The 115,343-nt window shown below is 66.4% G+C and carries 93 protein-coding genes and 3 tRNA genes (1 of these 96 cut by a window edge); 34 read left to right on the forward strand and 62 right to left on the reverse strand.

Annotated elements, in window-relative coordinates; translation table 11 throughout:
• Positions 1-23: 23 nt before the first annotated feature.
• The 17 genes from BMZ21_RS02455 to BMZ21_RS02535 form a co-directional block, all read right to left on the reverse strand.
• On the reverse strand, positions 24-1,694 hold the full coding sequence (locus tag BMZ21_RS02455; RefSeq protein ID WP_091829434.1) for a ribonuclease J: 1,671 nt from the start codon (positions 1,692-1,694) through the stop codon (positions 24-26).
• A 106-nt stretch (positions 1,695-1,800) separates the two neighbouring features.
• Positions 1,801-2,580, reverse strand: coding sequence for a biotin--[acetyl-CoA-carboxylase] ligase (locus tag BMZ21_RS02460; RefSeq protein WP_244543659.1), 780 nt, complete (start codon positions 2,578-2,580; stop codon positions 1,801-1,803).
• An 8-nt stretch (positions 2,581-2,588) separates the two neighbouring features.
• The gene (gene nuoN / locus BMZ21_RS02465; protein WP_091829436.1) at positions 2,589-4,019 is read right to left on the reverse strand and encodes an NADH-quinone oxidoreductase subunit NuoN; all 1,431 of its coding nucleotides are present in this window, start codon (positions 4,017-4,019) and stop codon (positions 2,589-2,591) included.
• A 10-nt stretch (positions 4,020-4,029) separates the two neighbouring features.
• Complete coding sequence (locus BMZ21_RS02470; protein ID WP_091830504.1) at positions 4,030-5,541, reverse strand: NADH-quinone oxidoreductase subunit M; 1,512 nt, start codon at positions 5,539-5,541, stop codon at positions 4,030-4,032.
• Positions 5,542-5,545: 4 nt separating this feature from the next.
• A complete protein-coding gene (gene nuoL, locus BMZ21_RS02475; RefSeq protein ID WP_091829438.1) occupies positions 5,546-7,585 on the reverse strand; it encodes an NADH-quinone oxidoreductase subunit L in 2,040 nt (679 codons plus the stop codon).
• Between the two features lie 26 nt (positions 7,586-7,611).
• Positions 7,612-7,920 carry an NADH-quinone oxidoreductase subunit NuoK gene (nuoK, locus tag BMZ21_RS02480; protein WP_091829440.1) on the reverse strand — a complete coding sequence of 103 codons (309 nt, stop codon included), beginning with the start codon at positions 7,918-7,920 and terminating at the stop codon, positions 7,612-7,614.
• The gene (locus BMZ21_RS02485; RefSeq protein ID WP_091829442.1) at positions 7,917-8,540 is read right to left on the reverse strand and encodes an NADH-quinone oxidoreductase subunit J; all 624 of its coding nucleotides are present in this window, start codon (positions 8,538-8,540) and stop codon (positions 7,917-7,919) included. Before BMZ21_RS02485 ends, nuoK begins: the two co-directional genes overlap by 4 nt.
• A 129-nt stretch (positions 8,541-8,669) precedes the next feature.
• The gene (gene nuoI / locus BMZ21_RS02490; protein WP_057192642.1) at positions 8,670-9,158 is read right to left on the reverse strand and encodes an NADH-quinone oxidoreductase subunit NuoI; all 489 of its coding nucleotides are present in this window, start codon (positions 9,156-9,158) and stop codon (positions 8,670-8,672) included.
• A 21-nt stretch (positions 9,159-9,179) separates the two neighbouring features.
• On the reverse strand, positions 9,180-9,419 hold the full coding sequence (locus BMZ21_RS02495) for a hypothetical protein (protein ID WP_091829444.1): 240 nt from the start codon (positions 9,417-9,419) through the stop codon (positions 9,180-9,182).
• Positions 9,419-10,438 carry an NADH-quinone oxidoreductase subunit NuoH gene (gene nuoH / locus BMZ21_RS02500; protein ID WP_091829447.1) on the reverse strand — a complete coding sequence of 340 codons (1,020 nt, stop codon included), beginning with the start codon at positions 10,436-10,438 and terminating at the stop codon, positions 9,419-9,421. Before nuoH ends, BMZ21_RS02495 begins: the two co-directional genes overlap by 1 nt.
• Positions 10,439-10,444: 6 nt before the next feature.
• Positions 10,445-12,508, reverse strand: a complete 2,064-nt coding sequence (nuoG, locus tag BMZ21_RS02505) for an NADH-quinone oxidoreductase subunit NuoG (RefSeq protein WP_091829449.1) — start codon at positions 12,506-12,508, stop codon at positions 10,445-10,447.
• Positions 12,509-12,512: 4 nt separating this feature from the next.
• Positions 12,513-13,817, reverse strand: coding sequence for an NADH-quinone oxidoreductase subunit NuoF (gene nuoF, locus BMZ21_RS02510; RefSeq protein ID WP_091829450.1), 1,305 nt, complete (start codon positions 13,815-13,817; stop codon positions 12,513-12,515).
• A 10-nt stretch (positions 13,818-13,827) separates the two neighbouring features.
• Complete coding sequence (gene nuoE, locus BMZ21_RS02515) at positions 13,828-15,072, reverse strand: NADH-quinone oxidoreductase subunit NuoE (protein WP_091829452.1); 1,245 nt, start codon at positions 15,070-15,072, stop codon at positions 13,828-13,830.
• A complete protein-coding gene (locus BMZ21_RS02520) occupies positions 15,072-16,262 on the reverse strand; it encodes an NADH-quinone oxidoreductase subunit D (RefSeq protein ID WP_091829454.1) in 1,191 nt (396 codons plus the stop codon). The genes nuoE and BMZ21_RS02520 overlap by 1 nt, the downstream gene beginning before the upstream one ends.
• Positions 16,263-16,274: 12 nt before the next feature.
• Positions 16,275-16,880, reverse strand: a complete 606-nt coding sequence (locus BMZ21_RS02525) for an NADH-quinone oxidoreductase subunit C (protein WP_091829456.1) — start codon at positions 16,878-16,880, stop codon at positions 16,275-16,277.
• Positions 16,881-16,916: 36 nt separating this feature from the next.
• Positions 16,917-17,495 carry a NuoB/complex I 20 kDa subunit family protein gene (locus tag BMZ21_RS02530; protein ID WP_091830506.1) on the reverse strand — a complete coding sequence of 193 codons (579 nt, stop codon included), beginning with the start codon at positions 17,493-17,495 and terminating at the stop codon, positions 16,917-16,919.
• 67 nt (positions 17,496-17,562) lie between these two features.
• Entirely contained in the window at positions 17,563-17,928 is a 366-nt protein-coding gene (locus BMZ21_RS02535) for an NADH-quinone oxidoreductase subunit A (protein ID WP_091830508.1), read from the reverse strand.
• Positions 17,929-18,338: 410 nt separating this feature from the next.
• Between BMZ21_RS02535 and BMZ21_RS02540 the strand changes: the two genes are divergently transcribed.
• A complete protein-coding gene (locus tag BMZ21_RS02540) occupies positions 18,339-18,956 on the forward strand; it encodes a YcbK family protein (RefSeq protein ID WP_143079635.1) in 618 nt (205 codons plus the stop codon).
• 202 nt (positions 18,957-19,158) lie between these two features.
• Here the strand turns inward: BMZ21_RS02540 and BMZ21_RS02545 are convergent.
• Positions 19,159-19,235 (reverse strand) — tRNA-Asp (locus tag BMZ21_RS02545).
• Between the two features lie 354 nt (positions 19,236-19,589).
• On the opposite strand from BMZ21_RS02545, the gene BMZ21_RS02550 reads away from it, so the two are divergent.
• Positions 19,590-19,665: transfer RNA gene (locus BMZ21_RS02550), tRNA-Val, on the forward strand.
• Positions 19,666-19,683: 18 nt separating this feature from the next.
• On the opposite strand, the gene BMZ21_RS30555 is transcribed toward BMZ21_RS02550, so the two are convergent.
• The 6 genes from BMZ21_RS30555 to BMZ21_RS02585 form a co-directional block, all read right to left on the reverse strand.
• The gene (locus BMZ21_RS30555) at positions 19,684-20,766 is read right to left on the reverse strand and encodes a MerR family transcriptional regulator (protein ID WP_208862203.1); all 1,083 of its coding nucleotides are present in this window, start codon (positions 20,764-20,766) and stop codon (positions 19,684-19,686) included.
• 113 nt (positions 20,767-20,879) lie between these two features.
• Positions 20,880-23,309, reverse strand: a complete 2,430-nt coding sequence (gene lon / locus BMZ21_RS02565) for an endopeptidase La (RefSeq protein ID WP_091829461.1) — start codon at positions 23,307-23,309, stop codon at positions 20,880-20,882.
• 336 nt (positions 23,310-23,645) lie between these two features.
• The gene (gene clpX / locus BMZ21_RS02570) at positions 23,646-24,914 is read right to left on the reverse strand and encodes an ATP-dependent Clp protease ATP-binding subunit ClpX (protein ID WP_091829463.1); all 1,269 of its coding nucleotides are present in this window, start codon (positions 24,912-24,914) and stop codon (positions 23,646-23,648) included.
• 269 nt (positions 24,915-25,183) lie between these two features.
• Positions 25,184-25,804, reverse strand: coding sequence for an ATP-dependent Clp protease proteolytic subunit (locus BMZ21_RS02575; protein ID WP_091830512.1), 621 nt, complete (start codon positions 25,802-25,804; stop codon positions 25,184-25,186).
• Positions 25,805-25,948: 144 nt separating this feature from the next.
• Positions 25,949-27,382, reverse strand: a complete 1,434-nt coding sequence (gene tig / locus BMZ21_RS02580; protein ID WP_091829465.1) for a trigger factor — start codon at positions 27,380-27,382, stop codon at positions 25,949-25,951.
• An 84-nt stretch (positions 27,383-27,466) separates the two neighbouring features.
• Positions 27,467-27,551 (reverse strand) — tRNA-Leu (locus BMZ21_RS02585).
• Between the two features lie 241 nt (positions 27,552-27,792).
• Here BMZ21_RS02585 and BMZ21_RS02590 point away from each other — a divergent pair.
• From BMZ21_RS02590 to BMZ21_RS02600, 3 genes are all read left to right on the forward strand, one after another.
• Positions 27,793-29,163 carry a multicopper oxidase family protein gene (locus tag BMZ21_RS02590; protein WP_244543660.1) on the forward strand — a complete coding sequence of 457 codons (1,371 nt, stop codon included), beginning with the start codon at positions 27,793-27,795 and terminating at the stop codon, positions 29,161-29,163.
• A gap of 66 nt (positions 29,164-29,229) precedes the next feature.
• Positions 29,230-30,099 (forward strand): 3-deoxy-8-phosphooctulonate synthase, encoded by an 870-nt coding sequence (kdsA, locus tag BMZ21_RS02595; protein ID WP_091829468.1) that lies wholly within the window; start codon positions 29,230-29,232, stop codon positions 30,097-30,099.
• Complete coding sequence (locus BMZ21_RS02600) at positions 30,092-31,309, forward strand: MFS transporter (RefSeq protein WP_091829470.1); 1,218 nt, start codon at positions 30,092-30,094, stop codon at positions 31,307-31,309. Before kdsA ends, BMZ21_RS02600 begins: the two co-directional genes overlap by 8 nt.
• A gap of 17 nt (positions 31,310-31,326) precedes the next feature.
• On the opposite strand, the gene queF is transcribed toward BMZ21_RS02600, so the two are convergent.
• The gene (queF, locus tag BMZ21_RS02605; RefSeq protein WP_091830517.1) at positions 31,327-31,782 is read right to left on the reverse strand and encodes a preQ(1) synthase; all 456 of its coding nucleotides are present in this window, start codon (positions 31,780-31,782) and stop codon (positions 31,327-31,329) included.
• A gap of 158 nt (positions 31,783-31,940) precedes the next feature.
• On the opposite strand from queF, the gene eno reads away from it, so the two are divergent.
• Both eno and BMZ21_RS02615 read left to right on the forward strand, forming a co-directional pair.
• A complete protein-coding gene (gene eno, locus BMZ21_RS02610) occupies positions 31,941-33,224 on the forward strand; it encodes a phosphopyruvate hydratase (protein WP_091829472.1) in 1,284 nt (427 codons plus the stop codon).
• A gap of 100 nt (positions 33,225-33,324) precedes the next feature.
• Complete coding sequence (locus BMZ21_RS02615) at positions 33,325-34,233, forward strand: DMT family transporter (RefSeq protein ID WP_158673307.1); 909 nt, start codon at positions 33,325-33,327, stop codon at positions 34,231-34,233.
• Here BMZ21_RS02615 and BMZ21_RS02620 read toward each other — a convergent pair.
• The 3 genes from BMZ21_RS02620 to BMZ21_RS02630 form a co-directional block, all read right to left on the reverse strand.
• Positions 34,207-34,998 carry a hypothetical protein gene (locus tag BMZ21_RS02620; protein ID WP_244543661.1) on the reverse strand — a complete coding sequence of 264 codons (792 nt, stop codon included), beginning with the start codon at positions 34,996-34,998 and terminating at the stop codon, positions 34,207-34,209. The genes BMZ21_RS02615 and BMZ21_RS02620 overlap by 27 nt on opposite strands.
• Entirely contained in the window at positions 34,995-36,119 is a 1,125-nt protein-coding gene (tgt, locus tag BMZ21_RS02625) for a tRNA guanosine(34) transglycosylase Tgt (RefSeq protein WP_091829476.1), read from the reverse strand. The genes BMZ21_RS02620 and tgt overlap by 4 nt, the downstream gene beginning before the upstream one ends.
• 71 nt (positions 36,120-36,190) lie before the next feature.
• A complete protein-coding gene (locus BMZ21_RS02630; protein WP_091829478.1) occupies positions 36,191-36,541 on the reverse strand; it encodes an ArsC family reductase in 351 nt (116 codons plus the stop codon).
• Positions 36,542-36,690: 149 nt separating this feature from the next.
• Between BMZ21_RS02630 and BMZ21_RS02635 the strand changes: the two genes are divergently transcribed.
• On the forward strand, positions 36,691-37,272 hold the full coding sequence (locus BMZ21_RS02635; RefSeq protein WP_143079636.1) for a phosphoribosyltransferase family protein: 582 nt from the start codon (positions 36,691-36,693) through the stop codon (positions 37,270-37,272).
• Between the two features lie 18 nt (positions 37,273-37,290).
• Here BMZ21_RS02635 and BMZ21_RS02640 read toward each other — a convergent pair whose 3' ends face one another.
• Both BMZ21_RS02640 and BMZ21_RS02645 read right to left on the reverse strand, forming a co-directional pair.
• A complete protein-coding gene (locus BMZ21_RS02640; protein WP_143079637.1) occupies positions 37,291-37,821 on the reverse strand; it encodes a 2'-5' RNA ligase family protein in 531 nt (176 codons plus the stop codon).
• 162 nt (positions 37,822-37,983) lie between these two features.
• Positions 37,984-38,859 carry a helix-turn-helix domain-containing protein gene (locus tag BMZ21_RS02645; RefSeq protein WP_167561497.1) on the reverse strand — a complete coding sequence of 292 codons (876 nt, stop codon included), beginning with the start codon at positions 38,857-38,859 and terminating at the stop codon, positions 37,984-37,986.
• A gap of 128 nt (positions 38,860-38,987) precedes the next feature.
• Between BMZ21_RS02645 and pobA the strand changes: the two genes are divergently transcribed.
• The gene (gene pobA, locus BMZ21_RS02650) at positions 38,988-40,157 is read left to right on the forward strand and encodes a 4-hydroxybenzoate 3-monooxygenase (RefSeq protein WP_091829486.1); all 1,170 of its coding nucleotides are present in this window, start codon (positions 38,988-38,990) and stop codon (positions 40,155-40,157) included.
• Between the two features lie 126 nt (positions 40,158-40,283).
• Here the strand turns inward: pobA and BMZ21_RS02655 are convergent, their stop codons facing one another.
• The 9 genes from BMZ21_RS02655 to BMZ21_RS02695 form a co-directional block, all read right to left on the reverse strand.
• Positions 40,284-40,703: a GFA family protein gene (locus BMZ21_RS02655; protein ID WP_091829488.1), complete on the reverse strand. Its 420-nt coding sequence runs from the start codon at positions 40,701-40,703 to the stop codon at positions 40,284-40,286.
• Positions 40,704-40,761: 58 nt separating this feature from the next.
• Positions 40,762-41,220, reverse strand: a complete 459-nt coding sequence (locus BMZ21_RS02660; RefSeq protein WP_244543662.1) for an SRPBCC family protein — start codon at positions 41,218-41,220, stop codon at positions 40,762-40,764.
• Positions 41,217-41,546: an ArsR/SmtB family transcription factor gene (locus BMZ21_RS02665; RefSeq protein WP_091829490.1), complete on the reverse strand. Its 330-nt coding sequence runs from the start codon at positions 41,544-41,546 to the stop codon at positions 41,217-41,219. The genes BMZ21_RS02660 and BMZ21_RS02665 overlap by 4 nt, the downstream gene beginning before the upstream one ends.
• 327 nt (positions 41,547-41,873) lie before the next feature.
• Entirely contained in the window at positions 41,874-43,094 is a 1,221-nt protein-coding gene (locus BMZ21_RS02670) for a M20 family metallopeptidase (RefSeq protein ID WP_091829491.1), read from the reverse strand.
• Positions 43,095-43,110: 16 nt separating this feature from the next.
• The gene (locus BMZ21_RS02675) at positions 43,111-44,733 is read right to left on the reverse strand and encodes a dipeptide ABC transporter ATP-binding protein (protein WP_091829493.1); all 1,623 of its coding nucleotides are present in this window, start codon (positions 44,731-44,733) and stop codon (positions 43,111-43,113) included.
• A 3-nt stretch (positions 44,734-44,736) separates the two neighbouring features.
• A complete protein-coding gene (locus BMZ21_RS02680) occupies positions 44,737-45,561 on the reverse strand; it encodes an ABC transporter permease (RefSeq protein ID WP_091829495.1) in 825 nt (274 codons plus the stop codon).
• Positions 45,554-46,501, reverse strand: coding sequence for an ABC transporter permease (locus BMZ21_RS02685; protein ID WP_091829497.1), 948 nt, complete (start codon positions 46,499-46,501; stop codon positions 45,554-45,556). The genes BMZ21_RS02680 and BMZ21_RS02685 overlap by 8 nt, the downstream gene beginning before the upstream one ends.
• A 21-nt stretch (positions 46,502-46,522) precedes the next feature.
• Positions 46,523-48,076 carry an ABC transporter substrate-binding protein gene (locus tag BMZ21_RS02690; RefSeq protein WP_091829499.1) on the reverse strand — a complete coding sequence of 518 codons (1,554 nt, stop codon included), beginning with the start codon at positions 48,074-48,076 and terminating at the stop codon, positions 46,523-46,525.
• A gap of 11 nt (positions 48,077-48,087) precedes the next feature.
• Positions 48,088-49,413: a M20 family metallopeptidase gene (locus BMZ21_RS02695; RefSeq protein ID WP_425285393.1), complete on the reverse strand. Its 1,326-nt coding sequence runs from the start codon at positions 49,411-49,413 to the stop codon at positions 48,088-48,090.
• 135 nt (positions 49,414-49,548) lie between these two features.
• Here BMZ21_RS02695 and BMZ21_RS02700 point away from each other — a divergent pair, with 135 nt between their 5' ends.
• On the forward strand, positions 49,549-50,361 hold the full coding sequence (locus tag BMZ21_RS02700) for a GntR family transcriptional regulator (protein ID WP_091829501.1): 813 nt from the start codon (positions 49,549-49,551) through the stop codon (positions 50,359-50,361).
• A gap of 11 nt (positions 50,362-50,372) precedes the next feature.
• On the opposite strand, the gene BMZ21_RS02705 is transcribed toward BMZ21_RS02700, so the two are convergent.
• The 9 genes from BMZ21_RS02705 to BMZ21_RS02750 form a co-directional block, all read right to left on the reverse strand.
• Complete coding sequence (locus tag BMZ21_RS02705; RefSeq protein ID WP_091829503.1) at positions 50,373-51,770, reverse strand: mannose-1-phosphate guanylyltransferase/mannose-6-phosphate isomerase; 1,398 nt, start codon at positions 51,768-51,770, stop codon at positions 50,373-50,375.
• A gap of 150 nt (positions 51,771-51,920) precedes the next feature.
• A complete protein-coding gene (locus BMZ21_RS02710; protein WP_244543663.1) occupies positions 51,921-53,348 on the reverse strand; it encodes an HlyD family type I secretion periplasmic adaptor subunit in 1,428 nt (475 codons plus the stop codon).
• Positions 53,345-55,084, reverse strand: a complete 1,740-nt coding sequence (locus BMZ21_RS02715; RefSeq protein WP_091829505.1) for a type I secretion system permease/ATPase — start codon at positions 55,082-55,084, stop codon at positions 53,345-53,347. Before BMZ21_RS02715 ends, BMZ21_RS02710 begins: the two co-directional genes overlap by 4 nt.
• A gap of 261 nt (positions 55,085-55,345) precedes the next feature.
• Complete coding sequence (locus BMZ21_RS02720; RefSeq protein ID WP_167561498.1) at positions 55,346-57,799, reverse strand: right-handed parallel beta-helix repeat-containing protein; 2,454 nt, start codon at positions 57,797-57,799, stop codon at positions 55,346-55,348.
• A gap of 587 nt (positions 57,800-58,386) precedes the next feature.
• Positions 58,387-60,555 (reverse strand): GumC family protein, encoded by a 2,169-nt coding sequence (locus BMZ21_RS02730; RefSeq protein ID WP_091829509.1) that lies wholly within the window; start codon positions 60,553-60,555, stop codon positions 58,387-58,389.
• 95 nt (positions 60,556-60,650) lie between these two features.
• The gene (locus BMZ21_RS02735) at positions 60,651-62,126 is read right to left on the reverse strand and encodes an exopolysaccharide biosynthesis polyprenyl glycosylphosphotransferase (protein ID WP_091829511.1); all 1,476 of its coding nucleotides are present in this window, start codon (positions 62,124-62,126) and stop codon (positions 60,651-60,653) included.
• 43 nt (positions 62,127-62,169) lie between these two features.
• A complete protein-coding gene (locus BMZ21_RS02740) occupies positions 62,170-63,180 on the reverse strand; it encodes an NAD-dependent epimerase/dehydratase family protein (protein WP_091829513.1) in 1,011 nt (336 codons plus the stop codon).
• Positions 63,181-63,286: 106 nt separating this feature from the next.
• Positions 63,287-64,048: a WecB/TagA/CpsF family glycosyltransferase gene (locus BMZ21_RS02745; RefSeq protein WP_091830526.1), complete on the reverse strand. Its 762-nt coding sequence runs from the start codon at positions 64,046-64,048 to the stop codon at positions 63,287-63,289.
• A gap of 32 nt (positions 64,049-64,080) precedes the next feature.
• Positions 64,081-65,067 (reverse strand): UDP-glucuronic acid decarboxylase family protein, encoded by a 987-nt coding sequence (locus tag BMZ21_RS02750; RefSeq protein WP_091829515.1) that lies wholly within the window; start codon positions 65,065-65,067, stop codon positions 64,081-64,083.
• A 393-nt stretch (positions 65,068-65,460) separates the two neighbouring features.
• On the opposite strand from BMZ21_RS02750, the gene BMZ21_RS02755 reads away from it, so the two are divergent.
• The 6 genes from BMZ21_RS02755 to BMZ21_RS02780 all read left to right on the forward strand — a co-directional run bounded on the left by BMZ21_RS02755 (position 65,461) and on the right by BMZ21_RS02780 (position 80,620).
• A complete protein-coding gene (locus BMZ21_RS02755; protein ID WP_167561499.1) occupies positions 65,461-66,687 on the forward strand; it encodes a polysaccharide biosynthesis/export family protein in 1,227 nt (408 codons plus the stop codon).
• 142 nt (positions 66,688-66,829) lie between these two features.
• Positions 66,830-67,264, forward strand: coding sequence for a hypothetical protein (locus BMZ21_RS02760; protein ID WP_143079638.1), 435 nt, complete (start codon positions 66,830-66,832; stop codon positions 67,262-67,264).
• Positions 67,265-67,267: 3 nt separating this feature from the next.
• Complete coding sequence (locus BMZ21_RS02765) at positions 67,268-68,137, forward strand: methyltransferase, TIGR04325 family (RefSeq protein ID WP_091829521.1); 870 nt, start codon at positions 67,268-67,270, stop codon at positions 68,135-68,137.
• Positions 68,138-68,394: 257 nt separating this feature from the next.
• A complete protein-coding gene (locus BMZ21_RS02770; RefSeq protein WP_167561500.1) occupies positions 68,395-70,401 on the forward strand; it encodes an amino acid adenylation domain-containing protein in 2,007 nt (668 codons plus the stop codon).
• Positions 70,394-78,358, forward strand: coding sequence for a hybrid non-ribosomal peptide synthetase/type I polyketide synthase (locus BMZ21_RS02775; RefSeq protein ID WP_091829525.1), 7,965 nt, complete (start codon positions 70,394-70,396; stop codon positions 78,356-78,358). Before BMZ21_RS02770 ends, BMZ21_RS02775 begins: the two co-directional genes overlap by 8 nt.
• A 6-nt stretch (positions 78,359-78,364) precedes the next feature.
• Positions 78,365-80,620, forward strand: coding sequence for a condensation domain-containing protein (locus tag BMZ21_RS02780; protein ID WP_091829527.1), 2,256 nt, complete (start codon positions 78,365-78,367; stop codon positions 80,618-80,620).
• A gap of 25 nt (positions 80,621-80,645) precedes the next feature.
• On the opposite strand, the gene BMZ21_RS02785 is transcribed toward BMZ21_RS02780, so the two are convergent.
• On the reverse strand, positions 80,646-81,344 hold the full coding sequence (locus BMZ21_RS02785; protein ID WP_167561501.1) for a 4'-phosphopantetheinyl transferase family protein: 699 nt from the start codon (positions 81,342-81,344) through the stop codon (positions 80,646-80,648).
• On the reverse strand, positions 81,341-82,741 hold the full coding sequence (locus BMZ21_RS30190; protein ID WP_167561502.1) for a lipopolysaccharide biosynthesis protein: 1,401 nt from the start codon (positions 82,739-82,741) through the stop codon (positions 81,341-81,343). The genes BMZ21_RS02785 and BMZ21_RS30190 overlap by 4 nt, the downstream gene beginning before the upstream one ends.
• 222 nt (positions 82,742-82,963) lie before the next feature.
• Here BMZ21_RS30190 and BMZ21_RS02790 point away from each other — a divergent pair, with 222 nt between their 5' ends.
• From BMZ21_RS02790 to BMZ21_RS02830, 9 genes are all read left to right on the forward strand, one after another.
• Positions 82,964-85,858 (forward strand): right-handed parallel beta-helix repeat-containing protein, encoded by a 2,895-nt coding sequence (locus BMZ21_RS02790; protein ID WP_167561503.1) that lies wholly within the window; start codon positions 82,964-82,966, stop codon positions 85,856-85,858.
• Between the two features lie 89 nt (positions 85,859-85,947).
• Positions 85,948-86,604, forward strand: coding sequence for a class I SAM-dependent methyltransferase (locus tag BMZ21_RS02795; RefSeq protein ID WP_091829533.1), 657 nt, complete (start codon positions 85,948-85,950; stop codon positions 86,602-86,604).
• Between the two features lie 5 nt (positions 86,605-86,609).
• Complete coding sequence (locus BMZ21_RS02800; protein ID WP_244543665.1) at positions 86,610-87,479, forward strand: glycosyltransferase family 2 protein; 870 nt, start codon at positions 86,610-86,612, stop codon at positions 87,477-87,479.
• A gap of 970 nt (positions 87,480-88,449) precedes the next feature.
• Positions 88,450-89,004 (forward strand): methanogen output domain 1-containing protein, encoded by a 555-nt coding sequence (locus BMZ21_RS02805; protein WP_091829537.1) that lies wholly within the window; start codon positions 88,450-88,452, stop codon positions 89,002-89,004.
• Positions 88,979-90,160, forward strand: a complete 1,182-nt coding sequence (locus BMZ21_RS02810) for a sensor histidine kinase (protein WP_091829539.1) — start codon at positions 88,979-88,981, stop codon at positions 90,158-90,160. The genes BMZ21_RS02805 and BMZ21_RS02810 overlap by 26 nt, the downstream gene beginning before the upstream one ends.
• Positions 90,157-90,816, forward strand: a complete 660-nt coding sequence (locus BMZ21_RS02815; protein ID WP_244543666.1) for a response regulator — start codon at positions 90,157-90,159, stop codon at positions 90,814-90,816. The genes BMZ21_RS02810 and BMZ21_RS02815 overlap by 4 nt, the downstream gene beginning before the upstream one ends.
• A 255-nt stretch (positions 90,817-91,071) precedes the next feature.
• Positions 91,072-91,752, forward strand: a complete 681-nt coding sequence (locus tag BMZ21_RS30730) for a LuxR C-terminal-related transcriptional regulator (RefSeq protein WP_091829543.1) — start codon at positions 91,072-91,074, stop codon at positions 91,750-91,752.
• A 321-nt stretch (positions 91,753-92,073) separates the two neighbouring features.
• Positions 92,074-92,880, forward strand: coding sequence for a response regulator transcription factor (locus tag BMZ21_RS02825; RefSeq protein WP_244543667.1), 807 nt, complete (start codon positions 92,074-92,076; stop codon positions 92,878-92,880).
• A gap of 31 nt (positions 92,881-92,911) precedes the next feature.
• On the forward strand, positions 92,912-93,724 hold the full coding sequence (locus BMZ21_RS02830; RefSeq protein WP_091829548.1) for a glycosyltransferase family 2 protein: 813 nt from the start codon (positions 92,912-92,914) through the stop codon (positions 93,722-93,724).
• Positions 93,725-93,812: 88 nt separating this feature from the next.
• Here the strand turns inward: BMZ21_RS02830 and BMZ21_RS02835 are convergent, their stop codons facing one another.
• The 7 genes from BMZ21_RS02835 to BMZ21_RS02860 form a co-directional block, all read right to left on the reverse strand.
• Positions 93,813-94,040: a hypothetical protein gene (locus tag BMZ21_RS02835; RefSeq protein ID WP_091829550.1), complete on the reverse strand. Its 228-nt coding sequence runs from the start codon at positions 94,038-94,040 to the stop codon at positions 93,813-93,815.
• Positions 94,041-94,138: 98 nt separating this feature from the next.
• Complete coding sequence (locus BMZ21_RS30200) at positions 94,139-94,312, reverse strand: hypothetical protein (RefSeq protein ID WP_167561504.1); 174 nt, start codon at positions 94,310-94,312, stop codon at positions 94,139-94,141.
• The gene (locus BMZ21_RS31105) at positions 94,309-94,644 is read right to left on the reverse strand and encodes an AAC(3) family N-acetyltransferase (protein WP_208862204.1); all 336 of its coding nucleotides are present in this window, start codon (positions 94,642-94,644) and stop codon (positions 94,309-94,311) included. The genes BMZ21_RS30200 and BMZ21_RS31105 overlap by 4 nt, the downstream gene beginning before the upstream one ends.
• 42 nt (positions 94,645-94,686) lie before the next feature.
• Entirely contained in the window at positions 94,687-95,406 is a 720-nt protein-coding gene (locus tag BMZ21_RS02845; protein ID WP_425285395.1) for an ABC transporter ATP-binding protein, read from the reverse strand.
• Positions 95,406-97,175 carry a branched-chain amino acid ABC transporter ATP-binding protein/permease gene (locus BMZ21_RS02850; RefSeq protein ID WP_091829554.1) on the reverse strand — a complete coding sequence of 590 codons (1,770 nt, stop codon included), beginning with the start codon at positions 97,173-97,175 and terminating at the stop codon, positions 95,406-95,408. Before BMZ21_RS02850 ends, BMZ21_RS02845 begins: the two co-directional genes overlap by 1 nt.
• Entirely contained in the window at positions 97,172-98,215 is a 1,044-nt protein-coding gene (locus BMZ21_RS02855) for a branched-chain amino acid ABC transporter permease (protein WP_091829556.1), read from the reverse strand. Before BMZ21_RS02855 ends, BMZ21_RS02850 begins: the two co-directional genes overlap by 4 nt.
• Before the next feature lie 33 nt (positions 98,216-98,248).
• Entirely contained in the window at positions 98,249-99,400 is a 1,152-nt protein-coding gene (locus BMZ21_RS02860) for an ABC transporter substrate-binding protein (RefSeq protein ID WP_167561505.1), read from the reverse strand.
• A 100-nt stretch (positions 99,401-99,500) separates the two neighbouring features.
• On the opposite strand from BMZ21_RS02860, the gene BMZ21_RS02865 reads away from it, so the two are divergent.
• The 6 genes from BMZ21_RS02865 (at position 99,501) to BMZ21_RS02890 (ending at position 105,153) form a co-directional block, all read left to right on the forward strand.
• Positions 99,501-100,310, forward strand: coding sequence for an alpha/beta fold hydrolase (locus BMZ21_RS02865; RefSeq protein WP_091829558.1), 810 nt, complete (start codon positions 99,501-99,503; stop codon positions 100,308-100,310).
• A gap of 361 nt (positions 100,311-100,671) precedes the next feature.
• Positions 100,672-101,487: an aspartate/glutamate racemase family protein gene (locus tag BMZ21_RS02870; protein ID WP_091829560.1), complete on the forward strand. Its 816-nt coding sequence runs from the start codon at positions 100,672-100,674 to the stop codon at positions 101,485-101,487.
• Between the two features lie 2 nt (positions 101,488-101,489).
• Entirely contained in the window at positions 101,490-101,915 is a 426-nt protein-coding gene (locus BMZ21_RS02875; protein WP_208862222.1) for an organic hydroperoxide resistance protein, read from the forward strand.
• 1 nt (position 101,916) lies between these two features.
• The gene (locus tag BMZ21_RS02880) at positions 101,917-103,101 is read left to right on the forward strand and encodes a thiolase family protein (protein WP_091829564.1); all 1,185 of its coding nucleotides are present in this window, start codon (positions 101,917-101,919) and stop codon (positions 103,099-103,101) included.
• A complete protein-coding gene (locus BMZ21_RS02885) occupies positions 103,098-104,336 on the forward strand; it encodes an SDR family NAD(P)-dependent oxidoreductase (protein WP_091829566.1) in 1,239 nt (412 codons plus the stop codon). The genes BMZ21_RS02880 and BMZ21_RS02885 overlap by 4 nt, the downstream gene beginning before the upstream one ends.
• Positions 104,337-104,367: 31 nt before the next feature.
• Positions 104,368-105,153: a cyclase family protein gene (locus BMZ21_RS02890; protein WP_091829568.1), complete on the forward strand. Its 786-nt coding sequence runs from the start codon at positions 104,368-104,370 to the stop codon at positions 105,151-105,153.
• 20 nt (positions 105,154-105,173) lie between these two features.
• Here BMZ21_RS02890 and BMZ21_RS02895 read toward each other — a convergent pair whose 3' ends face one another.
• Positions 105,174-106,802, reverse strand: a complete 1,629-nt coding sequence (locus BMZ21_RS02895; protein WP_091829570.1) for an AMP-binding protein — start codon at positions 106,800-106,802, stop codon at positions 105,174-105,176.
• 157 nt (positions 106,803-106,959) lie between these two features.
• On the opposite strand from BMZ21_RS02895, the gene BMZ21_RS02900 reads away from it, so the two are divergent.
• Positions 106,960-108,576, forward strand: a complete 1,617-nt coding sequence (locus tag BMZ21_RS02900) for an ATP-dependent acyl-CoA ligase (protein WP_091829572.1) — start codon at positions 106,960-106,962, stop codon at positions 108,574-108,576.
• Positions 108,577-108,603: 27 nt separating this feature from the next.
• Here BMZ21_RS02900 and BMZ21_RS02905 read toward each other — a convergent pair whose 3' ends face one another.
• Positions 108,604-109,092 (reverse strand): acyl-CoA thioesterase, encoded by a 489-nt coding sequence (locus tag BMZ21_RS02905; RefSeq protein ID WP_091829574.1) that lies wholly within the window; start codon positions 109,090-109,092, stop codon positions 108,604-108,606.
• 88 nt (positions 109,093-109,180) lie between these two features.
• Here BMZ21_RS02905 and BMZ21_RS02910 point away from each other — a divergent pair, with 88 nt between their 5' ends.
• Entirely contained in the window at positions 109,181-109,780 is a 600-nt protein-coding gene (locus BMZ21_RS02910) for a MarR family winged helix-turn-helix transcriptional regulator (protein ID WP_244543668.1), read from the forward strand.
• Positions 109,781-109,820: 40 nt separating this feature from the next.
• On the opposite strand, the gene BMZ21_RS02915 is transcribed toward BMZ21_RS02910, so the two are convergent.
• Together BMZ21_RS02915 and BMZ21_RS02920 are read right to left on the reverse strand one after the other, a co-directional pair.
• On the reverse strand, positions 109,821-111,368 hold the full coding sequence (locus BMZ21_RS02915; RefSeq protein WP_091829579.1) for an indolepyruvate oxidoreductase subunit beta family protein: 1,548 nt from the start codon (positions 111,366-111,368) through the stop codon (positions 109,821-109,823).
• Positions 111,369-111,376: 8 nt separating this feature from the next.
• On the reverse strand, positions 111,377-113,527 hold the full coding sequence (locus tag BMZ21_RS02920) for an indolepyruvate ferredoxin oxidoreductase subunit alpha (protein WP_091829581.1): 2,151 nt from the start codon (positions 113,525-113,527) through the stop codon (positions 111,377-111,379).
• Positions 113,528-113,947: 420 nt separating this feature from the next.
• Here BMZ21_RS02920 and BMZ21_RS02925 point away from each other — a divergent pair, with 420 nt between their 5' ends.
• Positions 113,948-115,105 (forward strand): ABC transporter substrate-binding protein, encoded by a 1,158-nt coding sequence (locus tag BMZ21_RS02925; protein ID WP_091830530.1) that lies wholly within the window; start codon positions 113,948-113,950, stop codon positions 115,103-115,105.
• A 22-nt stretch (positions 115,106-115,127) separates the two neighbouring features.
• Here BMZ21_RS02925 and BMZ21_RS02930 read toward each other — a convergent pair whose 3' ends face one another.
• Positions 115,128-115,343, reverse strand: the 3' end of a protein-coding gene (locus tag BMZ21_RS02930) for a GntR family transcriptional regulator (RefSeq protein ID WP_244543669.1). Its footprint extends 528 nt past the window's final position; only the last 216 of its 744 coding nucleotides appear in the window; the start codon falls outside the window, past its right edge; it ends in the stop codon at positions 115,128-115,130.

A 115,343-nucleotide genomic window follows, 5' to 3' on the forward strand; every position in this document is an offset into this window, starting at 1 on the left:
TTCAGCGGGCGATATGCCCGATCCTACACCGTGATCACCAGTGCGTTCACCAGCGGCTTCTTGCCCCACTCCTCGTTGACCGCGGCGCGCACGCCGCGCTCGAGCGCGCTGCGCACGGCCTCGGGATCGCGGCGCTTGCCCTTGGGCAGGCCCTCGATCAGGTCCTCGACAGCGTCGGCGACGATATCGTCGAAGGGCGTGCCGTCCTTGGCGGCAAGCGGCAGGCCGATCAGTGCGACCTCCGGATCGCCGGCAAGTTCGCCCTTCTCATCCAGGGCCACCGCGATCGAGATGACGCCGGCGAAGGACAGCTTGCGGCGCTCGGGAATCGTGCGGTCGAGCGCGCCGATCAGGAGCTCGCCATCCTGATAGAGCCGGCCATGCTGGACCTCGGTGAGCTTGCGGGCCCCGTCCTCGGCGATCACAACGACATCGCCATTGCCTGCGCGCAGCACATGCTTGACGCCGAGGCTGCGGGCGAAGGTGGCGTGTTCGGTCAGGTGCTGATCCTCGCCATGGGCTGGAATCGCGATCTTTGGCTTGAGCCAGCCATAGAGCCGCGCCAGCTCCTCGCGCCGCGGATGGCCGGAGACGTGCACGAGATGGGTGCGGTCGGTGATGATCTCGATATTGTCTCGCGCCAGCCGATTGAGGATGGCGCCGACGGCCTTCTCATTGCCGGGGATGGTGCGCGAGGAGAAGATCACCCGGTCGCCCGGCGAGAGCGCGATCTCGGGATGGTCGTCGGCAGCAATCCGCGAAAGCGCCGCGCGCGGCTCGCCCTGGCTGCCGGTCACGAGTGCCACGACCCGGTCGCGCGGCAGATAGCCATAGGTCTCGACCCCGCGGAAAGCGGGAATGCCGTCGAGGAAGCCGCATTCGCGGGCGACGTCGATGACGCGGTCCATGGCGCGGCCGACAACGACGACCTCGCGCTGATTGGCCATCGCAGCCTCGGCGACGGCGCGCAGACGCGCCACATTCGAGGCGAAGGTGGTGACGGCGACGCGGTTCGGGGCAGAGGCGACCAGCTCCTTCAGCTTGGCGGCGACATCCGCCTCGCTTGGGCTGATGCCGTCGCGCAGGACATTGGTGGAGTCGCAGACCAGTGCCAGCACGCCTTCCTCGCCGAGCTCGCGCAGGCGGGCCTCGTCGGTCGGCAGGCCGACGCGCGGGGTCGGGTCGATCTTCCAGTCGCCGGTATGGACGACGAGGCCGGCCGGGGTGCGGATCGCGAGCGCGTTCGATTCCGGGATCGAATGCGCGACCGGCACGAATTCGATGTCGAACGGGCCGAGCGTAAAGCGTCCCCCTTGGGCGACGATGTTCATCTCGACCTTGGGCGCGCCCGGCTCGGAGAGGCGCCGCGTCGCCAGCAGGCCGGCGGCAAAACGCGTGCACCAGACCGGCACGCGCAGTGAGGGCCAGAGCGCGGCGAGCGCACCGATATGGTCCTCATGGGCGTGGGTGATGACGATGCCGAGCAGGTTGGCCCGATCCTGGATGATGTAGCTGAGGTCGGGCAGGACAATGTCGACGCCCGGCGCCTCCGGCCCGGCGAAGGAGAGCCCGCAATCGACCAGGATCCATTTGCGCTTCTTTTCCGGCCCGAAGCCGTAGAGCGCGGCATTCATGCCGATCTCACCGAGGCCACCGAGCGGAACGAAGACGAGCTGGTCGCTGGAACGGGTCACTGGCAATCCTGACATTCTATGCTGAAGCTGGCGAAGCGGCCGGCGGCAGGCCTAGCATGCTCTCTGGCGCGCCTCCATAGCGGCAGGAGCAGGCGGAAGCGTTACCTCAACCTGCCGGTGTGCCAGAAGTGGGCATCGAGCCGAAATAGAGATCGCCGGCATCGATCAGCCGCCGGCCGGCTTCGGTTTCGAGTTCGAGCCGCCCGGAGGCGTCGAGGCCGAGGAAGCGGCCCGAGACCGGCCCCTCCGGCAGGCGCATGGTGATGGTCTCGCCGAGATAGGCGGCGCGCTCCAGCCAGGCGGCTCGGGTCGGGCCGAAACCGCCCGGCGGCGACCAGGCCGAGAAGCGCTGGTGCCAGGCATCCGACAAGGCTGCCAGCAGACGCTCTACGGTCACGTCCGCTGCATGCGCCAAAAGGTGGGCGGCGGGGTAAGGCGTGCCCTCCGGTGCAGAGGCCACGTTGACCCCGATACCGATGACGACGTTGAAGCGCCCTGCCCGGCTCTCGCCCTCGAGCAACAGGCCCGAGGTCTTGGCCCCGCCGATCAGCAGGTCGTTCGGCCATTTCAGGGCAAGCGCCGGATGGGACAGGCCGGTCACGGCTGCAGCCGCATCGTGCAAGGCAAGGCCCGCAACGAAGCCGAGCTGCGGCGCCAGCGCCGGCTCGCAGGGAGTGACCAGCAGCAAGCTGGCATAGAGATTGCCGGGCGGCGAACCCCAATGCCGGCCATGCCGGCCGCGCCCGGCATTCTGGCCTTTCGCGACAATCCAGAGTCGTCCAGGATCGCCCTCGCGCAGCGCATGGCGCGCCTCCTCCATGGTGGAGGAGACCTCGTCGCGGACGATCAGGCGATAGCCGGCGGCGCGAGCGCCTTCGCCGAGCACTTAGGCGCTCAGAACAGCGACTTCGCCGCCGCGGCAGCGGAGTCGAACAGCGGCGCCGGCAGGAAGGACAGCACCAGCACGAACAGCGCCGAGATCAGCAAGACGCCGCGCACGCCGGCGTCGCCCTTGTCGAAGGCCGGCTTGGCGTCGTCGAAATAGATCACCTTGACGATGCGCAGATAGTAGTAGGCGCCGACGACGCTGGTGATCACGCCGACCACGGCGAGCACATAGAGCTTGGCCTCGATCGCGGCGAGGAAGACGTACCACTTCGCCCAGAAGCCGGCGAGCGGCGGGATGCCGGCGAGCGAGAACATCATCATCGACATCGCGAAGGCCATCCAGCCATTGTTGCGGGACAGGCCGGCGAGCTCGCCGATATCCTCGACCGGCTTGCCATTGCGGTTCATCATCAGGACGCAGGCGAAGGCGGCGAGCGTGGTGGCGAGATAGATCGCCATATAGGTCATCACGCCCTGGACGCCGGCCGGCGTGCCGGCGGCGAGGCCGACGAGCGCGTAACCCATGTTCGCGATCGAGGAATAGGCGAGCAGTCGCTTGATATTGGTCTGGCCGATCGCGGCGAAGGCGCCGAGCGCCATCGAGGCGATCGCCATGAAGACGATGATCTGCTGCCAGTCATGCAGCGCGCCCGGGAAAGCTCCGACGAAGATGCGCACGGTCATCGCCATCGCCGCCATCTTCGGCGCAGAGGCGAAGAAGGCGGCGACCGGGGTCGGGGCGCCCTCATAGACGTCCGGCGTCCACATATGGAACGGCACGGCCGAGATCTTGAAAGCGACGCCGGCGGCGACGAAGACAAGGCCGATAATCAGGCCGATGCCGGGATGGCCGCCCTTCACCGCTTCGGCGATGCCGGCATAGCTCACTGTGCCGGTGAAGCCGTAGACCATGGACGAGCCGTAGAGCAGCATGCCCGAGGAGAGCGCGCCGAGGACGAAATACTTCAGGCCAGCCTCGGTCGAGCGCGGATTATCGCGATCGAAGGCGGCGACGACATAGAGCGCGAGCGACTGCAGCTCCAGGCCGACATAGAGGCCGATCAGGTCGCTGGCCGAGATCATCATCATCATGCCGATGGTGGCGAGGACGACGAGGATCGGGAACTCGAAGCGCATGGCGCCGTCGCGGCGCAGGAAATCGGCCGAGAGCACGATCGCGGCCGCGGCGCCGATCAGCGTCAGCACCTTCATGAAGCGGCCGAAGCCGTCGGCGATGAAGGCGCCGTTGAAGGTGACGACCTTGCCCTCGCCGCGCAGGACGAGCACCAGCGCCAGCGCGAAAAGCGCGAGCGCCGCGATCTCGAGCGTGCGCGTCGAGCGCTCGCCCTGGATCGCGCCGTAAAGCACCATGGCGATGGCGCCCAGCGCCATGACGATTTCCGGGAGCGCCGGACCGAAAGCGGGCAAGGTGGTCATCGGAGCAGCCTTACTGGACTGCCAGCATCGCCGTCTTCGCGGCGGTGATGGCGGCCTGATAGTTCTTGATGAGGGCTTCGGTCGGCGCCGCGAAGGCGTCGAGGATCGTGCCGGGCGCAATGCCGTACCAGATCGTCAGCAGGACGAGCGGCACGAAGATCGCGATCTCGCGGGCGTTGAGGTCGGTGATGTCCTTGAGCTCGGGCTTGGTGAGTTCGCCGAAGACGACGCGCCGATAGAGCCAGAGCGCATAGCCCGCCGACAGGATCACGCCGGTGGTCGCCAGGAACGCCACCCAGGGATTGGCCTTGAAGGCGCCCATCAGGGTCAGGAACTCGCCGACGAAGCCCGCCGTACCGGGCAGGCCGACATTGGCCATGGTGAAGATCATGAACACTACCGCATAGAGCGGCATCCGGTTGACCAGGCCGCCATAGGCGGCGATCTCGCGGGTGTGCATGCGGTCGTAGATCACGCCGACGCAGAGGAAGAGCGCGCCCGAGACCAGGCCGTGGCTGACCATCTGGAACATCGCGCCCTGGATGCCCTGCGGCGTCAGGGTGAACAGGCCCATGGTGACGAAGCCCATATGCGCCACCGAGGAGTACGCGATCAGCTTCTTGATGTCCTCCTGCATCAGCGCCACCAGCGAGGTGTAGATGATGGCGATGACGGAGAGCGCGAAGACCAGCGGCGCGAACATCGCCGAGGCGTCCGGGAACATCGGGATCGAGAAGCGGATGAAGCCGTAGCCACCCATCTTCAGCAGGATCGCCGCCAGGATGACGGAGCCGGCCGTCGGCGCCTCGACGTGCGCGTCGGGCAGCCAGGTATGGACCGGCCACATCGGCATCTTCACCGCGAAGGAGGCGAAGAAGGCGAGCCAGAGCCAGGGCTGCATCTGGACCGGGAACTTGTGGGCCAGCAGCGTCGGAATGTCGGTCGTGCCGGCGTTCCAGTACATCGCCATGATGGCGAGCAACATCAGCACCGAGCCGAGCAGCGTGTAGAGGAAGAACTTGTAGCTGGCGTAGACCCGGCGCTTGCCGCCCCAGATGCCGATGATCAGGAACATCGGGATCAGGCCCGCCTCGAACAGCAGGTAGAACAGCACGAGGTCGAGTGCGACGAAGACGCCGATCATCAGCGTCTCGAGGATCAGGAACGCGACCATGTATTCGCGCACCCGCTTCTCGACCGAGGTCCAGGACGCCAGGATGCAGAATGGCATCAGGAAGGCGGTAAGGACCACGAAGGGGAAGGAGAAGCCGTCGACGCCGAGCTTGAACTTGATGATGTCGGAGACCCAGGCATGGCTCTCGACCATCTGGAAGCCTGGATTGGCCGAGTCGAAGCGGCCCCAGGCGACCAGCGCCAGGATGAACGTTCCCGTCGTGAAGAACAGTGCCGCCCAACGGGCGTTCGAATTGACCGAAGCCTCGTCGCCGCGCAGCGCCAGGATGAAGGCGGCGCCGACCAGCGGCAGGACCAGGAGACCGGTGAGGATACCGAAGCCGAACATCATCTCACCCGCGGGCCATGAGGTACCAAGTCACCAGCCCGGCGACGCCGATCAGCATGGCGAAGGCATAGTGGTAGACATAGCCGGTCTGCAGCCGCACGACCCGGTTGGTCACGTCGACGACACGGGCCGAGACCCCGTCCGGGCCGAGGCCGTCGATGACGGCGCCGTCGCCCTTCTTCCAGAGGAAACGGCCGAGCCACATCGCCGGACGTACGAACAGGAAGTCGTAGATTTCGTCGAAGTACCACTTGTTGAGCAGGAACTTGTAGAGCACCGGGTTGGCGGCGGCGAGCTTGCCGGGCACCTCTGGGCGCAGCACGTACATGTAGAGCGCGAGCAGGAAGCCGATCAGCATCGCGACGAAGGGCGACCAGACCACCCATTTCGGCACTTCGTGCATGGCATGGAGGATGTGGTTATCCTTGCCGGTGAACAGCGCCGCCTTCCAGAAGTGCTCATAGTCGTGGCCGATGAACGCCTCCTTGAAGACGTAGCCGGCCACCAACGCACCGAGCGACAGCACGGCGAGCGGGATCAGCATGACGAGCGGGCTCTCATGCGGCGTGTGGTCGTGACCATGGCCATGGCCGTGATCGTCGTGAGCATGCGCGGCGTGGGCATGGTCGTCATGCCCATGACCATGCGCGTGATCGTCGTGGCCGTAAGCGGCATGGCCGTGGCCGCCCCAGCGCGGGGCGCCCTCGAAGGTCATGAAGTAGAGCCGCCAGGAGTAGAACGAGGTCATCAGCGCGGCGACGACCAGCAGCACGAAGGCATAGGAGCTGGCGAAGCCGCCATGCGCCACCGAGGCGTAAGCGCTCTCGATGATCGCATCCTTGGAGAAGTAACCGGCGAAGAGGGGAAAGCCGGTCAGCGCCAGCGTGCCGATCGTCATGGCCGCAGCAGTCAGCGGGATATGCTTCCTGAGGCCGCCCATGTTCCGCATGTCCTGCTCATGGTGCATCGCATGGATGACCGAGCCGGCGCCCAGGAACAGCAGCGCCTTGAAGAAGGCGTGGGTGAACAGATGGAAGATGCCGGCCGAGTAGGCGCCGACGCCCATCGCCACGAACATGTAGCCTAGCTGCGAGCAGGTCGAATAGGCGATGACGCGCTTGATGTCGTTCTGCACCAGGCCGACGGTCGCGGCGAAGAAGGCGGTGGTGGCGCCGATGACGACGACGACAGTGAGCGCGACCGGTGCGTATTCGAAGATCGGCGACAGGCGCGCCACCATGAAGACGCCGGCGGTGACCATGGTCGCGGCATGGATCAGCGCCGAGACCGGGGTCGGGCCTTCCATCGCGTCCGGCAGCCAGGTGTGAAGCAGGAACTGCGCCGACTTGCCCATGGCGCCCATGAACAGCAGCAGGCAGGTCAGCGTCAGCGCGTTCCAGTCATAGCCGAGGAAGCGGAAGCTGCGCTCCGTAAGACCGGCGATCTGCGGGAAGATGCTGTCGAAGGCGACCGAGCCTGTCAGCACGAAGACCAGGAAGATGCCGAGCAGGAAGCCGAAATCGCCGACGCGGTTGACGACGAAGGCCTTGATCGCCGCGGCGTTGGCCGAAGGCTTCTGGTACCAGAAGCCGATCAGGAGATAGGAGGCGAGACCGACGCCTTCCCAGCCGAAGAACATCTGCACGAGGTTGTCGGCGGTCACCAGCATCAGCATGGCGAAGGTGAACAGCGACAGGTACGCGAAGAAGCGCGGCCGCGACGGGTCCTCGTGCATGTACCCGATCGAATAGAGGTGCACGAGCGAGGAGACGGTGTTGACGACGACCAGCATGACCGCGGTCAGCGTGTCGATGCGGAAGGCCCAGTCGACGCGCAGGTCGGCCGAGGCCAGCCAGGTCGCGACCTGGACGCGTGTGGTGCCGGAGCCGAAGCCGACCTGGATGAAGGCGACCCAGGACAGCGCCGCCGAGATCAGCAGCAGCGTGGTGGTGACGATCTCCGAGGCTCGCGCGCCGATCAGCCGGCCGAAGAGGCCGGCGATCAGGAAGCCGATCAGGGGAAGGAAGACGATCGCTTGATACATGGCAGGTTACGGGCGCGTCGCCGCGCTCAGCCTTTCATCATGTTGATGTCTTCCACCGCGATCGTGCCGCGGTTGCGGAAGTAGACGACGAGAATGGCGAGCCCGATCGCGGCCTCGGCGGCGGCGACGGTCAAAACCAGCATCGCGAAGACCTGGCCGACGATATCGTTCAGGAAGCTCGAGAAGGCGACGAAGTTGAGGTTGACCGAGAGCAGGATCAGCTCGATCGACATCAGGATGACGATGACGTTCTTGCGGTTGATGAAGATGCCGAGCACGCCGAGCGTGAACAGGATCGCAGCGACCGCGAGGTAAGATCCAAGCCCGACCATCACGCCATCTCCTCGGGAACGCCGGCGCGCGAGGGCACCTGCTTCACATCCATCGCCGCAGCCTTGGTGCGGGCGTTCTGGGTCGGGATATCCTGGCGCTTGATGCCCTTGCGGTCGCGCAGCGTCAGCACGATCGCGCCGATCATCGCGACCAGGAGCACGAGGCCGGCCGCCTGGAAATAGTAGATGTACTTCGTGTAGAGCACCTGGCCGAGCGCCGCGGTGTTGGTGACATTGGCCGGGATCGCCGCGACGGGCGCACGCACGATCTGCGGATCGATCACCCAGGCGCCGACGACCAGCAGCAATTCGACCGCGAAGATCAGTCCGATCAGGCCGCCGATCGGCAGGTATTGCAGGAAGCCCTGGCGCAACTCGGCGAAATCGACGTCGAGCATCATCACCACGAAGAGGAAGAGCACCGCGACCGCGCCGACATAGACGACGACCAGCAGCATCGCCAGGAACTCGGCCCCGAGCAGCAGGAACAGGCCCGCCGCGTTGACGAAGGCGAGGATCAGGAACAACACCGAATGCACCGGGTTGCGCGCCGAAATCACCATCAGCGCCGAGGCGATGGTGACGCCTGAGAAGAGATAGAAGAAAGCCGCTGCGGCATTCATCTTCGCCAGCCTTTCCGCCCTTGCCGGCGGCCCTCGTTTCATCAAGCGGCGGGCTCGAGTCCCGCCGCAGTTTGGAGCGTCTATAGTCAGGCCCGCCCAGCGCGACAACCGCGCGACGGGCCGCAGTTCTCAGCGATACGGCGCATCCATCGCGATGTTGCGCGCGATCTCGCGTTCCCAGCGGGCGCCGTTATCGAGCAGCTTGTCCTTGTCGTAGAACAGCTCCTCGCGCGTCTCGGTGGCGAACTCGAAATTCGGCCCCTCGACGATGGCGTCGACCGGGCAGGCCTCCTGGCAGAAGCCGCAATAGATGCACTTGGTCATGTCGATGTCGTAGCGCGTCGTGCGGCGGGTGCCGTCATTGCGGCGCGGGCCGGCCTCGATCGTGATCGCCTGCGCCGGGCAGATCGCCTCGCAGAGCTTGCAGGCGATGCAGCGTTCCTCGCCGTTCGGATAGCGGCGCAGCGCGTGCTCGCCCCGGAAGCGCGGCGAGAGTACGCCCTTCTCGAAGGGGTAGTTCAGCGTCGCCTTCGGCTTGAAGAAATAGCGCATCGACAAGGCGAACGCGCCGACGAACTCCTTGAGGAGCAGTCCCTTGGCGGCTTGCGCGAGTGACATCCGTCTCGTCCTTCTCTCGTCTCAGCCAAACAGAGTCCGGCCGATCAGGTAACCGACGATGGGCAGACCGCCCACCGAAACCACCAGCACCGCCGCCTTCAACAGGCGGATGCGCCGTTCGTAGTCGTCCTTCTCGGCCTCAGTCTTCGAGCTGTCGGTGCGGCGCAAGGCGCCGACCACCAGTCCAGTGACGAGCCGATACTCGATCAGGCCGACGACGAAGCCGATCAGGGCTCCGATCAGGCCGGCCTGACCCGCCATCAGGGAGCGGGCCCCCAACCGGTGATCTGCAGCACCGCCGCCACGATCACGACGCAAGCCAGCGACAGAGGCAGGAAGACCTTCCAGCCCAGCCGCATCAGCTGGTCATAGCGGTAGCGCGGCACGAAGGCCTTCACCATCGCGAACATGAAGAAGACCAGCATCACCTTCAGCACGAACCAGACCACGCCCGGCAGCCAAGTGAAGGGCGCGATCGGGAACGGCGGCAGCCAGCCCCCGAGGAAGAGGATCGTGGTGAGCGAGCACATGGTCATGATCGCCACGTATTCGCCGAGCATGAACAGCAGATAAGGGGTCGAGGAGTATTCGACCATGAAGCCCGCGACGAGCTCCGACTCCGCTTCGGCCAGATCGAAGGGCGGCCGGTTCGTCTCGGCCAGCGCCGAGATGAAGAAGACGATGAACATCGGGAAGAGCGGCAGCCAGTACCAGCCGAACAGGCCGGCCCTGGTGTTCTGCGCCTCGACGATCGCCGAGAGGTTGAGCGAGCCGACGCAGAGCAGCACGGTGACGATCACGAAGCCGATCGAGACCTCGTAGGAGACCATCTGCGCCGCCGAGCGCAGCGCGCTGAGGAACGGGTACTTCGAGTTCGAAGCCCAGCCGCCCATGATGATGCCGTAGACGCCGAGCGAGGAGATCGCGAAGATGTAGAGCACGCCGACATTGATGTCGGCGATCGCCCAGCCTTCCGCCACGGGGATCACCGCCCAGGCCGCCAGCGCCAGCAGGCAGGTGACCAGCGGCGCCAGCAAGAACACGCCCTTGTTGGAGCCCGAGGGTATGATCGGCTCCTTGAAGACGAATTTCAGCAGGTCGGCGAAGCTCTGCAGCAGGCCGAAGGGGCCGACGACGTTGGGGCCGCGACGCAGCTGCACCGCCGCCCAGACCTTGCGGTCGGCGAGCAGCATGAAGGCGATGAAGACCAGCAGCGCAACCAGCAGCAGCAGGCTCTTGCCGGCGATGATCGCGAGATCGAGGACGAGGTCCCAGTTCATCGAGGCTTACTCCGCCGCCTGGCGCATGCGGCCGGAGGCCAGCGCCGAGCATTCCGCCATCACCGCCGAAGCGCGGGCGATCGGGTTCGTGGTGTAGAAGTCGGCGATGGCCGGGGTAAAGCCGGACTTGTCGGTCGCGCCGCCCTGCCCGGCCAGCTTCGCCAGTCCGGAGCGATCGCTTTCGGCGACCGTATCGACTGCCGCGAAATGCGGATGGGCGGCATAGAGCTCGCGGCGCAGTGCCGACAGAGAATCGAAGGGCAGCGGCTTGCCGAGCGACGCGGAGAGCGCGCGCAGGATCGCCCAGTCCTCCTTGGCATCGCCCGGCGGGAAGGTGGCGCGCGCCGCCATCTGAACCCGCCCTTCCGTGTTGACGAAGGTGCCGGATTTCTCGGTGTAGGCCGCGCCCGGCAGGATCACGTCGGCGCGGTGCGCGCCCTTGTCGCCATGGCTGCCCTGGTAGACGACGAAGGCGCCGGCCGGAACCTCGACCTCGTCGGCGCCGAGCAGGAAGAGCACGTCGAGCGCGCCCTCCCTGGTCATGCCGGCGACGTCGAGACCGCCCTCGCCCGGCACGAAGCCGAGATCGAGACCGCCGACGCGGGCGGCCGCGGTGTGCAGCACGCCAAAACCGTTCCAGCCGTCCTTGACCGCGCCGAGGACCTCGGCCGCCTTGGCCGCGAGCGAGAGCACGGCGGCGCCGTCGCCGCGGGTGAGAGCGCCCTGCCCGACCAGCACCATCGGCCGCTCGCCGGCCGCACCGGCGCGCTTGACCAGATCGGCCAGCGTCTCGGCGCCGGCGCCGAGATAGTCATAGGCATAGGTCAGGTCGACGGCCTCGCCGATCAGCGAGACCTTGAAGTCGCCGCGCAGCCAGCGCTTGCGGATGCGGGCGTTGACGATCGGCGCCTCGCGGCGCGGGTTCGAGCCGATGATAAGCAGCGAGGTCGCGTCCTCGATGCCGGCGATGCCGGTGTTGAGGATGTAGCTGGCCCGGCCGAAGGCCGGGTCGAGCTTCGCCCCATCCTGGCGGCAGTCGAGATTGGCCGAGCCGAGGCCGGCCATCAGCGCCTTCAGCGCATACATCTCCTCGACCGCTGCGAGATCCCCGGCGATGGCGCCGATCCGCTCGGGCTTGGCGGCCTTGAGCTTGGACGCGACCAGCGCGAGCGCCTCGGTCCAGCTCGCCGGACGCAGGGCGCCGTTCTCGCGGATATAGGGCCGATCGAGCCGCTGGGTGCGGAGGCCGTCGGCGATGTGGCGGGTCTTGTCGGAGATCCATTCCTCGTTCACCGCCTCGTTGACGCGCGGCAGAACGCGCATCACCTCACGGCCGCGCGAGTCGACGCGGATCGCCGAGCCGACCGCGTCCATCACGTCGATGGATTCGGTCTTGGTCAGCTCCCACGGCCGGGCCTTGTTCTGGTAGGGCTTGGAGGTCAGGGCGCCGACCGGGCAAAGGTCGACGACATTGCCCTGCAACTCCGAGCTCATCGCGTGCTCGAGATAGGTGGTGATCTCCATGTCCTCGCCGCGGCCGATCGCGCCGAGGTCGGAGGCGCCGGCGACCTCGGTGGTGAAGCGGACGCAGCGCGTGCACTGGATGCAGCGCGTCATCGAGGTCTTGACCAGCGGGCCGATATACTTGTCCTCGACGGCGCGCTTGTTCTCGGCATAGCGCGAGGTGTCGACGCCGTAGGCCATGGCCTGGTCCTGCAGGTCGCACTCGCCGCCCTGGTCGCAGATCGGGCAGTCGAGCGGGTGGTTGATGAGCAGGAACTCCATCACCCCTTCGCGCGCCTTCTTGACCATGGGCGACTTGGTCAGCACGACCGGCGGCTCGCCATTCGGGCCTGGGCGCAGGTCGCGCACGCCGATGGCGCAGGAGGCCTGCGGCTTCGGCGGGCCACCCTTCACCTCGACCAGGCACATGCGGCAATTGCCGGCGATCGAGAGCCGCTCATGGAAGCAGAAGCGCGGAACCTCGGCGCCAGCCGCCTCGCAGGCCTGGAGCACGGTGTACTCCGGCGGGACGTCGACCTCGATGCCGTCGATGAGGAGTTTGGTCATGGTCTCACTCCGCCGCCATGAGCCTGACCGGCTCGCCATGCGGGTTGGCGGCATAGTCGTCGATGCGCTGCTCGATCTCGTGACGGAAATGGTGGATCAGGCCCTGGATCGGCCAGGCGGCAGCATCGCCCAGCGCGCAGATGGTGTGGCCCTCGATCTGCTTGGAAACGTCGAGCAGCATGTCGATCTCGCGCTTCTGAGCGCGACCTTCGGCCATGCGGTTGACGACGCGCCACATCCAGCCGGTGCCCTCGCGGCAGGGCGTGCACTGGCCGCAGCTCTCATGCTTGTAGAAATAGCTGATGCGGGCGATGGCGCGGATGATGTCGGTCGACTTGTCCATGACGATCACCGCCGCCGTGCCGAGGCCCGACTTCAGCTTGGAGAGCGAGTCGAAATCCATCGGCGTGTCGATGATCTGCTCGGCCGGCACCATGCGCACCGACGAGCCGCCGGGGATGACCGCCTTGAGGTTGTCCCAGCCGCCGCGGATGCCGCCGCAATGGCGATCGATCAGCTCCCGGAATGTCAGGCCCATCGCCTCTTCGACGTTGCAGGGCTTGTTCACATGCCCGGAGACGCAGAACAGCTTGGTGCCGACATTGTTCGGCGTGCCGATCGATGAGAACCAGCTCGCGCCACGGCGCAGGATGGTCGGCGCGACCGCGATCGACTCGACGTTGTTGACGGTGGTCGGGCAGCCGTAGAGGCCGACATTGGCCGGGAAAGGCGGCTTCAGCCGAGGCATGCCCTTCTTGCCTTCGAGGCTCTCCAGCAGCGCCGTCTCTTCACCGCAGATATAGGCGCCGGCGCCGTGATGCACATAGAGATCAAAGGGATAGCCGTGCTTGTTGTTCTTGCCGATGAGGTTCGCCTCATAGGCCTCGTCAACGGCACGCTGCAGCGCCTCGCGCTCGCGGACATATTCGCCGCGGATGTAGATGTAGGCGGCGTGTGCGCCCATGGCGAAGGAGGCGATCAGGCAGCCCTCGACCAGCGTATGCGGGTCGTTGCGCATGATCTCGCGGTCCTTGCAGGTGCCGGGCTCCGACTCGTCGGCGTTGACGACGAGGTAGTGCGGGCGCCCGTCGCTCTGCTTGGGCATGAACGACCATTTCAGGCCGGTCGGGAAGCCGGCGCCGCCCCGCCCGCGCAGGCCCGACTTCTTCATCTCGTCGATGATCCAGTCGCGCCCCTGCTCGAGCAGGAACTTGGTGCCGTCCCAGGCACCACGCTGCATGGCGCCCTTCAGCGACAGGTCATGGAGGCCGTAGAGATTGGTGAAGATGCGGTCGCGATCAGCAAGCATCGTTATCGCCTCAGTTCGCCGGCTTGTCGCCGAGCTTGCTCTCCGGCCGCCAGCCGGTAGCGAGCTTCTTCGCCTGCGAGATCCAGTCGTCGCGGACCGCCCTGCCCTTGAAACCGGTCAGTCTTGCATCGACCCAGGCGAGTTCAGCCGGGGTCCAGGCAGAAATCTGGTCATAGTGCCAGACGCCCATCTCGTTGAGCATCTTGCCGAGCTTGGGACCGACGCCCCAGATCAGTTCGAGATCGTCGCCCTTGCCGTCGCGGGCCGCGGTCAGCAGAGCGGGCTTGGATTCGGGTACGGCTGGAGCCGGGTCCGTGGCGGGTGCAGCCTTGGCCGCCGGTGCCTTCGGAGCCTCGGTCTTGGCGGTGTCGTTGATCGCCTTGCTCGTCGCGGACGGGGTGTCCTGCGCGGCGCTCGCCGGCTGCTTCGGATCGGACGGCTGCGGGCGGCCGGGCGCGGCTGCCTCGGGAGCCGGCGCGGTCTTGACGTCGGTCGGGCCGGCCTTGGCCGCTGCGGCTGCAGTCTCCGCCTCCGCCTTGGCCTTGGCCTCGGCCGCAGCCTTCTCGCTGGCGATCCTGATCGCGGCCTCTTCGCGCTGCCTGGTGATGCGGGCCTGCCAGTCGCCGGCACCAATCACCGAACCGTCGAACAGGGCCGGGTCCTTCAGCGTGTCGCCGCCGCCGAGCGGCTCCGAGCAGGAGCGGTCGACCTGCGGGCCGGGCTTGGTCGGGCGGCCGTGGCGCAGATCGTCCAGCAGCTTGCGGAAATTCTCAGGGTCGAGGTCTTCGTAGTAATCGAAATTGATCTGCGCCATCGGGGCGTTGCAGCAGGCGCCGAGGCACTCGACCTCGAGCCAGGACAGCTTGCCGTCGGCCGTGACGGTCGACTGCGGGCCGATCACGTCCTCGCAGACCTTCTTCAGCGCTTCGGCACCCCGCAGGGCGCAGGGCGTCGTGCCACAGAGCTGGATGAAATGCGTGCCGACCGGCTGCAGGTTGAACATGGTGTAGAAGGTCGCGACCTCCAGCACCCGCATCGGCGCCATGCCAAGCTTATGGGCAACCGCCTCGATCGCGGCGCGCGGCAGCCAGCCATGATGCTGCTCCTGCGCCTTCCACAGCAGCGGGATCACGGCCGAGGCCTGCCGGCCTTCGGGGTACTTGGCGATCTGCTGGTCGGCCCAGTTCTCGTTCGCCGCATTGAAGGCGAAGGAGGCCGGCTGAACATGATCGGGCGCGAGACGACGGACGGACATCAGCGGTCCACCTCACCAAAGACGATATCGAGGGAGCCGAGGATCGCGGAGACGTCGGCGAGCATGTGCTTGCGGCACATGAAATCCATGGCCTGGAGATGGGCGAAGCCCGGCGCCTTGATCTTGCAGCGATAGGGCTTGTTGGTGCCGTCGGAGACGAGATAGACGCCGAATTCGCCCTTCGGGGCCTCGACGGCGGCATAAACCTCGCCCTCGGGCACCTTGTAGCCCTCGGTGTACAGCTTGAAGTGGTGGATCAGCGCTTCCATCGAGCGCTTCATCTCGCCGCGCTTGGGCGGCACCATCTTGCCGTCGAGCGAGGAGACCGGGCCGCCGCCATCGGCCGCCAACAGCTTCTCGCAGCACTGCTTCATGATGCGCACCGACTGGCGCATCTCTTCCATGCGGATGCAGTAGCGGTCGTAGCAGTCGCCGTTCTTGCCGACGGGGATGTCGAATTCCATCTCCTCGTAGCACTCGTAGGGCTGCGACTTGCGCAGGTCCCAGGGCGCACCGGAGCCGCGCACCATCACGCCCGAGAAGCCCCATTTCCAGCAGGTTTCGAGATCGACGACGCCGATGTCGACATTGCGCTGCTTGAAGATGCGGTTGTCGGTGAGCAGGCCTTCGAGGTCGTCGCAGACCTTGAGGAACGGGTCGCACCACTCGGCGATGTCGTGGATGAGCGAGGTCGGCAGGTCCTGGTGGACGCCGCCCGGCCGGACATAGGCCGCGTGCATGCGCGCGCCGCAGGCCCGCTCGTAGAAGATCATCAGCTTTTCGCGCTCCTCGAAGCCCCACAGCGGTGGGGTGAGCGCGCCGACGTCCATCGCCTGCGTGGTGACGTTGAGGATGTGCGAGAGGATGCGGCCGATCTCGGAATAGAGCACCCGGATGAGCTGGCCGCGGCGCGGCACGGTCACGCCCATCAGCTTCTCGACCGCGAGCGCGTACGCATGCTCCTGGTTCATCGGCGCGACATAGTCGAGCCGGTCGAAATAGGGCACGGCCTGGAGATAGGTCTTGTGCTCGATCAGCTTCTCGGTGCCGCGATGCAGCAGGCCGATATGCGGATCGACGCGCTCGACGATCTCGCCGTCGAGCTCCAGCACCAGACGCAGCACGCCGTGCGCCGCCGGATGCTGCGGGCCGAAGTTGATCGAGAAATTGCGGATGTTGTGCTCTGACATCGCCCAGTCCGATCAGGCCGTCTTGGCTTTTTCATCGCCCGGGAGGACGTATTCCGTCCCTTCCCAGGGCGAGAGGAAGTCGAAGTTGCGGAATTCCTGGTTCAGCTTCACCGGCTCGTAGACGACGCGCTTCTGCTCATCGTCGTAGCGGACCTCGACGAAGCCGGTCAGCGGGAAGTCCTTGCGCAGCGGATAGCCCTCGAAGCCGTAGTCGGTGAGGATGCGGCGCAGATCCGGATGGTTCGAGAACAGGATGCCGTAGAAATCGTAGGCCTCGCGCTCGTACCAGTTCGCTGCCGGGAAGACCTCGATCACGGAGGGGACCGGGGTCGCCTCGTCGGCCTGGACCTTGACGCGGATGCGCCGGTTATGGCGCGGCGAGAGCAGGTGATAGACGACCTCGAAGCGCTTCTCGCGCTGCGGATAGTCGGCGCCGGCGATGTCGGTGAAATTGACGAAGCGGAAGCGCTGATCGTCATAGAGGGTCTTGAGGACCCGCACGATCTCGGCCGCCTCGGCCAGCACCGTGATCTCGTCGAAGGCGACGACGATGTCGGTCACCGCGCCGGGCAGCGCCGCCTTGATCTCTTCGCCCAATGTCACGAGCGCTTCGCTCATCGCATCACCTTCGCAAGCCACCGGTCGCCAAACGCCTCAGCGCTCGATCGTCCCGGTCCGCCGGATCTTCTTCTGCAGCAGCAGCACGCCATAGAGCAGCGCTTCCGCGGTCGGCGGGCAGCCCGGCACATAGACGTCGATCGGCACGATGCGGTCGCAGCCGCGCACCACCGAATAGCTGTAGTGGTAGTAGCCGCCGCCATTGGCGCAGGAGCCCATCGAGATGACGTAGCGAGGCTCCGGCATCTGGTCGTAGACCTTGCGCAGGGCCGGGGCCATCTTGTTGGTCAGCGTGCCGGCGACGATCATCACGTCCGACTGCCGCGGTGAGGCGCGCGGGGCGAAGCCGAAGCGCTCGACGTCGTAGCGCGGCATGGAGAGCTGCATCATCTCGACCGCGCAGCAGGCGAGGCCGAAGGTCATCCACATCAGCGAGCCGGTGCGGGCCCAGTTGATCAGGTCGTCGCTCGCCGTGACGAGGAAGCCCTTGTCGGCCAGCTCGTTGTTGATCTCGACGAAATAGGGATCGCGCGCGCCGAGCGGCTTGCCGTCGGGGCCGAGCAGACCCCTGGGAGCCTGCGCGACGAGCGGATCACCGCGATCGATCGCTGTCATGGCCATCAGTTCGAACCTTTGGGTTTCGTCGAATGTAAATTGATATCAGCCCGACGCGACAAAACGATCAATCCCACTCGAGCGCGCCCTTGCGCCACTCGTAGACGAAGCCGACCGTCAGCACGCCGAGGAAAACCATCATAGACCAGAAGCCGACCCAGCCGAGCCCGCCGAAGGCGACCGCCCAAGGGAAGAGGAAAGCGACTTCGAGATCGAAGATGATGAAGAGGATGGCGACGAGATAGAAGCGCACGTCGAACTTCATGCGCGCGTCGTCGAAGGCGTTGAAGCCGCATTCATAGGCCGAGAGCTTCTCGGCGTCCGGCTTGGAATAGGCCACGGCGAAGGGCGCGATCAGCAAGGCGAGGCCGATCACCAGCGACAGGCCGATGAAGATCACCAGAGGCAGGTAGTCCGACAGCAGGGACTGCACAGGAAGAGCTTGCATCTGTCACCCCGCTTCAACCCGGCGCCGCGACTGGCGCCCTCAATCTCGCCAGTCGATTAGACCCTGCTTTAGAATCACGCAAGGGTTCGCCGCGCCGCACAACGCGCCTGTCGCCATGTCTTTGCCGCATATGCGCGAGCCGCCCGCGGAAGCGTCGCGATTCCCGGCTGTTTCGGGGCCGATTTTCGTGATCGGCCGCGCCTGGCCCAAGACGGTTGTCGCAGCGCGCAGAAGCATGGCAAACGGGGACGCAATGCGAAGTCTTCGGCGCCGACACGATTCGTCGGCAGGCACTGCCGATGCGTCAGGAGCACCGTTGCGGGAATGCCGTGGCCAACAACGCATCGTGATCGCGCGCTCTTGGCCGCAGCCTTGCCATCGGCATCTCGGATCGCATGAGCGCAATGCGGAGGACAGCGCTGGCCTGCGCCATTGCGATGGCGTTCGGCGCCGAGGCGACGGCGCAGATGATGCTCGCGCCGTTGCCGCCCGAGCGCCCCTTCGATCTCGACCTGCAGGTCAAGCCGGGCGCGCCACCGGTCGTCGTACTACCCCAGGCTCCGATCGCGGCCAGCGTCGTGACCACGCCGGGCCCTGCGCCCACCCTCGCCCAGCCCGAGCCCGATGACGATGAGGGACCCGAATGGCCTCAGCGGACGCCGGGGCAGACCGCCGAGGAACCCGCCTTCGATCCCAACGAGAAGCCCGACAGGCCGGGAATCTCGACCGATCCAGGCACCTCGATCGTCTGCCTGCCGCCGGTGCTGAAGAGCATTCTCGGCAAGATCTCGGACAAGTACGGAGCGGTGAAGGTGACCTCAACCTGGCGGCCGCCCTGGCGGGCACGACGCGGCTCCTTCCACAAGCGCTGCGAGGCGATGGATTTCCGTGTGCCGGGCGTCAGGCCGCGCGCCGTGCTGGAATGGGTACGTACCCTGCCCGAGGTTGGCGGCAACAAAGTCTACTGGAACGGGCTGATCCACATCGACACAGGGCCGCGCCGGCCCTGGTGAGCTCATGCCGGCTCCTGCCCGGAGCGTGTCGGAGCGCGTGATCGGGCGCTCCCTCACCGCCTCGGCGCAGCATAGGCGACAGCCAAGCGAGACGTCGCATCGGACAGTGCAGGCAATTTGCGGAGGACGGGAACCCGTGTCCGAACAGCTTCAGCACGACATGAAGCAACAGCTTCAACAGACTGGGATTATGTGCTGAAAATGGCGCGGGCGACGGGGCTCGAACCCGCGACCTCCGGCGTGACAGGCCGGCACTCTAACCAACTGAGCTACGCCCGCGCGGGCGGCGGAGGAACTCGTCCCCGGCGGCGTTGGGATTATGGCCCCCGGCCCTGACTGTCAAGCACAGAAGCCGTCAAAATATCGATCACCGCCAAAGTCGGTGGAAAGAGGCTGAAACCGGCAGTTATCCAGCTCTGCGATCGAGGCGACCTGCGTTGATCGATCGGCGTGCCCGGCCAGCGACGGCGAATCTGGGCTGCGGACTCCGCAATTGCGTCCTTCTGGCATGGCGCCTGGAGCTGTTCAGATCGCCCCGCGGGATTTGCCGCGAAACTCGCCGCTGGGCAAAGGCTGCGGACTCCGCGCCCTGTGGCTTGCGCAGCCGGCGCCATAGCCTTAAACGGCGGGCAAGGGCGGTTAGCTCAGTCGGTAGAGCGCTTCGTTTACACCGAAGATGTCGGCGGTTCGAGCCCGTCACCGCCCACCAGTCTTTCCTTTGAGCCACTCAGGCCGGCAGCATCCAGAGCGTGTGGACGCGGCCGTCCTGGCCGAAGCCAATGCCGCATTGCAGAGTGCCCTGGGCGAACTGCGCCTCGTAGATGTCGACGCCATCGTCGGCGACCCGGCGGAAGCCGAGCTTGCGCAGATCGCCCTTCGATTCGAGTTCGGCGCTGACGATAGGCTGCTGCTCGCGCACGATCTCCGCCAGCTCTTCACTCAAAAGCTCGGACGGTATGGTGCCGCACCGCTGCTGTTCGAGGAAGTCGCGCAAGGTCTCTTCGCTGCGCGGATGCGGGACACGGTTGCGCACCCGCTCGCCGAGCTCCTCGCTCTGGCGCTTCGCCTCGGCCTCGTCGATGCGCTTGGCGACAGCCTCGTACCCGCCCTGATGCAGTGTCAGCGTCTCGGCGCGGTCGCTCCCAGCCGACGCGAAGGTGAGCTGGGCCGGAACGACCTTCAGGAAGAAATTGCTTTCATTCTCGGCGAAGAGCTCGACCTTGGGCTGGCCGGTGAGCTGCAGGAAGAAGCGATCGCCTTCCAGGGTGACGGCCATGATCAGCCCGACAGGATGCTTGTAGAAGCCCGTACAGCGCTCGAAGCGGCGTGGGTCGATCTTGACCTCGGTGCGCGGCCGCGCCTGGTCGTAGCGCCGCCAGGCAACGGTATCGGTGTTGCTCTCGGTCATGTTGGCCTCCTTCGCGAGCCTGATCAGTTCGTCGGCAGTGAGGGAGGCGCCTGTGGCCAGCTTGGCCTGCGCGGCGCGGACCAGGGCAAGCCCCTGCTCGGCCCGCTCGCGTTGCTCGGCGAGCAGATCGTGCTGGATGCTGAGAACCCCGGCGAGATCGGTGGCCTTGCCCTGCAGCAGGGCCGTGATCCGCTGCAGGCTCAGGCCCAGCCGCTTCAGCGCGAGGATCTCGTGCAAGCGCGCGATCTCGTTAGCGCCGTAGAGGCGCCAACCCTTCTGCGTCCGCCGCGGCCGGATCAGGCCGTGCTCCTCGTAGAGCCGCAAAGCCCGCTTCGACAGCCCGATCCGGGCCGAACACTCATTGGCCTCGAGCCAGATCTCGCTATCGTTCCGCGCGCTCATCGGCACCTCCTGACCCAGCGCTAAGCTATGACGCAGGGTGCGGCTCAAGGGCCCAGCCAATAAAAAAAGGCCGCCGGCGATGCCGGCGGCCTCTCAATTCGCGAGTGCTGGGCTCAGTGCGCGACGCCAGCCGTAGCTGCGTCGTCCTCGGGACCCTTGGGCACAGGTGCCTTCAGGTCCTCTTCCCAGACGATCGGCGTCGGCTGACGCACCAGCGCGTGCTGGAGCACCTGGTCCATCCGCGAGACCGGGACGATCTCGAGCCCGTTCTTCACGGACTTCGGCAGATCGACCAGATCCTTGGCGTTGTCCTCCGGGATCAGCACCTTCTTGATGCCGCCGCGCAGAGCAGCGAGCAGCTTCTCCTTGAGACCGCCGATCGGCAGCGCCCTGCCCCGCAGCGTGACCTCGCCGGTCATGGCGACATCGCGGCGGACCGGGATGCCGGTCATGACCGAGACAATCGCCGTGGCCATGCCAATGCCCGCCGACGGACCATCCTTCGGGGTCGCCCCTTCGGGAAGATGGACGTGGATGTCGCGCCGGTCGAACAGCGGCGGCTCGATGCCGAAATCGATGGCGCGGGAGCGGACATAGGACGCCGCTGCCGAGATCGATTCCTTCATCACGTCGCGCAGATTGCCGGTGACGGTCATCTTGCCCTTGCCGGGCATCATCACGCCTTCGATCGTCAGCATCTCGCCGCCGACTTCGGTCCAGGCCAGGCCGGTAACGACACCGACCTGATCCTCGGTCTCCGCCATGCCGAAGCGATACCGCGGCGGGCCGAGATAATCCTCCAGCACCGCAGGCGTGACCGCGACCTTCTTCTTCTTGGTCAGCACGATCTCCTTCACCGCCTTGCGGACGGTGTTGGCGATCTCGCGCTCGAGGTTGCGGACACCGGCTTCACGCGTATAGCGCCGGACCAGCGTCGTCAGGGCTTCGTCGTCGATCGACCATTCCTTGGACTGCAGGCCGTGCTTGGCGATCGCCCCCGGAATCAGGTGGCGGCGCGCGATCTCGGCCTTCTCGTCCTCGGTGTAGCCGGCGATGCGGATCACCTCCATGCGGTCCAAAAGGGCCGGCGGGATGTTCAGCGTGTTCGCCGTGGTCACGAACATCACGTTCGACAGGTCGTAGTCGACCTCGAGGTAATGGTCGTTGAAGGTCGAGTTCTGCTCGGGATCGAGCACCTCGAGCAGGGCCGCCGACGGATCGCCGCGGAAGTCCTGACCCATCTTGTCGATCTCGTCGAGCAGGATGAGCGGGTTCGAGGTCTTCGCCTTCTTCATCGACTGGATGATCTTGCCGGGCATCGAGCCGATATAGGTGCGGCGGTGACCGCGGATCTCGGCCTCGTCACGCACGCCGCCGAGCGACATGCGGACGAACTCGCGGCCGGTCGCCTTGGCGATCGACTTGCCGAGCGAGGTCTTGCCGACGCCCGGAGGGCCGACGAGGCACAGGATCGGGCCGGCGAGCCGATTGGCGCGCTGCTGCACCGCCAGGTATTCGACGATGCGGTCCTTGACCTTGTCGAGGCCGAAATGGTCGTCGTCGAGCACCTTCTGGGCCGCGGCGAGGTCCTTCTTGATCTTGGACTTCTTGCCCCACGGGATACCAAGCAGCCAGTCGAGATAGTTGCGCACGACTGTGGCTTCCGCCGACATCGGCGACATCTGCCTGAGCTTCTTGACCTCGGCGAGCGCCTTGTCGCGCGCCTCCTTGGTCAGCTTGGTCTTGGCGATGCGCTCTTCCAGCTCGGCCAGCTCGTCACGGCCTTCCTCGCCGTCGCCCAGCTCCTTCTGGATCGCCTTCATCTGCTCGTTGAGATAGTACTCGCGCTGGGTCTTCTCCATCTGGCGCTTGACGCGCGAGCGGATGCGCTTCTCGACCTGCAGCACCGACATCTCGCTCTCCATCAACGAGAGCACCTTTTCGAGTCGGTGGGCGACGTTCATCACCTCCAGCACGGCCTGCCGATCGGCGATCTTGACCGCCAGATGCGAGGCGACCGTATCGGCGAGCTTGGCCGGCTCGTCGATCTGGGAGACCGCCGCGACGATCTCGGGCGAGATCTTCTTGTTGAGCTTCACATAGTTCTCGAACTCGCTGACGACCGAGCGGGCGAGCGCCTCGACCTCGACCTTCTTGCCCTCTTCCTCGGCGAGGGCCTCGGCCTTCGCCTCGTAGAAGTTGTCGGTCGCGGTATAGGTCGTCGCCTTGGCCCGGCCGATGCCCTCGACGAGCACCTTCACGGTCGAGTCGGGCAGCTTGAGCAGCTGCAGCACGCGGGCGAGCGTGCCGATTTCGTAGATGTCGCTGGTCTCCGGATCATCGTCGCCGGCATTCTTCTGCGTGGCGAGCAGGATCAGGCCATCGTTCTTGACCACCTCCTCGAGCGCACGAATGGACTTCTCGCGGCCGACGAAGAGCGGCACGATCATATGCGGGAAGACGACGATGTCGCGCAGCGGCAGGACCGGATAGGTATCGGTCGTGCCGGGGACGAGCGGAGCGCGGGGCGTCGAGCCAGTCATGTCTAGTCCTTCAAGTTTTCGCCCGGCCGATCCCTTCGAAAGGCAATCGATCGGACGTACTGCGCGGCGCGACCATTCGCGCCAGGCGCCCCTGCCGGCCGCGCCCTCGACAGGCACGCGACTCCAACAGGTGAGCATAAGGTGGATGCTTCGACGCCGGCTTTCAAGCGACGCCTCACGCAGTCCACCGCCGCTTCTACCGCAACAGGCACACGAGGCCGTGAGGGATCCGGCGACGCAAGGGCGGTTTCGAGGCAGCTTTGACCACACTGGCCCACAAAGCAAAACGCGCGCCGAAAGGCGCGCGTTCCGAAGTGAGCCAGAATCTGCTTCAGCTCAGGCAGAGGCCGACTTGGTCTCCTCTTCGCGATCCGCATAGATGAACAGCGGACGCGACTTCGACTCGACCGCCTCGGGGCCGATGACGACCTGCTCGACGCCTTCCAGCCCCGGCAGCTCATACATGGTCTCGAGCAGGATGCCCTCCATGATCGAGCGCAGGCCACGCGCGCCGGTCTTGCGCTCGATCGCCTTGCGGGCGATCAGGCTGACGGCCTCGTCGGTGAAGGTGAGCTCAGTGTCCTCCATCTCGAACAGACGCTGATACTGCTTGACCAGCGCGTTCTTCGGCTCGGTGAGGATGGTCTTGAGCGCGGCTTCGTCGAGGTCCTCCAGCGTCGCCAGCACAGGCAGGCGGCCGACGAATTCCGGGATCAGGCCGAACTTCAGCAGGTCCTCCGGCTCGACCTCGCGGAAGATCGCGCCGGTACGGCGGTCGTCAGGAGACTTCACGGTCGCGCCGAAGCCGATCGAGGTGCCCTTGCCGCGGCCGGAGATGATCTTGTCCAGCCCGGCGAAGGCACCGCCGCAGATGAACAGGATATTGGTGGTGTCGACCTGCAGGAACTCCTGCTGCGGATGCTTGCGCCCGCCCTGCGGCGGCACGGAGGCGACGGTGCCCTCCATGATCTTGAGGAGCGCCTGCTGCACGCCCTCGCCCGAGACGTCGCGGGTGATCGAGGGATTGTCCGATTTGCGGCTGATCTTGTCGATCTCGTCGATGTAGACGATGCCGCGCTGCGCCCGCTCGACATTGTAGTCGGAAGCCTGGAGCAGCTTCAGGATGATGTTCTCGACATCCTCGCCGACATAACCGGCTTCGGTCAGCGTCGTCGCATCGGCCATGGTGAACGGCACGTCGAGGATGCGGGCGAGCGTCTGCGCGAGCAGCGTCTTGCCCGAGCCGGTCGGCCCGATCAGCAGGATGTTCGACTTCGCCAGCTCGACGTCGTTGTGCTTCGTCGCGTGGCTGAGGCGCTTGTAATGGTTGTGGACCGCGACGGAGAGGACCTTCTTGGCGTGGTCCTGGCCGATGACGTAGTCGTCGAGAACCTTGCGGATCTCCTTCGGGGTCGGCACGCCGTCCTTCGACTTCACCAGCGCGGACTTCGATTCCTCGCGGATGATGTCCATGCAGAGCTCGACGCATTCATCGCAGATGAACACGGTCGGGCCCGCGATCAGCTTGCGGACCTCGTGCTGGCTCTTGCCGCAGAAGGAGCAGTAGAGCGTGCTCTTGGAATCGCCGCCGCTGGCCTTAGTCATCGTGATTCTCCATCTCGGAGGACAAAATCCGCCACCGAAAAACGGCGGGCTGATGTCGTCTCCCCGTCATAATAGGCGCCCAGATCACGATTTTTGGGTTAACGCGTCGCTCTGGCGCAGGTGGCGACGAAACTGACCCAAAATCGGACCGCTCGAGCGCCTTGCTGCGCCCTTCAGATGCCCCATGCAAACATGGGGCCTAGTCTCAAGGCAATATGGCCCTTCGGGAGCCGCTCGCCAACCCACAGGCGCGTGTACCTCCAACGACCTCAGGCCGCCTCGTCCGCGCGCTTGTCGATGACCTTGTCGATCAGGCCGAATTCCTTGGCCTGGTCCGCGGTCATGAAATTGTCGCGCTCCAGCGCCGCCTCGATGTCCTCGTAGGAGCGGCCGGTGTGCCGGACGTAGATCTCGTTCAGGCGCCGCTTCAGGCTCTCGACCTCGCGGGCATGGATCAGGATGTCGGTGACCTGGCCCTGGAAGCCGCCGGACGGCTGGTGGACCATGATGCGAGCGTTCGGCAGCGCGAAGCGCATGTCCTTGGCGCCGGCGGTCAGCAGGAGCGAGCCCATCGAGGCGGCCTGGCCGACGCAGAGCGTCGTCACCGGGCAGCGGATGAACTGCATGGTGTCGTAGATCGACAGGCCCGAGGTCACCACGCCGCCGGGCGAGTTGATGTAGAAGGAGATTTCCTTCTTCGGGTTCTCCGCCTCGAGGAACAGCAGCTGCGCCACGATGAGCGAGGCGGAGTAATCCTCGACCGGGCCGGTCAGGAAGATGATGCGCTCGCGCAGCAGGCGCGAATAGATGTCGAAGGCACGCTCGCCGCGGCTCGACTGCTCGACCACCATCGGGACGAGATTGTTAAAGGTCTCGATCGGGTCACGCATCATCGTCGGTCCTTGGGGTCAAAGCGGGCGGGAATCAGCCGATAGCGGCGAAGACCCCACATAAGCATGCCTGCGGCGGCTGAAAAGGGAAGCGCCGCCCGCAGAGTGCGGACGGCGCCGATATCGTCGATCAACTGGGAAGGATCAGGCCGAGGCCTCATCCGCCGCATCGGTAGCAGCCTTCTTGGTCTTCTTCGCCTTGGCGGCCTTCGGCTTGGCCTCGGCAGCGCCTTCGTCCTCGTCGTCGGCGAAGAGCGCCTCGCGCGAGACCGACTTGTCGGAGACCTTCACCTGACCGAGCAGATGGTCGACGACCTTCTCCTCGAAGATCGGGGCGCGGATCTCGGCGAGCGCCTGCGGGTTCTTGCGATAGAACTCCCAGACTTCCTTCTCCTGGCCCGGGAACTGGCGGGCGCGCGCGATCAGGGCCTGCGTCACCTCGTCATCGGAGATCTGGACCTTGGCCTGCTCGCCGATCTCGGCCAGCACCAGGCCGAGGCGAACGCGACGCTCGGCGATCTTGCGGTACTCCGCGCGAGCCTCGTCCTCGGTCGTGTTCTCGTCGGCGAAGGTCTTGTTGGCGTTCTTCATGTCCGCCTCGACCTGGCTCCAGACCGCGGCGAACTCCTGCTCGACCAGGGTCGGCGGCAGCTCGAAGCTGTACTTGCCGTCGAGCGCGTCGAGCAGGGCCTTCTTGATCTTGCGGCGCGACTGCTCGCCGAACTCGCGGCCGATCTGCTCGCGAATCGCGGTCTTAAGCGCGTCGAGCGACTCCATGCCGAAGCCCTTGGCGAGCTCGTCGTCGATCTTCAGCTCGCCCGGAGCCTGGACGTCGTCGACCGTGACTGCGAACTCGGCCGGCTTACCCGCAAGATGGGTCGCGGTGTAGTTCTCGGGGAAGGTCACCGAAACGGTGCGCTGCTCACCCTTCTTGACGCCCTCGAGCTGCTCCTCGAAGCCCGGGATGAACTGGCCGGCGCCGAGTTCGAGCGGGATTTCCGAGCCGGTGCCGCCATCGAAGGGCTTGCCTTCGAGCGTGCCGACGAAGGAGATCAGCAGGCGATCGCCCTTGGCGGCCTTGGCGCCGTCCTTCTTCGACTCGAAGGCGCGATTCTGCGACGCCATGCGCTCCAGCGCCGCATCGACATCGGCCTCAGGGACGTCCGCGACAGGCTTCTCGAGCGACACGTCGGAGACGTCGGCGACCTCGATCTTCGGCAGAACTTCGAGCGCGACGGTGAAGGCGAGATCGCCCTTGGCCTCCATCGCGGCCTCGATCTCGTCCTTGTTCTCAGGGAACTTGATCTGCGGCTCGAAGGCGAGCTTCAGGCCATTGTCGGTGACGATCTTCTGGTTCGCCTCGTTGACGGCGTTCTGGACGACATCGGCCATGACCGAGCGGCCATAGAGACGGCGCAGATGGCCGACCGGGACCTTGCCGGGGCGGAAGCCGTTGATCTTGGCTTTGCCCTGCAGATTCTGCAGCTCGCCATCGAGCCTCGACTTGAGGTCCGTGGCGTTCAGCACCACCTGGAATTCGCGCTTGAGGCCCTGGGACAGGGTTTCCGTCACGTTCATTGTTCGATCCGCCAACAGCTCGTTACTTCAATGTCCAAAGCGCGACGCCGGATGACCGCCGCCGCGCTCGCGAAATCCGAATCATGGTGCGGGCGGAGGGACTCGAACCCCCACGACTTTCGCCGCTGGTACCTAAAACCAGTGCGTCTACCAGTTCCGCCACGCCCGCCGACCCGGTGCGCCATATCGCAGTCTTCGCGACAGCAGCACCGTAGGCCGCGCCGCTATACCATTTCGGGCGCGTCATGCAGCAAAAAAATGCGACAGTTCTACGAACGCGGCTTCCAGGCGGCTTTACGCTCGCCAGAATGACCTGGCGAGGCTATGTCGCGAGCATGAGCAAAGACGCTTCGCCGCCGGCCGCGCGCCCTCATCCCAGTCGACGCCTCGTCATCGCACAGGGTGCGGGCATGGCGACCCTCTTCTCGCCATTGTTAGCACTGGCCCAGCAGGCACCGGCCGCTCCGCAGGCCGCGTCGGCAGGCGCCGCACGGAATCTCGTCGCAGCCCCCGCCAAGTTGCGCCTGCGACCGGCGCCGGCGCCCGAGACCGAGGTCTGGGCCTTCGACGGTGCGCCCCCGGGCCCGGTCCTCAAGGTGAAGCAGGGCGAGACCTTGCGTCTCAACCTGCAGAATCGGACCGACAAGCCACTTTCGCTGCATTGGCACGGCCTGCGCGCCGATCACGCCATGGATGGCGTCGGCGGCTTCAGCCAGGAGCCGGTGCCGCCGGGTGGGCAGTTCGAGTACCGGCTGACGCCGCCTGATTCCGGCACCTTCCTCTATCGGCCGATGCTGCTTGGCGGCTCATCCGAGCCGGCCGGACGCGGGCTCTCCGGCCTGCTCATCGTCGAGGAGAAGGAGCCTCCCGCGGTCGATCTCGATCTGCCCGCTTTGATCGGCGACTGGCTGCTCGGCGACGACCAGAAGCTCCTGCCATTCGCTGCCGACGGGCAGGACGGCGCGGCGGCCGGCCGGCTCGGCAGCTGGCTCACCGTCAACGGCAAGCCGCCGCCGCTGCCGGTCAAGCTGCCGCCCGGCGCCCGCGTTCGGCTTCGTCTCGCCAATGCCTGCAATGCCCGGATCATGCGGCTGCGTTTCGACGAGATGAAGGCCTTCGTCGCCGCGGTCGACGGCCAGCCGACCGAGACCTTCGAGCCGGTCCGGGGCCAGCTGCCTTTCGCGCCGGGCACGCGCTACGACGTGATCTTCGACATGCCGGAGACGGTTGGCGCCGCCGCCAGCGTCACCGCGTTGATCGGCCCGGGCGTGCCGCTGGTGCGCTTCGTCAGCGAGGGCACGGCGAAAGCGGCGCGCCCGGCGATCGCCGCGATGCCGCTCAACCCCGCCCTGCCGGCGGCGGTGCGACTCCAGGATGCCAGACGGTCGGAGATGATCATCGAGGGCGGTGCCAAGGTCACGCCGGAGAACAAGCTCGACCTGACGGGTCTCGACCTTGCGAAGCCCTGGACCGTCAATGGTGGCCAGGGCGATCCGAAGGGCAAGGCGCTGTTCAGCGTCAGGCGCGGCTCGCCGGTGGTGATCGGCATCACCAACAAGACCGCCTTCCTGCAGCCCTTCCATGTCCACGGCCACTGCTTCCGCCTGCTGCACCCGCTCGACGACGGCTGGGAGCCCTATTTCCTCGATACGGTGCAGATACCCGAGGGCAAGCGCCTGCACATCGCCTTCGTCGCCGACAATCCCGGGCGCTGGCTGATCTCCTCCACCGTGCTGGAGCGCTTCGACCGGGGGCTATGGAGCTGGTTCGAGGTGACGTGACGCCGCGTTGGCTTGTCAGCTTCGCGGGTGGCTTCTAAACCCGCGCCCTTAGCCAAGGAGCCCACCATGACCGCCAACGCCATCGTCACCGTGGGCGCTGACCTCGCCAGCCCCGTCCGCTTCGGCAATGGCCTGCCGCTCGCCTTGATCGCCGGCCCCTGCCAGATGGAAAGCCGCGATCACGCGCTCGAGATCGCGCTGCAGTTGAAGGAGACGGCTGAAAAGCTCGGTATCGGGCTGGTCTTCAAGGCTTCCTTCGACAAGGCCAACCGCACCAGCGTGAAGGGTCAGCGTGGCATGGGCCTGGACGCAGCCCTGCCCGTCTACGCCGAGATCCGCGAGCGTTCCGGGCTGCCTGTGCTGACCGATATCCACGATGTGAGCCAGTGCGCGCCGGTCGCCGAGGTGGTCGACATCCTGCAGATTCCGGCCTTCCTCTGCCGGCAGACCGACCTGCTGGTCGCCGCCGCCAGGACCGGCCGCGTCGTCAACGTCAAGAAGGGCCAGTTCCTGGCGCCCTGGGACATGGTCAACGTCGCCGCCAAGGTGACCGAGAGCGGTAATCCGAACGTGATGCTGACCGAGCGCGGAGCTTCCTTCGGCTACAACACGCTGGTCACCGACATGCGCGCTCTGCCGATCATGGCGGAGATCGGCGCGCCCGTGATCTTCGACGCCACCCATTCGGTGCAGCAGCCCGGCGGCAAGGGCGCCTCGACCGGCGGCCAGCGCGAATTCGTGCCGGTGCTGGCGCGTGCCGCGGTCGCGGTCGGCGTCGCCGGCGTCTTCATCGAGACCCATCCCGACCCCGACACGGCCCCGTCGGACGGGCCGAACATGGTGCCACTGCGTGACTTCCATGCACTGATCGCAGAGCTGCAAGAGTTCGACCGGCTTGCCAAGCGCTCGGCGCATTCTACGCTGGCGTATGTCTGAGACGTCAGCCAGCACCGCTGCGCCCGCGCCCCCGCAAGGTTCGCTGAATTCACTCATCCTCGTGCTCGGGGCGTGCGGCTTCGCCTCGACCTTCACCATGCGGCTGCTCGACCCGCTGGTGCCGACGCTGGCGGCCGAGTTCGGCCGCAGCATTGCCCAGGTCGCTACCGTCGCGACCGCATTCTCCTTCGCCTACGCCGTCGGCCAGCCTTTCCTCGGACCGATCGCGGATTCTCTGGGCAAGCTCCGGACAATCGCGACCTGCCTCGGCGCACTCGCGCTGCTGTCGCTCGCCGTGACTTTCGCCGGCTCGTTCGAAGTGCTGACGGTCGTACGCATGGTCGCCGGCATCGCCGCCGGGGGCATCATTCCGGTCGCGATGGCGGCGATCGGCGACCGGGCTCCCATGGCCGAGCGGCAGGTCATGCTCGGCCGCTTCCTGGTGCTGATGATCGTCGGGCAGATGGTCGGGGCGGCTTGCTCCGGCCTGGTCGCCGAGCATTTGGGCTGGCGCTACGTCTTCCTGATGGCCGGCGCAATCGCCGCAATCGCCGGGCTGCTCGTCGTGCTGGTGCTGAAGCCGCGGCCGGATGCGCGACGCGCGCCACTCAGCTTCGCCGGTGCGCTCGCGAACTATGCCGCCGTCTTCGCCAATCCGCGTTCGAAGCTGCTTTATGGGCTCGTCATCGTCGAGGGCAGCCTGATCTTTGGCATGCCGCCCTATATCGCCGCGATCCTGCAGGAGCGCGCCGGCGTCGGGCCGTCGCAGGCGGGCCTCGTCATCGCCGGCACCGGGCTCGGCGGCATCGTCTATGGCGTGCTGACCCGCATTCTGGTCGAGCGGCTCGGCCCGACCCGGATGACGACGCTGGGCGGCATCGTGATGGGCCTCGCCTTCGCTCTCTTCTCGCTCCCCTTCCTGCCCTGGTGGAGCGCGGTCGCGATCTTCACGTTGAACGGCTTCGGCTTCTTCCTGATGCACGGCACCTTCCAGGCACAGGCGACCGAGCTTGCCCCGACCGCGCGCGGCTCGGCGGTGGCGCTCTTCGCCTGCGCGCTGTTCTGCGGCCATGCGCTCGGGCCGGTGCTGATGGGCGCCGCCCTGCATCTGTTCGGCACCAGCGGCGCAATCCTGCTTTTCGCCGCCGGGATTACCCTGCTCGGCTTCGCAACGCCGCGCGTCCTGCCGCTGGCCGGCAGCCGGACCTAGAGGTTCAGCGCTGCGCGTCAGCGCCCGCGATAAGGCGCGACGCCCTGATCGGGCAGCCAGAGGCCTTTCGGAGCCTCGCCGGTCTGGAAGAAGACGTCGATCGGGATGCCGCCGCGCGGATACCAGTAGCCGCCGATGCGGAACCATTTCGGCTCGAGCAGCTCGACCAGCGTCTTGCCGATGCCGACGGTGCAGTCCTCGTGGAAGGCGCCGTGATTGCGAAAGGCGCCGAGATAGAGCTTGAGCGACTTCGATTCGACCAGCCAGTGGCCCGGCAGATAGTCGATCACCAGGATACCGAAATCGGGCTGGCCGGTGACCGGGCAGATCGAGGTGAATTCCGGGCAGGTGAAGCGGGCGAGATAGTCGGTGCCGGCATGCGGGTTCGGCACGCGGTCGAGGCGGGCTTCCTCCGGCGAGCGCGGCAGGTCGCTCGCCTTGCCGAGCTGGAGGGTCGAGGCGTCGATGGTCATGGCGCGGTCCTGATCGATGTACATCTGCCGTAGGCAGACGCTGGAGTTGCCGCGGCTTTTAATCCCAGGCCTCGATAAACGCCACCGCCCCTTCCCGTCGCCGCTGCTTCTGTCTAGAAGCGCGGCATCCCTTGCCCACCTCAGCTCCGGAGCCTGCCATGACCGCGATCATCGACATCATCGGCCGCCAGATCCTCGATTCCCGCGGCAACCCGACGGTCGAGGTCGATGTCGTGCTCGAAGACGGCTCGATGGGCCGCGCCGCCGTGCCGTCGGGCGCCTCGACCGGCGCGCATGAAGCGGTCGAGCTCCGCGACGGCGACAAGAGCCGCTATCTCGGCAAGGGCGTGCTCAAGGCGGTCGAGGCCGTCAACGTCGACATCGCCGAGGCGATCGTCGCGATGGACGCCGAGGACCAGGCCGCGATCGACCAGGCGATGATCGAGCTCGACGGCACGCCGAACAAGAGCAAGCTCGGCGCCAACGCCATTCTCGGCGTCTCGCTCGCCGTCGCCAAGGCGGCCGCCGACGCCTCCGGCCTGCCGCTCTATCGCTATGTCGGCGGCACCTCGGCCCGCGTCCTCCCCGTTCCGATGATGAACATCGTCAATGGCGGTGCCCATGCCGACAACCCGATCGACTTCCAGGAATTCATGGTGATGCCGATCGGCGCGCCCTCCTTCGCCGAGGGGCTGCGGATGGGTGCCGAGATCTTCCACACGCTGAAGAAGGCGCTGCACGACGCCGGCCACAACACAAATGTCGGCGACGAGGGCGGCTTTGCCCCCAACATCAAGTCGGCGGAAGCGGCGCTCGACTTCGTCATGCAGGCGGTCGAGAAGGCCGGCTACAAGCCCGGCGAAGACGTCGCGCTGGCGCTCGACTGCGCCGCGACCGAGTTCTTCAAGGACGGCTCCTATGTCTATGAAGGCGAACGCAAAACCCGCGACCCGAAAGCGCAGGCGAAGTACCTCGCCAAGCTGGTCGCCGGCTATCCGATCGTCTCGATCGAGGACGGCATGGCCGAGGACGACTGGGAGGGCTGGAAGGCGCTGACCGATCTCGTCGGCAACAAGTGCCAGCTCGTCGGCGACGACCTCTTCGTCACCAACGTCACACGCCTGTCGCAGGGCATCAAGGCGAAGACGGCCAACTCGATCCTGGTCAAGGTCAACCAGATCGGCACGCTGACCGAGACGCTGGCGGCCGTCGAGATGGCCCAGCGCGCCGGCTACACCGCGGTGATGTCGCATCGCTCGGGCGAGACCGAGGACGCGACCATCGCCGACCTCGCCGTTGCGACCAATTGCGGGCAGATCAAGACCGGCTCGCTGGCCCGCTCCGACCGGACTGCGAAGTACAACCAGCTGCTGCGCATCGAGGAGGAACTCGGCGCGCAGGCGGTCTATGCCGGCCGCTCGGCGCTGAAGGCGCTGGCCTGAGCCTGTGGCACCGGAATAGCCAGCGGCGCGGCCGCGCCATGCGCTGGCACCACTAACCGCATGCTCCAGCTTTGAACTAGGTTGGGGCATGCATCAAACCGTGCCCCTTTCGGACGAGCGGCTGCGCCGGCGCCGGCGGCTCGCCTTTGCCGGCATGACGTTCGCCATGCTGATCTTCGGGGCCAACTTCGTCGTCAGCCGTCACGCCGTGCTGAACGGGCTTTCATCGCACGACATGCTGGCGCTGCGCTTCGTCACGGCCGGCTTCCTGCTGCTGCCGAGCTTCATGATGGCTGGCGGCCTGCGCGATTGCGCCGGTCTCGGCTGGAAGCGCGGTCTGGTCCTGGCGGTGATGAGCGGTTTCCCGATGAGCTTCCTGCTCATGACCGGGCTGACCTTCGCCCCGGCAGCGCACGGCGCAGTGATCGGACCGGGCACCGTCACGGTGATCGGCATCGTCGGCAGCGTCGTCCTGTTCGGCGCGCTGTTGACGCGGCAGCTCGTGCTCGGCGTGATCGCGGTGCTCGTCGGCCTCGCATGTCTCGGCATTGCCGGCACGACGCATTCCAATCCGAGCATCGTTTTCGGCGATCTCTGTTTCCTCGGCGTCGGGCTGGTCTGGGGCGGCTATCCGCTGCTGATCCAGCTCTGGCGGGTCAATGCACTCAAGGCCACGGCCGTCGTTTCGGTGCTGTCGATGGCCTATCTGCCAATCTACTTCGCCTTCTATTTCCGCGGCTTCGACGTCGCGCCCTGGTGGGTTCTGCTGCTGCACGCGATCAATCAGGGCGTCCTCAACGTCATCGTCGGCCTGTGGATCTGGAGCTGGTCGACGCCGGTACTGGGCCCCTCCGTCGCCGGGCGTTTTCCGCCGATGATCCCGGTCGCCGGCACGCTGCTGGCGATCCCCGTGCTCGGCGAGATTCCGAGCGGGCTGCAGGTCGGCGGCATCGCGCTGATCATCGCCGGACTGTTCGTCGCCTCATGGCGTCGCGCGCCGGCGCGCTAGCGCCATCAGCCCAAGGTTCCAGACGATACAGACCAGCAGGCCGAGACCGAGCGCCGGCCACGAGCCGAGCGGCACGGCCGCGACATGGACCAGCGCCATCGCGAAGCCAAAACCGAGCAGCCCCAGCAGGCTGTTGGCAATGACCGCAGCGCTGGCCGGCCCGCCGATACGCGGCTGCAGGATCGCGATCAGGCTCGACAGGACGATCGGAAAGGTCGCCAGCACGCCCGACCAGGCCGGGCCGACGCGCGCGCTGATGGTGGTGACCGTGCCGGCCAGGGCCGCGACCGCCGCGGCCCGCAGCGGGATCGCATACCAGGGCCGCCGCGGTGTGATCGCGGGGCGCGCGGCGAGGTAAGGCCGCACGATACGGTGCAGAATCAGGAAGACGACCGGCGTCGCCACCAGCATGGCACTGAACGGCAAGGCCAGCGCCTGCAGGCCGGAGACCAGCACGAAGAAGGTCAGCAGCGCCGCAACAAGGCAGGTCACGGTGCAGAAGCGCTGCGCCAGCAGGACATAAACCAGCGACAGGCCGGCATTGGAGAGATTGGAGCTCATGCTGGCGAGCGCACTCGCCGAGATGAAGGCGGCGTCATGGTCGAGCGCCAGAAAGACATAGACCGGCCCGGCCGAGATCGGCAGCGTCGCGATCATCGCCGCGAGCAATGGCCCGCTCCGTTCGGCCAGCAGCGAACAACTGACGACGATGGCGGCCGCGACCGCCATCTTCAGCAGCAGCAGGCCGAGCCATGGTTCGATCACGCCGGCTCGCCCTTGGCCCAGCCTTCCTTGGTCTCAGCGATAAAGTCTTCCAGGCGCCCTGCTGCGATAGCGGCGCGCAGGCCCGCCGTCAGCTCCTGGTAATAGGCGAGGTTGACCCAGGTCAGCAGCATCTTGCCGAGCATCTCCTCGGCCTTGACCAGATGGTGCAGATAGGCGCGCGAATAGCTGTTCGCCGCCGGGCAGGAGGATTGCGGATCGATCGGCCTGCCATCCTCGGCGTGCTTGGCGTTCTTCAGGTTCATGCGGCCGAAGCGGGTGAAGATCTGGCCGTGGCGTCCGGCCCGCGTCGGCATCACGCAGTCGAACATGTCGACGCCGCGCCTGACCGCCTCGACGATGTCGTCGGGCGTGCCGACGCCCATCAGATAGCGCGGCTTCTCACTGGGCAGATGCGGCTCGACCGTCTCGATCATCGCCAGCATCACATCCTGCGGCTCGCCGACGGCGAGCCCGCCGATGGCGTAGCCTTTGAGATCCATGGCGGCGAGCTCGCGGGCGCTCTCGACGCGCAGGGCCGGCACGGCGCCACCTTGCACGATACCGAACAGCGCCCTCCCCGCCGGATCGCCGAAGGCTTTCCTGCAGCGCTCGGCCCAGCGCAGCGACAGATGCATCGCCTTCTCGGCAACCTTGTCCTCGCAAGGCAGCGAGACGCATTCGTCGAGCTGCATGACGATGTCGGAGCCGAGCAGGTTCTGAATCTCGACCGAGCGCTCCGGCGACAGCACATGCTTCGAGCCGTCGATGTGGGACTGGAAGGTAACGCCTTCTTCGGTCAGCTTGCGCAGATTGGCGAGCGACATCACCTGGAAGCCGCCGGAATCGGTCAGGATCGGGTGCGGCCAGTTCATGAACTTGTGCAGGCCGCCGAGCCTGGCGACGCGCTCGGCGCCGGGCCGCAGCATTAGGTGATAGGTGTTGCCGAGCACGACATCGGCGCCGAGCGCCTTGACCTGCTCGGGATACATACCCTTGACCGTCGCGGCGGTGCCGACCGGCATGAAGGCCGGCGTGCGGATCACACCGCGCGGCATGCGGACCTCGCCGGTGCGGGCAGCGCCGTCCCGGCCGAGAAGATGGAAGCTGAAATCCGTCGTCATGGGCGCGGGCCTAGCCCAGCGCGGCACTCTACGGAAGAGCCTTGCGCGCTGTGCGGGCCTGTGTCGGCAGCTCAGCGCTTGGCGAAAGCCGCCTCGTAGACGTCGGGCTTGAAGGCGAGGATACGGCGGTCGCCGAGATCGAGCACCGGGCGCTTGATCATGGTCGGCTGTGCCAGCATCAGCGCGATCGCCTTCTGCTCGTCGAGACCCAGCCTGTCGGCCTCGGGCAGCTCGCGGAAGGTCGTGCTTCCCTTGTTGAGCACCTTCTCCCAGCCGAGCTCGCGGCACCAGGCTTCGAGATGGGCCTTGTCGATGCCTGAGACGCGGTAATCGTGGAAGACGTAGGGGACCTTGTGCGCGTCGAGCCAGCTCCAGGCCTTCTTCATCGTGTCGCAGTTCTTGATGCCGTAGAGCGTGACCATCGTCCGGGCCGTCCCTGATTGCCGTCGGCGCGGGGGTGGCATGGCACAGGCCGCAGATCAAGCCGAACGTTCGGCAGCCTCTCGCGTTCCGTCATGTGATCGGCAACGATGGCGCGTATCGGACGAGCGGGGAATCGAATGGACGCGTCATGATCGATCGACTTGATCCACTCGCGACGGGCGACGACGATTTCGACATTCCGTTCCGCCCCTGGAAAAATCATCCCACCGCCGGCGTCGATTTTCCCGATATCTCGATCACAACCGTCGACGCGACCCTGACGCGACGCCTGGTGGACGAGTTGGCGCAACGAGTTCCGGCGAAGGTCGAGATCCTCGCCGGCATCGACATTGGCGGCCTCGGCCTCGCCGGCGCGCTGGCCTCTCGCAACGGCCTCGGCTTCTTCGACATTCGCAAGGTCGATTCGCTGCGCAACGGCGTGATGCGCAGCATCATGGCCAATTACGAGCTCGGCGAGGGCGTCGTGATATCGAAAGGCGCGCGGCTGGCGGGGCGCCATGTCGCGATCGTCGACGATTGCCTGATCTCCGGCGGCACGGCGCTGGCGGCGGCGCGCCTGATCCGCCGGCTCGGCGGCCATTGCGACACGGCGCTCTTCGTCTTCGACATCGAGGGCATGGGCGGGCGTGAGCGGCTTGCGGGTGGCGGCATCGCGGCAGAGGTGTTGCGCACTGTCCCGCAGCTAGCACCGGAAGGAGAAGGCGCCTAAGCGGACGCTGCGTGGTCATCAACTGCCGAGTGACCAGCGGGCGAGACGGTCGTGGCGGCTCGCGCCATGGACGCTGCGGATCAGGACGAACTCGGGAACGGTGAAGCTCAGACGCGGTATCTCGATCCGGGGAACGGGCCGCTTGTCGTAAAGCAGAGTGATGTGCGGATCGAACCGCTCGTTGACAGGTATGCTCGCCGCCTGCATGGCGTCATGAAGGCGTCTTTGGAGTGCGAGCAATGCGGGCAGCGTGTCACTGGCCGTAAGAACGAGCGACCGCTGTCCGTACGAGCTACCAAACGCTTCCGCCTGGTCAAAAAAGATATCGAAGCGTGGCTCGTGCATTGACGCACCAATCTGCTTCAGACGATCGACAATTCCAGACGGGGCTTCGCCGAACGCGCCGATACCGCACAGACTGACATGATAGCGATCGGGCCCGACCAGATTGCCCCGCAGCTTCATTGATCGCCGAAGCTGACGCCCGAGCGCGTCGATCGACCGAGCGATGTCGATGGCAGCACGACAGCAAAAAAGTAGCTGCTCCAAGCCGCGTCAGATTGGCCCTCGGCCTGCAACGAGGGCTTCGCGGGTCCAGTGTCTCCACCTCCGCCGAATAGGTCGAACTGGTCGGGAGATAATCTCCTCATCTTCGGATAATAGAACAAAAAGAGAACATCAACAACCGCTGAGCACGGTTCCTGAACGCCCTCATCCCGCCGCCCGGTACTCCGACGGCGACATTCCCGCCCGCGCCGCGAAGAAGCGGGAGAAATAGGCGGGGTCGGAGAAGCCGAGCCGGAAAGCGATCTGCGAGACCGGCGAGCGGGTGTAGACGAGATCCCGCCGCGCCTCGATCATCAGCCGCCCCTGGATCACCCGCATGGCGGAATGGCCGAGCAGCTCGCGGCAGACACGGGTCAGGTGCGGGCCGGTGACGCCGAGGTCACGCGCATAGGCGGCGAGTGGCTCATGCGTGTGGAAATGGCTCTCGACCCGCTCGATGAAGCGGCGGACGAGCACGGCGCGGGCATCGTTGGCGCCGCTGGCCGCGACCGCATGCGAGCGCGCAATTCGGGCAAACCAGATCGCGATCAGCCGTGCATGGGCGGCGAGCGCGAGCTCGCGGCTGCCGCGGTTGCGGGCGAATTCGGCCAGCGCGGTCTCCATCACCACTATGAGCTCGATGATGCTGGCGTCGTCCACCCCTCGCCGACCTACGAAGGCCTCCCCTAGCACGGCGCCGAGCGCCGGCTCGGCCTCGATCAGCGGCGTCAGCGTCGAGGTCGCGACACTGGCGACGAAACCTTCGGTATCCGGATCGAAACGGAACTCATGGATCGCCAGCGGCGGCAGCAGCAGGACCGTGCCGGGGATGAGACGATGGTCCGTGCCGTCGATCCGCACCAGCCCACCGCCCGAGGCGATCAGGAAGAACTGCGCCATGTCCTGGTGGCGGTGCGGTTCGATCCGCCAGTCGCGCGGGGCGCTGCGGGCGCTGATCCGCTCGATATGCAGCGCATCTGGAAACCGCTGCTCTCGCGGCTCGTCATAGAGCCAGTAGGCGGGCACCGAGGCGAGCGGCATTCGAACCATCCGATGTTCGATTGGTCCAAGAGGTTGGGTGAAAGCTCCATTCACGTCAAGCAATCGCAATGGCAGATTCACGTGAAAGTACCGAGGCTCGGGGAGCCGGGGATTCCAGGGAGAACGCCATGCGCACGCAAGTCGTGATCGTCGGCGCCGGACCGTCCGGCCTGCTGCTTGGGCAGTTGCTCAGCCGGCAGGGCATCGACAACGTCATCTTGGAACGCAAGAGCGCCGACTATGTGCTCTCGCGCATTCGCGCCGGCGTGCTCGAACAGGGCACAGTCAACCTGCTGCATGAAGCCGGCGTCGGCGCGCGCCTCGCCGAAGAAGGCCTGCCGCATGACGGGTTCTCGCTCGCCTTCGAAGGCCGCCTGCAGCGCGTCGACCTCAAGGGCCTGACCGGCCGGCAGGTCACGGTCTACGGCCAGACCGAGGTGACGCAGGACCTGATGGAGGCAAGGCAGGCGGCGGGCACGACGAGCTTCTATGAAGCCGTGGACGTCCAGCTTCACGATTTCGACGGCGCCTCGCCGCGCGTCAGCTTCACTGTCGAAGGCAAGCGCCGCGACATCACCTGCGATTTCATCGCCGGCTGCGATGGCTTCCACGGCATCTGCCGCGCCTCGGTCCCGATCGAAGCGATCAAGACGTTCGAGCGCGTCTATCCTTTCGGCTGGCTCGGCCTGCTGGTCGACCGGCCGCCGGCCGCACATGAACTGGTCTATGCCAGCTCGCCCCTTGGCTTCGCGCTCTGCTCGATGCGCTCGCAGACCCGCAGCCGCTATTATGTCCAGGTGGCACTCGACGAGACGGTCGAGGCCTGGTCGGATCAGCGCTTCTTCGACGAGTTGCGCCGGCGCGTGCCGGAAGAGGTCGCTGCGGCGGTGACGCCGGGACCGTCGCTGGAAAAGAGCATCGCGCCGCTGCGCAGCTTCGTCGCCGAGCCGCTGCGCTTCGGCCGGCTCTTCCTCGCCGGCGATGCCGGCCACATCGTGCCGCCGACCGGCGCCAAGGGGCTGAACCTCGCCGCCAGCGACGTGCACTACCTGTTCGAGGCGCTGCGCGAGCACTATGTCGAGCGTTCCGATGCCGGGCTCGACGCCTATTCGGCGAAGGCGCTGGCACGGGTCTGGAAGGCGGTGCGCTTTTCCTGGTCGATGACCAACCTGCTGCATCTGTTTCCGGAGGCGAGCGCCTTCGACAAGCGCATCAGGCGCGCCGAATTCGACTACCTCGCGCAATCGCAGGCCGCTCTCGCCGGCGTCGCGGAGAACTATGTCGGCCTGCCCTATTGAGGCCGGCAAGATTGCGCCGCCAAAGTTGGTGTCGTCCCGGATGGAGCGAAGCGGAAATCCGGGACCCATCCCGGAGCCTTTTGATCCCGGGTCCAGCCTAGGATGACAGCATTATTGCGAGGATACTCAACCTCCCCGAGGCGGCAGCTTCTCGAACTTGGTGGCCTCTGGAGGCACATGGTCCCACGGTTGGGCGACAGAATGCCAGAACACCATCTCCGGCTTGTAGCGGGCGGGCTCGTCGAGGCTGCCGGCGCGAACGATGAACAGGTCGGGAATATCCGGGAAAGTCAGGTAGACCGGTGAGCCGCAGGTTGGGCAGAAGGCGCAGCGCTTGACCGTGCCGCCCTCGCCGGCCACGTCCCAGGTGCTCGCCGTGCCCTCGATCGTGACGGGCGCGCCAGCGAAGCTGAGATAAGAGCTGTGGCCGGTGCCGCTCTGGCGCTGGCACTGGCGGCACTGGCAGTCATTACTCGCGACCGGTTCGGCAGTGATCTCATAGCGGAGCGCGCGGCAGGCGCAGCCGCCCGTATAGGCATGGCTCATCGTCATTCTCCAGGAAGGGATCGGAAACAGCCGAGACTATGGAAGGCGTCGGCGGTGGTCAGTCGTCCTCGCCAGCGACATCGCCGAGGCGCGGCAGGATACTCTTCCAGCCGCGGCCCATATTGGTGAGGGCGATCTCGTTGCGCGGCAGCTCGAAGCCGGCATGGACGAGGCGCACGCGCGTGCCGTCCTCTTCCCTGGACAGCGTCCAGGTGACGACCGTGTCGAGCCGGGAGCCATAGCCGACATTGCCGTCGTCACCGCCCTTCCAGGAATAGGACAGGCGCTCGTTCGGGACCACCTCGAGCACCTGGCAATGGATCGTGCCGTCCCAGGCGCCGGCCGGCGTCGTCCTGAAGGTGAAGCGCGTGCCCACGACAGGCGCGAAGCCCGTGGGCTCCATGATCCAGCGGGCGATCAGCCTGCTCGAGGTCAGCGCCTTCCAGATCGTTTCAGGCGCGTGCGGCAGGATCTCGTCGACGATGATCGCCTGTGTGGCGGGCTTCAGGTCGATCACGGGTCGATCTCCTTGAGAAGGCTGCGAAGGTTGGCGAAGCGCTCGCGCCAGAACACGCCGTAATGGCCGATCCAGTCGACGAGCGGCGCCAGGCCTTCCGGCTCGGCGCGATAGAAGACGTTGCGACCCTCCGGCCGCTCGGCGACAAGGCCGGCCTGCTTCAGTGATTTGAGATGCTGCGAGATGGCGCCCTGCGTCACGCCGCTGCCGCGAGTGAGCTGCGCGACGGTGATCTCGTCGCAGGCGGAAATGCGCTCGAACACGGCACGCCGGGTCGGATCGGCGAGCGCACGCATGACGGTGGAGACGGGAGCGATCTCAAGCATGCCAATCAATTAGCAATCACTAATTCATTAGTCAATACTAATTCGACTGAGCCAAGAAGGCCGGCCGGCGAAAGGCCGGCCCTCCCTCTCCCTCAGTCAATGCGGTTGGTGAGCAGCCCGCCCGGCGTCGCGGTCAGTCTCCGGCAGCCTTCGGCCCCTCGCGCGGCAGGAAGGCGGCGCGATAAATCGTCTCGGAGACGGTATAGCTGGTCAGTCAGGCCAGTAATTCGGCATGGTCGACCGGCAGCAGCGCGGCGCCCGCTTCCGCCATGGCGGTCCGGGCCCTGGCGACCCGGCGGGTGAGCTCCTCGCGCTGGAAGAGCGGACTTATGCCACTTCGCAGATGTCGAGGATGGTCAGCATGTAGATGCGGACCATGTCGAGGAAGTCGCGGATCTCGACGCGCTCGTCGGGCATCGTGTTGTAGCGCCCGCCGGGACCGCAGACGATGCCTTCCATGCCTGCCTCGGCATAGAGATGGCCGGCATCGGTGCCGAAGAAGCCGGGTGGCTTGATCGCCCCGGTCGGCTGCGCCTCGCCGCGCACCACCTGGTAGGCGGCGTTGATGCTCTTGACGATGCGGGCGTCCTTCGCGACCTCGAAGGCCGGCATCGACTGGTGCCCCTCCTTCTTCTCGATGCGGATCGCGGTCTTGAGGCCGGGGAAGCGCTGCTCCAGCGCGGTGAGCTCGCGCCGCATGTCGGCGAGCGCGCCTTCCTGCGTCTGGCCGGGCGCATAGCGGCCGGAGCCCTTGAGCTTGCAATAGTCCGAGACCTGCGGGGCGCGCCATTCGTGCAGTTCCTTGCCGAGCGCGCCGTGGACGACGCCGACATGGACGCGGTTGATCGATTCATGCTCGGGCGACGGCGCGCCGGAGAAGGTCATGGCGTTCAGCTTCGGGATCAGGTCGCAGGCGGCCATGATCGCGTCGACCGCGTGCTCGCGCTTGGAGAGGTGGCGGGTGTTGCCGGTGAGCTCGATCACGAAGGAGAAGGCACAGGCGTGCATGGTCACGGCCTGCAGGTCGGTCGGCTCGCTGTTGACGAAATAGTCGGCGCGAATGCCGCTGCGGATCGCCGCGACCGTGCCGACGCCGCCCTGCAACTCGCCGACGACGAAAGTCAGGATCACGTCGCCCTTCAGCTTCACGCCGGCGTCGATCAGCGTCTTGACCGCGCAATAATAGGCCGCGTCGCCCGCCTTCATGTTCGAGACGCCGATGCCGTAGATGAACTCTTCGTCGACCACCCCGCCCCAGGGATCGACCGTCCAGCCCTCGGTCGCCGGATTGGTGTCGAGATGGCCGTTGAACAGCAGGCTCTTGCCGCCGCCGACGCCCTTCCAGCGGCCGATGGCGTTGGCGCGGCGGCCGTCGTCGAAGGGCTGCGCCTCCGCCTCGAGGCCCATCGCCTGCATCTGTCCGACGACATGGTGGACGAGCGCCTTCTCACCTTCGGTTTCGCTGTAGCTCTTGTGCTTCACCCAGTCGGAGAGGAGCGCGAGGCAGGCCTTCTCGTCGAGCACATGGATCAGGTCGCGGGGGGTCATCGTCGGCCTCGCAAGGTCAGGCGGCGGCCGTGGCCGGGGCGGGCACGGCGGCAAGCAGGGAGCGGGTGTAGGGGTGGAGGTCCGCGCCGGAGAGCGCGGCGACATCGACGAGATCGACCAGGTCGCCGCGATACATCACCGCAATCCGGTGGGCGATCTGGCGGACCAGATTGAGGTCGTGGGTAATGAAGAGATAGGCCGTGCCGAAGCGCTTCTGCAGGTCGACCAAGAGCTCGATCACCGAAGCCTGCACGGAAACGTCGAGGGCCGAGGTGATCTCGTCGCAGATCACCAGCTTGGGCCTGGAGGCGAAGGCGCGCGCGATCGCGACGCGCTGCTTCTCGCCGCCGGAGAGCTGGTGCGGATAACGCTCGGCATAGGATGCCGGCAGCCTGACCTGCTCCAGCAGTTCGCCGACCGCGGCTGCATCTTTGCGCACTCTCGGCTCGCCGTAGAGCGCGAGCGGGCGCGACAGGATCTCGCGGATGCGCTGGCGTGGATTGAGCGAGGAATCGGGGTGCTGGAAGATGATCTGGACTTCGCGGCGATAGGCCCGGTCCATGTCGGAGAGGCCAGTGATCCTGCGCCCGGCGAAGCGGATTTCGCCCTCGAAGCGGTTCAGGCCCGTCATCGCCTTGGCCAGCGTCGACTTGCCAGAGCCGGATTCGCCGACGATGCCGAGGATCTCGCCCGGCTTGATCGACAGGCTGACCTCGCGATTGCCGGTGAATTGCGTGTTCGCCCGGCCGAGCAGGCGCCCGAGAAAGGGCTTGCGGCCATAATGGACGCTGACCTTCTCGACCTCGACCAGCGGCCTGTCCCCCGTCTCAGGCGCGGCTTCGACCAGGCGATGATCGGGCCGCGGCACCGCGGCGAGCAGCCTTTGGGTATAGGCGTCGCGCGGCCGTGCAAAGACCTCGCCCACCCCACCCTGCTCGACGATCTTGCCGCGATGGATCACGGCGACTTTGCTCGCGATCTGCGAGACCAGCGCGAGATCATGCGAGATGTAGAGCGAGGCGACGCCGGTCTCCTCCTGCAAGGCCTTGAACAGGTCGAGGATCTGCCGGGCGGTGATGACGTCGAGCGCCGTCGTCGGCTCGTCGAAGATGATGCATTCGGGCTGGCAGGCGAAGGCGGTGGCGATGACGACACGCTGCTTCTCGCCGCCGGAGGCCTCGTGCGGATAGCGCCGCATCATCTGTTGGGGGATCTTGAGGCCGACATGTGCGAGGCGCTCCTCGCCTTCCGCCCAGGCCTGCCGGCGCGTCAGGCCGCGATGGCGCACCAGCACCTCGGCGAGCTGTTCGCCGAGCGGCAGCGTCGGGTTGAGCGAGGTGCTGGGGTCCTGGAAGACCATGCCGATGCGCCGGCCGCGGATCGCCTCGATCTCGGCCTCGCTAGTCTTGAGCAGGTCCTGACCCGTCAGGCTGATGCTACCGGCCTCGCGCGCGCTCTTCGGCAAATGGCGCATGATCGCCCAGGCGAGCGAGGTCTTGCCCGAGCCGGATTCGCCGACCAGGCCGAGCACCTCGCCCCTGGCGATCGCCAGCGTGACGTCGTCGAGCGCGCGGGTGAAGCCGCTCGGGGTGGCGTAGTCGAGGCTGTAGCCGGCGATATCGAGGATCGGTTCGCCCATCGCTCAGCTCCTCGGGTTCAGCACGTCGCGCAGCCCGTCGCCGAGCAGGTTGAAGCCGATCGCGACCAGGGCGACGGCAAGGCTCGGCCACAGGATCATCCAGGGGCTGAGATGCATGAAGCGCCGGGCTTCCGAGACCATCAGCCCCCATTCGGAGGCCGGCGGCTGGGCGCCGAGGCCAAGGAAGGACAGCGTCGCGAACAGCATCACCGCAAAGGCGACGCGGATCGTCATCTCGACGATGATCGGCGCGATGACGTTCGGCAGCATCTCGCGCCCGACGATGAAGGCGGCGCTCTCGCCACGCGCGATCGCGGCGTTGACATAATCCTGTTTGCGCACGGAGAGCGCGACCGAGCGGGTGACGCGCGCCATGCCCGGCGCGAAGGCAAGCGCGATCGCGAAGAGCGCATTGAGGCTGCTCTTGCCGAGCAGGTTCACGATCAGCAGCGCTAGCAGCAGGCTCGGGATCGACATGATCGCGTCGACAGTGCGCATGATCGCCTCGTCGCTGCGCCCGCCGAGGAAGGCGGAGACAGTGCCGACGACCGCCCCGACCAGCGTGCCCAGCGCCGTCGCCAGCACGGCCAGCAGGACGGTGGCGCGGGCGCCGTGCAGCAGCCGGCTCAGGATATCGCGACCATACTGGTCGGTGCCGAGCCAGAACTGCGCGCCCGGCGGCTTGTAGCGCGTCAAGGGCGCCATCTTCTCGGGGTCGTAGGGCGCGACGGCGGGCCCGACGATGACGACGAGCAGGATCAGCCCGACGATCACGAGGCCGAGCGCACCTTGCGGCGAGCGCAGCATGCGCCGGAGGATCTCAATCATACTGGATCCTCCGGTCGAGCCAGGCATAGGCGATATCGGCAAGGAAATTGGCGATGGCATAGGTCGTTGCCATGATCAGCGCGCCGGCCTGGATCGAGGGCAGGTCGCGCGCCTGGATGGCGACGATGAGCTGCCGGCCGATACCGGGGAGCGCGAAGATCTCCTCGACCACGATGACGCCGCCGAGCAGATAGCCGACATCGAGCGCGACGATGGTGATGGTCGGCAGCAGCGCGTTGCGCAGCGCATGCTTGAACAGCACCTGCCGCTTCGACAGCCCCTTCAGTCGCGCCGCGCGGATGTAGTCGGAGTGCAGGACATCGACGAGCTCGGAACGCACCATGCGCGAGACATGGGCGATCAGGATCAGCGACACCGTCAGCACCGGCAGGACGAGGTGCTTCAACCCCCGCAGCGGATCCTCGGTCAGCGGCACATAGCCGGTCGCCGGCAGCCATTGCAGCCATTCGGCCAGCACCAGCACGATCAGCGTCGCGGTGACGAATTCCGGCAGCGAGACGCCGACATAGGACAGGAAGCCGACGCCGAGATCGGCCGCCCTGCCCCGCCTGACCGCGGCGACGATGCCGAGCGGGATCGCCACCGCCAGCATCAGCGTGATCGAGAACAACGCGAGCAGCAGCGAGCGGCCGAGCGCCTCCAGCATCGCCGGCGCGACCGGCTGGCCGGTGCGCATCGAGACGCCGAGATCGCCGCGCAGCACGCCGGAGAGCCAGTGCAGGTACTGCATCCAGATGGGATCGTTCAGCCCCATCTTGGCACGCAGCGCCGCCAGCGCGTCCGGCGTCGCATTCTCGCCCAGCATCATCACGGCCGCGTCGGCCGGCAGAACCTGGGTGATCGCGAAGACGATCAGCGACACGACCAGCAGCGTGTAGCCGATCAGCAGAATGCGCTTGAGGACGTAAGCCGGCGACACGGCGCTGCGATCCCGTCCGGCTCAGCCGCGCTTCGGCGCCTTGGCGCCGAGCGAGACATGGTCGAGCCGGAAGACGGCGCCGCGCGGATGCAGCTGATAGCCCTCGACCCAGTCGCGCTGGGCGCCGAGCAGGTCGAAGAAGGCCGGGATGATCGAGGGCACCTCGGCATTCATCAGCTTCTGCGCGTCGGCATAGAGCGCGCGGCGCTTGGCCTCGTCGACCGTTGCCCTCGCCTCGAACACGAGCTTGTCGAAGGCCGCGTTGTTCCAGCGCGTCTCGTTCCAGGCGGCATTGGAGGTGTAGAGCAGCGAGAAGATGGCGTCGGCCGTCGCCTGCATGTTGTAGAAGCCGACATAGAACGAGCCTTTCTTCCAGACCTGGTCGAGATAGGTCGCATGCGGCATGGTCTCGACCTTGATGTCGAAGCCGGCGGGCTTGGCCATCTCGCGCAGCGCGACCGCGAGCTGGGTGCGCTGGCCCGGCCGGTCGGAGGCGATCAACGTGGCCTCGAGACCTTTCGGATAACCGGCTTCGGCGAGCAGCGCCTTGGCCTTGGCGATATCGGCCTTCTTCAGCGGCTGCTCGGCATAGAAGCGATAGGCCGGGTTGAGCGGCGTATCGTTGCCGGCGGAGCCGAAGCCTTCGGTGACGAAATCGACCATCGCGACGCGATCGACGGTGAGCGCCAGCGCCTGGCGTACGCGCACGTCATTGAACGGCTTCTGGTCGCAGCCGAAATTGACATTGCAGAACTGGCCCGAGGGCACGCGCAAAGCCTTCACACCGGACGCCTTCTGCAGGCGCCCGAACTCGGTCGGCGGGGTCGTGGTGATGAGGTCGGTATCGCCCGAGATCAAAGCGGAAGCCTCGGCGCTGACGTCCGGGTAGACCACCACCTCGATCCGATCGAGATAGGGACGCTCCTTGTCGTAGAAGGCGTCGTTGCGGGCGACGACGATCAGCCGCTCGGGCTCGAAGGAGACGAGCTTGAACGGGCCGGTGCCGACCGCCTGGCGATCGAGTTTCTCCAGCCCGCTTTTGATCACGGCGGCCGGCACGATCTTGGCGTTGGTATAGGCCAGCGTCACCGGCAGATCCGCAAAGGGCGCCGACAGGCTGAACACGACTGTGCTGTCGTCCTTCGCCACCACCTTGGCGATCGGCCCGACATTCTGGCGGGCGGGCGAAGCGGTCTTGGCGTCGAGGATCGCCTCGAAGGTCGCGACGACGTCGGCGGCGGTGCAGGGCGAGCCGTCATGAAAGGCCAGGCCCTTGCGCAGAACGAAGGTCCATTCGGTCAGATCGGCGGAATTCGTCCAGGATTCAGCGAGATCGGGCTCGGCACTCATGTCGAGCTTGAGCCGGGTCAGGCCGGAATAGAGCAGTTCGGCGACGAGATATTCCGGGTTCACCCGGGTGACGAGCGGGTTGAGCTTGGCGACCGCCTGGTCGACGCTGACGCGAAGCGTGCCGCCGCGGCGCGGCGCCTGGGCGAAGGCCGGTAGGCCGGAGAGGGCTAGGCCGCTCAAGGCTGCGGAGGCGACGAGGAAATCGCGACGATGGATGCTCGGCATGGGGCGCTCCTTCAGCTCTGGGACGGCGGGGTGTCGGGGTTGAGATCGGGCCTGAAATCGGCGGCGAGATAGGACAGCACCGCCTGCGCCAGCGAGACGATGTCCGGCACCGTCGTGTATTCGCCGGGCGAATGGATGTTGCGGTCGGGCCGGCCGAGACCTCCGAGCAGAACCTCCTGCTGGCCGGTCGCGCGTTGGACCCAGCCGAAATCGGAGCAGCTCGCCGCCCCCCAGCGCCGGAAATCCTCCGGCGCGTAGCCGAAGCCCTTCCCCATCGCCGCTTGCCAGCGCGGCCAATGCGCGCCGGCCGGATCGGCCGTCGGCATGAGATGGCCGACCAGAGTGGTCTCGACCGTGAGGCCGGGGACTGTGGCCGCGCTGCGGCGGATCACCGCCTCGATCTCGGCCAGCGCCTTCTCGAAACGCTCCTCGGGGGCATAGCGGCGGTTGATCGTCAGCTCGAGCAGAGCCGGAACCTGGCCCCCGGCCGTGCCGCCTGCGATCGCGGCGAGATTGAGCTGGGCAGCGAGCGGCGGCTTGCCGGGCGGCGGCGGCAAGGCGGAGATCCGGGTCGCGACCTGTGCCTTCAGCGCCATCAACGCGTTGAGCAGCGGCAGGGCGCTCTCTATGGCGTTGAGGCCGGAGCCTTTGCGGTTGCCCTCGCCGGCATGGACGGCCTGGCCATGGATGCGCACCAGCAGGTTGAACAGGCCGAAGCAGCCGGCCCAGATCCGCGCCTCGGCGCTGCCGTTGAAGTCGAGGATGTGAGCTGGAAGCTTGCCCTGCTCGGCGAGATAGCGAATGCCGGGATAAAGGCCGCCCTCCTCGTCGGTGCAGAACAGCAACATCGGGTCATAGGCGAGCGCGACCCCGCAGGCCCGCGCCGCCCGTAAGGCCAGGAGGATCGCGGCGATGCTGCCCTTCATGTCGGCGGCGCCAAGGCCGATCAGGCGATCGCCATCGCACTGCATCCGCAGCGGGTCGGTCCCCCAGCCAGCGGCAGCGGGCACGGTGTCGACGTGGAAATACAGGCCGCAGACTGGCCGATCGCCGGGGCGGCTGGCGATCAGGTTTGTGCGCGGCCCAACGGCCGGGCCGTTCGGCACCTGCCACAGCGTCTCGGGCACGGTCACCCGTTCGGTCGCGAAACCGAGCGGCGCGACGAGGTCCTCCATCAGCCCGGCGAACTCGTCATAGCCCTGGCCCGGCGGAAAGGAGGTGTCGACCGCAATCATCCGGCCGAGCTCGGCGACGGCGCCATCGACATTGGCGGCGATCCAGCCTTGGGCCTCGGCCAGCGCTGTATTGTCATACAGCAGGGATGCAGGCGCGGTCATCGCTCAGCCGGACGACGCGACGCTTGTCCAGCGCCGGTGCGATCTGCGATGGAGCCGTCGACAAGCCGCAGTGGGCAAGGCCATTTGCGGATACCTCTTTTTCATATAAACTATATAGAAATAGGAACGAACGGCATGCCTCCTGTCAATGCCAAAAAAACGACGGCAACTGCCGTCGGAACGGGCAACGGCTCCGGGGCCTCGGCGCCGACGCTGCCGAATTTCGGCGCTGCGGAGGCCGCGCCGCTCTATGAGCGCGTGAAGCGGCACATGTCGGAGGCGATCCTCGTCGGCGAATGGCCGCCCGGCATGGTGCTGCCGAGCGAGACCTCGCTGGCCCAGGGCTTCGGCATCGCCGTCGGGACGGTCCGCCGGGCGATGGCCGATCTGGTGGCGGAGGGGCTGCTGACGCGCCGCCGCAAGACCGGGACGGTGGTGACCGGACGCACACCGCATCACAGCCTGCGCTTCGTCTTCCAGTATTTTCGCCTGCACCGGGCCGATGGCAGCCTGGTGCGCTCGACCAGCCAGTTCCTCAGCGTTGAAGCCCTGCCTGCCACGCAGGCACAGGCCGAGGCCCTCCAGATCAAGGCCGGCGGCGTGATCCGCGTCCATCGCATCCGCCATGCCGACGGCCACCCGGTGATGCACGACAAGCTGGTGCTGGCGCAGGAGCGGCTGCCGGACTGGCCGCGCGACATCGCCGAGCTGCCGCCTCTGCTCTATCTCCATCTGCTCGAGCGCTACGGCATCCGGATTTCAGCCATGCGCGAGCAGATCACCGCCGACATCGCAAGCGCGGAGGACGTCGCGCTGCTGGCACTCGCCGCCGGTGATCCGGTGCTGACGATCGACGAGGTCGCCTATGACCAGGCCGGAGTTCCCACGGTCCTCGGCTGGCATCGCGCCACGACGCGAGCCCACATCTACGTCAACGAGGTGCGGTAACCACGGCGCTTTCAGCAGCGCTGATAGATGTCCTCGATGCGGATGATGTCGTCCTCGCCGAGATAGGAGCCGACCTGGACCTCGATGATCTCGAGCGGAATCTTGCCCGGATTGGCCATGCGATGGACGCAGCCGATCGGCAGGTAGATCGCCTCGTTCTCATGCACGAGGATGGTCTCGTCGTCGCGCGTCACCTGCGCGGTGCCGCGGACCACGACCCAGTGCTCGGCGCGGTGATGGTGCTTCTGCAGGGAGAGGACGCCGTTCGGCTTGACGGTGATGCGCTTGACCTGATGGCGCTCGTCGAGATCGACGGAGAGATACTTGCCCCAGGGCCGGTGGATCTCGCGATGGCTGGCGGCTTCCGGCTCATGGTTCGCCGCAACCAGCGCGACAATGTCCTTGACCTTGTCGGCCTTGGCTTTCGACGTCACCAGGATGGCGTCGCGGGTCGCGATGACGGCGACATCGTCCAGGCCGACGATGGCAACGACGGCATCCTCGGAGCGGACCAGATTGTTCGTGCCATCGAGCACGTAGCCGCGTCCCTGGACGACGTTGCCGTGCGCGCCCTTCTCGGAAAGCTGCCAGACCGCGGTCCAATTGCCGACATCCGACCAGCCGAAATGGCCGGCGATCACCGCTGCGGTATCGGCCTGCTCCAGCGCTGGGGGCTCCGCTGCAATCGCCGGCAGTTCGGCGGAAGCGTCGGTTTCGAGCATGCGGATGCCGAGACTGGCCCCGTTCGCGTTACCGTTGCCGATCGCTCCCCTGGCGGCAGCCTGAAGCCTCGTCCGCATCGTCGCCGCGTCGAAGACGACATTGCCGGAGTTCCAGAGGTAGCCTTCGGCGAGATAGCGCGCCGCCAGCGCCGCATCTGGCTTCGCCGCCACGTCCTCGACCCCGCGTACGCCGTCGGCGATCTCCGTTCCCGGCCGGATGTAGCCATAGGCAGTCGCCGGATGGCATGGAGGTATGCCGATCGCGACGATACGGCCCTGTGCGGCGACCGCGGCGGCTCTCGCGCAGGTTTCGACGAAGAGCTTGCCGTCCTGCACGACATGGTCGGCCGGAAAGATGCCGACAAGCGCCGTCTCGCTGCGGGCAAGGCCGAGCTCGGCCGCGGTCGCCGCGGCGGAATCAGCCCCGCGCCCGGCGGGCTCCAGCACGATCTCGGCGCGCAGGCCGATCGCCTGCAACTGGTCGGCGATGGTGAAGCGCTGGTCCCCGTTCGTCACCACGATCGGCAGATCGAACACATCGGGATCGGACAGCAGCCGAAGCGTGCGCTGGAAGGAGGAATCCCGGCCGAACAACGGGATGAACTGCTTCGGCATCGTCTCGCGCGCGATCGGCCAGAGGCCGGCGCCATGTCCCGTGCACATCACGACCGGGATGATCTTGGGCATAGGTTCGGCTCCCCGAAAGCGGCTGCTGATCGCGCCGCAATACTGGAAGAGAAACCTGCGGGCTCAAGCGGCCATCTCGGCTGATCGGCCGAGCGAAGTTGCCGTGCCGCAGGGCGATCGGCTCCTCCGATCGCCCTACCCCGTCCGCGCTCACTCCTCGCGGAAGCTCGACCGCATCGAGTCGGTCAGCGGCTGCATCAGATAGGCGATGGCGGTGCGCTCGCCGGTCGGGACATAGACCTCGGCCGGCATGCCGGGCCTGAGCTTGGCCCTGACCTTGGGCGGGAAGCCCGAGGCCGAGACGCTGACGCGCAATTCATAGACCATCTGCTGCAGGACATCGTCGCGCAGCGCATCGGCGGCAACCGATTTGACCTCGCCGACGGTGAAGGGCGTCGCCCGCCCCTTGAACGATGGCAGGCGAACCTCCGCGGCCATGCCCGGATGCAGGTTGTTCACGTCCATCGGCGAGACCTTGGCGGTGACTATCAGCTCGTCGTCCTGCGGCACGATCTCCATCAGTGTCTCGCCCGGCTTGACCACGGCCCCGACGGTATGGATCTTCGAAGCCACGACCCGCCCGGCCCGCGGCGCGCGGACTTCGGCGCGCGCCAGCACGTCCTCGGCGATCCGCAGCTTCTCGCGGGCATCGGCGAGCTTGACCCGGCATTCGGCAAGCTTTGTCGAGGCCTCCTCGGAGGCTTTCAGGCCGATCTGGCTCATCTGGAGCCGGATCTCGTCATTGGCGACGGCAAGCCTTGCCAGATCGGCCTCCAGCGAGCCGATGCGGCCCTGCAGTTCTGTCAAAGAGCGCTTGAGCGGGTTGATCCGGGTCGAGGCGACAAACCCTTTGTCGGCGAGAGGCCTCAGGCTGGTCAGCTCCTCGTTGATGCTAGCGGCCTGGCTGATCGCGGCCTCGCGCTGCGCTTCGTTCGACTGGTACTGCTTTTCGGACTGCGTCAGCCGCTCCTTGAGGATCGAGACCTCCAGCTTCTGCGTGGACTGCCGTTCCTTGAACAGGCGCTCCTGGTCGAGCATGACCCGGCGCGCCTCCTTCGACTCAGCGGTATCGAGCAGTTCGCTCGGGAAGGTGATGCGGTCGAGGCGGTCGATCTCGGCGGTGAAGCGCGCCTCCTCACCCAGGGCCTGCAACACGATCAGCCGCGCCACGCTGCGCTGCGCCGCCACCTGCGTCGTATCGAGGCGCAGGAGGGTTTCGCCGGCCTTGACGTCGGCCCCGTCGCGCACCGCGATCGCCTCGACGAGCCCGCCCTCGAGATGCTGCACCGCCTTGCGATCGCTCTCGACGACGATGCTGCCATGCGCCACCACGGCGCTGTCGAGCCGCGCGGTCACCGACCAGAGGCCGCCGGCTCCCAGCGCGAGACCGACCACGACATAACCCTTGCGCACCGGGGCGCGCCAATCGCCATCCCCCTGCGCAGGCACGCTCGTGCGCTGGAGCCATTGCCTCGCGAACGCGAGCAGAGGTTCGAGATGCCGGCGCCAGGGCAGCCGGTTCAGGACGGATTTCATTGTGTGCGGGACGAGCTTCAGCTTGTTCAGGACGGAGTTCATCGACGTGCCCACCTTGCTGCCGAGAGCGGCTCGACCTGTCCCGTCTGACCGCGCTGTGGCGGCTGGATGCGTGCGCCATTGCCCGGCTGCAGCAGCACCGGCAGGATTTCGTCGCGCCCGCCGACCCTGACGGCCTGGCCCTTCTGCATCAGGATGATCTTGTCGACCTGCGAGAGCAGCTGCGGGCGATGGGTGATCACGACGACGATCGCTCCGGCGTCGCGCAGGCCAGCCAGGGAGCGCGCCAGCGCGGCATCGCCATCCATGTCGAGATTGGCGTTCGGCTCGTCGAGCACGACCAGCGCCGGCTGCCCGTAAAGCGCGCGCGCCAGCCCGATGCGCTGGCGCTGCCCGCCGGAGAGGGTTGCCCCGCCCTCGCCGATCTGCGTCGCATAGCCGTCCGGGAAGCCCTGGATCAGCTCATGCGCGGAGGCCGCCGAGGCGGCCGCGACGGCGGCCTCGTCGGTCGCGTCGGGATCGAAGCGGGTGACGTTGTCGCGCACGCTGCCGGCGAACAATTCCACGTCCTGAGGCAGATAGCCGAGGATGCGCCCGCGCTGCTCGTCGGGGAAATGCCTGATGTCGTTTCCGTCGAGCCGCACCACGCCATGGGCCGGGGACCAGACGCCGACCAGCGCCCGGGCCAGCGACGACTTGCCGGAACCGGTCAGCCCGACCACGGCAGCGATCTCCCCCGGCTCGACTTCGAACGAGACATTGTGCAGCAGCAATGCGTTCCCGTTCGGGCTGCGCACGCTCAGGCCTTCGACCCGCAGCGAGCCGGCCGGATTCGGCAAGGTCATCGGCGTCGCATCATCCGATGGCGCCTTCAGGCTCCGGCTCAACCGCTGCAAGGCGCTGCGGGCGGAGACGAAGCTCTTCCATTGGCCGACGGCGCCCTCGATCGGCGCGAGCGCGCGGCCCATGATCAGCGATGCCGCGAACATCGCGCCGGCCGCGAGGTTCTGGTTGATCGCGAGATAGGCGCCGACGCCAAGCACCGCGCATTGCAGCGTCAGCCGCAACAGCTTCGTCGCGGCCAGCAGCGTCCCGCCCCAATCGGCCGCGGCCGTATGGTAAGCCAGCGCCTGGCCACGCTGCCGTTGCCATTCGGTTCGGATCGGCTGGCCCATGCCGAGCGCCTTGATGACCTCGGCGTTGCGCAGCGAGGCTGTCAGTCGCTCGTTTGCGCCATGGCCGAGCTCCGAGGCGCGGATCAGCGATCCCTTGGTGACGCGCTCGTTCAGCAGGGCCACACCCAGGATCGCGATGGCGCCGAGCGTGGCGACGGCACCGATCGCCGGATGCAGGATGAAGCAGAGGGCGAGATAGATCGGAATCCAGGGCGCATCCATCAGCGATGGCACCAAGCTGCCCGACAGCGTCGCCCGCAATGTCTCGACATCGCGAATGGGCAGGGTCGGCGAGCCCTTCGCGTCGAGCGCACCGTGGAAGGCGGCTTCGAAGGCAGGCTCGGACAGCGCCTTGTCGACGCACAGACCGAGCTGGACCAGCGCTCTGCTGCGGAAATGCTCAAGCGCGGCATAAGCCGCAAACAAGGCCAGTACGATCAGCGACAGCATGACCAGCGTGGTGCCGTTCCGGCTGGTCAGCACCCTGTCGTAGATCTGCATCGTGTAGAGCGGGGAGACGAAGACGAACAGGTTCAGCACGAAGGAAAGCCCGAACAGCGATGCGAATGCGGGCGTCAGCTTGCGAACCGTTTGCGAGAGCATGTCCGTCGGTTTCCTTTGGCGCAATTGCAGCCGTCGACGCCGGCGTATCCGGGCGGGCGGCAATCATTGGAAGAGGAAGGCGAGGCCCCCGCGAAGCTCGCCGCGGAGAATGGCGACCCGGCCGCCATGGCCGGGTCGCCTCGAGGCAGCGGCCAGATCGCCGTGCGGCCTAACGGACACAAAATGGCGATCTGGCCGCTTGTTTCGGCACCGGATTTCCCCGAAAAGTCGATCCCGCTTTTCGGTCCGATGCTCCAGGCGCTACCAGTGCCAGTGCGAGAGCTGGCTGTGGCAGTGGTGGTCGTTGTCGTCGTCATGGCGCGACTGGCCCCCTCGCCAGTCGTTGCGGCCACCACCGCCGGTATCGTCGTCGTTGCTTGCCTGACTGTCCCGCGACCCGTTGCGGCCGCCGCCATGGTCGTCGTCACCACGACGCGATGAGCCGCCATCCCAGGACCAGCGGCCGCCGCTGAGGCCGCCCCAGCCACCATGGCCGCCCCAGCCACCACCTCCGGAATTCGACGGCGTTTCCGCGTCCGTCCCGCCCGTGCCGGTATCGACATCGGGGATGGTGATCACGTCCGGGTTCCCGCTGCCCGGTTCGGAGGTGTCGGGCGTCGTGCCTTCCCCGGTCGCCGGAGTCGTCGGCGTCTCCTCGCTCGGCGTCGACGGCTCGGCCGTCACCGGAGGCGTTTCGTTGCCGGGCTCGGAGGTGCCAGGCGACGTGCCTTCCCCGGTGGCCGGCGTCGTCGGCGTTTCCTCGCTCGGCGTCGACGGCTCGGCTGCCACCGGCGGCGTTTCGGTGACCGGCTCGGAGGTCGTCGGCGGCGTGCCGCTGCCGTTCCCGCTCGACGGCGTCTCGACCTCGGGCGAGGTGCCGGTCAGCGCCGAGCCGACCGAGTCGAACGGCACCGAGTCGATGCCATGCGCCTGCGCCACGGATCCCGACACGAAGCTGTAGTCGCCATTCGCCGCATCGGTGAAGCCGGCCTGGCTCGTCTCGGTGCTGCCGGAATCGCCGCCCTGGCGCTGGAAACTCGCCAGCGAGACGTCGGCAATGGTCAGCTCGCCACCGTCCGGGTTGTAGTAGACATTATCGTGGATCAGGCTCGGATCGGTCTGGTCGGTATCGATCGTGTTGCTGCCGTCTCCGGAGACCTGGATGAAGTTGTTGTAGGTCTCGTTGCCGTCGATCGGATTGCCGTCCGCCTCGATCGTCGAGATCCCGTACTTGCCGTTGTCGAGCAGCGTGTTGTCGTGGATCTCGTTGTTCGAGCCGCCATGGACGAGAATACCGCTGAACGTCGTCCCTTGGACGAAGTTGCCGTAGATCTGGGCATTGCTCGCCATGTTGTCGAGATAGATGCCTGAGCTCCAGTCCTCCGCAAAGCCGCCATCCTTGGTGTTGGTTCCACCGGTGTCGACGATCGTGTTGTAGCGGATGATGCTGCCGTCAGCGCCGGAGTCATCGGCCGAGAACAGGTAGATGGCGCCCGTATCGGGCGTCTGCTGTCCGGAATGGCGGATATCGTTGTACTCGATCGTGTTGCCGCCGGACTGGTTGTCGGGATCGTAATTGACCTCGGAGATGCCGAAGCGCGGCACGTTGGTGATCGTGTTGTGGTCGATCTGGTTGCCCGCAGACTCCTGCATGTCGATCGAGCCGTACTGGACGTACACCTCGTTCGAGTGGTCGACGGTATTGTTGGTGATGCGGTTGTCGCTGGTGCCGGCCGTCATGGCGATGGCGCTCGACCAGGTGTGCTCGAAGCTGTTGCTCGAGACGGTATTGCCGCTGCTGTCGCCGTGCAGGGCGACGCCGACGCCGACATTGACGAACTGGTTGCCGTCGATGACCACGCCGTTGGCGTCGTTCACCTCGATCGCCGCGGTGGTCGGGTCGCCCGAGCTCGAGGCGGTGTCGGTAAAGGTGATGCCCTTGACGGTGACGTTGTCCGCTCCGTCGATGGAGATGATGCTGTGGTCGCCGGAGACGACGCCGCCCTCGCCGGTGAAGCCGTCCGGAGCCTTGTAGGAAATGGTCTGCGTCTCGGCATCGTAGGACCATTCGCCGACATTGTCCGGCGTGTCCTGGGATACGTAGTAGCGGCTCGCGGCGCCGAGATCGTAATTGGCCTCCGTGGTGAAGGTCATCACATTGCCTTCGACCGAGGCGATGGTCAGCACTTCGCTGGCATAGCCGTTCTCGGTGTAGACCGTGACGGTGTCGCCGGCCTTGGGTTGCTCGCCGTCTGGGTAGTCCGAGGGGTCGAACGCCATCGACTTCTGGGCGTCGTATCCTGCCGGGAGGTCCTGCCCCCAGAGCCAGCCGCCATGAACGGGATCGTTCGGATCGACGTCGGGGTAGCGGCTTTCGGTCTGCTTCTCGCCGTTGACGGTGAATTGCTGGACGTCCTGCGCATCGACATGGGCCGTCCAGATGCCGTCGGAACCTTGCGTCCAGCCGCTGACCTGCGTGCCGCCGCTGATCACGACGTTCTCGCCGGACATCGCCACGATGGAGGAGCCGGAATCGGCGGAGGTCAGCTGCAGAGCATCGTCCACATAATAGGTACCTCCAGCGATGTAGACCGTGTCGGCACCATTGCTCTGGTGCATGGCTTCGACCGCCCGCTCCAGCGTCTGGAAAGATGAATTCTCATCCAGACCCGTATTGCTGTCGCTTCCGGTGGTCGAGACGTAGAATGTGGCCATAAAGGGGCTCCTTTTTTGGCTGCAACACATTAAGTGATCGCTGCCTAGATACCCTTGAGGCCTGATTCGGTGCTACCTAAACCGGCGAGCCCTTACTCGTAAGGATTAGTCCGAACGGACTAATCGTCTTGTTTTGGTTCAGTATATCAATGGATTAATTCTTGGCGTCGCCCGCCTCATCCTGTTGACGGATTGGCCTCATACGACCCGAGGCAGTCGTTTGCCTCACAGATCGGGCCCTCAAATGGCCTTATTCTCGAAACCAGAAGGCGAACTCGCCGCCTAAGTCAACGCGGTCGGGTCCGCCCCGGTTCCACCGTCTGAATGACAGACCGTCAGATGATGGTCGCAGAACCTGGCACTTGCAGCCAGGCGATCGACGTAGATCCGGAAGGCCGCCAGCGTTGCGACCGGGCGCTGACAGCCGTCGCAGATGACCAGCGCCTCGGGTGACAGCTCGCTCGGCAGGTGGACAGCGGGCGACCCGCACTCCTTGCAGCTGAACCCGCCCCCCGTCGATGGCGCCGGCGAAGATCCGCCGAGATCGGGCGCTGCAAGCAGCGCTGCATAACGATGCAAGCGCCGGCTCATGCCGAGGCCTGATAGAAGGACTTGTAGTTGCGATAGACCCGGCCGCGGTCGGAGACGTCGTACCGGCCCTGCTCTTCGAGATCGACGCCGTTGAGCACGACGCCCGCGACATCCAGACCGAGCTTGCCGAGATGATCGAGCGTCGCCGACACGGTGCTCTTCAACGTGTCGTTCCATCTGACCACATGCAAAACGGTGTCGGCGTGCTCGCGCAGCAAGGCACTGTCGGCGGAGAGCAGCACGGGCGCCACCTCGAACAGGATGACGTCGTAGCGCGCCCGCGCCTCGCGCAACATCGCCTCGAACGCCGGATTCGAATAGACGTTCTGGCTGTCGCGCAGGCCGGACGCGCGCCGGACCGTGGCGACCGGGCTCGTTCCCGGACCGCCGGCGTCGCCGACCTGCGGCAGGCACTGGTCGAGCAGCGCCTCGTGCGGAAAGTTCTGGCCGAGCAGCAGGCGCCGGGGCGAGCCGTCCACGACCAGGACCCGCTGACCCATCATCGCCAGCACGCGCGCCATGGCGGAGGCGACGAAGGACTTGCCCTCCCCCGGCGCCGACGAGGTGATCAGCACGAATTTGGGAGGATTGCTGGCCGGGAACAGCTCGGCCACCATCGAGCGCACCGCCTCCGCGAAGACCAGGCTCTCCAGCCCACCCGGATAATGCTCGAGATTCGGCAGAAGGCCGACGCAATTGGTCCTTGTCTCGGTGGCGAACTCGTTCTCGCTGCGGAAGCCGCGATCGCGCTTCTCCAGCAGGTAGGAGAGTCCTGCCCCGGCCATCAGCCCGCCCGCCATGGCCAGCCCCAGCAGCAGCGACGGCTTGATCGAGCTCGGCAGCGAGGGAATGTCGGCCGGCGCGACGATCTGGGCGATGATCGGCCGCAATTCGCTCACGGCGCTGGCCTGCTGGTGGGCATCCGAAAGCTGCTTCAGGCGGTCGCGTGCCGCCGTCGCTTCAGCCTGCAAGGTGCGCAGCTGTCCTTCCAGACCCCTCGCCTCGATAGACTTGGTCTGCAAGGCGGCGACGCGCTCGCGCAGCGCCGCCTCGGCATTGCGGGCGGCCTGGACGTCGGTCTCGATATTGGCGACGGATTGCGCCAGCTGCTTCTGCAGCCGTTCCTGCACCGCCGTCAGCGACAGCCTCAGCCGCTGCACGGCCGGATGACGCTCGCCCGACACCGCGACCATCTCGTCGAGCGCCCGGCGGGCCTTGCCCTCCTCGTCCAGCAACTGCTGGACCACTGGCGAACTGCCGAGATCGCTGGTCTGCGGGATGTTCCCGGCTGCAAGCGAGACCCGCGCGCGCTGCAATCGGGTTTCCTCGCCGAGCCGCGTGGCGGAGACTGTATTGAGCTGGGTCAGCATGTCGCGCAGCTGCTGCTGCTGGATGTCGGCGCCGTCCTGGCCGAGCTCGACGAAGCCGGTCCGTACCCGGAATGCCTCGATCTCCTTCTCGATCCGTCCCAGATTGGCGCGGGCCTCCTGCGCCTGCGCCCCGTACCACTGGCTGGAGCGCTGGGAGGCGTTCGCCGTGGCTTCCATCTTCCGGCGCAGATACTCGTTTCCGAAGGTGTTGACGATCAGCGCGGCGCGGTCGGGATCGGTGTCGCGATAGGTCAGCGTGACCAGATAGGCCTTGGTGTCGTTGCTGACGCCCAGCGACGCGAGCAGCCGCTGGGCGGCGATGTCGCGCTGGGTCGGCTCGGCGGCATCGCCGAAACCGGTGAGGTCGCGCAACGTCCTGCGCACAGCCGACGGAAAGATCAGTTCGGCCGCCCCCCCGAGAAGGCCGGAGGACTGCGTCCTTGTCTCCTGGTCGAGGCCAAGGCGCGCCGCGACGGCGCGCGCCGTCGCGAGCGAGCGGATGATCCGCGCCTCGCTTTCGACCAGCGTCGAGGCATCGAGCGCGACGCTGCTCGCCTTGCCGCCCCCGCCGCTGTCTTCGCGCGTGAAGTCGAATTGCAGCACCAGGTCGGCGGTGTAGCGCTGCGGCGTCACCATCAGATAGAGGGCCGCCATCAACATGACCCCGCAGGTCACTGCGGCGATCAGCAATCTGCGGCGCCAGAGCATGGAGAGGAAGTCGAAGGTCACCACATCATAGTGCCTGGCGAGCGTCACAGGCTGACGGGGGCCTCGCATATCGCTGAAGAGATCCATGGCCTGATGCCTCGCCTGCGGTTTCACCCGGGGATACCGATCGACCCGGCCGGCGCCTCGCGAGCGACCGGCTTCGGCTCAGATCGCCTTGCGTACTATTTCGCGCCGCGCCCGTGCAGAACGGCCGGGACCGTCTGCAGCAGCACGTAGAAATCCAGCCAGAACGACCAGTTGTGGATGTAGAAGCTGTCCTGCCGCTTCTGGACCACGAGATCGCCGTCGCTGCGATCCGTGACCTGCCAGAGTCCGGTCAGGCCGGGCGGCACGCTGGTGCGCAGCGCCTGGAAGGCGGTGTCGAAGCATTGGTTGTGATAGGCCGGGAACGGCCTGGGCCCGACGAGGCTCATCTCGCCGCGCAGGACGTTCCAGAGCTGCGGCAACTCATCCAGGCTTGTGCGGCGGATGGACTGGCCGATCCTCGGCAGGATCCGGGGGTCGTTCGACAGCTTGAAGAAGCGCTCCCATTCATGCCGCGCCGCGCTGTCGGCCTCCAGATGCGCAGCGAGCCGCGCCTCGGCGTCGACGTACATGCTGCGCAGCTTGTAGACCTTGAAGACGTGGCCGTTACGGCCGATCCGCGGCTGGGCATAGAAGGCGGGCCCGCTGTCGACCGCCTTCACCGCCAATGCGAGCACCGCGATCACGGGCAGAGCGAGAAGGGCGAGCGGGATCGCGACGACGAGGTCGAGCACCCGTTTCAGGCGCAGGTTGCGCGGCATGTGGATGGCGCTGCGCAATTCGAGGCCGAGGAGCCCGCCCATCGCCCGCAATTGGGGATTGAGGACCTGCAGCATCGAGGCGTCATGGACCACGAAGATCTGGCGCAGCGGCAGGCGAGCCAGCCAGTCGGCCTTCTCGACATGGAGATCCCCCGAGGCGCAGAGCGCGACCTCGATGCCCGGCGAGATGATGTTGGCCTGGCCGCGGGTGATCACCGGAAGGCCCGCAGTCTCCAAAGCCTCAGTGAGCACATCGGCCTCCTCGTCGGTGAGGATGGCGACCGGCTTCAGGCCGAGCTCCGGGTGCAAAGCCAGATCGCGCGCCAGGGCGAGGCAGGCCGGCATGGTCCCGTAGAGCACGGTCGGGGCGGACCAGAGATCGCGCCGCACCAACGCACCACGGACCAGCGCTTCGACATAATAGCCGAGCACGACCGACAATCCGGCGCCGGCGACCACGAAGCCCCAGAGATGGCTGGCGGGATCATCGACCGCCAGCCAGGTGAGCACCACGGCAGCCGCGACGATGTTGCCGAGCGTGCGCCGGCGCAAGCGGTCGACCGGCTCGGCCCGATCCGAGCCATAAAGCCTGAAGCCGCCAAGGGCGCCGCACAGCGACAGGGCCCAGACCAGCATCAGGCTCGCCATATTGGTGTCGGTATCGGACGCGGCCATGGCCGCGCCCAACTGAAGCAGTCCCATGACGATGGTCAGCGTGACGAGGTCTCCGACCATCAGAGCGGCAGCGACAAGCCGCCGCCGCTCGGCTGGCGTGACATTGGCGCCGAGCGGCCGGCCCGGCTTTGCCATGCCGACCGAGGCGGGCACGACAGTCGTGACTACATCCGGCATGACATACTCCAGGGATCTTGCTCGGCCAGGCGGAAAGGCGGCGCTATTGCGCCGCGATCGTCGGAATGTGCGCGATGCCGGCCTCGCGCTCGGCCCGCGCTTTCACCTCGCCCGAGATCCAGGCATAGGTCGGGATCAGCCCCTGGCTGAGATGGATCGACGGTTCCCAGCCGAGGACCTCGCGCAGGCGGTTGTTGTCGCTGTTGCGACCGCGCACGCCTTGCGGACGATTGGTGTTGAAGCGCTTATGGATCGTCTTTCCGGAGATGCCGGCGATGATGTCGACCAGCCCGCTGACATCGACCAGCTCGTCCGTGCCGAGGTTGAGCGGCCCGGAATAGTCAGAGCGCATGATGCGGTAGATGCCCTCGACGCAGTCGTCGATGTACATGAAGGAGCGGGTCTGCTTGCCGTCGCCCCAGACCTCGATCGTCTCGCCCGACTTCGCCATCGCGACCTTGCGGCAGATGGCAGCCGGCGCCTTCTCCTTGCCGCCGTCCCAGGTGCCGAGCGGCCCATAGACATTGTGGAAGCGGACCAATCGGGTCTGGAAACCGTAGTCCTGCGTGAAGTATTCGCACAGTTTCTCGGTGTAGAGCTTTTCCAGCCCGTATCCTGGTTCGGGATCTGCGGGGAAGGCATCGTCCTCCTTCAGCGGCACGACCGAGGGCACATCCTGGAGATATTGCGGATAGACACAGGCCGAAGACGAGAACAGGAAGCGCTGGACCTTGGCGTCGTAGGCCGCCTTCAGCATCTGCGCGCTGATCATCGTGTTGTTGAAGGTGATCGAGGCGTGCGCGCCGGAGATGTAGCCGATACCGCCCATGTCGGCGGCGAGATTGTAGACCTCGTCCATGCCCTGGACCGCCTCGCGGCAATCGTCCATCTCGCGCAGGTCCAGGATGCGGAACTCGTCCGCCGCGCTGGCTTGATACTCGGGGTCCTTGATGTCGACCCCTCGAACCCAATAGCCGCGATCCTTGAGGTAATTGACAAGATGGAAGCCGATAAAGCCGCCAGCACCGGTAACCAGCACAGATTTCTTGGACATTACTTCGCTCCACTGAAGAATGGAACTCAGTGATAGCGTTTTTATCTTTTTAAATCAGGTGGTTAAACGGAACTATAACCCTTTTGGGACTAGTTATCTGTTGGGGTTAGATCGACCTCTTCGAGCCAGCAGCGAGCACGGTCTTCTGCCGGAGCAGTTGCAGACTGGCGCCGAGCATGAAATGCGGTACGATCTTGCCGTAGCGGCGCCAGAGCCGCCGCGGTTCCGAGAGCAGCCTGAACAGCCATTCGAGCCCGCGCTTCTGCATCCAGGCCGGGGCCTGGCGCTTGGTGCCGGCGAGGAAATCGAAGGCGGCGCCAACGCCGATCATGACCGGCGCCTCGATCCGGTCGAGGTGCGCCGCCATCCAGTATTCCTGCTTGGGCGTACTGAGCCCAACCCAGACGATGTCCGGCTTGGCGGCGTTGATCATGCGCACGATCTCCTCGTCCTCCTCCGCCGAGGAAGGCCGGAAGGGCGGCGAGAAGGTGCCCACGACGGCGAGCCCGGGAAAGCGCGCGGCGAGACGCTCGCGCAGGCGGTCGGCAAGGCCGGGCGCGCCGCCGAAATAGTACTGGCGATAGCCCTTCTCGGCCGACAACGCCGTGAGCCGCAGCATCAGGTCCGGGCCGTAGACCCGCTCGGTCCGGTCATAGCCGAGCTTGCGGGCCATCCAGACCAGCGGCATGCCGTCGGGCGTTGCCATCCCCGCGCGCTCATGGATCGCCATGAGCCTGGGATCCGACTGGCTCTCGATCACGCCGTGGACGCCGGTGATGCAGACATAGTTCCGATCTTTGCGGGCTATCCAGCCTTCGACCGCGCCGAGGGCGTCCGCCATGGTGATGGCACTGACGTTGACGCCCATGATGCGGGCGCGGGGAAGCGTGCCGTCCTGCGTCACGAGTTCGCCCTCGCGACCTCGACCCGGCGCACGGGGTCTTGCATCCTCGACAGCACGCCTTCGAAATAGGAGATTGTCCGCTTCAGCCCGTCCTGCAGGGACACCTTGGGCCGCCAGTGCAGCAGCTCCTGCGCCTTGCTGATGTCGGGGCAGCGCTGGCGCGGGTCGTCCTGCGGCAGCGGCCTGAACACGATCGGCGAGCGCGAGCCGGTCAGCGAGATGATCAGATCGGCGATCTCGGCCATGGAGGTCTCGACCGGATTGCCGAGATTGACCGCGCTGTCCAAAGGCTGGGTCACGTTCATCAGCCGCATCAGGCCTTCGACCAGGTCGTCGACGAAGCAGAAGGCGCGGGTCTGGCGGCCATCGCCATAGAGCGTGATCGGCTCGTTGCGCAGCGCCTGGACGATGAAGTTGGAGACGACGCGGCCATCCTCCAGATTCATCCGCGGTCCGTAGGTGTTGAAGATGCGGGCGACGCGGATCTCGACGCCATGGCGCCGCTTGTAGTCGTAGAACAGCGTCTCGGCGCAGCGCTTGCCTTCATCATAGCAGGCGCGCGGCCCGCTGATGCTGACGAGCCCGCGATAATCCTCGACCTGCGGATGGACGTCCGGGTCTCCGTAGATCTCGCTGGTCGATGCCTGCAGGATCGGGATGCCGAGCCGCTTGGCCATGCCGAGCATGTTGATCGCGCCGAGGACGCTGGTCTTCGTGGTCTGCACGGGGTCGCGCTGGTAATGCACCGGCGAGGCCGGACAGGCGAGATTGTAGATCTCGTCGACCTCGAGATAGAGCGGGAAGGTCACATCGTGCCTGAGCGCCTCGAAATTGGGCAGGCCGAGCAACGCCGTCAGGTTCTCGCGGCGCCCGGTATAGTAGTTGTCGACTGCGATCACCTGGTGCCCCTGGGCGACCAGCCGTTCACAGAGGTGGCAGCCAACGAAGCCGGCGCCGCCAGTGACGAGGATACGCTTCTGCATGTCTGAGCTCCGCCGGATCGTGCACGGGAGGGAGCCAAAAGCTTTGCTGCAAGCGCCGCCTTCTCAAAGGACGCTTTTGGGAGGTGAGCGCCTCGGCGCCAACAAGGAAGGGCTACTCCCAGGCGACGCGAACGGCACCCCCGCCCGAGGATGGCTGCCGCGCTCGACAATGGGATTAATCCGGTAGCGACACGCCTTGGCCCGAATGCCAATGCGGAAAGTGGCCCTGCCCTGACATCCTGCCGGCATCGCATCGCCCCTCTGCGGGCAAGACGGTCGGAGCCGGCTTTGGGCACGTCAATCCACCCTCGGAAATCTCACCATGCCTCGCGCGCCGTGGCTCTCGCCGCCCCGTCGGGATGGCATCGGCTCCAGCCGCTCATCCTGGCGCTGGTGGCTTGGACACTCATCCTGGTCGCGACCGTCTCGGCCGCCGAGCGCGAGGCGGCCGAGACGCTCTCGATCGGCGACAAGGTCACGATCTCGGTCTTCGGCCAGACGGACCTTTCCGGCGACTTCGTCCTCGACGGCTCCGGCGCGGTCAACATGCCGCTCGCCGGGCGCATCAAGGTCGCAGGCCTCACGGCGATGGAGGCGGAAGCAAGGATCCGCAGCGGCCTCATGGACGGTTACCTCAAGGATGCCGTGGTCAGCCTGCGGATCGCCGAGCTGAAGCCGGTCTACATCATGGGCGAGGTGCGCTCGCCGGGAACCTATCCCTTCCGGCACGGGCTCAACATCCTCGCGGCGGTCGCATTGGCCGGCGGCTATCGGGTCGGCGACGAGTCGATCGCCGTGCTCAAATCCGAGCTCCTGCTCGCCGACGAGCGCGAGCAGCTGCTCACCGCCTCGCTGCAGACGCTGACGGCACGCCGCCAGCGCCTCGAAGCCGAGCGCGACGGCGTCAAGCAGCTCGTGGCCGATGCACGAAGCGCAGGCAGCGCCCAGATCCTGGCCGGCGAGCAGGAGATCCTCGACTTCCAGCGGCGGGCCCGCGAGGGCGAGCGTGACTTGCTGAGCCAGCAGGTCGCGCGGCTCCAGTCCGAAAAGGCCGCCCTGACCGAGCAAGCCCGACTGGTCGAGAGGCAGGTCGAGCTGACGCGCGAGCAGTCGACCGAATACAACAAGCTGGCGACGACCGGCCATGGCCTGCGCACCGTCCAGGTCGAGCGCGAGCGCGACTATGCCCGCACGCAGGGCGAAGCGGCGCGCCTGAGGGCAGAGCTGGCCAAGAGCGAGACGGCGCTCGGCGAGCTGACGCTGCGGCTGCGTGAGCTCGACACCACCTATATGCGCCGCGTCGTGCTTGAGCTGCAGGACACCCGGCAGAAGATCCTCGAGGTCGAGCGCAGCCTGCCGACCGCGCGCGAGATCGCCGAAAGCCGGCGCCGCCGGGTGGTGGCGAGCCAGGGCTCCGGCGCCGCAGCGGATTGGGACATCAGGATCACGCGGCAGGCCGGCCTCGCGCCGGTGACGCTCCATGCGAATTTCGAAACCACCCTTCAACCCGGCGATGTCGTCCAGGTGAACCCGAAGACGCGCGCCGCGGAGAGTTCCATTCCCGGGGAGGCGGCAAAGACGCCGGTACGCCAGCTTACCGGCCTCGCCAGCCAGCAATGACCCCGTCACGGCTCGAGCCGGCCGCGCCGCCATGCCTGAAAGGGCAGCTGTCGACGACGCCGAGCGCGATCCAGTTCAATGATCGGGCGATCTCGAGGCGAGGGCGAGAGCAAGCCCTCTCCCGGCCAGGACGGAGGCAGTCTTGACGAGTTCGGAGAAGCACAGCCGGGATGATGGCAGCAGCGCACGCACCGCCCCCTTGCTTCCGGCGGTCCGGAACTCCGCCTTCGCGAAGCACTGGCTCGCTATCGACGAAGGCGGCGCGGAGCTGACCAAGGCCGTGTTCGGTGCACCCGCGCGGCGGGCACCACCCCCGCCAAATCCGAACAAGGCGGCACAATCCTCGACCTCTTCCACACCCGCCTCGCACAGCGCGCCGGCCCCTTCCCGCCTGCGGGCGACCGTCGCCCTGCTGCTGCTCGTCCTGGCCGTGCTTTTCGCCACGCCTGCCGCCAGGCTGCTGGGCTTCGCGCCGCGGCCCGAGCGGGCCGGCACCGCCGAGGTCTCGCCGCGCGGCAAGGCGCCGCCCCTGAAACCGAGCCCTCGCCCCGAGGCGAAACGCGCCGGCGAGGCCTGAGCGATGTCCGCCAGCGCCACATGGCAACAGAGCCTGCGCCTGACGGTTCGCACGGCCTCGGCGCACTGGCCCGGCATCGCCCAGCTTCGCCGGAAGCTCTACGAGGCCCGCTTTCGCGCCGGCCGCTATCACTGCGGCTACAGCGGCAGGTTTGCCGGCTTCGAGGCGGCCGAGCGCGCCTTGCCGACCGGCTTGTCCGGCTTCGATCATGACGCTATGGCGGACATCGCCCACTACACCACCATGGCCGGCGGAATCGAGCCGATGCCGGCGACCGAGTACCCCTTGCTGTTCTGGCTGCGCGGCGCGCTCGACGAAGGCGCCCGGACGCTGCTCGATCTCGGTGGCTATGTCGGGCACGCCTTCCGCCAATACGATCGGTATCTCGGCTTTCCCGATGACTTCCGCTGGACCGTTTTCGACCTGCCGCACATCACCCGGGCAGGACAGGCGATCGCCGCACGGCAGCCCACGCCACGCCTGCGCTTCACCAACAGCGTCGACGACGGCTGCGGCATGGAGATCCTGCTCGCGGCGGGTTCGCTGCAATACCTGCCGGAGAACTATCTGCACGAGCGGCTGAAGGCCTGGCCGAAGCGCCCCCGGCATCTGATCGTCCAGCGCACGCCGCTCCACGCGCGACACTCATTCGTGACGATCCAGTCGGTGATCACGCGAACAGGCCAGGTCTCGTTCTGCCCCTACAGCGTTCCGGCGCGCACGGCCTTCATCGATGGCCTGCTCGCGCTCGGCTATGAGCTCGTGGATTCCTGGGAGAAGCCCCGCAGCCTCGATGTGCCCTTCCATCCGGAATGCCATGTCGAGACCTATTCAGGGCTCTACTTCCGGCTACAGCATCCGACCGAAAAGTGAGATCCACTTTCGGAAAATCCGACGTGATAACAGAGTGATAGATCATCGTGATCGCGTCCATTCGGACGCGCGATGATCCAGGATCCTGACTTCCCCGCACCACGCCCCCGCATCCACGGCCCTTTCGGGCATGCTTCGCCCGGCTGAGCGCGCTTGGCATGCGTCATCCCCGCCCCGTGCCCCTACCCCGTGGGAGAATGGCGTTACTCCACCTGCTCCAATGTTGTCGCGCGGGCTTGGCGCATAGCCTTCCCTGCATGACACAGACCATCGACAGGAAAGCTGCCCGCCAGGCCCCGCGTCGTAGCCGGCCCCGGGCGTTCGCCGCTCCCGATCTCGCCGGAGTCTCCCGCCCACAAGTCGCCCGGCAGGAAGCGCCACAAAGCGCGCCAGCCGCGCCGGCGACCCTGGTCGATCTCTTTGCCGCGCAAGTCGCGGCCCGGCCACGCGCCGTCGCCTTGTCCTTCGGCGCGACCCAACTCTCCTATGCCGACCTCGATGCGCGCGCCGAACGACTGGCCGGGCAGCTGACCATGTTGGGCGCCGGCCCCGGCGCAATGATCGGGCTCTGCCTGCCGCGCTCGCTCGACCTCATCGTCGCGCTGGTCGCGATCCTGAAGAGCGGAGCCGGCTATCTGCCGCTCGACCCGGCCTATCCGGGCGAGCGCCTCGCCTTCATGGTCGAGGATGCCAATGCCTTGCTGATAATCGCCTCCGAGCACGCCGACTGGCTGCCGCCCGGCCGGCAACGGATCGATCCGCATCAGGCCGAAGGCTCCAAGGCGACCCCTTCGCCGACGCGGCGCGCGGCTGCGGCCAACGATCTCGCCTATGTGATCTACACCTCTGGCTCGACCGGCAAGCCGAAGGGCGTCGCTATCGAACATGCGGCGGTCACACGGCTCTTCAGTGCGACGGATGGCTGGTTCGGCTTCCGGCCCAGCGATGTCTGGACCCTGTTCCACTCCGTCTCGTTCGACTTCTCGGTCTGGGAGATCTGGGGGGCGCTGCTTCACGGCGGGCGTCTCGTGATCGTGCCGGAGAGCACGACGCGGGACCCCGCCGCTTTTTTGCGGCTACTCGCCGACGAGGGCGTAACGGTGCTCAACCAGACACCGTCGGCTTTCGCTGCCCTCGACCGCGCCGATCATGACCGCGGCGGACGCGACCAGCTCTCACTGCGGCTGGTGATCTTCGGCGGCGAAGCGCTCGATCCGCGCCGCCTCGCCGGCTGGTACCAGCGCCGCGGCGAGCATGCCCATCTCGTCAACATGTACGGGATCACGGAGACGACGGTGCACGTCACCTATCGTCCGCTCTCCCCCACGGATACGGAACAGCGGTCGAGCCTGATCGGCCGGCCGATCCCGGACCTCAGGCTGCTGCTGCTCGACGGCGAGACCATGCGCCCGGTGCCGCGCGGCGAGATCGGCGAGATCTTCGTCGCCGGCGCGGGATTGGCTCGTGGCTATCTGAACCGGCCCGAACTCAACGCTGCGCGCTTCGTGCTGCATCCGGACGAGCCCGGCGCCCGGCTCTACCGCTCGGGCGACCTCGCCCGCCAGGTCGACGAGGACGATTACGAGTATCTCGGGCGGGCCGACCAGCAGGTGAAGATTCGCGGTTTTCGCGTCGAGCTGGGCGAGATCGAGACAGCGCTGATGGCCCATCCCGGTATCGGGCAGGCCGCCGTGTTGCTTCGATCCGACGACGGCAACGAACGGCTCGTCGGCTATCTCGTGGCCGATGGCACGGAACGCCCCTCGGCCGCGGCGCTGAAGGCTCGCCTCGGCGAGACGCTGCCGGCGCATATGGTGCCGGCAGCCTTCGTCTTCGTGCCCGAGATCCCCCTGACCGTGAACGGCAAGCTCGACCGTGCCGCACTGCCGGCGCCCGGCCGCGCCCGGCCGGAGACGGCCGCGCCCTATGCTGCGCCCCGCAATGCCATGGAGCGGCGGTTCGCCGACGCCGTCGCCGACATCTTCCAGATCGACATCGTCGGCATCGACGACAATTTCTTCGATCTCGGCGGCAATTCCCTGCTCGTCGCCGAACTGCACCGGCGCCTCGTTCGGGACCTGCCCTGGTTCGCTCTGGTCGATCTCTACCGCTACCCGAACGTACGGGCGCTGGCCGGCCATCTGACGCCACAGAAGCCCAGCGTGCTCGGCAGCCTCGCGGCGGCACGCGAACGCGGCCTGCGCTCGCGCGGCCTGCCCGCATCCTTCGCCGACAGCGCGTCGACAGGCGGTTCGCATGACTGACCACCTTCCCGAGCGCGCCATCGCGATCATCGGCCTGGCCGGCCGCTTCCCCGGCGCACCGAATGTCGGCACGCTCTGGCAGAACCTGCTTGATGGCGTGGAGTCGATCACGAGGTTCGACCCCGCCGAACTCGAGGACGACTTCGACGCAGCGACGCGCGCGCTCCCGAACTTCGTTGCGGCTAAGCCCGTGCTCGACGGCGTCGACCAGTTCGACGCACCCTTCTTCGGCATGATGCCGCGCGAGGCCGCGCTCACCGATCCGCAGCAGCGCCTGCTGCTCGAATGCGCCTGGGAAGCCCTGGAGGATGCCGGCTACGACCCCGCAGTGCCCGGCCAGTGCATCGGAGTCTTCGCCGGCGCCACATCCAGCACCTATCTGCTGCAGAACCTGCTGCACGACCGCTCGGCGATCGCCGACTACACCTCGGGCTTCCAGATCGGCAACCTGCCGCTGCTGGTCGGCTCGGCTGCGGATTTCACCGCGACGCGGATCGGCTACAAGCTCGGCCTCACCGGCCCCTGCGTCGCCGTCCAGTCCGCCTGCTCAACCTCCCTGCTCGCCGTCGCCCAGGCCGTGCAGAACCTCCTCTGCCATGGCTGCGACATGGCCCTGGCGGGCGGCGTCTCGATCACCTTCCCGCAACGGCGCGGCTATCTCGCCCAGGAGGGTGGCATCGTCTCGACGGACGGCCATTGCCGGGCCTTCGACGCCAGCGCCAGCGGCACGATCTTCGGCAGCGGCGCCGGACTCGTCGTGCTGAAGCGGCTGGAGGATGCGGTCGCCGATCGCGACCAGATCTACGCCGTCATTCGTGGTGTCGGCGTCAACAATGACGGCGCAGGCAAGGTCGGCTTCACCGCGCCGAGCGTCGACGGCCAGGCCGCGGCGATCGCCATGGCACATGCCGCCGCCGATATCGATGCGCGCTCGATCGGCTATGTCGAATGCCACGGCACCGGCACGCCGATGGGCGACCCGATCGAGGTCGCCGGTCTCACCGCCGCCTTCCGGCTGACAACAGAGGATCGCGGGTTCTGCGCGCTCGGCTCGATCAAGTCCAATATCGGCCATCTCGACGCCGCCGCCGGTGTGACGGGGCTGATCAAGGCCTCGCTCGCGGTTAAGAACGGGGTGCTGCCGGCGAGCCTGCACGTCACGCAGCCGAATCCGGCGCTGGAGCTGCCCGACAGCCCGTTCTTCATCGCCGACCACAGGCAGGAATGGCCCGAACAGCGCGGGCCACGCCGGGCCGGCGTCAGCGCCTTCGGCTTCGGCGGAACCAATGTCCATCTCGTGCTGGAGCAGACCCCGGCGGGCGAAACCGTGGCGCCAGCCCGCCGCAACCAGCTGCTGACGCTTTCGGCCCGCAGCGCCGCGGCGCTCGGGCAGGCGCGGGACAGGCTGGCGGAGCATATCGAAGCGCACCCGGAGCAGAGCCTCGCCGACATCGCCTTCACCTTGCAGGCGGGGCGACGGCCCTTCCCGCACCGTCTCGCCGTGGTCGCCGGCGATCACGCCGAGGCCGCCATTGCCCTGCGCAAGCTGAACACCGAACGCTCTGCCGCAGTGACCGGTGCCGGCGATCTCGTCTTCATGTTTCCCGGCCAGGGCTCGCAATACCCGCAGATGGCGCGGGAGCTCTATGCCGGCGAGCCGGTCTTCCGCCGGACCGTCGATCTCTGCTGCGAGCTGCTGAAGCCCGAGCTCGGGCTCGACCTGCGCAGCCTGCTCTATCCGAGCAATGGCGGCGATCCGGAAAAGCTCTCGGCGACGCTGCTCGCCCAGCCGGCGATCTTCACGGTGGAGTACGCGCTGGCGCAACTGCTGATGAGCTGGGGGCTGCAGCCCTCCGCCATGATCGGCCACAGCGTCGGCGAGTTCGCTGCCGCCTGCCTCGCCGGCGTGTTCTCGCTCGAAGACGCCCTCTCGCTCGTCGCCAGGCGCGGCCGGATGATGCAGGAGCTGCCCGGCGGCGCGATGCTGGCCGTGCGCCTGCCCGACGCCGAGATCGCGGCGCTCGCACGGGACGGCGTCAGCGTGGCGGCGGTCAACGCGCCCGGCATGGGCGTGCTCGCCGGGCCGTTCGAGGCGATCGAGGCGCTTGAGGCCGAGCTCGCGCACCGCAAGGTGACGCATCGCCGCCTGCAGACCTCGCACGCCTTCCATTCGGCCATGATCGACCCGCTGGTCGCGCCGTTCGCCGAGGCGGTCGCGGCCATCCGCCTCAATGCGCCGGAGCTGCCTTACATCTCCGGCGTGACCGGCGATTGGGTCAGCGCCGCACAGACCACCGATCCGTCTTATTGGGCGCGGCACGCCCGCGAACCCGTGCGCTTTGCCGACGGCATCGCGACGCTGGCGCGTGGCCTCTCGCCCATCCTGCTCGAAGTGGGACCCGGCGCAGCGCTGGCCAGTTTCGCGTTGCAAGGTGCCGGTGCGGGCCGGGCCGCCATCTCCTGCCTGCCCGATGCGCAGGGCGATGCCGAAGGCATGCTGGCAGCCGCTCTGGGGCGCCTCTGGACAGCCGGGCTCGCGCCGGACTGGTCAGCCTACCAGGCTGCCGGCAAGCCGAAGCGCGTCTCGCTCCCGACCTATCCGTTCGAACGCAGTCGGCACTGGGTCGAAGCGCCGGCTGTCTTGGCTACCAGCTCCACGACGGCGCCTGCGGCTGCTTCCGTTCAACCTCATCCCACTCAACCCGAGCAGGAACCGGCCATGCCTCCCCATGCTGATACCGACATCCCCCTGGGCCGTTCGGAGCTCGGCGGCCGGGTCGCTGCGATCTTCGAGAACTTGTCGGGGCGACCCTTCGGCGCGGAGGAGGCCGGCGCGAGCTTCCTCGAGCTCGGCTTCGACTCGCTGCTGCTGACGCAGGCCGCGCAGGGCCTGCAGACGGCCTTCGGCGTCCAGATCCGCTTCCGCCAGCTGCTCGACGATCTCCCGAGCGTCGACGACGTCACGCGCCACATTGCCGAGCTTTGCCCGCAGGAAATGGCGAAGCCGGCTGCGATCGTTCAGACGGCGGCGCCGGTCGCATCTGCGCCTATCGCGTCGGCTCCCATCACCCCCGTAGCCGCGGTCGCCAGCGCGCAGCCGGCCGGTTCTGGCCTGGACGCTCTGATGCGCGAGCAGCTCGACGTGATGTCGCGCCTGATGGAGCGCCAGCTCCAGACCCTGAGCGGGCAACCCGCAGCGCCGGCCATCGCAGCCGTAACGCCGGCCTTGCAGCTCTCGCCCGCCCCGCAGCCGCCGGCGGCCGCGCCGTCTAAGCCAGCGTCGGCTTCCCCGGCCGCAAGCGCCGCATCCGGCTCGACTGCCCGGTTCAAGCCCCTGATCCGCACCGGCAGCGAAACGCTTACCGAAGCCCAGCGGGCGCATATCGCCCGGCTGACCAAGCTTTATGTCGGCAAGACCGCGACCTCGAAGCGCCTCGCCGACCAGCACCGGCCGGTCCTGGCCGATCCGCGCACCGTTTCCGGCTTCGCGGCCGACTGGAAGGAGATGGTCTATCCGATCGTCTCCGCCCGGGCGAAAGGGGCCCGGATCTGGGACGTCGACGGCAACGTCTATATCGACCTCGTCAATGGCTACGGCCAGACCGCCTTCGGCCATGCGCCGGATTTCGTCGTTGAGGCGGTCCAGGCGCAGCTGAATGACGGCTTCGCGATCGGGCCGCAATCGCCGCTGGCACATGAGGCCTCGACGCTGTTCTGCGAACTGACCGGCCATGCCCGGGTCGCCTTCTGCAACACCGGCTCCGAAGCGTTGATGGCGGCGATGCGGGTCGCCCGCACCGTCACCGGCCGGGACAGAATCGTCGCATTCTCAGGCGCTTATCACGGCCAGTTCGACGAAGTGCTGGTCCGTGGCGTCGGCGAGCAGCACCGCTCGGTGCCGGCGGCTCCGGGCATTCCGGCCGAGGCCGTCGGACGCATGACCATCCTCGACTACGGCACGGATGAGAGCCTCGCCTGGCTGCGCGAGCACGCGCATGAGCTCGCCGCCGTCCTGGTCGAGCCGGTACAGAGCCGCCGGCCGGGCTATCTCCCGGTCGCGTTCCTCAAGGAGCTGCGCGCCATCACTGAGCAGGCCGGCACCGCGCTGGTCCTCGACGAGGTCGTCACCGGCTTCCGCGTCCATCCGGCCGGCGTGCAGGCCCTGCTCGGCATCAAGCCGGACCTCGCGACCTATGGCAAAGTCGTCGGCGGCGGCCTGCCGGTCGGCCTGCTGGCAGGCACCCCGCGCTTCATGGATGCGCTCGATGGCGGCGCCTGGCGCTTCGGCGACGACAGCGTTCCCGAGGTCGGCGTCACATTCTTCGCCGGGACCTTCGTCAGGCATCCGCTGGCGCTGGCGGCGACGGTCGCGGTGCTCCGGCACATCAAGGAAAAGGGGCCGGCGCTGACCGACGCCCTTACGCAGCGCATGCAGGGCCTCGTCGAGGCGCTGCGGCGCGCCTTCGCCAAGGTCGGCTGGGACGTGCCGATCGAGAGCTATGGCAGTGTCGCCTATTTCGAGCCCGGCCGCGATCACCGGCTCGGCAGCCTGCTGCACTACCATCTGCGCGCCCGCGGCATCTTCATCCAGGAGCACTATCCCTGCTTCCTTACGACCCAGCACGGCGAAGCCGAGATCGCGGCGATCATCGCTGCGTTCGAAGACAGCCTCGCTTTGATGCGCCGGGACGGAATGCTGCCTGGAGCCACAGCCGAGAGCCTGCCGCCGGACATGCCAGCTGCGCCTTCGGAGATCGAGCTTCCGCTGACGGAAGCCCAGACCGAGATCTGGCTGTCGGACCAGACCGGCCCCGAGGCCAGCGCAGCCTTCAACGAATCCGTCAGCCTGACGCTCGACGGCGATGTCGATGCGCTGCGCCTCGCCGAAACGATCAGGCGGGTCGCCGGCCGGCACGCGATCCTCAATGCGCGCTTCTCGCCCGATGGCGAGACGATGCAGGTCTCGTCCTCTGGAACGTTCCCTGTCGCGATCAGCGACCTGCGCGGCGAGTCCGACCCGCAGGCCGCGCTGCAGGCCAGGATCGAAGCCTATGCCAGCCGCCCCTACGATCTCGTGCAAGGGCCAGTGGCCGAAGCCGAAATCATCCGGCTCGGCGAGCGGAAGCATGTGCTGATCCTGTCGGCGCATCACATCGTCTGCGACGGCTGGTCGACCAATATCCTGCTCGACGAGATCGCAACGGCCTATCGCTCAAACATCGACGCGCTGCCGGCCGCGATGCCCTTTGCGGACTACGCGACGGAAACCCGGCAAGACCCGCGCACGGAGGAAGCAGCGGCCTACTGGACCAAGATGTTCGCGGAACTTCCCGCGCCGCTGGAATTGCCGACCGACCGGCCGCGGCAGGCGCCGCGCAGCTTCAATGGCGGCACGCGCACGAGCTTCATCGAGGCCGAGCTCTATCGCCAGGTGAAGGCGGCGGGTGCAAGGCGCCGGCGGACTCTCTTCGCCACGCTCTTCGCCGGCTTCCAGGTGCTGCTGCTGCGGCTCTCGGGCCAGCGCGACCTCGTCATCGGCGTACCTGCCGCCGGACAATCGCAGCTCGAAGGCCCCTCACCCGTCGGCCATTGCGTCAATTTCCTGCCGATCCGCGGCGGAATCGATCCGGGCGAGCCGTTCAGCGCCCATCTCGACAAGGTCGGACGCCTCGTCCTCGACGCCTACGACCATCAGAGCTTCACACTCGGTGCCCTGTTGAAGCGGCTGCGCGTCCCGCCGGTCTCCGGGCGATTGCCGCTGGTCGAAGTGCAGTTCAATCTCGAGCGGCTCGCCGGCAATCTCGACTTCGGTCCTGCGATCAAAGCCAGCGCCGAGCCGAACCCCAAGGCCTTCTCCACCTTCGATCTCTATTTCAACATCGGCGAATCTGATGATGGCCTACGCATCGATTGCTGCTATGGCGCCGATCTCTTCGACGCGGCGACGATCGACCGCTGGCTCGGCCATTACCGTACGCTGCTCGCCGCCTTCGTCGCCAATCCCGACATGATCATCGCGGCGATGCCGCTGATCGAGGGCGACGAGCGCCAGCGCCTCGTCTCCGACATCAACGACACCCAGGTCACGCTCAAGAGCGACGACGGCACGGTCCAGGCCTTCGAACGCCAGGTCCAGCAGCAGCCCGAGGCGATCGCCGTGTCATGCGGCGACCAGCAGCTCTCCTATGCCGCCCTGAACGCCTGGGCGGACCGGATCGCGGCAGAGCTGACGGCGCGCGTCGACGCTCCCGAAAGTCGCGTCGGCCTCCTGATCGAGCGCTCGCCGGCGCTTGTCGCCGGCATGCTCGGCGCGCTCAAGGCCGGCTTCTCCTATGTGCCGCTCGACCCCGTCATGCCGAAGGCGCGCATCCAGCGGATCCTGCGGGATTCCGAGGCGGTCGCGCTCCTGATCGCCGGACCGCTCGCCCCGGCCCTCGTCGAGGCGGACGAGCACCTCATGCTGATCGATGTCGACCAGACCGCGGCGAATCTCGCCGGGATCCGGACGGCGGCGATCGGCCCCGACCAGCTCGCCTATGTCATCTACACCTCTGGCTCGACCGGCGCGCCGAAGGGCGTCGAGGTCAGCCATGGCGGGCTGTCGAACCTGCTGCTAGCCATGGCACGCGAGCCCGGTTTCTCCAGCTCGGACACGATGCTTGCCGTGACCACGGTGACCTTCGACATCGCCGCGCTGGAATTGCTGCTGCCATTGATCCAGGGCGGCCGCGTCGCCATCGCGACCGCGGATGAAGCCAAGGACGGCGCCGAATTGCTGGCGCGGCTGCAGCAGAGCGGCGCCAACGTGCTGCAGGCGACGCCGATGACCTGGCGCCTGCTGCTCGAAGCCGGCTTCCGCTCACGGCCGGGATTCCGCATGCTCTGCGGCGGCGAAGCGCTGCCGCTCGACCTCGCACGCAAGCTGCTCGAAGGCGGCGGCGAGCTCTGGAACATGTACGGGCCCACCGAGACGACGATCTGGTCCTCGGTCGCCCGCATCCAGCCGGAGGACGAGGTCGTCACCATCGGCCTGCCGATCGCCAATACGCAGTTCTACATCGTCGACGGCAACAACGAGCCCGTCGGCGTCGGCATCCCCGGCGAACTGTTGATCGCCGGCGCAGGCCTGGCGCGTGGCTATGCCAACAATCCCAAGCTCACCGCCAGGAGCTTCATCGCCAACCCGGTCGATCCGGGCACCAGCGCCAGGGCCTACCGCACCGGCGACCGTGCCAAATATCTCCCAGACGGCCGTATCGTGCATCTCGGGCGGCTCGACCATCAGGTCAAGCTGCGCGGCTTCCGCATCGAGCCCGGCGAGATCGAGGCTGTCCTCGCCCGCAAGGCCGGCATCGTCTCGGCGGTGATCCTGCGCGAGGACGTGCCGGGCGAGCCGCGACTGGTCTGCTACTACGTCATGGATACGGACAGTCCGCCGCCGGCCGAATTGCGGGCGGCGCTGGCGCAGGACCTGCCGGACTACATGGTCCCGACCGCCTGGGTCGGCCTGCCGGCCCTGCCGCTGAACGCGAGCGGCAAGCTCGACCGTGCCGCGCTGCCGGCGCCGGATGCCCAGAGCGCTGCGCCCAAGACCGAAAAGGCGGCAGACAAGGCTGCGCCGCGAACCCCAGTGGAGGAGACGCTGATCCGGATCTGGAGCGAGGTGCTGCGGCGCGAGGACATCGATGTCGACGACGACCTCTTCGATCTCGGCGCCGATTCTCTCAGCATCTTCCAGATCACCAGCCGTGCCCGCCGCGAAGGCCTCAAGGTCGCGGCCCGGGATTTCTTCCGGAATCGGACCATCGCCGCCGTCGCAGCTGCGCTTCCCGATGAGCCCGCCGCAGCAGCAGCCGCGCCTGCCGCGACGTTCTGGAAGCGGCCATGGCGACGCCCGCGCGACGGCGCGCAGCAGCCGAGCGAGCCGAGCGCCGCCTCGCAGCGCGAGAGAGGGTGAACGATCATGGCAAATCAGTTCACCCGCGAACCGGAGCCGCAACTGCGCGAACCGGAGCGCATCGTGATGACGGCCAGGTGCTCGTCAGCGCAGCAGCGCTATTGGGAGATCGACGCCAGGGATCCCGGCACGCCAGCGCTCAACATCGCCGTGAAATGGCGGATCCGCGGGCATCTGGACGCGTCACTGGCGCAGGATGCGTTCCAGGCGATCCTCGATCGCCATGAATCCCTGCGAACGGCGATCCGGCTGGAGGATGGCCGGCCCGTCCAGGCAATTGCCGAGCATGTTCCTTTCAAGCTGCCGGAGATCGATCTCTCCGGCCTGCCCGAGGCAGGCCGGGCCCGGGAAGCCGACCGCATCGCCCAGAGCGAAGCCTGCACGCGCTTCGATCTCGGCGAAGCCCCGTTGCTGCGGGCGACGCTGCTACGCAAGAGCCGCGCCGAAGCGGTGATCCTGGTCGTCGCCCATCACATCGTCAGCGACGGCTGGTCGATGGGCCTCATCGCCAAGGATTTCGTCGCGGCCTATCAGGCGCTGGGCCGCGGCCGCGAGCCGGTCCTCTCAGAGCTTCCCCTGCAATATTCCGACTTCGCCGAAGGCAGCCAGGACAGCATGGAAGGCGGTGCGCTGGCACGCGAGGAAGCCTATTGGCAAGGCAAGCTCGCCGATCTGCCAGCCGTCGAGGTGCCGGGCGATCGTCCGCGGCCGGCGACGCGGAGCACGCACGCCGCCTCGCTGTCGCGGCTGCTTCCCCGCCCCCTGACCACGGGCCTCGCCGATCTGGCGCGGAAGGAAGGCACGACTTTCTTTTCAGTCGCTTACGCCGTTCTCCTGACCCTGCTTCGGCAACGCACCGGCGCGTCCGACCTCGTGCTGAGCACGCAGATGGCGAACCGGGACGACATCGAGCTTGAAGCGATCGTCGGTCCTTTCGTCAACACGCTCGTACTGCGGACCAAGGTCTCCGGGGATCAGAGCTTCCTCGACCTGTGCCAAGCGGCGCGTGAGACCTTCGAGGACGCGGTCGATCATCATCAATGGCCGTTCGACAGGCTCACCGAACTGCTGCCAAGCCATGGCGACGCCGGCCGGCCGCCGATCTCGATCAACTTCATCGTCCAGCGCGCCTTCATCGGCGAGCTCGCCAACGACAGTTTCCAGCTTTCGGGGATTCCATCGCCTTTGCCCGGCGCGCTCTATGACCTCAACTTCATCCTGGTCGAGCGCGAGGAAGGCTGGCGCCTGACCTGCGAGTATCATCTCGACCTCTATGACGAGGCGACTGCCAGCGAGCTGGCGGCGCAGTTCGAGAGCCTGGCGGAGGCGCTCGTCGCCAACCCGGCCGCGAAGCTGCCGCATCCGGCGCCGACCTCCCTGCCGATCGCATCGCCGCTCTGGCTGCCGGCGACGCCGGCCTTGCCGCCGGTGATCGACGTGACGGGCCTGCGCCGGACCTGGTTGCAAAAGAGCGGCACGCAGCCGACCTTGTTCGCGCTCAACCACACCGCGCATAATCTCCGCCTGTATCGGCCGCTGGCGCAGGAACTCGGGCCTGATCAGCCTTTCGCCGCGCTGCAATTGCTTGACCCGCTGGTGAACGGCGCAGCGCCGAGCTCGATCGAACAACTCGCCGCCGCCTATTGCGAAGCGATCATCGCGACGGAGCCGAATGGCCGCTATCGGCTTGCGGGCTTCTGCCGCTCCGGCGTGATCACCGTCGAGGTCGCGAAGCAGTTGGTAGCGAGCGGCAGGCAGGTCGATCTGGTCATGCTGATCGACTGCTGGGCACCCGGCTACTTCCTGCAGCAGCCCTATGGCGCACGCCTTTGGTTCCGGCTGAAGCGTGCCGGCCGCTTCGCGCGGCGCTTCTGGCAGGGCGGGCCACGCAGCTTCGTGACGCGCATGTCGTTCTGGCTGCAATCGACCGCCGCCGTCAGGCAGGCGAAGCGACTGATCTTCTGGCGCCCGGCCGAGGAAGCAGCCGACGAGGCCGATTTCTGGCGGACGACCGACGAGCTCGAGGCGCTGGTCCAGCGCTATGCGTTGCCGAACTATGACGGGCGCGTCCTGGTTTTCCGGAGCGGGGCGATCCCGGCCGGCTGGCCGCCGGATGCCACCCTCGGCTGGGCGGGGCATCTTGCGCCGGGCACACCCTGCTTCTCGGTCGACGGCGAAGGCCATGAAGGCGCTTTCTCCGAAGCCGGATCGCGGACCATGGCCGAACGGATTCTCGAGGCCACAGGGCGGAACCGGGGCTGATCGCGGCGCCTTTAGTCGTCGAGGATCAGGGCCGGGCCATCCAGACCGGGGACCAGCCGCGATGGCGCGCGGCCAGCGTGCCGCAATAGCCGGGTGCCGGTTCCAGATCGGCGAGCTGCCAGAGATCGGCCTCCGCCGGGTCGGATTCCACCGTCAGAAGCCGCGCCCTGAACGGATCGAGCGAGACCTCGAAGCTCGACGGCGAGCCGTTGAGGCCGACGCCGATCGCCTTCAGGCAGGCCTCCTTGCGCGTCCAGCAGCGGATGAAGGATTCCTCGCGCAGTTCAGGCGTCAGGGCCGCGAGCATGGCGAACTCCCGCGGCGCGAGACAGCCCGCCAGCAGGTCGGCCGAGACCGGCCTGATCCGCTCGATATCGACGCCGACCGGCATGCCCTCGGCGACCGCGACGATCGCGAGCTCGCCGGAATGGCTGAGATTGAACGCGATCGGGCGCCCGCTGTACTCGTTCACGAGGAACGGCTTGCCGAACGCCGTTTCGCCGAAGCGGAGCCGGGGCGGCGGAATCGGAACGTAGAGCGCCAGGACGCGCCGCAGCCAGTTGCGCGCCACGATGAAGGCGATCCGCGCCTTGGCGTCGTGGAAGCGGTCGGCACGCGTACGCTCCTCAGCCGAGAGGATTCCGCGCCGTTCAGCCGCCTCCATCGCAGGAAGATCGACCCGGCAGCACCAAAGATGCACTTGGGAGGGCGGCAGCGGCATCATGGCGAGGACGCCGTCATGATGCGGCCGCCGACCGGCCCGGCCGGCGGGCGGGCAAGCAGGCCCGGAATCCGCAGAGCGAGCATCGTCAGTACGACGAGAGCGGCGAGTTCCGACAGGAGGGTCACCGCGATCAGCCCGGCCACACCGAAGGTCGCCGCGGCCGGATAGACCGCGAGCAAGCTGAAACAGCCTCCGACAAGCGATGCGATGAAGACGGGCCGCGTGCGCTCCAGCGCCCGGAAGGCGCAGCCGAGGACCAGGCTCGTCAGCGCCATAGGGAAGGTGAAGGCGTACCAGATGATCACCCAGTCGCATTCGAGGATCTCGCCGCCATAGAGCTGGTGCAGCAACCAAGGGCCGAACAGGCCGAGACCGAGAACCGTCGCGCCCCCGGTCAGCCCGGCGAACAGCATCGCGCGACCGAGGGTGCGATGGAGAGCTTGCATGCCCCCCTCGGCAAAGGCCTTCCCGGCCATCGGCGGCACGATGTTCTCCAGCGCCTCACGCACCACGTTGAGTACGGCGAGCAGGCTCTGCGCCGCCCGGAGCGCGCCGAGCACCTTCGGTCCGAACAGGCCGGCCGTCACCAGGAGCCCGCTATAGCTCAGCACCCATTGCACCGAGCCGGTCAGGACCAGCCAGCGCGCTGAGCGCCATTGCCGCGCGGTCACGCTGATCAGAAGCTCCCGGCGCCACAGCAGCGGTCCCGACATGCTCAATCCGCACAGCGTCGAGACGGTGGCGGCACCGGCGACGGCCCATAGCGCATTCGCGACGCTGATCATCCCCGCCTGCCAGAGGGCTGCGAGCGCGCCGAGCTTGAGGATCTGGTTGATCGCGTCGATCAGCAGGATTCCGGCGGGCCTCCGGCGGGCGAACAGGTAACGGCGCAGGAAATCCTGCGTCAGATAGGAGGCCGCAGCCATAGCGCCCGGCAGCGCAGCACCGGCTAGGCCTGAGTCCGCGCCTGCCGCGAGGACCAGGGCGGCGAAGATCGCGGCGGTCGCTACGACGACGTAACCGGCCTGATGCAGGAAGACCACGGTGTAGTAGGCCTCGGCCTCAGCCCCCTGCTCTTTGGTGCCGATACTCATCATCGGGCTGACGATGAGGCCGAGCTGAAGACTCATCGCGAGATAGAGCGCGAGCCAGACCATCGTGTAGACGCCGAAGGCTTCGAGACCGAGCGCCCGGGCGAGCAGGATGGTCGTCAGGAAGTTGCAGGCGCTCGACAACGCCTGGTCGGTAAAGGACAACGCCGGATCGCGCATTGCCCGCAGGCGTGCCCATTTGCCCTCGGATACCTTGCCCGGGCTGCGCTGATCTGAGGCGACACTGGCCGGCTCGCGTCGCGCCCGGCCGAAATGCCCACCCATCTTGCCTGCGCTGAACGTCATCGAGCCCCCGCCGGCCATCGTCGGGCCGCATCTTCTCGGGCCAAGTCTAGCGTCGCCCTCGTCCTGACGGCGCTGGGCATAGGGACTGCCCAGAAGGAAGGTTGGCCAGTGGTCTCGCCGGCCTGGCTACCTCGGATGCCCAGCCTGCTTCAGCCCGGCCCGGAGTTACGCTGCTCCCGGGACGGCAGCCGCCGCGCAGAGCAAGGGTCGACCGTGAAGGGAATGCCACGAGCACCGGCCAGCGCCGCAATTGACCGGCGGGCGACCGACCGCTACCTGCCGATCCTGGCGCTCGGCTTTGCCGGCTATGTCGTCTTCGGCAAGAGCTTCGCCTATCTCGGCCTGCCGCCGCTCTTCGTCGGTGAGATGCTGTTCGCGCTCGGCCTGCTCGCCTTCCTCGCCTCGGGTTGCACCGCGGCGCTGCTGACCACCGTGCCGGCGCTCAGCGCCGCCCTGCTGATGGGCTGGGTCCTGCTGCGGACGCTGCAAGGCATCGGTTCCTACGGGGTCGACGCGTTGCGGGACGGCGCGGTCGCGCTCTATGGCGGTTTCGCCTTCATCGTCGCGGCGCTGATCGTGGAGCGTCCGATCCGCATCGCGCAGATCATGGGCTATTTTCGCGTCCATGCCCGCGTGCTCATCCCGATCGCGATCGTGTTCTATCTGATCGCGCGCTTCTTCAATGCCTATATCCCGAAGCTGCCCGGCCAGAATATCGAGATCATCTCGGTGCGCTCCGGCGAACTCGCCGCGCATCTGTGCGGCGCGCTCGTTCTCGTCCTGGTCGGCCTGTGCAGGGTCAGCCGGACATGGCTCGTCGCCGCGCTCGGCGCGGCCCTGCTCGTGGCCAGCCAGAGCCGCGGCGGCATGCTGGCCCTGCTGCTTCCCCTGCTTTTGTGCATGGTCCTAACCGGCCAGATTGGTCGCCTCGCCAGCATCACCATGGCCCTCACACTCGTCATGATGGTGGCCTACGCCGCCGATTTCGAGCTCGCCCTGCCGCGAGGCGAGCGGCCGATCAGCGCGGCCGCCGTGGTCGAGAACCTCGCCAGCGTCGCCGGATCGAGCGACGCCAATAATCTCGACGGGACCAAGCAATGGCGGCTGAGCTGGTGGCAAGCCATTCGCAACTACACCATCCACGGCCCCTACTTCTGGACCGGCAAGGGCTTCGGCGTGAATCTGGCGGAGGCGGACGGCTTCGTCGTCGGCCTCGAACGCGGCGGCCCCATCGTGCGCAGCCCTCACAGCGTACACATGACCTATCTCGCGCGCGGCGGCGTGCCCGGTCTCGCCCTCTGGCTCCTGGCCATCGGCAGCTGGACGATCGCGCTGCTGCGGGCCGCCCATCTCGCCTGGCGGCGCGGCGACCTCGACTGGGCGCGCTATTTCGTCTTCCTGGTCTGCTACCTCGCCTCGATCGTCATCGACGCCTCCTTTGACGTCGCGCTCGAGGGACCGATGCTCGGAATCCCCTTCTGGATCCTGTTCGGGATCGGCTTCGGCTCGCTTATGGTCTACCGCGCCTGGCACATCGTCGCGCCGCCGGTCCGGTTCGGTCGCGCTGCACGCGGCGGCGCGCACATCGCCGGTGCAGCTCTTCTCGGAGCGATGACATTGCTGGGCAGCTCGCGCTCCGACGCTGCCGAAAATGCGCATTGCCCATCCGGCTCGATCATGGTTCCGGTCGGCGCATCCATCCAGGCGTTTGTCGACAAGGCCGCGCCGGGCGCCACTTTCTGCATCGCAGCCGGCGTTCATCGAGGCCAGTTGGTCGCGCCAAAAGATCGACAAACCTTCATCGGTCAGCCCGGCGCCATTCTGAACGGCGCCGAGCTGATCACCGACATCAGCCCGAAAGACACCGTCTGGGTGACCGCCATGCCGCAGTTCGGGACCAAGCGGTTCGGCTCCTGCCTGCCCAATCGCGCCCGCTGCAACGATCCGCGACGTTTCTTTCTCGATGGCCAACCGCTGGAGCCGGTTTCCGACCGTGCCGAACTGCAGCCGGGCCGCGTCTATTCCGATGCAGCAACGGGGCTGAGCTATCTCGCGGACGATCCGCGCGGCCGAACGCTGGAGCGGGCGCGCCTGCTCTATGCGTTCAACAGCCGGGGCGCGCGCGGTGTCACGGTCAAAGGCCTGATCGTCGAGAAATACGCGACCCCCGCCCAGCAGGGTGCGATCTTCGGCGACGAGCATCCCCGCGCCACCGACTGGCTGATCGAGGACAACGAGGTCCGCTTCAACAGCGGATCCGGGATCGCGACCGGGGAGAGGAGCATGGTCCGCCGCAACAAGGTGCACCATAATGGCCAGCTCGGCATCTCGCCCAACGGCAGCGATGTCGTGATCGAAGACAATGAGATCTATGAGAACAACATCTACGGCTTCGATGCTGCCTGGGAAGCCGGCGGCGTCAAGGCCGGCAAGGTCGAGCGCCTGACGCTGCGCGGCAACCATGTGCACGACAATTACGGCTCGGGGCTCTGGTGCGATGTCGACTGCCGCAACGTCCTGTTCGAGAACAATCTCGTCGAGCGCAATTCGGACGCCGGAATCTTCTACGAGATCAGCTTCGACGCCATCATCCGCAACAATACGGTTCGCCTGAACGGGACCGGACGTGGCGGCCAGCAGGGCAGCGCCTGGATCTGGGGCGCCGGCATCCAGATCGCGGCGTCCGAAGGCGTGAGCGTCTACGGCAACAAGGTCACCGTAGCTTCGGGCGGCACCGCCATCGTCATCGTCGACCAGGGCCGTGAGCGGCTCGATCAGCCCAGACTGAAGGACGGCCAAAAGAAGCTGTTCTATCTGACGGCGCGCAACGCCGTGCACGACAACGAAATCGTCTACGAGGGAAACTCCGGCCTGTCCGGCGGGGCAAGCGACGTTCCCGCTTCCAATCCGAACTTCAGGATCATCGAAACAGGCGGAAACCGGTTCGACCGCAACACCTATGTGCTGCGCGGACCGACCAATGCCCCGCTCTTCATCTGGGGCGGAGAGCCGGTCTCCTACGAACGCTTCCGCGATCTCGGCCAGGAGGCGAACGGCCGGATCATCCGGGCCGACCAGGCGCCGCCTGCCCAGAACGGCTTAGTCCAGAAGCCCTAGCGCTCAGTCGTCGGACCAGGCTGCCGAACGAAGGCCTGGCGCTAGGATTGCGCACGGGAACCGGTAGATCATCGCGAGGCGAAGAGCTCATGAACATGATTCCGCGCTCGTTCCGCCGCTCCCAGTTCCGCGAAGAACGGTTCAAGACCTATGTCCGCCCGATCATCGACGCGGTGATCGAGAAGCGGGGGTCCTGCCGCATCCTCGACCTCGGAGGGGACGCCGATTACTGGCAGTTCGACCTGCCCCCTTCGGGGGTGGAGATCTCGCTCCTGAACATCGAAGCCAAGCCCCCTTCGCCCGATCCGCGCTTCCATGTCGTCCAGGGCGACGCGCGCGACGTCAATGCGTTCGGCGACCAGAGCTTCGACTTCGTCCATTCCAACTCGCTGATCGAGCATGTCGGGCGCTGGGCCGACATGAAGCGCGTCGCAGCCGAGATCAGACGGCTGGCACCGAACTACTACGTGCAGACACCGAACTTCTGGTTTCCGCTCGATCCGCACAGCAACGCGCCGATCATGCACTGGCTGCCGCAACCGCTGCAGCGGCGGATGGTGTCGAGCAAGGCCCGCGGCTTCTACGCGAAGGCGGCCTCCCTCGACCAGGCGATGCAGATCGTCGAAGGCACCACGATGCTTGACCGGGCCCAACTCGCCGAACTCTTTCCGGACGCGGAGATCCTGACCGAGAACGTCCTGTTCCTGCCGAAATCGCTGATCGCCATCAGGGCTCCCGCAAGGTGAGACAGGTGGGCCCCCCCCGGCCGGATTTCGCATTCCTGGCCCTCGCCAAGGATTGTGCAGCCACGATCCCGCCGTTTCTGGAGCTGCTGCAAACGCTGAGGCGCAGCGGCTCGAGCGTTGCCGCCTTTGTCGGGGAGAACGGCTCGCGTGACGGAACGCAGGCGTTGCTCGATCAGGCCCAGAGGCGCGGGGAGCTTATCCTCGTCCCGACCGCGTTCATGGCAAGCGAGCCGGAGCGGCTGAGGCGGATGGCGCTCGGCCGAGAGCGGCTCAAGAGCGAGCTCGAAGCATCGGGCCTCGAACCCCGTGTCGTCTGCGTGCTCGACATCGACAACGTCATCGCTGTGCCGCCCTCCATTCCGGCCTTGCTCGCCGCTGCCGCGAAACTGGACCGGCCGGGCGTCTTCGGCGTATCGGCAAGCTCTCGCCCACACTATTACGATCTCCTAGCCTACGAAGACGAGGACAGGTCCTTCACGACGTTACTTGATGAGCTCGCGATCAGTCGATCAGGGATCGTGCAATACTACCGCTTCTTCCGCTCACGCATCTATCCGCACCAGCGCGCCCTCACCTCCGATCGCGAGATCTCCTGCGCCTCGACGTTCAACGGCCTGTGCCTCTATCGCGCCGAGACGTATCGTCTCGGCAGCTATCGTCAGGCAGGCCCCATCATCTGCGAGCATCTCGTCTTCAACCGCCGCCTCGCCGCCCTGACCGGCGGAGCGATGCTGATCGACCCCGATCTGGTGCTGCGCACGCCTCGCGATCACGCCGAGCAGAGCTTCCTGCCCTTCGCCTGGCGGCGCTTTCGCAAGCTGATCTCGCAGCCTCGTCCTCGGCACATCAGCCTGCCGAACCTGCCGGCCGAGTGACGCAACGGAATTCTGTTGCGGCCAACATCTTGACAAATGTGAACAGCCGTCAACATTGACCCGGCGGCAACCAAGCACGCCGACGGCTTGCGCGACGTTTTCGCCGCGGAATCGTGCGTCTGGGCGCACCGATCACGAAATTATTACCAGGACGATGATCTGGCGATCAGCCCTCATTCCTACAGATACGAATCATTTTAGATAAACGAAAATTAGCCATATCTAGTCTGAACTATCATTGATTATAGATTCTAAGCTTATTTCCTATCTCCAACAATCACCTACAAATTGTTTGAATCTTATTTCAAATATTAAAATAATATATATATTTGAATAATATTTTCATATTTCTTTGTCTATTCGTCCCCGCAGGCGGCAACCCCAGCTGTCTAAAATTCGAAACAGAATCGAGGATACAACTTATGTTAGAATTCATAGTTCAAAGGAGCCGTTTTGGAAATACATCCACGAATCTGGGCAGACAAACGCCGACAATGTGCTATTATCACCCTGAAGATAAGTACCCCAACCTGAGATGGCCTGTACGATCCGTTCTCTCGACGCCTGACTGACCGCTGCTCTCCTGTATTTTTTATCCGTATATCCACCATAAAAATCCACGCAGAATTTGAGACGAACTGCCCCAACAGAACCGGTTGTTTCGATATTTTACGGGCCTGGAAATGGATTTCATGTTGTAAACGATAACTCTCTAATACCTCTTGTCTTGAACTCAATTTTGTTATTTTGCAGAAAATATCATTCGCTAAACGATTTATAGATACAAAAAGAGAAACACACCAAGAAACACGTCTCTGATCCAAGAGATAAGTTTCTGAACTATTCCTTCCCGAATCCAATCGGAGAAAGGCTCTTGGTCTAACCTCCCTCGCGGATCAGCAGCCTCGTACAGAGCTGCGTGCAAAGAATGATCGCCTGGGGCGTGTGTCAATTCAGGGGGCTAGCGAGCGTGACTCCATCCGTCTCCAATATTTCGCCGAGTATCGGCGCTCTCGAGATCGACTTCGATCATCATGGTCTTTTCAACGTCTTGGTGGCCGACATGGCCGAGCTGCTGGAAAGCATTGCAGGGGTCGAAGACGCCTGCGCCTATGTCAGCGGCATCGCCGCGCGCCTCGGCACCGATATCGAGAAACAGTACAAGACGGCACTCGGTGTCCAGCGTCTCAACCGCGATCAACTGCTCGAGATCCTGATCGACCTGAAAAACCGCGCCGGCGGCGCATTCTCGATCGTCGAGCAGGACGAGGACAGGGTCGTGTTCAGCAATTGCGCTTGCCCGCTTGGCCGGGCGGCAGCGAACCATCCCTCACTGTGCATGCTGACATCGAACATCTTCGGCCGCCTGACCGCCAACGCAGTCGGGTACGCCGCGGTCGATCTGGAGGAGACGATTGCCTCGGGGGCGGCTGAATGCCGCGTGGTCCTCCATCTCAAGCGGATAGAGCCGGGCCCGGGGACGAGGGAATATTACCGAGATGATGCATCTGCAGCTTCGGCATGAGCTGGATCTCGAGGTCTATCTTGAGCCGTCGGTCATCGCCCTGACCGACGGAAGCATCCGTGCGCTCAATCGCGCCGCCAGCCAGTTGCTTGCCCCCGGCCGAGCAGCCACGTCGCTGCTCGACATCTGCGCGAGCCGGGTCGATGCCTTGCGGACCTATCTCCTCGCCTGCTCGGGCTCGCGCCAGCCCCTGATCGAAAGGGTCGGCTTCAATGGTCCCGACGGCCCCGGCGACTACCGCTGCTTCGGCAATGTCCTGATCCCGCGGCGCAAGAGCCAGCCGGCGACGCTCCTCCTGCGGCTCTTCCCCCTGCTCGACCCGCGCTTCTCGGCAGCTGCGGAGCGGATGAGACGCTTGACGGCCGAGCGGCAGCGTCGCCTTGCCATGCAGCAATTCGACGAGTTGCGCAGCGACCGCCTCCGGCTGGTCGAGCAATATTGCTTCGTTGCCGAGGCGCTGCGGATCGTGGAGGCGCGGACGCACCGGCTCGAGGATGAACTCAACCACATCCGAGCCGACGAGCGCGCGCGCATAGCACGGGACCTGCACGACCATACCGGGCAGGAGATGGCCCGGGTCCTCATCGAGCTGAGAGCCTTGCAGGAGAGCACGAAGGGACTTGCAAGACGGCGCCTCGACGAGATCGTCGAGCATGTCACCGGGGTCGGGCGCAAGATCCATCACGCCGTCGTCAGCGGTCGACCACGCATCGTCGAGGAACTCGGCTTCAGCCGTGCCATCGAGGCCATGGCGGCGTCGTTCGCAGCGGATGGGCGGCTCCAGCTCTGTTTCAGGAAGAAGGGGGCCGAGCCGGACCCGATGCCTGCCGTCATCGAGGACACACTCTACCGGGTGGCGCAGGAAGCTCTGACGAACACTCTCAAACATGCACTCTGCGCGCGAAAGCTCGATATCGTGCTGGACTTCGCGAGGAGTTCGGTCTCGCTCACCATAGCCGATGACGGCATCGGACTTCGAAGTCAGCCCGAGCGGCCGGGCGATGGCCTCCGGACAGGCATCGGGCTGCCAGGCATGCGCCAGCGCATGGCGGATGTCGGCGGTACGCTCGGTATCGGGGCCCGCTGCGGCAAGGGCACGATCGTCACCGCGGTCGCTCCCTTGACCGGCGTCGCGCCGCGGAGCGTCTCCTCGTGACGACGCGGATCATCCTGGTCGACGACCACCCGGTCGTTCTGGCCGGACTGAAGGCTCTCGTGCTCGGCCTGCCGGATTTCGAGCTGGTGGGACAGGCGAGTTGCGCGGCCGAGGCGCTCGCGCTCGTGCGCGGTCAACGACCGGACCTTGCTGTCCTCGACATGGGACTTCCCGGCATGAACGGCCTGACGCTGGCCGAGCGCATCCTCGAAGAACTGCCCGAAACCCTGATCGTCATGCTGACCCATTATGCAGAGCCGAGCTATGTCCAGAAGGCGCTGCGGGCCGGCATTCGCGGCTACGTCCTCAAGGCATCGGCGAGCGACAAGGTGGCGCAGGCGTTGAGGACGGTCCTGAGCGGCGGGGTCTATATCGATTCCGAGCTGGAGGATTTTCGCTCGGAATGGATCCGCAAGCTGTGTCCGGCGGCCGGCGTCAGCACGGCGACCGCGAGCGACACATTGACCTATCGCGAGATGCAGGTCCTGCGCCTGGCTGCGGTCGGCCACTCCAACAAGGAGATCGCCCGGCGCATCGGCCTCGGCATCAAATCGGTCGAGACCTACCGCTACAGGGCCTGCAAGAAGCTGATGCTACACTCGCGTCTCGACATCATCAGATACGGCGCCAGCCATGGCTGGATTCTCGACGTCTGACGATACTGACTAAGCCGTTGGCGCGTTGAATTGCCAGACCTGCTCCTGTGAGGAGTACTCAGCTTGGCTCGACTGACACAATAATGGCCATGCTCCCGTAACGGCATCTCCCGAAGAGCGTCGCGACTTGAACAGCCGTTCCCGCTACGACAGGCCGGGGATAGGGGCCTGCGCTCGGGAACCGCCTTCGAACGGCGGAGCCCGATATTGCGGCCGCGTCCCCACCGAAAAAACGACCAGAGCGGCGGCACGACCATGGCAAGGATTCTCGTTGCCGACGAACATGCGCTCTACCGCACGGGTCTGCGTACGATCCTGCAGGCCGCGTTGCCGGAGGCCGAACTCCTCGAAGCCGAAGACTTCGACGGCTTGATGCGCAACCTGATGGAAGAACAGCCTATCCATCTCGTGCTGGTCAGCCTTGGCCTGACGGGATCCAGCGATCCGGCGATCATCTGGGATTTCAAGCGGGCCTCCCCGACGACACGCTACGTCGTCATCTCGGGCAACGGTACCTTCGACCAGGTCCTCCACTATATTGCGGAGGGCTTCCACGGCTTCATCTCGAAGCTGCAGCGGGACGACGAGATCATCGAGGCGGTTCAGGAGGTGATCGCCGGCCGCCTCGCGGTGCCACGCGGCCTCACCCCGTTCGGCTCGGCCGCCGAGGCCTACCGCTCTCGCGAGGCGCCGCAGCGCCGGACCAGCTCGCAGCAGGATCCGTTCGGGCTGACGCGCCGGCAGCGGGATGTCCTCGCACTGCTTGCGGACGGGCTCTCGAACCGGGAGATCGCCCAGGCCCTCCATATCGCGGAACCGACGGCCAAGATCCACGTCTCCGCACTGATGCGGACGCTCAACGTCCGCAATCGCACCGAGGCGGCCGTGCTGGCCAAGGATCTGATCCGCATCCTCAAGACCGATCCGACCGGCTGAAACGGCTCGCGCGGAAAGCGGCCGAGCATCAGCGGCTTCCTCTACGGCAACCTGAAGATAATCCCCCTCCCGGCTTGCAAGCCAAGCTGGTGAAATCGGACGCTTTGTCGCAGGTCGCGTGTAAGGCTTTTCCTGACGGGATCGTATTTTTCCTGACAAGACGACTACATCCGAATGAACTAATTATTAACGATGACATTCAGGGTGCTTGCATCCCTCAGTGTCACTTTGTGGCCGTTTTGGATTAGTCACTGCCTGCTTCATCTCGGAATTTCTCAAACAGCGCTACGGAATACCTCCGCTGGTGCGGCTGGGCGACATGTGCCTGGCTGCATCCGCCACCCCAGTTTTGTGTCGAGTAAGAGGGAAGTACCGATGTCAGACATCATCGAGACCGCTGTACTGAGCGACAATGCCCTTCTGCGCGAAGGCATAACCAAGTTGTTGGATGGCGCTCGCTTCCACGTAAGCCAGAGAACCACCAGTCTCGACCTGCATCGATACGATAACGGCCAGCAGGCGCCCGATCTTTTCATCGTCGTGATCGACGACATGTCCTGCTCCATCGTCGGCGACATCAAGCGGCAGTTCAAGAGCGCCAAGATCGTAGCGCTCGCCCTCCGCGGCAGCCGGGAGTTGATGCATCGCGCGATGCAGCTCGGTGCGGTCGGCTATCTCGTCGAGTCCGTCTCGGCGCAAGATCTCATTACCTCGCTCGAAGTCGTCATCGCCAACGGCGCAGTGTTCCCGCCCGAGCTGCTGTCGCAGCTCTCCGAGGTCGCGGTCGAGCCGCAGCGCCTGCTGCAGGGCGTGCAGCGCCGGGCTGACGGCTCCCCGTTCCAGGGGCTTTCGGTCCGCGAGGTGAGCATCCTGGAAGGGCTCATGCTCGGCGAGTCCAACAAGGTGATCGCACGCAAGCTGGAGATCGCCGAAGCCACCGTGAAGGTGCACGTCAAGGCGATCCTTCGGAAGGTCCGGGTCAGGAACCGTACCCAGGCGGCGATGTGGGCCATGCAGAACGCGGTAACCCGGATTCCGGTCGTCGAAGAGGCCGACACCGCGGAAGCGGCGCCGATGCCGATGATCCCGGCGAGGCCCGACATGGCTTCCGCTCCTCGGCACGTCTGACCGCACCGGCTCCAGCAGCGGAACTGCGCCAATGATCGTGACAATCGTGACCCCGACGCTGAACGCCGTCGACTATCTCAAGGAATGCATCGAATCCGCGCGCCGCAATGCGACGCGCGGGATCGAGATCGAGCATGTCATCGTCGACGGCGGCAGCACCGACGGGACCGTGGAGCTCGCGCGCAGCTACGGGCTGAAGGTGATGCAGGGCAAGGACAGCGGCATCTTCGACGCCATCAACAAGGGCTCCTTCAATTCCTCCGGCGAATTGCTGGGCTTCCTGGGCGCCGACGATGTGATGCTCCCGGGCGCGGCGGCGGCGGTCGTCGACGCCTACCGCAAGAGCCGGCGGCGCTGGGTGGTCGGCGCGATCCGATGGATCGATTCGAACGGACATGGCCTCGGCGGGCTCGCGGCGCCTCCGAACTGGATGACGCCGGCGATGCTTGTCTGCCTGGGCTGGAATCCGATCATGCACATGGCGACCTACTTCTCCCGGACCTTTTTCGAGGAACTGGGCGGGTTCGATATCGCCTACCGGGACGCCGGCGACTACGACATGTTCTGCCGGGCCCTGGCGAAGGAGCCTTACGGCCGGATGACCCAGCCGATCGCCTGCTTCCGACGGACGGGCGTCAACAACAGTGCGATCCATGGCAGCCGTACCGCCGCCGAATGCGCGCGGGTCTACGCCCAGCACGGTCCTTCATCGCAGGCGGAACGCCTGTTCTGGCGGGTGCTGCTGAAGGCCTATTTCAACCTCGGCAATCCCGACTGGATGCTGTCGAAGATGGCCGACACGACGCGTGCGACGCTGAGGCTTCAGCCGAAAGCGCATTTCTGACCCGCCCGGCCACCGGGCTGCTCAGGCAAGCCACATTCCGACGGGCCATGCCAGTCCGCCGGGGTGTCGGTTGTCCGGCGCTGAAGCGTCAGCGCATCGTGGGCAGACATTGGCGCTGCCCAGGATCGAGATTCCGTCGTCCTTTTGTCAGCAGCAGGACACAGGCGACGAGTGGCCAGATGGCGCAGACCAGAGCGACGATGAGGATGTCTTTGGCGGTGAGCCGCTCACGCTCGGCTTCAAGAACCGAATTGAGCGCGATCAGGCTCGCGATCAGCAGATGGGCCGCCGTTAGACTGACGAATGTGATGACCATCTGAACCGCCTCTCGGCGAATGGTTTCCGTAGGTCACGCTAGCGCCAACGCAGGCATCGGCAAGGAGGCAGGAAGATATCCCTGCCGACCATTCGGGACTACCGCAGCGGCCCGACGAACAGCACAGCAACCGCCTCGCGCGCCATAAGCGCAGAAGATATCGCAGTGGCCAATCCCGATCGCAGCGCGCTCACCCCGACCCGCAGAAACGCATCGCCGTCCATCACGCTCGGAATGTCGAAGGCGACCCATTGCTGCTGTCCGTCGCTCATCCGAGGCGCGCCTTCGATGATCCTCGGCCGTCGGGCCAAGCCCGATGCTCGGCAAGGCGGAAGGCTGTGCCCTCGGCCCCCACTGCCTGAAGCAGAGCTTGGATCAGGGTGACCGGTCCGCCATTCCCCCAGCCGAGAGAGCTGAGGGAGGCGTAGACGAGAAGCGTGTCCCCAGGGGCGCGCCCAGCGACAGCAGGTCTTTCCCAAGGCTTGACACCGTGATTGGCCTTGCGCTTCTGGCAATGCCTTCTTCTTCGGTCGTCCGGCATCCGGCCAGGCGAGATCCCGCTGCCCTTCGCCATCAGCCCGGCACCAATCATGCGAGCGCGCATTCGCACAGTCCGGCAATAGCCTGAGCAAGCCGGCGCAACGGCTCAGTGCCCTTCGCCGCCCCCGAGATAGGCGGCGATGAGTTTTGGATCGTGGATCAAGGTATCTGCCTTGCCCTGCTGGACGATCTCGCCGGTCTCCAGCACATAGCCGTAATCGGCGGTCTCGAGCGCGGCGCGGGCATTCTGTTCGACCAGCAACACCGAGACGCCGAGCTCGCGCAGGGAGGAGATCGTCCTGAAGATCTCACGCACGATCAGCGGCGCCAGGCCCAGGCTCGGCTCGTCGAGGATGAGCAGCTTTGGCTTGGCCATCAGGGCGCGGCCCAGCGCCAGCATCTGGCGCTCCCCGCCCGACAGCGTGCCGGCCTTTTGACGCCGGCGCTCCTGCAGCCGCGGGAAGCGCTGGTAGACTTGCTGCAGGGCCGCATCGACGCCGGAGCGGTCCTTCAGGCTGTACGACCCGAGGATGAGGTTGTCGGCGACGGACATGTCGGCGAACAGCTCGCGCTTTTCCGGCACGAGACAGATGCCACGCTCGACGCGCTCCTCGACGTCGAGCCCGGTGAGGCTGGAGCCCTCGAATGTCACCTCTCCTGCCAATGGCAGAAGCCCCATGGTCGCCAGCATCATCGTCGTCTTGCCGGCTCCGTTCGGCCCGATCACCGAGACGATCTGGCCCGCATCGACATCCAACGAGACGCCGCGCACGGCCTCCACCTTGTCGTAGGAAACGCTGACGTTGCGGAGCGATAGCAGCGCCATCAGACCGTGCTCCCCAGATAGGCTTCCTGCACGCGGGCATCGTTGCGGATCGCGGCCGGATCGCCCTCGCAGAGCTTGGTGCCGAAATCCATGACGACGATGCGGTCGACGAGGTTCATGACGAATTCCATGTCGTGCTCGACCAGCAGGATGGTGACATGCTCGCGGCGCAGATTGGCGAGAAGCTCGGCGAGCTTCTGCTTTTCGTTGCGGCGCAGGCCAGCTGCCGGCTCGTCGAGGACGAGCAACAGCGGATCGGCGGCCAACGCGCGAGCAATCTCCAGCAGGCGCTGGTTGCCGAGCGGAAGGTTGCCGGCGAGTTCGAAAGGATTGTCGCCGAGACCGATGCGTTCCAGTTGCCGCATCGCCTCGGCGCGGGCGCTCGCCTCCTCCTGCCGCTCCAGCCGGAAGGCGCCGGAGATGAGACCGGCCTTGGTTCGCGAATAGGTACCGAGCAGGACGTTGTCGAGCAGCGTCATGCGCGGGCGCAGCTTCACATGCTGGAAGGTGCGGGCGATGCCGGCACGCGCGATCTTCGCTTGCGAGAGCCGCTCGATGTTGCGGCCGGCGAAGACGATCTTGCCGCTGTTGCAGGCGAGCGCACCCGTCAGCAGGTTGAACATCGTGCTCTTGCCGGCGCCATTGGGGCCGATCAGCCCCAGAATCTCGCCGGCGCGGACCTCGAACGAGACCTTGTTGACGGCGATCAGCCCGCCGAAGCGTCGCTCGGCGCCTTCGACCTGCAGCAGCACCTCGCCCGGCGCCGGCTGCCTGCGCAGCGCCAGGGGCGGCGCAGGCTCCGGGCGCTCCGGTTCCGGCTGCGGCAGGAACCGCGAGAGAAACGGCACGATGCCCTGACGCGCGCGCTGCAGGAACAGGATGAAGATGCTGGCGAAGACGACGATCTCGAGCTGGCCCGAGGCGCCCTTGGCGATCATCGGCAAATAGTCCTGCACCGCGTTCTTCAGGAAGATGATGACCGCCGCGCCGACGATGCCGCCGAGCAGGCTGGTCGCACCGCCGATCATCGCCATCATCAGGTACTCGATGCCGGCCAGCGGCTCGAATGGTGTCGGGCTGATGAAGCGGCTGAGATGGGCGTAGAGCCAGCCCGACAGCGCCGCGAGGAAGGCGGCGATGACGAAAGCGGTGAGATTGACCCAATAGGCGCTGACGCCGAGGCTTTCGACCAGCGTCTTGCCGCCGCGCATGGTGCGCATGGCCCGGCCGAGGCGCGAGTTCAGCAGGTTGTGCAGCAGGATCAGCACGACCACCACGAACGCCCAGATAAGGTAGTAGATCTGCCAGCCCTCGCTCAACGCATAGGAGCCGATCGAGATCGGCGGGATGTTGGACAAGCCGTTAAAGCCACCGAGCCCGTCGATATTGCCGAACAGGAAGCCGATCGACAGCCCCCAGGCGATGGTGCTGAGCGAAAGGAAATGCCCTTGCAGGCGCAGTGTCGCCAATCCGAGCACGGCCGCGACGGTGCAGGTGAGCACGATCGCCAGGATCAGGCCGAGCCAGGGCGACTGGCCGTTGATCGCCGAGACCCAGGCCGTGGCATAGGCCGCGATGCCGATGAAGGCGGCCTGCCCGAAGGAGATGATGCCGACGATGCCGGTGAGCAGGACGAGGCCGATGGCGACGAGCGAGTAGATGCCGACATAGTTCAGCAGCGTGATCGAGAACGGGCTGAGCAGGAAAGGCGCCGCGGCGAGCGCCAGCACGGCCACGATCTTCACGGTGGCAAGCTGGGCGCGAGTCATTCCTCGACCTCTTCTTCGATATGCGGCGACACGATCGAGCGCCAGATCAGGATCGGGATGAGCAGGGAGAAGACGATGACCTCCTTCAGCGCGCTGCTCTCGAAGGAGGCGAAGCTTTCCAGCACGCCGACGAAGATGGCGCCGATAGCGGTGCCGGGATAACTGGCCAGCCCGCCGATGATCGCGCCGACGAAGGCCTTGAGACCGAGCAGGAAGCCTGAATCGTAGAAGATGGTGTTGACCGGTGCGACCAGGATGCCGGAGACGCCCGCCATCAGCGAGCCGACGAGATAGGCGATGGTGCCCGACCTTGCCGGGCGGATGCCCATCAGCCGCGCACCGGTGCGGTTCACGGCCGTGGCGCGCAGGGCCTTGCCGGTCAGGGTGAAGCCGAAGAACAGGTAGAGCAGCCCGCTGAATACGATCGAGGCGATCACGATCAGCAGCGTCTGGCCGTTGACGTGGACGCCGAACACCGTGAAGGCGGAATCCGTCAGCGGCTGGGTGCGCACCCCCTCCGGCCCGAAGAAGAGCAGGCCGAGCCCGACCAGCGCGAAGTGCAGCGCCATCGAGACGATCAGCAAGAGGAGCACGCTCGCATCCGCGATCGGCCGGAAGACGATCCGGTCGAGCAGCGGCGAGATCGGCATGACGAGCAGCAGCGCCAGCACGATGCGGACCGGCATGGACGGCGCCAGCGGCAGGGCCAACCGCACGAACAGGACGATCAGCACCGGCAAGAGCAGATAAAAGGCCAGCGCCTTCGGGATCTGACGCACCCGCCCGCTCCGGCCCAGCGACCAGCACTCGGCCAGCGAGGCCAGCACGGCAAGCACCAGGACGAGACCGACCGTTCCCGGGAGATGCCCGGTTTCGAGAGCCGCCAGGGTCAGCGCCGTGAAGGCCGCGATGTCACCGAAGGGGATGAACATCACGCGGGTGACCGTGAAGATCAGCACCGTCCCGACCGCCACCAGGACATAGATGGCGCCGGTCGCTATTCCGTCGATGGCGAGAATCGCCGCGATATCGCTCGTCATGCCGATGGTTCTCTATCTTCGCCTGGCCGCGCCTCAGGGTGCGTAGGTCCAGGCCCCGTTCTTCAGCTGAACCATCACGAGGCTGCGCTCATCGACACCGTGGGACGTGCCGGGCTTGAAATTGTAGACGGCATGGACGCCCGGGACTTCCTTGGTCGAGAGCAGGGCGTTGCGCAGCTCCGTGCGAAACTCGGGCGAACCCGGCTGGGCGGATTTGAGCGCGCGCGGCACCGCGTCGAGCATCACGAGCCAGGCGTCGAACGAGTAGCCCGAGAAGCCGTCGGTCGACGGGACCGCGTTGGCTTTCAGGAACGCTTCCCGGAAGGAGGCCGAGAGAGCCTTTGAGAAATGGCCGTCCGGGAGCTGATCGGCGACGATGACCGGACCGGTCGAGACCAGGATGCCTTCAGCCGCCTTGCCGCCGACGCGCACGAAATCCGGATTGACCAGGGCCGTCGTGCCGTAGGTCTTGCCCTTGTAGCCGCGCTCGGCCAGCGCCAGCAGCGGCAGCGCGCCCTGCGTCGCCGAGCCGCCAATAAGGACGCCGTCCGGACGGGCGGCGACGACCTTGAGGATCTGGCCCGTGACGGAGGTGTCGGTGCGGGCATAGCGCTCATTGGTGGCGACCTCGATGTCACCGCGGCTTTCGGCAGCCTTGGCACCATTGTAGACGAGATCACCCCAGGCGTCCGAGAAGCCGATATAGCCGACCTTCTTGACGCCGTCGCGCTTCATGCGGTCGGCCACCACCTTGACCAGCAGCGGCGCCGGCTGCGGGATCGCGATCGCCCATTGATTGTTCGGGTCGGCCGTCGGCTGGATCGGCGAGACGGCGATGAAGGGCACCTTCAGCTCGCTGGCGACGGCCGCCATCGCGATGGTCGAGGGCGCGGTCGCGGTCCCGATCAGAATGTCGACCTTCTCCTCCTCCGCGAGCTTGCGTGCGTTGCGGGTGGCGGCGGACGGATCGGAGGCGTCGTCGAGCTGGATCAGCTTGATCTTCTGGCCCGCGACTTCGCTGCGATAGGCGAAGGCCGCGGCGATGCCGCGTCCATAGGGAATGCCGATCGAGGAACCCGCCCCGCTCAGCGAAGTGACGAACCCGACAGTGATGTCGGCGCGGGCGACGGACGTCATCGCTGCGAGGGCAGCGAACGAAATACAGGCCTTGCCAAAGCGTGACATCTTATTTCCCCTCACCTGGTTGACATCAGTTATCGAAGATCAATAGCAGTATTGAACGCACCTATCATCGAAGATCATGTGTTTCCGGAATGCATCTCTCATGCCGAAGACTGACCCCATCATTGATCGCAACTTCATCGACGTCGACCATGGCCGCATGCACGCCGCGACGTGCGGCACGGGCTTTCCCGTCCTGCTGCTGCACCAGACCCCACGGTCCTGGGACGAGTATCGCGACGTCCTGCCACTGATCGGCAGACACCGGCGCGCCATCGCGATCGATACGCCGGGCTTCGGCGATTCCAAGCCGCTGCCGGGCGTGCCGACGATCGAGGACTGGGCGGCGGCTGCCCTGGAGCTCCTGAGCGCCCTGGCTGTCGAGCGTTTCGCGGTCGTCGGCCATCACACCGGTGCCGCGATCGCAGTCGAGATCGCCGCTCGCGCGCCGGATCGCGTCGCGGCGGCCGTGCTCTCGGCCTGCCCCTTCGTCGACGCGGCCCGCCGAGAGCGCCATGCGAACCAGCGCGTCATCGACGACGTGACCGAGCGCACCGACGGCAGCCATCTCGCCGAGCTCTGGAACCGCCGCCGTCCGTTCTATCCTGAAAACGACACCGAACTGCTGCGCCGCTTCATGGCCGACGCCTTGCGCAGCGGGCCGATGGCGGTGGAAGGCCACCGCGTCGTCAATCGCTACCGCATGGAAGATCGGCTCGGCCTGATCGCCTGCCCCACATTGGTGCTTGTACCCGAGAATGACCCGAATGCCCGATCCGGCGATGCGGTCGCCGCCGCGATCCGCGCCAGCGTGATGCGCAGCATCCCCGGTGCGCAGGTGCCCTTCCCCGACCAGATGCCGGCGATCTTCGCCGAGCAGGTCGATGACTTCCTGCGCGACCATGGCTGCTGATCCCGGAAACGGGACATCTTCCGCAGACAAAGTGAGACTCGCCACGATCGTCTTCTCCGTTCCCCTTCGGCTCGCCTCGCCTCGGAGAGAGCGGCGGGGAGCAATTATTTAATGTCCTAACTATTTTTCGAAAATCCGTCAACAGTGACGGCGGCATCATCTCGAGGCGCTGAATGCGGAATGTTGACGCAAAATGAGCACTGAAGCAGTAAATCACTAAAGTCTGCGCCGATTTCGTCCGCCCATTCGCGTCAGCCACGCCGCCTGGACAAGGCAAACCACGCTTGACCGCAAAATTCTTCGTGCTTTAATTAAATGGGCACAGGCTATGGCGCCCGCACTCCGATGGATCTCGCGGCCCATGAAGATCTTCTGGCAAAGCTTCGTCGATGCGAGCCTCAACGGGCCCTATCTCAGCAAGCTGTCCTCCTATCTGAACGAGATTGCGGCGGCGGGCACAAGCGTCCAAGTCGCCGGGCTGACGCCGCCCGACCGGGATTTCGGCCGGCTCAGCGAATTGCGCTGTGCCGTCACGGCGATCGACAATGGGCTGAAAGCCGAAGATGACGGCTTCGACGCCTATGTCATGGGCCATTTCCAGGACCCCGGACTCTACGAGTTGCGCTCGGCCCTTCAGATCCCTGTCGTCGGCACCGGCGAGGCGACATTGCTGGCGGCCTCCCAGCTCGGCCGTCGCCTTGGGCTGGTGACGATCGACAAGGTGTTTTCGACCTATCACTACGAGCAGGCCGATCGCTACGGCCTCGGCAGCCGCATCGGCGGCATCGTGGGGCTTGGCTGCAAGCCGGAGGATTTCTCGGAGGCCTTCGCCGGCAACGAGAGCGCAAGACTCAGCATGCTCGCCGATTTCACCGTCTGCGCCCAACCTCTGATCGAGGCGGGCTGCGACGTGCTGGTGCCGGCCGGCGTCCTGCCCGGCTTGCTGCTCTGCTCCGAGCACAATCTCAGAGTCGCCCACGCGCCGGTGGTGAATTGCGCAGCCGTGGCGCTGAAATCGGCCGAGATGTGGGTCCAGCTCCAGCGTCTTAACGGTACGCAGCCGAGTAGAGGCCCGAGCTTCGCGCTCGCCAGCCGCCGCGCGCGTGACGATTTCAGCCGCCTTGCCCGACATGGCGGCGCCTCCATCACAACAGCATCGAGCGGGGACCGCCCATGACCATCGTTCCGGACAAGATCCTCTTCGAGGCCGAGATGACTGCGACCGGCGGCCGCGAAGGCACGGCGAGCAGCCCCGACGGCGCTTTCGCCCTGTCGCTGTCGCTGCCGAAGGCGCTCGGCGGGCCGGGGGGCGAAGGAACCAATCCGGAGCAGCTCTTCGCAGCCGGCTATGCCGCCTGCTTCCTGGGCGCGGTCAAGCTCGTCGCCCGCACCAGCAAGGTGCCGCTGACGGACGATGCCAGCGTCACCGCCCGGGTCGGCATGGGCCCAGTCGCCACCGGATATGCGCTCGCGGTCGAGCTCAAGGTCTCCCTGCCCGGCCTCGAGCGGACTCTGGCGCAGGAGATCGTCGAAGGCGCGCATCAGCGCTGCCCCTATTCCAACGCGACGCGCGGCAATGTCCCTGTCGTGCTGACGGTCGTCTGAGATGAGCGACGCGGCGAGGCTGCGCCGCCCCTATGACGGCGTGGTCGTCGCGGCGCCGGTGACCGTCCCCTATGAGCGCTACTCGATCGAGAGCGCGCAATGGTGGATCGGCCGGGCGCTGAAGGCACTGGTCGAGACCTCGGGTCTGGACAAGCGCGCGATCGACGGGCTGGTGATCTCGAGCTTCACGCTGCAGCCCGACTCCGCGGTCGCGCTGACCCAGCATTTCGGGCTGAGCACGCGCTGGCTCGACACGATCCCGCTCGGCGGCGTCAGCGGCATCGCCGGCCTGCGCAAGGCGGCCCGCGCCGTCCAGGCCGGCGATGCCGATGTCGTCGCCTGCATCGCCGGCGACACCAACCAGGTCGACACCTTCCGCCGGACGCTGGAGAATTTCTCGCGCTTCGCCCAGGATGCCGCCTATCCCTATGGCGCAGGCGGCGCCAATGCCAGCTTCGCCCTGATCGCCCGGCACTACATGACGCGCTTCGGTGCGACGCGCGAGGATTTCGGCCGGATCGCCGTCTCGCAACGAGCGAATGCGCTGCGCAATCCGCATGCGCTGATGAAGGCTCCGCTGACGCTGGAGCAGTACATGGCGGCGCGGCCGATCTCCGACCCGATCCATCTGTTCGACTGCGTGATGCCCTGCGCCGGCGCCGAAGCCTTCCTGGTCATGCGCGAGGACATCGCCACCTCGCTGACCCTGCCGGCAGCGCGGATCGCCGGCACGATCGAGCGCCACAACGCCTTCGCCGACGACGTCGTCCAGACCCGCGGCGGCTGGGCGATGGATGTCGGCGATCTCTACGGCATGGCCGGCACGGAGCCGGACGATATCGACGTCGTGCTCACCTATGACGATTATCCCTTCGTGGTGATGATGCAGTTCGAGGATCTCGGCTTCTGCGCCAAGGGCGATGGACCGCGCTTCGTGCGCGAGCACGATTTCACCATCGACGGCGACTTCCCGCACAACACCTCGGGCGGCCAGCTCTCGGTCGGACAGGCCGGCGCCGGTGGCGGCTATCTCGGCTTGACCGAGGCGCTGCGGCAGGTTCTCGGTACGGCCGGACCGACCCAGGTCGAGGGCGCGCGCACGGCGCTGGCCTCCGGCTTCGGCATGATCAACTATGACCGCGGACTGTCGTCCGGCGCCGCGATCCTGATGGGACCATCGGCATGACCGAGCCGCTCTCGCCCCCGCGCAAGCGCAGTCCGCTCAACCGGACGCGGCTTCCCTCGTCGCCACCGGCCGCGCGCAGCCGGACATCGCACGGGCTGACGCGCGCCGCGGCGGAAGGCCGCTTCGCCCTGCAGAAATGCGCCCATTGCGGCACGTTCTGCTACCCGGCCCGCGATATCTGCCCGCAATGCCTGGCGACGGATTTACCCTTCGTCGACGCCCCGAACGGCGGCAAGCTCGTCTCGGAGACGACGGTGCGCGTGCCGGCGGATGTCTATTTCCGCGAGCGCGCGCCCTGGCGCATCGGCCTGGTCGAGCTGGACTGCGGCCCGATCCTGGTCTGCCATCTCCACGGCGATTGCGTCGAAGGCGAGCGGGTGCGTCTCTCCCTCCAACTGGACAAGGGCGGACAGGCCGTCGCCTTCGCCAAGCCGCAAGAGGAGACCCCGGCGATGCAGGACGACCGGCAATGGCGGGAACTCACCGCCGATCCGAAATTTCGCCGCATCCTGGTGACGAACGGGCGTTCCGCCGTCGGGCTCGCGGCCGTCGATGCCCTGGTGAAGGCCGGGGCGCGCATCGTCCATGTCGGCGTGCCGGATAACTGGAAGCCCTTTCCCGAGGAAGAGCGGCTGCGCGCCCTGCCCGGCGTCAAGCTCGTGCCGCTCGATCTCGGCGACGAGCGCTCGGTCCGCGACCTCGCCGCCGACATCGGCGGCAAGACCGACATCCTCGTCAACACTGCCGAGTTCGTGCGGCCGGGCGGGTTGACCGACCGCCAGGGCACCAGCTTTTTCCAGATGGAGCTGGCCGAGACCTATATGGGTCTCGTGCATCTCGCGCAGAGCTTCGGCCCGTCCATGCGCATGCGCGGTGCCGACGGCATCGACAGCGCCGCCGCCTGGGTCAACGTGCTCTCCGTCTATGCGCTGGCGAACTGGACACCCTTCGGCGCCCATGCCGCTGCGCAGGCCGGATGCCTTTCGCTGTCGCACTGCCTGCGCGCCGAACTGCGCAGCGGCGGGGTCAAGGTGATGAACGTCTTCACCGGGCCGATCGACGGCGACTGGTTCCAGACCCTGCCGCCGCCGAAAGTCCCGCCCCGCGCCGTCGCAGAGGCGATCGTCGCCGGGCTGCGCAACGGGCTGGAAGAGGTGTTCGTCGGCGACGTGGCGCAGGACGTCCGCCGCCGCCTCGAGGCCAATCCGAAGGCGCTCGAACGCGAACTGGGCTGATCGCCCTTCCCCTCACGACAGGAGCCTCGCCATGGCCGATTTCGACCTCACGACCTTCGCCTCCGCGCTGGCCGACGGCTCGGTGAAAGTGATCGACCTCACCTTCACGCTCAGCCCGGATTTCCCGGTGATCGTGCTGCCGCCCGAGTTCGGCCAGGCCTCGCCGCTCCGGATCGAGCAGATCTCGCGCTACGACGCCGCCGGCCCGGCCTGGTACTGGAACAACATCACGCTGAGCGAGCACACCGGCACGCATTTCGACGCGCCGATCCACTGGTTCACCGGCAAGGACCTGCCCAACAACGCAGTCGACACCCTCCCCGTGCGCGACCTGATCGCGCCGGCCTGCGTCATCGACTGCTCGGCGCAGGCCGCGGCCGATCCGGACTTCCTCCTCGGCATCGCCGATGTCGAGGCCTGGGAGGAGCGCCACGGCCGCATTCCCGAGCGCAACTGGGTGCTGCTGCGCACCGACTGGTCGAAGCGCCAGGGGCGTGACTATGCCAATCTCGGCGAGGGCGGGCCGCATACGCCGGGACCGGACTCGGCGGTCATGCGCTGGCTGGTCGAGGAGCGCGGCATCATCGGCTTCGGCACCGAGACGATCGGCACCGATGCCGGCCAGGCCGCCCATCTCGACCCGCCCTATCCCGCGCATCATTTCCTTCATGGCGGCGGACGCTACGGGCTGCAATGCCTGCGCGATCTCGATCTTTTGCCGCCGACTGGAGCGATCATCATCGCGACGCCGCTCAAGATCGTGAACGGCTCGGGCAGCCCGGTGCGCGTGCTGGCGCTCGTCGGCGCCAACGCCTGAACCAGCACCCCAGCCGCGCCTCAATGCTTGCGCAGCCCGGCCTTGAGAGTGCGCAGGTCGATGGCCGTGCCCTCGCTCACCGCTTGCGCCGCGAGTTGCTTGATCTCGCCGCGTGCCAGCTTCTTCGTCGCCGAGAGCGGCAGCTCCGAGACGAAGGCCACATAGCCAGGCAGCTTGTGATAGGCGATCAGGGCCGCGCTCTCCCGCGCGATCCGCTCGGCGAAAGCGGCCTTGTCCGTCGTATCGTCGGGATCGGTGACGATGAAGGCGAAGACCTCCTCGCCGCGCAGCTCGTCCGGCACCGGCGTCACGGCGGTGGCGCGCACGCCCTCTTGGCGTTGCAAAACCGACTCGACCTCGAGGACGGCGATGTTCTCACCGCTGCGGCGCACGATGCTCTTCTTCCGGTCGAAGAAGTAGAGCAGCCCGTCCTCGCCGGCCTGGACGAAGTCGCCGGTATGGAACCAGCCGCCCTGCCAGGCCTCCTCGGTCGCTGCGGCGTCGTCGAGGTAGCCGCTGAAGAAGCCGGCGCGCGGATCCACCCCGGCCGCCCGGACGAGAAGCTCACCCGCCTGCCCGGCCGCGACCTCGCCGCCCTGCTCGTCGACGATCCGATACGCCATGCTCGCGGCCGGCTCGCCGATGCAGCGCGCGCCGAAGCCGGGGGGGACCTTCGCCGTCGTGGTCGCGGCGGCGCCACCAGTCTCAGTCATCGCCCAGGCATCGACGATGCGGATGCCGAAGCGGTCCTCGAAGGCGGCGCGGTGGCGCACGTCGACGCCGGGCGCGAAGGCGAAGCGCACCTTATGCCGGCGCTCGTCCGGACTCGGCGGCAATTGCAGCAGGATCGCCGGAATGACTCCCAGGCAATGGATGACGGTCGCGCCGCTATCGGCGACGCTCGCCCACCAGCGGCTGGCATGGAAGCGGTCGAGCGGTACGACGGCCCCGCCCTGCACCATCATACCGACCGCGCTGCAGCCCAGCGCGTTCATGTGGAACATCGGCAAGGGCGTGAGATTGACCTCGCCCTCAGGCTGGAGCGCGGCGATGCCGCCCTGGCCGTGATACCATTGCGCGACCTGCAGGAAGTAGCGGTTCGACAAGATGCACCCCTTGGGCTTGCCGGTGCTGCCCGAGGTGAAGAGCAGCGCGCATTCGGCCGCAAGATCGCCGGCCTGTGCCGTCACCGCCTTGCGGCAATCGGGGACGGGCGCGCCGAGCTCGATCGGCCGGAACCGGGCGAATTCGGGCGCACGGGCGAGCGGCGCGATGCGGTCTCCCGTCCCGACGGCAAGATCGACATCGGCAAGGGTGAGCTGGAAGGCGAGTTCGTCCGGGCGCAGATCCGGATTGATCGGCACGATCGCAACGCCGAGCGCATTGAGCGCGAGCCAGTGCACGAAGAACTCCGGCCGGCTATCGAGCAGCAGCGCGACGCGGGCGCCACGGCCATAGCCGGCGCGGGCGTAAGCGACCCTCGCCGCTTCGACCTGCATTCCGACCGCGCCGTAGCCGAGACGGAAACCCTCGCGCGCATAAGGCAATTGGGCGCTCGCGGGCGCGACGAGGAAAGGCGCATCCGGTGATCGGAGAGCGGCGCTCTGGAAGGCCTCATGCGGTGACGAGAAGCGGCCAAGAACGTCCATGAAGCTTTCTCCGTACTGGAAGCCCCTCTTCTATAAAGCCATCTTGCCTCACGTGCGATAGTCGCTTGCCAAATTACTTCAAGCATGAACTAAATTTATGACGAACCGCCGGCTCCGGCAGCCGCCAAATCGCCTTCGCGAAAGATGGGAGAACCGCATGGGCAGTCTCGATCGCAGCCGCCTGGAACCGATCGATGCGGTGAAGCGGTTTCCCCCGGCGGAACGCGTGCTGCCGATCCTTCTGCAGCGCCAGGCCGAGCGCTATGGCGATCGCCGCCTCCTCGTCTTCGGCGACACGATCTGGACCTTCGCCGACACCGCAAGGATCGCCGCAGCCTCGGCGCGAACTCTGGCCGATGCCGGCCTGCGCCATGGCGACCGCGTCGCGATCCTGTGCTCGAACCGGCCGGAATTCCTGCAAATCTATCTCGGCTGCGCCTGGCTCGGCATCATCACCGTGCCGATCAACTTGGCACTGCGCGGCGGCCAGCTCGAACATGTGCTGCGCAATGCGGGTCCCTCCCTTCTCGTCGTCGAGGACGCTTCCATCCCGGCGCTCGGCACGATCGACGCAAAGCTGCTGCCCGAAAAGGTCTGGATCGTCGGCAGCGAAGCGCCGTCGGACGCGCCCGCCCACTGGGCGCGGCTACCGGCACTAGGCGAAGGCATCGCGCCCGGAGCGGTGAAGCCCGGCGACACCGTCGCGATCCTCTACACCTCCGGCACGACCGGACCTGCCAAGGGCGTCTGCTGCCCGCAGGCGCAGATGTTCTGGTGGGGCGTCTATTCGGCCCGCGCGCTCGACATCCGCGAAGGCGAGACCCTGCTGACGACGCTGCCGCTGTTCCATACCAACGCGCTCAACGCCTTCTACCAGGCGATCATCAACGGCTGCACCTATGTGCTCGAGCCGAAGTTCTCGGCCTCGCGCTTCTGGGATTCGATCCGGCACCACGAGGCGAATGTCGGCTATCTGCTGGGCGCCATGGCGGCGATCCTGCTGGCACAGCCGGAGCGGCCGCAGGACAGCGAGCACAAGCTGCGCGTCGCGCTCGGCGGCGGCGTGCCGGCCCGCTTCCACGATGTCTTCCTGAAGCGGTTCAACGTGCCGCTGCTCGACGGCTACGGCTCCACCGAGACGAATTTCGCCTTCGCCAGCCCGATCCCCTCCGACCATCCCGGCAGCCTTGGCTATCTGGCCGATGGCATCGAAGCGCGCATCGTCGACGAGAACGACGCGCCCGTCGCCGACGGTGTCTCGGGCGAATTGCTGCTGCGCCCGACCGAGGCTTATTCCTTCGCCACGGGCTACTACAACATGGCCGAGAAGACGGTCGAAGCCTGGCGCAATCTCTGGTTTCACTCAGGTGATCGCGTCGTGCGCGAGCCCGGCGGCCATTACCGCTTCATCGACCGCATCAAGGACACGATCCGGCGGCGTGGCGAAAACGTCTCCTCCTGGGAGGTCGAGCAGATCCTGCTCGCACATCCCGCGATCGGCGCCTGCGCCGTCTATCCCCTGCCCTCCGAACTCGGCGAGGACGAGGTCGCGGCAGCGATCCAGTTCGAGCCGGGCGCAGCGCTGACGCCGGAAGAGGTCCTGCGCCATTGCGAGGACAGGCTCGCTTACTTCGCGTTGCCGCGCTTCCTGACCTTCGTCGAGGCGATGCCGCTGACCGAGAACGGCAAGATCAGCAAGCCGACGCTGCGCCAGAGCGGCCTGCATCCAAACACCTGGGACCGCGAGAAGTCAGGCTATCAGGTGAAGCGCTGAGCGGAGAGTGACGACTGCCCTGCCCCCTCAACCCGCCGAGCGCATCGGCTGCTCAGCAGCGCCGCAGCGTTGGCGGTAGGCTTCGAAGGCAGCGCGCAGATCGTCGGGGACCGGAATGGCCTTGTGATCGACCAGCGACGTGACGACCGTGACGAAATTCCCCCGCGCGCATTCGACCCCACCCTTGAAGGCGTGCAGCGTCAACGTCACGGAACTGCGGCCGAGCGCCTCGATCGCGACGGCGACCTCCAGCGTCTCGCCCATGCGGGCCGGCATCGCGAAATCGGCCGAGGCGTGGGCATAGCCAAGGCCGGTACGACGCGTGCCGATCAGATCGTAATAGGAGATGCCGAGCGCCTGCCCGTACCACTCTTCGAGGATGGTATTGAACAGATGGAAATATTGCGGCGTATAGACGATGCCGGCCGGGTCGCAATGGCCGAAATGGATCGCAAGGGTTTGGCGCCAGACAGCTGGCGAGAGATCCTCCAACCGCAGGGGAACGAACCGCGACATGAGCCCTCGCATTTAGTTAAGGCACTAATTAATTCATAGACAGCACCATCGGAGCTGTCGAGCATCAAACGCGCTTCCGGCAAAAAGATTGGTTCCACTGCGCATGTTTTTGCGCGATATCAGCGAAGACGGATATGAGGCCTACCGATCGGCCCAAGCTCAAAAGGATTATGCATTGAGCATCCAAGAGGATCTGGACGATCTCCGCCTCGGCGAGCGGTCCGGCGGCGATCAGGATCACCGGGGCGAGGTGCGCCTCTGGCTGCGGCTGCTCGCTTGCTCGACCCTGATCGAAGCCGAATTGCGCCGGCAATTCAGGGAGAACTTCAACTTCACCTTGCCACGCTTCGACATCCTGGCGCAGCTCGACCGCGAGCCCGGTGGCCTTGTGCAGGGCGAACTATCCAAGAGGCTGATGGTATCGCAGGCCAATGTCACGCCGATCATCGAGCGCCTGATCGCCGACGGCTTCGTCACCCGCAGCCCCTCCAATCTGGATCGGCGCATCCAGATCATCTGCCTGACGATCGAAGGCCGGCAGAAATTCCGCCGCATGGCCAAAAAGCACAACGCCTGGCTGGCGGATGCGATGGCTGGCTTCCCCGAGGAGGAAATCGAGGAGATCGGCAAGAAGCTTGCGTTGCTCAAGCGCACATTGATCGCCAACAGGAGCGAGCCGCAGCGTTAGGACATTCCCCCACGAGATCGCCGCCCGCGCTCTATGGCCATCACGCCTCAAAGGCGTGCTCCAGCGTCATGAGCGCACCTGCCAATGCCTCGCCCTGCTCGTCGGCCAATGCAGCGGTACGCAGGCGGCGCAGCCAGCCGGCGCTGTCGGGCTTGCCGACGAGGCCTGGCGCCGCAGCCAGAACACGGTCGAACTTCGACTCGCCGCGCGCATGGGTGTCGGAATAGCCCTTGACCAGCCGCCGGCAGCCCAGAACCTCAACGGCGAGCGGATAATCCTGCGCGACGATCCGCGTCGCCAGGGTCAGCCACCCCTCGATATGAGCCGTCTCGCGCGCGTGGCGCAGCAGCTTTCGGCGCGCGGGGCGCAGCGCCGCGACGAGATTGAGCGAGAGGAACCAGCCGACATGACCCGTCTTGACGCGGCGACCGCGATTGACCGCGCGGTCCAGCAGGCGGACCAGGCCGGGCCTGCCTTCGAGCCAAAGACCAAGCCCTTTCGGCATGGTGCCGATGACCTCCTCCATGCGCGGATGCATGAACTCGGTCATGTAGAGCAATTGGTCGTCTCGCTTGCCGATCTCCTTGTCGATGCGCTCGAAACGTGACGCCCGCGTCTTCAGATCGGCGACGCGGATGACATCGTCATAGGCCATTGCGACGGCAAGATATTTTGCGGCGGCGGCGGTGAAGGCATGGCCTGCCGCCTCCCCACCATGACGGTGGTCGAGCGCCAGCAGATCCCGCATCCGATCGAGATATTCGCCGGCATAGGCGACGTCCTGATAATCCGTCAGGCGCTTGACGCCGGCGAACAGCATCGGCCGCACGGTCTGCGGAAACTCGCCGTGAATGCGCGCCAGCAATCCGTCGAGCTGCGGCACGCCGACACGCGTCGGGACAGGCGGCGGGACTTCCGCGTCGGGCACAGGAGCGGTCTCGGCCGGACGCGAGGCCCGCTCGAAGCCGGCTCCGAAGGCGCGCAGGCTTGGCTCGACACCCTTGCCGCCCTCGCGGATGGCGGCTTCGAAGGTCTCGCGCGGGAACGGCAGCACGCCGGACCCGGCCAATGCGCCGAACATCACGGCCGAGATTACGCTGCCGTTCCGCTCCGCCAGCGCCTGCATGTCGAACTGAATCGCGCGGCGCGCGGCGAAATCGGAGGCCTCGTAGACCGGCTCGGAGGATGCGATGCCGTCGCCAGGCTTTTCCTTCTCGCTCACGGCCAGGCTGCGATGAGTCGAGGCGATCAGCGTCGTCCGGTCAGGCGTGACGAGGCCCCGCAGCATGGCGCGGCCGGCTTCCATGAATTCGGCGGCAGCCACGACGTCGACATCGCCCGGCGTCGGCATCAGCGAGAGAACGGGATGACGCCCGTCGCGCGGCGGCAGCATTTCGACATAGTAGATCGTCGCACCGGTCCGCTGGGCCACGCCTGGCACGGACGTCGATTGCGCGATCCAGCCGGCGTGTTCGGCTGCGGCAACGATCCAGTCGGTCAGGACACCGCCGCCCTGGCCGCCCATGGCGAGCACGGCGATCGACAGGGGGCGGTCGAAGGCTGGCAACCCGGCAGGGCCTACGGGCATCACGGCATTCACGAGAACACCACGCGGCGCGCGTCGCGGCGGCGCTGGAGATAGCCGATCACGGCGCCGCGCAGCCGCGCCATCCAGCGATCGAGCCGCGTCGGGTTGTAGATGACGTCGGCGCGATAAAAGGACGGGCAGAGCACGGCGGCTTCCGCCACCTCGCCGCAATTGCCGCAGCCGACACAGTTGTTGTCGATCGCTGCGACGGGATCGTCGCGTAGCGGGTCGTCGAGATGCTTGACCGAGAGCGAGGGGCAGCCGGAGAGGCGGATGCAGGCATGGTCGCCAGTGCAGATATCCTCGTCCACGCCGAAGCGCTGCTTGACCGAGCGCTTGCCGTCCTTGACCGCCTTGTTGAACAGCGGCTTCACACGACGCTGCTTGTTCAACATGCATTCGGATGAGGCGATGATGATCTTCGGCCCCTCCTCCTTCGAGGTCAGCGCCGCCTTCAGCGTGTCGCGCATCTTGGCCACGTCGTAGGTGCGGTCGATCTCGCGCACCCATTTGGCGCCGATGCCGCGCACCGCCCTGGCGATCGGATTGTTGGTCGAGCGACGGTCGTTGTCGGCGCGCGAGGACATGATGTCCTGCCCGCCGGTCGCCGACGAATAGTAGTTGTCGACGACCATGATGACCTGGTTCTGCTTGTTGAAGACGGCGTTGCCGACGCCCGACGACAGGCCGTTATGCCAGAAGCCGCCATCGCCCATGATCGAGATCGGCTTCTTTCCAGCCTCGACATTGAAGGCCGAGGCAGAAGCGGGCCCCAGCCCATAGCCCATCGTCGTGCCCCCGAGATTGAAAGGCGGCAGGATCGAGAAGAGATGGCAGCCGATATCGGCCGAGATCTGGTGCGGACCCAGTTCCTTCTCGACGAGCTTCATCGCCGCGAAGATAGGCCGCTCGGGACAGCCAATGCAGAAGCCGGCCGGGCGCGGCGGCACGATCTCGACCAGTTGCTTGACAGGCTCGGCCGAGACGATGTTGTCGGCACTCGGCAGCGGCGGGCGGTTGCCGAGCAGATGCGGGGCGTTCTGGTCGAGAAATGCGCCAATGCCCTTGCTCAGCACGGCTGCGGTATAGTCGCCTCCGAGCGGCAGCACATCCTTGCCTGCGAGCTTGGCCGCGATGCCGCGGCGGCGCAGGACCGTGCCGATCGCCTGCTCGATATATTCCGGGTGCCCTTCCTCCACGGCCAGCACGGCGCGCTTGTCACGGCAGAAATCGGCGACCTCGTCATCCGCCAGCGGATAGGTGACGTTGAGGACGTAGAGCGGGATCTTGCTGTCGCCATAGGCGTCGGCCAGGCCGAGATATTGCAGCCCGCGCATCACGGAATTGTACATTCCGCCCTGCATGACGATGCCGATTTCGCCGGCATCGGGGCCGAAGAACTCATTGAGCCTGCGGCGCTTGATGAAATCGACCGCCGCCGGCCAACGCTGTTCCAGCTTCTGCCGATCCTGCAGCATCGAGGCCGGCGGCAGCACGATGCGGTTGAGATCGCGCTGCGGATTCTCCAGCGCTTCGCGGATGGTGAAGGCGGGCTTGCGGTTGTCCTTGGCGACGAACTGGCCGTGGACATGGCAGGCGCGGATGCGGACCTGCAGCATGACCGGCGTGTTGGTGGCTTCGGAGAGCTCGAAACCATCCTCGACCGATTTGACGATCGATTCGAGATTAGGACGGGGGTCGAGCAGCCAGAGCTGCGACTTCATCGCGAAAGCGTGGCTGCGCTCCTGAGGGATCGACGAGCCTTCGCCGTAATCCTCGCCGAGAATGATCAGCGCGCCGCCGGTCACGCCGCCCGAGGCCAGGTTGGTCAAGGCATCGCTGGCGACATTGGTGCCGGCCGTCGACTTCCAGGTCACGGCCCCGCGCAGCGGATACATCACCGAGGCCGAGAGCGAAGCGGCGGCGGCCGCTTCCGAGGCCGAGGATTCGAAATGGACACCGAGCTCGTCGAGCACGTCCTTGGCGTCGGCCAGCACATCCATCAGATGGGAGATGGGCGAGCCCTGATAGCCGCCGACATAGGAAACGCCGGATTGCAGCAGCGCCTTGGTAATGGCGAGGATGCCCTCGCCACGAAAGATCTCGCCCTCGCCGAGGCGCAGATCCTCGACCTCGCGCGCAAATGAGCGTTCCGCCATCGATCCCTCCACGCCGAGCCGACGGCGGAACCGCTCGATGCACGCCCCTTCCCCTCGGGGCGCTCGAGCCGAACCGCGCGGTCTTCAGGCTCTTCCGTCAATTACTTTATGCCTTAACTAATTCACGTCAAGCCTGCCGCAGGGCGAGACCCCCGCTCCGGCCATGCTCGCCTCCAAGGCAAAATATTGATATTCCTCACGATATCCGTTTTGCGCATATTTTCGCAAGAATTACATTTCATCGAAAAACTTGACAGTGATTGTTCAGGCACGGATTGTCCCATCGCGCACGGCCACGTCACGCAAACCGCAGGGTCGCAAGTATCCTGCGATCGGACGAGGCCATGCCGCGCAGATGCAGATGGCGTGCCGCGAATGGCGACGCTCCAAACGATCACCATCAGCAACAGGGGAATCACGATGCGTTACCGGATCTGCGCCGCCGCGACGGCCATCTCGCTCGTACTCGCTGCAACGTCCGCACGGGCGGAGATCGTGGTCGGCTTCGTCACCGGCCTGAGCGGGCCGATCTCGTCGATCGGCATCCCCAACGCCAAGGGCATCGCTGCGGGCGCAGCCCATAAGAGCGAGGTCGGCGGCGAAACGATCCGCATCATCCAGCTCGACGACGCCTCCGACCCGACGGCCGCGGTGCGCAATACCCGCAAGCTCGTCGAGCAAGAGAAGGTCGATTTCCTGATCGGCACCTCGGGCGCCCCCCAGACTGTGGCGATGGCGACCGTCGCCACCGAGCTCAACGTGCCGATGATCGCGATCTCGCCGATCGCGGAGCCGGCGAAGGGCGATGGCGGCCCCTGGGTCGTGCAGATCCCGCACCCACAGCTGCTGCTGGCGCAAGGCGTCGTCGCGGACATGAAGAAGCGCAACGTCAAGACGATCGGCTTCATCGGCTTCAGCGACGCGCTTGGCGACCTGATGTACAATTCGCTGACCGCGGCAGCGCAGGAAGCCGGCATCAAGGTCGTCAACAACGAGCGCTATGCCCGCACCGACACCTCGGTGATGCCGCAGGTGCTGAAGACGATCGCAGCCCGCCCCGACGCGATCATGGTCGGCGGCACCGCCACGCCGGGCGCCCTCCCCGTGCTGGCGCTGAGCGAGCGCGGCTACAAGGGTCCGATCTACGGCAATAACGGCATGATCAGCACGGATTTCCTGCGCGTTGCCGGCAAGGCGGCGGATGGCCTGATCTGCCCGACCGGGCCGGTCGCCGTCGCCGAGCAGCTGCCGGACGACAATCCGATCAAGGCCGTCGCGCTGGCCTATCGAGACGCTTACGAGAAGGCGAACGGCAGCAAGCCGACGGACGGTTTCTCGGCTTATGCTTTCGACGGCTGGGTCGTGTTCACCGATGCCGCCAGGCGGGCATTGGAGAGTGGCGCCAAGCCCGGCACGCCCGCCTTCAAGGAGGCGCTGCGCCAGGCGCTGATGTCGAGCAAGGAGGTCGTCGGGACCCACGCCGTCTATAACTTCACGCCGCAGAGCAGCTTCGGCGTCGACGACCGCTCGCGCGTTCTGGTGAAGATCGAGCAGGGCGGCTGGAAGCTCCTGCCCTGACATCCTAGACAGCCGCGCCGGCCTATTTGGCCGGCGCGTTCTGCATGTAGGCCTCGACCAAGGTCGACGTCCTGCGGTAATGCGCGGCCAGCAACGCGACCGCTTCATCGCTGCGGCGCGCCAGTGTCGCCTCCATGATCTCTCGGTGCTCCAGCGCCACGTCGCGGCTGGCGGCGGGATTCTGGCCTGCCAGCGTCGGCAGGCGGTAGCGTTGCGTTTCGACATAGAGCTGGTCGGC

The sequence above is a fragment of the Allobosea lupini genome, from assembly GCF_900109525.1.
Taxonomy (GTDB): Bacteria; Pseudomonadota; Alphaproteobacteria; order Rhizobiales; family Beijerinckiaceae; genus Allobosea; species Allobosea lupini.

Excerpts from the sequence above, each read along its gene's own strand:
- BMZ21_RS02710 (WP_244543663.1), bottom strand. The coding sequence starts at position 53,348 with ATGAACTCCGTCCTGAACAAGCTGAAGCTCGTCCCGCACACAATGAAA.
- BMZ21_RS02905 (WP_091829574.1), bottom strand. The coding sequence starts at position 109,092 with ATGTCGCGGTTCGTTCCCCTGCGGTTGGAGGATCTCTCGCCAGCTGTC.
- BMZ21_RS02690 (WP_091829499.1), bottom strand. The coding sequence starts at position 48,076 with ATGCCGAGCATCCATCGTCGCGATTTCCTCGTCGCCTCCGCAGCCTTG.
- BMZ21_RS02885 (WP_091829566.1), top strand. The coding sequence starts at position 103,098 with ATGACCGAGCCGCTCTCGCCCCCGCGCAAGCGCAGTCCGCTCAACCGG.
- BMZ21_RS02845 (WP_425285395.1), bottom strand. The coding sequence starts at position 95,406 with ATGGCGCTGCTATCGCTCCGCAACGTCAGCGTTTCCTACGACAAGGTG.
- BMZ21_RS02520 (WP_091829454.1), bottom strand. The coding sequence starts at position 16,262 with ATGTCAGAGCACAACATCCGCAATTTCTCGATCAACTTCGGCCCGCAG.
- nuoI (WP_057192642.1), bottom strand. The coding sequence starts at position 9,158 with ATGTCACTCGCGCAAGCCGCCAAGGGACTGCTCCTCAAGGAGTTCGTC.
- tgt (WP_091829476.1), bottom strand. The coding sequence starts at position 36,119 with ATGACGACGGATTTCAGCTTCCATCTTCTCGGCCGGGACGGCGCTGCC.
- BMZ21_RS02680 (WP_091829495.1), bottom strand. The coding sequence starts at position 45,561 with ATGATTGAGATCCTCCGGCGCATGCTGCGCTCGCCGCAAGGTGCGCTC.
- BMZ21_RS02705 (WP_091829503.1), bottom strand. The coding sequence starts at position 51,770 with ATGCCCAAGATCATCCCGGTCGTGATGTGCACGGGACATGGCGCCGGC.
- BMZ21_RS30730 (WP_091829543.1), top strand. The coding sequence starts at position 91,072 with ATGGCAAGGATTCTCGTTGCCGACGAACATGCGCTCTACCGCACGGGT.
- kdsA (WP_091829468.1), top strand. The coding sequence starts at position 29,230 with ATGACCGCCAACGCCATCGTCACCGTGGGCGCTGACCTCGCCAGCCCC.
- BMZ21_RS02525 (WP_091829456.1), bottom strand. The coding sequence starts at position 16,880 with ATGAGCGAAGCGCTCGTGACATTGGGCGAAGAGATCAAGGCGGCGCTG.
- BMZ21_RS02635 (WP_143079636.1), top strand. The coding sequence starts at position 36,691 with ATGATCGATCGACTTGATCCACTCGCGACGGGCGACGACGATTTCGAC.
- nuoE (WP_091829452.1), bottom strand. The coding sequence starts at position 15,072 with ATGTCCGTCCGTCGTCTCGCGCCCGATCATGTTCAGCCGGCCTCCTTC.
- BMZ21_RS30555 (WP_208862203.1), bottom strand. The coding sequence starts at position 20,766 with ATGAGCGCGCGGAACGATAGCGAGATCTGGCTCGAGGCCAATGAGTGT.
- BMZ21_RS02485 (WP_091829442.1), bottom strand. The coding sequence starts at position 8,540 with ATGAATGCCGCAGCGGCTTTCTTCTATCTCTTCTCAGGCGTCACCATC.
- BMZ21_RS02870 (WP_091829560.1), top strand. The coding sequence starts at position 100,672 with ATGAAGATCTTCTGGCAAAGCTTCGTCGATGCGAGCCTCAACGGGCCC.
- BMZ21_RS02780 (WP_091829527.1), top strand. The coding sequence starts at position 78,365 with ATGGCAAATCAGTTCACCCGCGAACCGGAGCCGCAACTGCGCGAACCG.
- BMZ21_RS02790 (WP_167561503.1), top strand. The coding sequence starts at position 82,964 with ATGCCACGAGCACCGGCCAGCGCCGCAATTGACCGGCGGGCGACCGAC.
- BMZ21_RS02590 (WP_244543660.1), top strand. The coding sequence starts at position 27,793 with ATGGCGACCCTCTTCTCGCCATTGTTAGCACTGGCCCAGCAGGCACCG.
- BMZ21_RS02745 (WP_091830526.1), bottom strand. The coding sequence starts at position 64,048 with ATGGGCGTCAACGTCAGTGCCATCACCATGGCGGACGCCCTCGGCGCG.
- BMZ21_RS02735 (WP_091829511.1), bottom strand. The coding sequence starts at position 62,126 with ATGCCGGATGTAGTCACGACTGTCGTGCCCGCCTCGGTCGGCATGGCA.
- BMZ21_RS02835 (WP_091829550.1), bottom strand. The coding sequence starts at position 94,040 with ATGGTCATCACATTCGTCAGTCTAACGGCGGCCCATCTGCTGATCGCG.
- BMZ21_RS02855 (WP_091829556.1), bottom strand. The coding sequence starts at position 98,215 with ATGACGAGCGATATCGCGGCGATTCTCGCCATCGACGGAATAGCGACC.
- BMZ21_RS02740 (WP_091829513.1), bottom strand. The coding sequence starts at position 63,180 with ATGTCCAAGAAATCTGTGCTGGTTACCGGTGCTGGCGGCTTTATCGGC.
- BMZ21_RS30190 (WP_167561502.1), bottom strand. The coding sequence starts at position 82,741 with ATGACGTTCAGCGCAGGCAAGATGGGTGGGCATTTCGGCCGGGCGCGA.
- BMZ21_RS02715 (WP_091829505.1), bottom strand. The coding sequence starts at position 55,084 with ATGCTCTCGCAAACGGTTCGCAAGCTGACGCCCGCATTCGCATCGCTG.
- BMZ21_RS02750 (WP_091829515.1), bottom strand. The coding sequence starts at position 65,067 with ATGCAGAAGCGTATCCTCGTCACTGGCGGCGCCGGCTTCGTTGGCTGC.
- nuoF (WP_091829450.1), bottom strand. The coding sequence starts at position 13,817 with ATGCTTGCTGATCGCGACCGCATCTTCACCAATCTCTACGGCCTCCAT.
- nuoH (WP_091829447.1), bottom strand. The coding sequence starts at position 10,438 with ATGAACTGGGACCTCGTCCTCGATCTCGCGATCATCGCCGGCAAGAGC.
- BMZ21_RS30200 (WP_167561504.1), bottom strand. The coding sequence starts at position 94,312 with ATGAGCGACGGACAGCAGCAATGGGTCGCCTTCGACATTCCGAGCGTG.
- BMZ21_RS02765 (WP_091829521.1), top strand. The coding sequence starts at position 67,268 with ATGTCCGCCAGCGCCACATGGCAACAGAGCCTGCGCCTGACGGTTCGC.
- BMZ21_RS02880 (WP_091829564.1), top strand. The coding sequence starts at position 101,917 with ATGAGCGACGCGGCGAGGCTGCGCCGCCCCTATGACGGCGTGGTCGTC.
- BMZ21_RS02645 (WP_167561497.1), bottom strand. The coding sequence starts at position 38,859 with ATGCCGCTCGCCTCGGTGCCCGCCTACTGGCTCTATGACGAGCCGCGA.
- clpX (WP_091829463.1), bottom strand. The coding sequence starts at position 24,914 with ATGACTAAGGCCAGCGGCGGCGATTCCAAGAGCACGCTCTACTGCTCC.
- BMZ21_RS02670 (WP_091829491.1), bottom strand. The coding sequence starts at position 43,094 with ATGACCCCCCGCGACCTGATCCATGTGCTCGACGAGAAGGCCTGCCTC.
- BMZ21_RS02830 (WP_091829548.1), top strand. The coding sequence starts at position 92,912 with ATGATCGTGACAATCGTGACCCCGACGCTGAACGCCGTCGACTATCTC.
- BMZ21_RS02695 (WP_425285393.1), bottom strand. The coding sequence starts at position 49,413 with ATGACCGCGCCTGCATCCCTGCTGTATGACAATACAGCGCTGGCCGAG.
- BMZ21_RS02630 (WP_091829478.1), bottom strand. The coding sequence starts at position 36,541 with ATGGTCACGCTCTACGGCATCAAGAACTGCGACACGATGAAGAAGGCC.
- nuoN (WP_091829436.1), bottom strand. The coding sequence starts at position 4,019 with ATGACCACCTTGCCCGCTTTCGGTCCGGCGCTCCCGGAAATCGTCATG.
- BMZ21_RS02865 (WP_091829558.1), top strand. The coding sequence starts at position 99,501 with ATGCCGAAGACTGACCCCATCATTGATCGCAACTTCATCGACGTCGAC.
- BMZ21_RS02665 (WP_091829490.1), bottom strand. The coding sequence starts at position 41,546 with ATGCTTGAGATCGCTCCCGTCTCCACCGTCATGCGTGCGCTCGCCGAT.
- BMZ21_RS02795 (WP_091829533.1), top strand. The coding sequence starts at position 85,948 with ATGAACATGATTCCGCGCTCGTTCCGCCGCTCCCAGTTCCGCGAAGAA.
- BMZ21_RS02540 (WP_143079635.1), top strand. The coding sequence starts at position 18,339 with ATGAGCGCAATGCGGAGGACAGCGCTGGCCTGCGCCATTGCGATGGCG.
- BMZ21_RS02495 (WP_091829444.1), bottom strand. The coding sequence starts at position 9,419 with ATGGCGGGTCAGGCCGGCCTGATCGGAGCCCTGATCGGCTTCGTCGTC.
- nuoG (WP_091829449.1), bottom strand. The coding sequence starts at position 12,508 with ATGACCAAACTCCTCATCGACGGCATCGAGGTCGACGTCCCGCCGGAG.
- BMZ21_RS02895 (WP_091829570.1), bottom strand. The coding sequence starts at position 106,802 with ATGGACGTTCTTGGCCGCTTCTCGTCACCGCATGAGGCCTTCCAGAGC.
- BMZ21_RS02810 (WP_091829539.1), top strand. The coding sequence starts at position 88,979 with ATGATGCATCTGCAGCTTCGGCATGAGCTGGATCTCGAGGTCTATCTT.
- nuoL (WP_091829438.1), bottom strand. The coding sequence starts at position 7,585 with ATGTATCAAGCGATCGTCTTCCTTCCCCTGATCGGCTTCCTGATCGCC.
- BMZ21_RS02720 (WP_167561498.1), bottom strand. The coding sequence starts at position 57,799 with ATGGCCACATTCTACGTCTCGACCACCGGAAGCGACAGCAATACGGGT.
- BMZ21_RS02915 (WP_091829579.1), bottom strand. The coding sequence starts at position 111,368 with ATGCCCGTAGGCCCTGCCGGGTTGCCAGCCTTCGACCGCCCCCTGTCG.
- BMZ21_RS02575 (WP_091830512.1), bottom strand. The coding sequence starts at position 25,804 with ATGCGTGACCCGATCGAGACCTTTAACAATCTCGTCCCGATGGTGGTC.
- BMZ21_RS02890 (WP_091829568.1), top strand. The coding sequence starts at position 104,368 with ATGGCCGATTTCGACCTCACGACCTTCGCCTCCGCGCTGGCCGACGGC.
- BMZ21_RS02655 (WP_091829488.1), bottom strand. The coding sequence starts at position 40,703 with ATGAGCCATGCCTATACGGGCGGCTGCGCCTGCCGCGCGCTCCGCTAT.
- pobA (WP_091829486.1), top strand. The coding sequence starts at position 38,988 with ATGCGCACGCAAGTCGTGATCGTCGGCGCCGGACCGTCCGGCCTGCTG.
- BMZ21_RS02860 (WP_167561505.1), bottom strand. The coding sequence starts at position 99,400 with ATGTCACGCTTTGGCAAGGCCTGTATTTCGTTCGCTGCCCTCGCAGCG.
- tig (WP_091829465.1), bottom strand. The coding sequence starts at position 27,382 with ATGAACGTGACGGAAACCCTGTCCCAGGGCCTCAAGCGCGAATTCCAG.
- BMZ21_RS02850 (WP_091829554.1), bottom strand. The coding sequence starts at position 97,175 with ATGACTCGCGCCCAGCTTGCCACCGTGAAGATCGTGGCCGTGCTGGCG.
- BMZ21_RS02770 (WP_167561500.1), top strand. The coding sequence starts at position 68,395 with ATGACACAGACCATCGACAGGAAAGCTGCCCGCCAGGCCCCGCGTCGT.
- BMZ21_RS02730 (WP_091829509.1), bottom strand. The coding sequence starts at position 60,555 with ATGGATCTCTTCAGCGATATGCGAGGCCCCCGTCAGCCTGTGACGCTC.
- BMZ21_RS02900 (WP_091829572.1), top strand. The coding sequence starts at position 106,960 with ATGGGCAGTCTCGATCGCAGCCGCCTGGAACCGATCGATGCGGTGAAG.
- BMZ21_RS02530 (WP_091830506.1), bottom strand. The coding sequence starts at position 17,495 with ATGACAGCGATCGATCGCGGTGATCCGCTCGTCGCGCAGGCTCCCAGG.
- BMZ21_RS02775 (WP_091829525.1), top strand. The coding sequence starts at position 70,394 with ATGACTGACCACCTTCCCGAGCGCGCCATCGCGATCATCGGCCTGGCC.
- BMZ21_RS02675 (WP_091829493.1), bottom strand. The coding sequence starts at position 44,733 with ATGGGCGAACCGATCCTCGATATCGCCGGCTACAGCCTCGACTACGCC.
- BMZ21_RS02785 (WP_167561501.1), bottom strand. The coding sequence starts at position 81,344 with ATGATGCCGCTGCCGCCCTCCCAAGTGCATCTTTGGTGCTGCCGGGTC.
- BMZ21_RS02700 (WP_091829501.1), top strand. The coding sequence starts at position 49,549 with ATGCCTCCTGTCAATGCCAAAAAAACGACGGCAACTGCCGTCGGAACG.
- lon (WP_091829461.1), bottom strand. The coding sequence starts at position 23,309 with ATGACTGGCTCGACGCCCCGCGCTCCGCTCGTCCCCGGCACGACCGAT.
- BMZ21_RS02600 (WP_091829470.1), top strand. The coding sequence starts at position 30,092 with ATGTCTGAGACGTCAGCCAGCACCGCTGCGCCCGCGCCCCCGCAAGGT.
- queF (WP_091830517.1), bottom strand. The coding sequence starts at position 31,782 with ATGACCATCGACGCCTCGACCCTCCAGCTCGGCAAGGCGAGCGACCTG.
- BMZ21_RS02920 (WP_091829581.1), bottom strand. The coding sequence starts at position 113,527 with ATGGCGGAACGCTCATTTGCGCGCGAGGTCGAGGATCTGCGCCTCGGC.
- BMZ21_RS02925 (WP_091830530.1), top strand. The coding sequence starts at position 113,948 with ATGCGTTACCGGATCTGCGCCGCCGCGACGGCCATCTCGCTCGTACTC.
- BMZ21_RS31105 (WP_208862204.1), bottom strand. The coding sequence starts at position 94,644 with ATGCGCGCTCGCATGATTGGTGCCGGGCTGATGGCGAAGGGCAGCGGG.
- eno (WP_091829472.1), top strand. The coding sequence starts at position 31,941 with ATGACCGCGATCATCGACATCATCGGCCGCCAGATCCTCGATTCCCGC.
- BMZ21_RS02470 (WP_091830504.1), bottom strand. The coding sequence starts at position 5,541 with ATGTTCGGCTTCGGTATCCTCACCGGTCTCCTGGTCCTGCCGCTGGTC.